General features: G+C 40.2%; 111 protein-coding genes and 11 tRNA genes (1 of these 122 running past the window's edge). 52 read left to right on the top strand and 70 right to left on the bottom strand.

Translation table 11 applies throughout. The features are described from left to right. From AAEZ22_RS06540 to AAEZ22_RS06490, 11 genes are all read right to left on the bottom strand, one after another. On the bottom strand, positions 1-1,333 hold the beginning of the coding sequence (locus AAEZ22_RS06540; RefSeq protein WP_352296637.1) for a chromosome segregation SMC family protein. It extends 2,081 nt beyond the left edge of the window; only the first 1,333 of its 3,414 coding nucleotides appear in the window; its start codon is at positions 1,331-1,333; its stop codon lies beyond the left edge, outside the window. Between the two features lie 53 nt (positions 1,334-1,386). Then, positions 1,387-2,118 carry an RNA methyltransferase gene (locus tag AAEZ22_RS06535; RefSeq protein ID WP_041454384.1) on the bottom strand — a complete coding sequence of 244 codons (732 nt, stop codon included), beginning with the start codon at positions 2,116-2,118 and terminating at the stop codon, positions 1,387-1,389. Between the two features lie 67 nt (positions 2,119-2,185). Next, a complete protein-coding gene (locus AAEZ22_RS06530) occupies positions 2,186-4,237 on the bottom strand; it encodes an FUSC family protein (protein ID WP_341255308.1) in 2,052 nt (683 codons plus the stop codon). Continuing rightward, entirely contained in the window at positions 4,237-5,097 is an 861-nt protein-coding gene (locus tag AAEZ22_RS06525) for an efflux RND transporter periplasmic adaptor subunit (protein ID WP_182683215.1), read from the bottom strand. Before AAEZ22_RS06525 ends, AAEZ22_RS06530 begins: the two co-directional genes overlap by 1 nt. Beyond that, positions 5,097-5,306, bottom strand: coding sequence for a DUF1656 domain-containing protein (locus AAEZ22_RS06520; protein WP_011327763.1), 210 nt, complete (start codon positions 5,304-5,306; stop codon positions 5,097-5,099). Before AAEZ22_RS06520 ends, AAEZ22_RS06525 begins: the two co-directional genes overlap by 1 nt. A gap of 234 nt (positions 5,307-5,540) precedes the next feature. After that, on the bottom strand, positions 5,541-6,464 hold the full coding sequence (speB, locus tag AAEZ22_RS06515; RefSeq protein ID WP_352296633.1) for an agmatinase: 924 nt from the start codon (positions 6,462-6,464) through the stop codon (positions 5,541-5,543). Positions 6,465-6,466: 2 nt separating this feature from the next. Next, positions 6,467-8,380, bottom strand: coding sequence for a biosynthetic arginine decarboxylase (gene speA / locus AAEZ22_RS06510; protein WP_011327761.1), 1,914 nt, complete (start codon positions 8,378-8,380; stop codon positions 6,467-6,469). A 296-nt stretch (positions 8,381-8,676) separates the two neighbouring features. Next, positions 8,677-9,120 (bottom strand): hypothetical protein, encoded by a 444-nt coding sequence (locus AAEZ22_RS06505; RefSeq protein ID WP_011327760.1) that lies wholly within the window; start codon positions 9,118-9,120, stop codon positions 8,677-8,679. Positions 9,121-9,321: 201 nt separating this feature from the next. Continuing rightward, complete coding sequence (locus AAEZ22_RS06500) at positions 9,322-9,492, bottom strand: hypothetical protein (RefSeq protein ID WP_167376930.1); 171 nt, start codon at positions 9,490-9,492, stop codon at positions 9,322-9,324. Between the two features lie 1,354 nt (positions 9,493-10,846). After that, positions 10,847-12,412: a BCCT family transporter gene (locus AAEZ22_RS06495; protein ID WP_182676847.1), complete on the bottom strand. Its 1,566-nt coding sequence runs from the start codon at positions 12,410-12,412 to the stop codon at positions 10,847-10,849. A gap of 569 nt (positions 12,413-12,981) precedes the next feature. Beyond that, positions 12,982-13,335, bottom strand: a complete 354-nt coding sequence (locus AAEZ22_RS06490; RefSeq protein WP_011327756.1) for a YkgJ family cysteine cluster protein — start codon at positions 13,333-13,335, stop codon at positions 12,982-12,984. A gap of 352 nt (positions 13,336-13,687) precedes the next feature. On the opposite strand from AAEZ22_RS06490, the gene cysZ reads away from it, so the two are divergent. Beyond that, the gene (cysZ, locus tag AAEZ22_RS06485) at positions 13,688-14,401 is read left to right on the top strand and encodes a sulfate transporter CysZ (protein WP_182676878.1); all 714 of its coding nucleotides are present in this window, start codon (positions 13,688-13,690) and stop codon (positions 14,399-14,401) included. A 72-nt stretch (positions 14,402-14,473) separates the two neighbouring features. On the opposite strand, the gene rlmM is transcribed toward cysZ, so the two are convergent. From rlmM to hemA, 11 genes are all read right to left on the bottom strand, one after another. Beyond that, the gene (rlmM, locus tag AAEZ22_RS06480) at positions 14,474-15,559 is read right to left on the bottom strand and encodes a 23S rRNA (cytidine(2498)-2'-O)-methyltransferase RlmM (protein WP_352296629.1); all 1,086 of its coding nucleotides are present in this window, start codon (positions 15,557-15,559) and stop codon (positions 14,474-14,476) included. 9 nt (positions 15,560-15,568) lie between these two features. Beyond that, positions 15,569-15,937, bottom strand: a complete 369-nt coding sequence (locus AAEZ22_RS06475; protein ID WP_041454382.1) for a DUF423 domain-containing protein — start codon at positions 15,935-15,937, stop codon at positions 15,569-15,571. Then, positions 15,938-16,573, bottom strand: coding sequence for an alpha/beta family hydrolase (locus tag AAEZ22_RS06470; protein WP_182676845.1), 636 nt, complete (start codon positions 16,571-16,573; stop codon positions 15,938-15,940). A gap of 1 nt (position 16,574) precedes the next feature. Then, on the bottom strand, positions 16,575-17,471 hold the full coding sequence (locus tag AAEZ22_RS06465; protein WP_011327750.1) for a transcriptional regulator GcvA: 897 nt from the start codon (positions 17,469-17,471) through the stop codon (positions 16,575-16,577). A 108-nt stretch (positions 17,472-17,579) separates the two neighbouring features. Next, complete coding sequence (gene kdsA / locus AAEZ22_RS06460) at positions 17,580-18,434, bottom strand: 3-deoxy-8-phosphooctulonate synthase (RefSeq protein WP_011327749.1); 855 nt, start codon at positions 18,432-18,434, stop codon at positions 17,580-17,582. Between the two features lie 9 nt (positions 18,435-18,443). Further along, on the bottom strand, positions 18,444-19,697 hold the full coding sequence (locus AAEZ22_RS06455) for a DUF819 family protein (protein WP_011327748.1): 1,254 nt from the start codon (positions 19,695-19,697) through the stop codon (positions 18,444-18,446). A gap of 14 nt (positions 19,698-19,711) precedes the next feature. Continuing rightward, positions 19,712-20,542 carry a tetratricopeptide repeat protein gene (locus tag AAEZ22_RS06450; protein ID WP_179808146.1) on the bottom strand — a complete coding sequence of 277 codons (831 nt, stop codon included), beginning with the start codon at positions 20,540-20,542 and terminating at the stop codon, positions 19,712-19,714. A gap of 149 nt (positions 20,543-20,691) precedes the next feature. Then, positions 20,692-21,066, bottom strand: coding sequence for a SirB2 family protein (locus AAEZ22_RS06445; RefSeq protein WP_179808147.1), 375 nt, complete (start codon positions 21,064-21,066; stop codon positions 20,692-20,694). An 83-nt stretch (positions 21,067-21,149) separates the two neighbouring features. Further along, complete coding sequence (gene prmC, locus AAEZ22_RS06440) at positions 21,150-21,989, bottom strand: peptide chain release factor N(5)-glutamine methyltransferase (RefSeq protein WP_352296624.1); 840 nt, start codon at positions 21,987-21,989, stop codon at positions 21,150-21,152. Positions 21,990-21,994: 5 nt separating this feature from the next. Next, positions 21,995-23,080 carry a peptide chain release factor 1 gene (prfA, locus tag AAEZ22_RS06435; protein ID WP_011327744.1) on the bottom strand — a complete coding sequence of 362 codons (1,086 nt, stop codon included), beginning with the start codon at positions 23,078-23,080 and terminating at the stop codon, positions 21,995-21,997. Positions 23,081-23,086: 6 nt separating this feature from the next. After that, positions 23,087-24,343, bottom strand: coding sequence for a glutamyl-tRNA reductase (gene hemA, locus AAEZ22_RS06430; protein WP_182676838.1), 1,257 nt, complete (start codon positions 24,341-24,343; stop codon positions 23,087-23,089). A gap of 83 nt (positions 24,344-24,426) precedes the next feature. Here hemA and lolB point away from each other — a divergent pair, with 83 nt between their 5' ends. The 16 genes from lolB (at position 24,427) to AAEZ22_RS06350 (ending at position 31,018) form a co-directional block, all read left to right on the top strand. Further along, complete coding sequence (lolB, locus tag AAEZ22_RS06425; RefSeq protein ID WP_182676836.1) at positions 24,427-25,014, top strand: lipoprotein insertase outer membrane protein LolB; 588 nt, start codon at positions 24,427-24,429, stop codon at positions 25,012-25,014. 2 nt (positions 25,015-25,016) lie between these two features. Then, a complete protein-coding gene (gene ispE / locus AAEZ22_RS06420; RefSeq protein ID WP_011327741.1) occupies positions 25,017-25,871 on the top strand; it encodes a 4-(cytidine 5'-diphospho)-2-C-methyl-D-erythritol kinase in 855 nt (284 codons plus the stop codon). Positions 25,872-25,958: 87 nt separating this feature from the next. Further along, positions 25,959-26,906 carry a ribose-phosphate pyrophosphokinase gene (locus tag AAEZ22_RS06415; RefSeq protein ID WP_011327740.1) on the top strand — a complete coding sequence of 316 codons (948 nt, stop codon included), beginning with the start codon at positions 25,959-25,961 and terminating at the stop codon, positions 26,904-26,906. Positions 26,907-27,076: 170 nt separating this feature from the next. Then, entirely contained in the window at positions 27,077-27,691 is a 615-nt protein-coding gene (locus AAEZ22_RS06410; RefSeq protein ID WP_182676834.1) for a 50S ribosomal protein L25/general stress protein Ctc, read from the top strand. Between the two features lie 18 nt (positions 27,692-27,709). Continuing rightward, the gene (pth, locus tag AAEZ22_RS06405) at positions 27,710-28,294 is read left to right on the top strand and encodes an aminoacyl-tRNA hydrolase (protein ID WP_011327738.1); all 585 of its coding nucleotides are present in this window, start codon (positions 27,710-27,712) and stop codon (positions 28,292-28,294) included. Between the two features lie 52 nt (positions 28,295-28,346). After that, positions 28,347-29,438: a redox-regulated ATPase YchF gene (gene ychF / locus AAEZ22_RS06400; protein WP_011327737.1), complete on the top strand. Its 1,092-nt coding sequence runs from the start codon at positions 28,347-28,349 to the stop codon at positions 29,436-29,438. A gap of 319 nt (positions 29,439-29,757) precedes the next feature. Further along, positions 29,758-29,834, top strand: a tRNA-Met gene (locus tag AAEZ22_RS06395). Positions 29,835-29,899: 65 nt separating this feature from the next. Beyond that, positions 29,900-29,984, top strand: a tRNA-Leu gene (locus AAEZ22_RS06390). 36 nt (positions 29,985-30,020) lie between these two features. Continuing rightward, positions 30,021-30,095, top strand: a tRNA-Gln gene (locus tag AAEZ22_RS06385). Between the two features lie 5 nt (positions 30,096-30,100). After that, positions 30,101-30,177: transfer RNA gene (locus AAEZ22_RS06380), tRNA-Met, on the top strand. Between the two features lie 92 nt (positions 30,178-30,269). After that, positions 30,270-30,354, top strand: a tRNA-Leu gene (locus tag AAEZ22_RS06375). Positions 30,355-30,392: 38 nt separating this feature from the next. Next, positions 30,393-30,467 (top strand) — tRNA-Gln (locus AAEZ22_RS06370). 84 nt (positions 30,468-30,551) lie between these two features. Then, positions 30,552-30,636 (top strand) — tRNA-Leu (locus AAEZ22_RS06365). Positions 30,637-30,674: 38 nt separating this feature from the next. Next, positions 30,675-30,749, top strand: a tRNA-Gln gene (locus AAEZ22_RS06360). Between the two features lie 70 nt (positions 30,750-30,819). Next, positions 30,820-30,904 (top strand) — tRNA-Leu (locus tag AAEZ22_RS06355). A 39-nt stretch (positions 30,905-30,943) separates the two neighbouring features. After that, positions 30,944-31,018, top strand: a tRNA-Gln gene (locus tag AAEZ22_RS06350). 264 nt (positions 31,019-31,282) lie between these two features. On the opposite strand, the gene AAEZ22_RS06345 is transcribed toward AAEZ22_RS06350, so the two are convergent. Beyond that, entirely contained in the window at positions 31,283-32,452 is a 1,170-nt protein-coding gene (locus AAEZ22_RS06345) for an FAD-dependent monooxygenase (RefSeq protein ID WP_208834949.1), read from the bottom strand. A gap of 264 nt (positions 32,453-32,716) precedes the next feature. Here AAEZ22_RS06345 and miaB point away from each other — a divergent pair, with 264 nt between their 5' ends. From miaB to yecR, 6 genes are all read left to right on the top strand, one after another. Next, complete coding sequence (miaB, locus tag AAEZ22_RS06340; RefSeq protein ID WP_086994706.1) at positions 32,717-34,165, top strand: tRNA (N6-isopentenyl adenosine(37)-C2)-methylthiotransferase MiaB; 1,449 nt, start codon at positions 32,717-32,719, stop codon at positions 34,163-34,165. A gap of 50 nt (positions 34,166-34,215) precedes the next feature. After that, positions 34,216-35,274 (top strand): PhoH family protein, encoded by a 1,059-nt coding sequence (locus tag AAEZ22_RS06335; protein ID WP_182676832.1) that lies wholly within the window; start codon positions 34,216-34,218, stop codon positions 35,272-35,274. Between the two features lie 4 nt (positions 35,275-35,278). Next, a complete protein-coding gene (ybeY, locus tag AAEZ22_RS06330) occupies positions 35,279-35,737 on the top strand; it encodes an rRNA maturation RNase YbeY (RefSeq protein WP_011327733.1) in 459 nt (152 codons plus the stop codon). Between the two features lie 22 nt (positions 35,738-35,759). After that, positions 35,760-36,644 (top strand): CNNM family magnesium/cobalt transport protein CorC, encoded by an 885-nt coding sequence (corC, locus tag AAEZ22_RS06325; protein ID WP_011327732.1) that lies wholly within the window; start codon positions 35,760-35,762, stop codon positions 36,642-36,644. Continuing rightward, positions 36,625-38,181 carry an apolipoprotein N-acyltransferase gene (lnt, locus tag AAEZ22_RS06320; RefSeq protein ID WP_352296618.1) on the top strand — a complete coding sequence of 519 codons (1,557 nt, stop codon included), beginning with the start codon at positions 36,625-36,627 and terminating at the stop codon, positions 38,179-38,181. The genes corC and lnt overlap by 20 nt, the downstream gene beginning before the upstream one ends. Positions 38,182-38,440: 259 nt before the next feature. Next, the gene (gene yecR / locus AAEZ22_RS06315; RefSeq protein WP_352296615.1) at positions 38,441-38,740 is read left to right on the top strand and encodes a YecR family lipoprotein; all 300 of its coding nucleotides are present in this window, start codon (positions 38,441-38,443) and stop codon (positions 38,738-38,740) included. Positions 38,741-38,855: 115 nt separating this feature from the next. On the opposite strand, the gene AAEZ22_RS06310 is transcribed toward yecR, so the two are convergent. Together AAEZ22_RS06310 and AAEZ22_RS06305 are read right to left on the bottom strand one after the other, a co-directional pair. Continuing rightward, positions 38,856-39,866 (bottom strand): RDD family protein, encoded by a 1,011-nt coding sequence (locus AAEZ22_RS06310; protein ID WP_352296612.1) that lies wholly within the window; start codon positions 39,864-39,866, stop codon positions 38,856-38,858. A gap of 152 nt (positions 39,867-40,018) precedes the next feature. Further along, positions 40,019-41,104 (bottom strand): alkene reductase, encoded by a 1,086-nt coding sequence (locus AAEZ22_RS06305; protein WP_352296609.1) that lies wholly within the window; start codon positions 41,102-41,104, stop codon positions 40,019-40,021. A 180-nt stretch (positions 41,105-41,284) separates the two neighbouring features. Here AAEZ22_RS06305 and AAEZ22_RS06300 point away from each other — a divergent pair, with 180 nt between their 5' ends. Beyond that, entirely contained in the window at positions 41,285-42,061 is a 777-nt protein-coding gene (locus AAEZ22_RS06300; RefSeq protein ID WP_352296606.1) for a hypothetical protein, read from the top strand. A gap of 67 nt (positions 42,062-42,128) precedes the next feature. Then, a complete protein-coding gene (locus AAEZ22_RS06295; RefSeq protein ID WP_352296603.1) occupies positions 42,129-42,653 on the top strand; it encodes a CIA30 family protein in 525 nt (174 codons plus the stop codon). 21 nt (positions 42,654-42,674) lie between these two features. Here the strand turns inward: AAEZ22_RS06295 and AAEZ22_RS06290 are convergent, their stop codons facing one another. The 4 genes from AAEZ22_RS06290 to AAEZ22_RS06275 form a co-directional block, all read right to left on the bottom strand. Continuing rightward, positions 42,675-43,187 carry a hypothetical protein gene (locus AAEZ22_RS06290; protein WP_352296600.1) on the bottom strand — a complete coding sequence of 171 codons (513 nt, stop codon included), beginning with the start codon at positions 43,185-43,187 and terminating at the stop codon, positions 42,675-42,677. Positions 43,188-43,331: 144 nt separating this feature from the next. Then, a complete protein-coding gene (gene bamJ / locus AAEZ22_RS06285) occupies positions 43,332-43,808 on the bottom strand; it encodes a BamJ family beta-barrel-assembly machinery protein (RefSeq protein WP_011327723.1) in 477 nt (158 codons plus the stop codon). Positions 43,809-43,810: 2 nt separating this feature from the next. Continuing rightward, positions 43,811-46,234 carry a Lon protease family protein gene (locus AAEZ22_RS06280; protein ID WP_352296597.1) on the bottom strand — a complete coding sequence of 808 codons (2,424 nt, stop codon included), beginning with the start codon at positions 46,232-46,234 and terminating at the stop codon, positions 43,811-43,813. 76 nt (positions 46,235-46,310) lie between these two features. Continuing rightward, entirely contained in the window at positions 46,311-46,769 is a 459-nt protein-coding gene (locus AAEZ22_RS06275; RefSeq protein WP_352296594.1) for a zinc ribbon-containing protein, read from the bottom strand. A 232-nt stretch (positions 46,770-47,001) separates the two neighbouring features. Between AAEZ22_RS06275 and leuS the strand changes: the two genes are divergently transcribed. The 13 genes from leuS to lipA all read left to right on the top strand — a co-directional run bounded on the left by leuS (position 47,002) and on the right by lipA (position 59,804). Further along, positions 47,002-49,590, top strand: a complete 2,589-nt coding sequence (gene leuS / locus AAEZ22_RS06270) for a leucine--tRNA ligase (protein ID WP_352296592.1) — start codon at positions 47,002-47,004, stop codon at positions 49,588-49,590. Between the two features lies 1 nt (position 49,591). Beyond that, a complete protein-coding gene (locus AAEZ22_RS06265) occupies positions 49,592-50,083 on the top strand; it encodes an LPS-assembly lipoprotein LptE (protein ID WP_352296589.1) in 492 nt (163 codons plus the stop codon). Next, the gene (holA, locus tag AAEZ22_RS06260) at positions 50,083-51,120 is read left to right on the top strand and encodes a DNA polymerase III subunit delta (protein WP_086998369.1); all 1,038 of its coding nucleotides are present in this window, start codon (positions 50,083-50,085) and stop codon (positions 51,118-51,120) included. The genes AAEZ22_RS06265 and holA overlap by 1 nt, the downstream gene beginning before the upstream one ends. Before the next feature lie 15 nt (positions 51,121-51,135). Then, positions 51,136-51,780, top strand: coding sequence for a nicotinate-nucleotide adenylyltransferase (gene nadD / locus AAEZ22_RS06255; protein ID WP_352296586.1), 645 nt, complete (start codon positions 51,136-51,138; stop codon positions 51,778-51,780). Positions 51,781-51,872: 92 nt separating this feature from the next. Further along, positions 51,873-52,190, top strand: a complete 318-nt coding sequence (gene rsfS / locus AAEZ22_RS06250) for a ribosome silencing factor (RefSeq protein WP_011327716.1) — start codon at positions 51,873-51,875, stop codon at positions 52,188-52,190. 42 nt (positions 52,191-52,232) lie between these two features. Next, positions 52,233-52,703 carry a 23S rRNA (pseudouridine(1915)-N(3))-methyltransferase RlmH gene (gene rlmH / locus AAEZ22_RS06245; protein ID WP_058372938.1) on the top strand — a complete coding sequence of 157 codons (471 nt, stop codon included), beginning with the start codon at positions 52,233-52,235 and terminating at the stop codon, positions 52,701-52,703. Between the two features lie 8 nt (positions 52,704-52,711). Continuing rightward, entirely contained in the window at positions 52,712-54,580 is a 1,869-nt protein-coding gene (gene mrdA / locus AAEZ22_RS06240; protein ID WP_352296583.1) for a penicillin-binding protein 2, read from the top strand. After that, positions 54,577-55,683: a rod shape-determining protein RodA gene (gene rodA / locus AAEZ22_RS06235; RefSeq protein ID WP_058372936.1), complete on the top strand. Its 1,107-nt coding sequence runs from the start codon at positions 54,577-54,579 to the stop codon at positions 55,681-55,683. The genes mrdA and rodA overlap by 4 nt, the downstream gene beginning before the upstream one ends. After that, positions 55,683-56,456: a septal ring lytic transglycosylase RlpA family protein gene (locus AAEZ22_RS06230; RefSeq protein WP_352296580.1), complete on the top strand. Its 774-nt coding sequence runs from the start codon at positions 55,683-55,685 to the stop codon at positions 56,454-56,456. The genes rodA and AAEZ22_RS06230 overlap by 1 nt, the downstream gene beginning before the upstream one ends. Positions 56,457-56,508: 52 nt before the next feature. Beyond that, positions 56,509-57,672 carry a serine hydrolase gene (locus tag AAEZ22_RS06225; RefSeq protein ID WP_352296642.1) on the top strand — a complete coding sequence of 388 codons (1,164 nt, stop codon included), beginning with the start codon at positions 56,509-56,511 and terminating at the stop codon, positions 57,670-57,672. A 218-nt stretch (positions 57,673-57,890) separates the two neighbouring features. Then, on the top strand, positions 57,891-58,169 hold the full coding sequence (ybeD, locus tag AAEZ22_RS06220) for a DUF493 family protein YbeD (protein ID WP_011327710.1): 279 nt from the start codon (positions 57,891-57,893) through the stop codon (positions 58,167-58,169). 19 nt (positions 58,170-58,188) lie between these two features. Beyond that, positions 58,189-58,842 carry a lipoyl(octanoyl) transferase LipB gene (lipB, locus tag AAEZ22_RS06215; RefSeq protein WP_352296577.1) on the top strand — a complete coding sequence of 218 codons (654 nt, stop codon included), beginning with the start codon at positions 58,189-58,191 and terminating at the stop codon, positions 58,840-58,842. Further along, on the top strand, positions 58,839-59,804 hold the full coding sequence (gene lipA, locus AAEZ22_RS06210; protein WP_011327708.1) for a lipoyl synthase: 966 nt from the start codon (positions 58,839-58,841) through the stop codon (positions 59,802-59,804). The genes lipB and lipA overlap by 4 nt, the downstream gene beginning before the upstream one ends. Before the next feature lie 101 nt (positions 59,805-59,905). Here lipA and AAEZ22_RS06205 read toward each other — a convergent pair whose 3' ends face one another. The 3 genes from AAEZ22_RS06205 to AAEZ22_RS06195 form a co-directional block, all read right to left on the bottom strand. Continuing rightward, entirely contained in the window at positions 59,906-60,445 is a 540-nt protein-coding gene (locus AAEZ22_RS06205; protein ID WP_352296574.1) for a hypothetical protein, read from the bottom strand. A 24-nt stretch (positions 60,446-60,469) separates the two neighbouring features. Beyond that, on the bottom strand, positions 60,470-60,625 hold the full coding sequence (locus tag AAEZ22_RS06200; RefSeq protein WP_352296571.1) for a hypothetical protein: 156 nt from the start codon (positions 60,623-60,625) through the stop codon (positions 60,470-60,472). A gap of 134 nt (positions 60,626-60,759) precedes the next feature. After that, positions 60,760-61,071, bottom strand: a complete 312-nt coding sequence (locus AAEZ22_RS06195; RefSeq protein ID WP_157696001.1) for a YdcF family protein — start codon at positions 61,069-61,071, stop codon at positions 60,760-60,762. Between the two features lie 267 nt (positions 61,072-61,338). Here AAEZ22_RS06195 and AAEZ22_RS06190 point away from each other — a divergent pair, with 267 nt between their 5' ends. Together AAEZ22_RS06190 and AAEZ22_RS06185 are read left to right on the top strand one after the other, a co-directional pair. Further along, positions 61,339-61,578, top strand: a complete 240-nt coding sequence (locus tag AAEZ22_RS06190) for an RNA recognition motif domain-containing protein (RefSeq protein ID WP_011327707.1) — start codon at positions 61,339-61,341, stop codon at positions 61,576-61,578. Between the two features lie 304 nt (positions 61,579-61,882). After that, on the top strand, positions 61,883-63,496 hold the full coding sequence (locus AAEZ22_RS06185; protein WP_089367964.1) for a M28 family metallopeptidase: 1,614 nt from the start codon (positions 61,883-61,885) through the stop codon (positions 63,494-63,496). Positions 63,497-63,583: 87 nt separating this feature from the next. On the opposite strand, the gene AAEZ22_RS06180 is transcribed toward AAEZ22_RS06185, so the two are convergent. The 23 genes from AAEZ22_RS06180 to AAEZ22_RS06070 all read right to left on the bottom strand — a co-directional run bounded on the left by AAEZ22_RS06180 (position 63,584) and on the right by AAEZ22_RS06070 (position 86,390). Then, positions 63,584-63,799, bottom strand: coding sequence for an EF-hand domain-containing protein (locus AAEZ22_RS06180; RefSeq protein WP_011327705.1), 216 nt, complete (start codon positions 63,797-63,799; stop codon positions 63,584-63,586). Positions 63,800-63,894: 95 nt separating this feature from the next. Next, positions 63,895-64,107 (bottom strand): EF-hand domain-containing protein, encoded by a 213-nt coding sequence (locus tag AAEZ22_RS06175; RefSeq protein ID WP_011327704.1) that lies wholly within the window; start codon positions 64,105-64,107, stop codon positions 63,895-63,897. Positions 64,108-64,256: 149 nt separating this feature from the next. After that, on the bottom strand, positions 64,257-64,469 hold the full coding sequence (locus tag AAEZ22_RS06170) for an EF-hand domain-containing protein (RefSeq protein WP_011327703.1): 213 nt from the start codon (positions 64,467-64,469) through the stop codon (positions 64,257-64,259). Positions 64,470-65,023: 554 nt separating this feature from the next. Then, positions 65,024-65,239, bottom strand: coding sequence for a TIGR02450 family Trp-rich protein (locus AAEZ22_RS06165; protein ID WP_011327702.1), 216 nt, complete (start codon positions 65,237-65,239; stop codon positions 65,024-65,026). A 72-nt stretch (positions 65,240-65,311) separates the two neighbouring features. Next, a complete protein-coding gene (locus AAEZ22_RS06160) occupies positions 65,312-65,665 on the bottom strand; it encodes a cupredoxin domain-containing protein (RefSeq protein ID WP_011327701.1) in 354 nt (117 codons plus the stop codon). 30 nt (positions 65,666-65,695) lie between these two features. After that, entirely contained in the window at positions 65,696-67,942 is a 2,247-nt protein-coding gene (locus AAEZ22_RS06155) for a heavy metal translocating P-type ATPase (RefSeq protein WP_089367963.1), read from the bottom strand. Then, a complete protein-coding gene (locus tag AAEZ22_RS06150) occupies positions 67,942-68,376 on the bottom strand; it encodes a MerR family transcriptional regulator (RefSeq protein ID WP_011327699.1) in 435 nt (144 codons plus the stop codon). Before AAEZ22_RS06150 ends, AAEZ22_RS06155 begins: the two co-directional genes overlap by 1 nt. A 184-nt stretch (positions 68,377-68,560) precedes the next feature. Beyond that, the gene (locus AAEZ22_RS06145; RefSeq protein WP_011327698.1) at positions 68,561-68,890 is read right to left on the bottom strand and encodes a Na+/H+ antiporter subunit G; all 330 of its coding nucleotides are present in this window, start codon (positions 68,888-68,890) and stop codon (positions 68,561-68,563) included. Positions 68,891-68,899: 9 nt separating this feature from the next. Continuing rightward, the gene (locus tag AAEZ22_RS06140; RefSeq protein ID WP_011327697.1) at positions 68,900-69,169 is read right to left on the bottom strand and encodes a K+/H+ antiporter subunit F; all 270 of its coding nucleotides are present in this window, start codon (positions 69,167-69,169) and stop codon (positions 68,900-68,902) included. Beyond that, complete coding sequence (locus AAEZ22_RS06135; protein WP_011327696.1) at positions 69,163-69,699, bottom strand: Na+/H+ antiporter subunit E; 537 nt, start codon at positions 69,697-69,699, stop codon at positions 69,163-69,165. Before AAEZ22_RS06135 ends, AAEZ22_RS06140 begins: the two co-directional genes overlap by 7 nt. After that, complete coding sequence (locus AAEZ22_RS06130) at positions 69,699-71,216, bottom strand: monovalent cation/H+ antiporter subunit D (protein ID WP_011327695.1); 1,518 nt, start codon at positions 71,214-71,216, stop codon at positions 69,699-69,701. The genes AAEZ22_RS06135 and AAEZ22_RS06130 overlap by 1 nt, the downstream gene beginning before the upstream one ends. Then, on the bottom strand, positions 71,213-71,560 hold the full coding sequence (locus AAEZ22_RS06125) for a Na+/H+ antiporter subunit C (protein ID WP_011327694.1): 348 nt from the start codon (positions 71,558-71,560) through the stop codon (positions 71,213-71,215). Before AAEZ22_RS06125 ends, AAEZ22_RS06130 begins: the two co-directional genes overlap by 4 nt. After that, positions 71,560-74,352 (bottom strand): monovalent cation/H+ antiporter subunit A, encoded by a 2,793-nt coding sequence (locus AAEZ22_RS06120; RefSeq protein ID WP_352296566.1) that lies wholly within the window; start codon positions 74,350-74,352, stop codon positions 71,560-71,562. Before AAEZ22_RS06120 ends, AAEZ22_RS06125 begins: the two co-directional genes overlap by 1 nt. A gap of 256 nt (positions 74,353-74,608) precedes the next feature. Next, positions 74,609-75,784, bottom strand: coding sequence for a hypothetical protein (locus AAEZ22_RS06115; RefSeq protein ID WP_086998332.1), 1,176 nt, complete (start codon positions 75,782-75,784; stop codon positions 74,609-74,611). Beyond that, positions 75,768-76,646, bottom strand: a complete 879-nt coding sequence (gene nlpI / locus AAEZ22_RS06110) for a lipoprotein NlpI (protein ID WP_011327691.1) — start codon at positions 76,644-76,646, stop codon at positions 75,768-75,770. The genes AAEZ22_RS06115 and nlpI overlap by 17 nt, the downstream gene beginning before the upstream one ends. A 254-nt stretch (positions 76,647-76,900) precedes the next feature. Beyond that, the gene (pnp, locus tag AAEZ22_RS06105) at positions 76,901-79,027 is read right to left on the bottom strand and encodes a polyribonucleotide nucleotidyltransferase (RefSeq protein WP_182678866.1); all 2,127 of its coding nucleotides are present in this window, start codon (positions 79,025-79,027) and stop codon (positions 76,901-76,903) included. Positions 79,028-79,377: 350 nt separating this feature from the next. Then, the gene (rpsO, locus tag AAEZ22_RS06100; protein ID WP_011327689.1) at positions 79,378-79,647 is read right to left on the bottom strand and encodes a 30S ribosomal protein S15; all 270 of its coding nucleotides are present in this window, start codon (positions 79,645-79,647) and stop codon (positions 79,378-79,380) included. 154 nt (positions 79,648-79,801) lie between these two features. After that, positions 79,802-80,761: a tRNA pseudouridine(55) synthase TruB gene (truB, locus tag AAEZ22_RS06095; RefSeq protein ID WP_011327688.1), complete on the bottom strand. Its 960-nt coding sequence runs from the start codon at positions 80,759-80,761 to the stop codon at positions 79,802-79,804. Continuing rightward, entirely contained in the window at positions 80,745-81,245 is a 501-nt protein-coding gene (gene rbfA / locus AAEZ22_RS06090; RefSeq protein ID WP_011327687.1) for a 30S ribosome-binding factor RbfA, read from the bottom strand. Before rbfA ends, truB begins: the two co-directional genes overlap by 17 nt. 109 nt (positions 81,246-81,354) lie before the next feature. Beyond that, positions 81,355-84,015: a translation initiation factor IF-2 gene (gene infB, locus AAEZ22_RS06085; RefSeq protein WP_011327686.1), complete on the bottom strand. Its 2,661-nt coding sequence runs from the start codon at positions 84,013-84,015 to the stop codon at positions 81,355-81,357. Between the two features lie 25 nt (positions 84,016-84,040). Next, positions 84,041-85,540, bottom strand: coding sequence for a transcription termination factor NusA (gene nusA / locus AAEZ22_RS06080; protein WP_011327685.1), 1,500 nt, complete (start codon positions 85,538-85,540; stop codon positions 84,041-84,043). A 38-nt stretch (positions 85,541-85,578) separates the two neighbouring features. Then, positions 85,579-86,034 carry a ribosome maturation factor RimP gene (gene rimP, locus AAEZ22_RS06075; RefSeq protein WP_041454374.1) on the bottom strand — a complete coding sequence of 152 codons (456 nt, stop codon included), beginning with the start codon at positions 86,032-86,034 and terminating at the stop codon, positions 85,579-85,581. A gap of 279 nt (positions 86,035-86,313) precedes the next feature. Further along, positions 86,314-86,390: transfer RNA gene (locus AAEZ22_RS06070), tRNA-Met, on the bottom strand. A 290-nt stretch (positions 86,391-86,680) separates the two neighbouring features. Here AAEZ22_RS06070 and AAEZ22_RS06065 point away from each other — a divergent pair. After that, positions 86,681-88,234, top strand: coding sequence for a cryptochrome/photolyase family protein (locus tag AAEZ22_RS06065; RefSeq protein ID WP_182678864.1), 1,554 nt, complete (start codon positions 86,681-86,683; stop codon positions 88,232-88,234). 80 nt (positions 88,235-88,314) lie between these two features. Here AAEZ22_RS06065 and AAEZ22_RS06060 read toward each other — a convergent pair whose 3' ends face one another. The 3 genes from AAEZ22_RS06060 to AAEZ22_RS06050 form a co-directional block, all read right to left on the bottom strand. Beyond that, complete coding sequence (locus AAEZ22_RS06060; protein ID WP_011327682.1) at positions 88,315-88,761, bottom strand: Hsp20 family protein; 447 nt, start codon at positions 88,759-88,761, stop codon at positions 88,315-88,317. A 290-nt stretch (positions 88,762-89,051) separates the two neighbouring features. After that, positions 89,052-89,498: an Hsp20 family protein gene (locus AAEZ22_RS06055; RefSeq protein ID WP_011327681.1), complete on the bottom strand. Its 447-nt coding sequence runs from the start codon at positions 89,496-89,498 to the stop codon at positions 89,052-89,054. 290 nt (positions 89,499-89,788) lie between these two features. After that, complete coding sequence (locus AAEZ22_RS06050) at positions 89,789-90,235, bottom strand: Hsp20 family protein (RefSeq protein WP_011327681.1); 447 nt, start codon at positions 90,233-90,235, stop codon at positions 89,789-89,791. A gap of 349 nt (positions 90,236-90,584) precedes the next feature. On the opposite strand from AAEZ22_RS06050, the gene AAEZ22_RS06045 reads away from it, so the two are divergent. Both AAEZ22_RS06045 and AAEZ22_RS06040 read left to right on the top strand, forming a co-directional pair. Then, the gene (locus tag AAEZ22_RS06045; protein ID WP_011327680.1) at positions 90,585-90,848 is read left to right on the top strand and encodes a GrxA family glutaredoxin; all 264 of its coding nucleotides are present in this window, start codon (positions 90,585-90,587) and stop codon (positions 90,846-90,848) included. 160 nt (positions 90,849-91,008) lie between these two features. Beyond that, positions 91,009-92,859, top strand: coding sequence for a DEAD/DEAH box helicase (locus tag AAEZ22_RS06040; protein WP_011327679.1), 1,851 nt, complete (start codon positions 91,009-91,011; stop codon positions 92,857-92,859). A gap of 471 nt (positions 92,860-93,330) precedes the next feature. Here the strand turns inward: AAEZ22_RS06040 and AAEZ22_RS06035 are convergent, their stop codons facing one another. The 4 genes from AAEZ22_RS06035 to AAEZ22_RS06020 form a co-directional block, all read right to left on the bottom strand. After that, positions 93,331-94,887 (bottom strand): AbgT family transporter, encoded by a 1,557-nt coding sequence (locus tag AAEZ22_RS06035; protein WP_011327678.1) that lies wholly within the window; start codon positions 94,885-94,887, stop codon positions 93,331-93,333. Positions 94,888-95,048: 161 nt separating this feature from the next. Next, complete coding sequence (locus AAEZ22_RS06030) at positions 95,049-95,324, bottom strand: YfcL family protein (protein WP_011327677.1); 276 nt, start codon at positions 95,322-95,324, stop codon at positions 95,049-95,051. A gap of 30 nt (positions 95,325-95,354) precedes the next feature. Further along, positions 95,355-96,470, bottom strand: coding sequence for an ATP-NAD kinase family protein (locus tag AAEZ22_RS06025; protein WP_182679214.1), 1,116 nt, complete (start codon positions 96,468-96,470; stop codon positions 95,355-95,357). Then, a complete protein-coding gene (locus tag AAEZ22_RS06020; RefSeq protein ID WP_089367956.1) occupies positions 96,460-97,014 on the bottom strand; it encodes an elongation factor P hydroxylase in 555 nt (184 codons plus the stop codon). The genes AAEZ22_RS06025 and AAEZ22_RS06020 overlap by 11 nt, the downstream gene beginning before the upstream one ends. A gap of 303 nt (positions 97,015-97,317) precedes the next feature. Here AAEZ22_RS06020 and AAEZ22_RS06015 point away from each other — a divergent pair, with 303 nt between their 5' ends. Continuing rightward, a complete protein-coding gene (locus AAEZ22_RS06015; protein WP_352296561.1) occupies positions 97,318-98,010 on the top strand; it encodes a 2'-5' RNA ligase family protein in 693 nt (230 codons plus the stop codon). 9 nt (positions 98,011-98,019) lie between these two features. Here AAEZ22_RS06015 and AAEZ22_RS06010 read toward each other — a convergent pair whose 3' ends face one another. The 3 genes from AAEZ22_RS06010 to prmB form a co-directional block, all read right to left on the bottom strand. After that, complete coding sequence (locus tag AAEZ22_RS06010) at positions 98,020-98,379, bottom strand: DUF4112 domain-containing protein (protein WP_041454373.1); 360 nt, start codon at positions 98,377-98,379, stop codon at positions 98,020-98,022. Between the two features lie 125 nt (positions 98,380-98,504). Next, positions 98,505-99,602, bottom strand: coding sequence for a chorismate synthase (aroC, locus tag AAEZ22_RS06005; protein WP_179807221.1), 1,098 nt, complete (start codon positions 99,600-99,602; stop codon positions 98,505-98,507). Between the two features lie 105 nt (positions 99,603-99,707). Next, on the bottom strand, positions 99,708-100,643 hold the full coding sequence (prmB, locus tag AAEZ22_RS06000) for a 50S ribosomal protein L3 N(5)-glutamine methyltransferase (RefSeq protein WP_011327671.1): 936 nt from the start codon (positions 100,641-100,643) through the stop codon (positions 99,708-99,710). 123 nt (positions 100,644-100,766) lie between these two features. Between prmB and smrB the strand changes: the two genes are divergently transcribed. Beyond that, complete coding sequence (gene smrB, locus AAEZ22_RS05995) at positions 100,767-101,324, top strand: endonuclease SmrB (RefSeq protein ID WP_041454372.1); 558 nt, start codon at positions 100,767-100,769, stop codon at positions 101,322-101,324. Positions 101,325-101,365: 41 nt separating this feature from the next. After that, positions 101,366-102,289, top strand: a complete 924-nt coding sequence (locus AAEZ22_RS05990; RefSeq protein ID WP_011327669.1) for an AEC family transporter — start codon at positions 101,366-101,368, stop codon at positions 102,287-102,289. Positions 102,290-102,328: 39 nt separating this feature from the next. Here AAEZ22_RS05990 and AAEZ22_RS05985 read toward each other — a convergent pair whose 3' ends face one another. After that, positions 102,329-103,231 carry a LysR family transcriptional regulator gene (locus tag AAEZ22_RS05985; RefSeq protein WP_138561749.1) on the bottom strand — a complete coding sequence of 301 codons (903 nt, stop codon included), beginning with the start codon at positions 103,229-103,231 and terminating at the stop codon, positions 102,329-102,331. A 115-nt stretch (positions 103,232-103,346) separates the two neighbouring features. Here AAEZ22_RS05985 and AAEZ22_RS05980 point away from each other — a divergent pair, with 115 nt between their 5' ends. From AAEZ22_RS05980 to AAEZ22_RS05965, 4 genes are read left to right on the top strand one after another with little or no spacing between them, the layout of a single operon-like run. Further along, positions 103,347-105,044, top strand: coding sequence for an L-lactate permease (locus tag AAEZ22_RS05980; protein WP_352296556.1), 1,698 nt, complete (start codon positions 103,347-103,349; stop codon positions 105,042-105,044). 12 nt (positions 105,045-105,056) lie between these two features. Next, complete coding sequence (locus tag AAEZ22_RS05975) at positions 105,057-105,833, top strand: (Fe-S)-binding protein (protein WP_011327666.1); 777 nt, start codon at positions 105,057-105,059, stop codon at positions 105,831-105,833. Beyond that, a complete protein-coding gene (locus tag AAEZ22_RS05970; RefSeq protein WP_011327665.1) occupies positions 105,830-107,329 on the top strand; it encodes a LutB/LldF family L-lactate oxidation iron-sulfur protein in 1,500 nt (499 codons plus the stop codon). The genes AAEZ22_RS05975 and AAEZ22_RS05970 overlap by 4 nt, the downstream gene beginning before the upstream one ends. Then, positions 107,329-107,976: a LutC/YkgG family protein gene (locus AAEZ22_RS05965; RefSeq protein WP_011327664.1), complete on the top strand. Its 648-nt coding sequence runs from the start codon at positions 107,329-107,331 to the stop codon at positions 107,974-107,976. The genes AAEZ22_RS05970 and AAEZ22_RS05965 overlap by 1 nt, the downstream gene beginning before the upstream one ends. 41 nt (positions 107,977-108,017) lie before the next feature. Here the strand turns inward: AAEZ22_RS05965 and AAEZ22_RS05960 are convergent, their stop codons facing one another. Both AAEZ22_RS05960 and sixA read right to left on the bottom strand, forming a co-directional pair. After that, a complete protein-coding gene (locus tag AAEZ22_RS05960) occupies positions 108,018-108,368 on the bottom strand; it encodes a RidA family protein (protein ID WP_011327663.1) in 351 nt (116 codons plus the stop codon). A gap of 27 nt (positions 108,369-108,395) precedes the next feature. Continuing rightward, on the bottom strand, positions 108,396-108,866 hold the full coding sequence (gene sixA / locus AAEZ22_RS05955) for a phosphohistidine phosphatase SixA (RefSeq protein ID WP_041454371.1): 471 nt from the start codon (positions 108,864-108,866) through the stop codon (positions 108,396-108,398). Positions 108,867-109,058: 192 nt separating this feature from the next. Here sixA and AAEZ22_RS05950 point away from each other — a divergent pair, with 192 nt between their 5' ends. Together AAEZ22_RS05950 and AAEZ22_RS05945 are read left to right on the top strand one after the other, a co-directional pair. After that, complete coding sequence (locus AAEZ22_RS05950) at positions 109,059-111,782, top strand: insulinase family protein (protein ID WP_352296551.1); 2,724 nt, start codon at positions 109,059-109,061, stop codon at positions 111,780-111,782. Between the two features lie 64 nt (positions 111,783-111,846). Beyond that, positions 111,847-114,102, top strand: a complete 2,256-nt coding sequence (locus AAEZ22_RS05945) for a sensor domain-containing protein (protein ID WP_352296548.1) — start codon at positions 111,847-111,849, stop codon at positions 114,100-114,102. A 23-nt stretch (positions 114,103-114,125) separates the two neighbouring features. Here the strand turns inward: AAEZ22_RS05945 and AAEZ22_RS05940 are convergent, their stop codons facing one another. Together AAEZ22_RS05940 and efpL are read right to left on the bottom strand one after the other, a co-directional pair. Beyond that, complete coding sequence (locus AAEZ22_RS05940) at positions 114,126-114,320, bottom strand: hypothetical protein (protein ID WP_182679110.1); 195 nt, start codon at positions 114,318-114,320, stop codon at positions 114,126-114,128. A 139-nt stretch (positions 114,321-114,459) separates the two neighbouring features. After that, complete coding sequence (gene efpL / locus AAEZ22_RS05935) at positions 114,460-115,032, bottom strand: elongation factor P-like protein EfpL (RefSeq protein ID WP_011327658.1); 573 nt, start codon at positions 115,030-115,032, stop codon at positions 114,460-114,462. Between the last annotated feature and the right edge of the window lie 311 nt (positions 115,033-115,343).

Genomic DNA, 115,343 nt, shown 5'->3' with positions numbered 1-115,343 from the left:
TTTGTTGTTTTTGAGAAGCTAACTGCTGTTCAACATCGCTACTTTTTAGGTGTGTAATTTGCTTATTTAACTGCTCACTTTGTTCATTAACGTGTTTGCTTTGCTGCTGAGTTTGCTCAATATTATTTGCTTGCATCTGCAACTTATTATTAAGTTGCTGCAGTTGCTCGCTAAGCGATTGCCAATCCTCAGTGTGTTGCTGCTTTAGCTCTAAAGCACTCTCAAGCTCTTGGCTTAACTCACTTACTTGCTCGTTGCGCATTAAGTTGTTTTCTATTGCCTGCTGCAAAGCGTGTTCTAGTTGTTCGCACACTGTTTGCTGCTGCGTTTTAAGCTCTAAACTATGCGTTTGGCGCTGCTGTAGTTTAATCTGATTTTGTTTAAGCGTTTGAATTTGTTGCTTTATGCTTATTTGTTGTTGCTCAGATCGCGTAAGCTCAGTGTGTATTACATGTTGTTGCTGTTGCGCATCACTTACGCTTTCTTGCGAGGCTTGTACTTGGGTTTCTAAGCTTGCAAGTACGTCGTCGTGACCAGAATGAGCCGTTTTAAAAAACGTAACTTGCTCATTTAATTTATTTATTTGTTGGCTTTTTTCGAGTTGTTGTTGGTGTAGTTTTTGCCATTTTAAAACGGCAATTTGCCCTTTTAACGTTCGCTCTTGCGCTTTTAACTCGCGGTATTTTTTAGCATCAACCGACTGCACCGCTAACTTAGTAAGCTGACTTTGTAACTCTTTGCGTACATCGAGTAAGCGCTCTAAGTTTTCACGGGTGCTTTTTATTCGAGTTTGCGTTTCGCGGCGGCGCTCTTTGTATTTAGATACTCCTGCGGCTTCTTCTAAAAACACCCTAAGTTCTTGCGGTTTGCTCTCTATTAAGCGCGAGATCATGCCTTGCTCAATAATGGCGTAACTACGTGGGCCAAGGCCTGTGCCCAAAAATATATCGGTAATATCGCGTTTGCGGCATTTACTGCCATTTAAAAAATACAACGACTGACCATCGCGAGTAACTAAACGCTTTATAGCAATTTGATTACGATCGGCAAAGGTATTAGGAAAGTCGCCTTTGTCGTTATCAAAAGTAAGCTCTACCGAGGCCTGCGAAATAGCTTTACGATTAGTTGAGCCATTAAAAATAACATCAGCCATGGCGTCGCCACGTAAATTTTTAGCCGAGCTTTCGCCAAGCACCCAGCGCACTGCATCAATAACATTAGACTTGCCGCAGCCATTAGGGCCTACAACACAGGTCATTTGATCAGGAAATGGAATTTTAGTTGGCTCTACAAACGATTTAAAGCCTGCCAATTTTATAGTGCTTAAGCGCATCTTTTTGTTATTACCGAATATTATTGGTTATAAACATTAACCTTGCTTTAGTTTTAAGCTTGGCGTTTAAAATTATCTAAAATAATACCGGTTGCCATAGCCACGTTCAGCGACTCAGCCTGACCAAAAGCCGGTATGGTTATTTTATCAGTTACTAATTTGGCACACGCTTCGCGTATACCGTGCGACTCACTGCCCATTAATAACACGCCTGAACCTGTAAATTGAGTGTTGTGCACATTTTCCCCGTCTAAAAAGGCACCATAAATTGGTAATTTTAATGTGGCTAAATGCGCAGGCAAATCGACTTGGCTTACCGACACTCTTACAAACGAGCCCATAGTGGCACTAATTGTTTTAGGGTTGTATGCATCGGCGCTATCTGTACTGGTTACAATATGTTTAATACCGTACCAATCAGCAACTCTAATAATAGTGCCTAAATTGCCAGGATCAGATACACCATCAAGTGCTAATATTAAGCCACTGGTTTGTAGTTGTGCTGCTTGTGGCATATTTACAATAGCAATGGCGGCATTGTTACTAACCAGCGTACTTGCTTTTGTTAGCAGCTCTTCCTCGGCGCAAATAAAATTAATACCCAGATACTGTGCTTGATAGGTATTTATAAATGCCTCGGTAGCAAATATATCAACCGCCTTTAATGGGCTGTTTAATAACTCAAGTACGTTTTTTTCACCTTGTACAAGGTATTGATTAAATTGCTTGCGGTACTTTTTTTGGCCAAGTTGGCGAATAAGTTTGAGTTGGTTTTTTGAAATCATAACAGCCCCATAAAATGATGCGCACAGTATAGCAGATCTCATACCTACTTCTGAACTCGAAAAATAGCTAAAGTAGTGAGTTTGGGGTCTTAATACTATTGGCGCTGCGCTCAAAGGTTAAGTTAATCCGCATAAACATTCCTTGTATTGCCTCAACCTGCTGCGACTCTCCTAATATACACACTAACTCTTGATATAACGCGTCGCATGCATGTTTAAACCGCTGATCAACTTGACCTTTACTTGCCAGCAAAAATGCATCGGCAAGAGCATGCTGCCACAGTGCAAAATATTTTAGATCTTTACCTGCTACGTTTTCGCACACAGAGCGTAATCGCACTGCTGCGTGGCCTAAATTTAATGCGGTTAATGCCAAGTCAGTAATAGCGCGAGACTGCGAACCTTGGTCGTAATGAGTGAGTCGTAATAATCGGTCGGCCATCCGCTGGTTATACCAAACAATAGGCGCACTGTGTTTATTAATATCGAGCAGGTCTTGATGGGTTGCTTTAAAAATTCTATGCACTAGTAACTGGGCGCTTGGCCCTGTAATTAAATGAAAAACCCAAAATAAAATAGCTACCCCAGTAAAAATAGCCATTGCCGCACTCAGCGTATAATCAATTGAAAATGCTCGGCTCATATCGGTACTTGGGCTCACCAAAATAGAAAACGGTATACAAAAGCCTAATCCGTAAGGCAGGGTTTCTCTATCGGCAAGTAGTAATAAACCAATAAAGTAAGGGCCAGCTAATACCAATATGAGTATTTCTAATTGCCCACCACTGTAGGCTAATAAGTTAAGTGCATAAAAAATACTGACAAAACTAGCAACCACAACTCCAATCATTATCCGCTTTAACACCACACGCAAAACAATGAGTGGAAAACGCGCTAACATAATTGAAAATATCACCGGTAAAATCATAATCATTATTGCTGCCGGCGATCCTGTGCTTACCCAAATACACGCGCCAATAAAAAACACCATAACGGTGCGAAACCCAACAATTATTGCCGCTAACGGATCACGGTAAGTTACTGTGCTAGGTGCATTTAGCAGCCTTGTATCGCGCTCTTCAAGGGCGCGATAAGCACGCAGCAGCACTGTTAACTCTGTGGCTATATCAACACTAACATTGAGCATATGCGATTCAAAGGGCAGCTCACTGCTATTATTCGCACGATATTCGGTTAACTCTCGGCGCAAGTTTTTTACTTGTTCTATGCAATCATCAACACTGTTTGCTTGCGCTATATTTGCTAAAACCTGTTTGAGCTGAGTAAATAATTGAGTCAGTAGCGGGCTCATCAATTTTGTATGGCTACGTTGTAAACGGCCAAATATTTGAATTAACGCCAGTAAAGATAATACTTTTTGCGACAGTTGATTTGCTGCACGAGCGCGCCCAGGACCTTTAGGGCCTTCGTAACGCACCGCGCTAGAATCTTCGTTAACTGCGCCTAAGGTTGCCAAAATACCATCTATTTGCTGGTGTCGTTCTTCGTGCGAGCCTTGTATGTTTAGCTCAGTAACTAGGTAATTAAGGGTTTGGTTTATTAATGACTTTGCCTGAATTTGCAGCCCATTCTTCACTTTTACTGGCCAAAATAAATGGCTCACAATGCCGGCGCAAATTGAGCCAATTATAATTTCGCTCATACGCGATTGGGCAATACTAAATACAGCTTGGCTACTTACGGTGGTAGGGCTTGCTATTACCAGTAACACTATAATTTCGGCGGTAACCGCCGCCATAGCAAACCCATAAATAAAATTTGTTTGCCTAACCAAAGCCGATAACGTTGAGTTAATACCCAGCCACAACCCCAGTATGCCCAGTGCTAAGTAAGGGTAAGATATGAGCTGCGTTAATAGTAATATGCCAAACAAGCCGCCTATAACAGTGCCTACTATTTGGCACAGAGCTTTTTCGGCCACTAAGCCACTCTCTGGGCGTATTTGTAAAAACACCGCTGAAACTAAAGCCCAGTAAGGGCGATCTAAATTAAGAAACAAAGCAACTGTAAGCGCCATTGCCATAGCAATTACGCCTTTTAGTGCAAAAATAACAGCCTGCTTTTTAGGTAAAAACAGGTTACGCAGCACAGCCTCCATTAGCGCTCAACAAGTCGAATAGTTGCGGTCATTCCGGCACTAAGCTGAGTATCTGCAGGAAACGCGTCTAATTTAATATCCACCGGAATGCGCTGCGATAAGCGTACCCAGTTAAAGGTTTGCTGAACTTGTGGTAAACGCTGGCCATTACTTTGCGTATTAGTATTAGCAATTGCTTTACCTATACTCATTACCTGACCAGTTAAAGGTTTACCACCACTTAACAAAGCTACATTTGCGTGTTGCTTTAAATGAATAAGAGGGATTTTGGTTTCTTCAAAGTAGCCTGTTACATAAAAAGAGTCGGCTTGTACAATGGCAAATACCGACACGCCTTGAGCAACATAATTGCCTTGGCGTAAATCTAAGTTAATTATGTAACCCGACACAGGTGCAACAACTTGGGTTCTATCAAGGTTTAACTGCGCTACTGCTTGTTCTGTTTTAGCGAGTTCATAGTTTGCTTTTGCTATTTTTGTATTAATTCGCGTTGCTTCTAAACTTTCTTCACTAATTGCTTGTTGGCTGTTTAATGCTATTCGACGCTCGTATTTATGCTTAGCAAGCTCCCAGGTATATAATGCATTTTCGGTACTGGCTTTACTGCGCTCTAGCGCTGCCTGATAACGCTTAGCATCAACACTAAAAAGCAGATCCCCTTGCTTTACACTTTGCCCGTCAATCATGTTTAAATCAGTTACCCAACCAGACACATCTGGCGCTACCGTAACTATATTGGCTCTAATGCGGCCATCGCGGGTCCATGGTGTATGCATGTAATCATTCCATACCCAACGCCCTGCAAATACGGCCATAAAAATAACCAGTACTGTAACTAAAATACGTAAATATTTGGCCATTAAATTATTCTTCCACTTAATAAATATACGGTTAATGCTAAGTAACATACAAATAAAGACACCTCAAACCAGGCAACCCGCCAAATGCGATCGTGCCAATCTAAACGGTGCAAAATAAAACGACTCAGCGCTGTTAATAAAAATGCTATGGGAAAATAAACAACCAAAGGACTAAATTCTAGCCCTCCTAAAACAACAGCCTGAAGCATAAAAAAGGTATCCTATTTTAGTTTTTATAAGTGGATAATTAAGCTCAGTATAGACTGAGCCTGACGAGCTTATAATAGAATGATATGTAAATAACCTAAATTCAGGTTAAATAACACCAAATTACTGCATAACGGTATTAAATAAACACGACTAAAAAATTATACTACTTTTATGGGGCGCAAAAAAATAGGGCACGCTTTAAGGGTGCCCTATTCATTAGTATTTTCTTTAGTTTAATACTTATTTTTATATGCCCATAAGTGCAAAAGCTCATGCGCAATGGTTGCTGCAGCAATGGCGGTTACTTCACTTTGATCATACGCTGGCGATACTTCTACTACATCCATACCTACCATATTAATGCCTTTTAAAGCACGTAATATTTTAAGTACTTTGTCTGATGTTAAACCACCACACACGGGAGTGCCTGTACCAGGTGCAAACGCAGGATCAAGGCAATCAATATCAAAGGTTAAATAAACCGGTAAATCACCTACTCGCGCAATTATTTGCGCAGCAATATCGTTTGCCGATAAATCGTTGGCTTGCATGGCATCAATCACTGCAAACCCATGCTTGCTTTGATCAAAGTCGGTGCGAATACCAATTTGAATACTGTGCTCTAAATCAATTAACCCTTCCATTGGTGCATGATAAAACATGGTACCGTGGTCGTAGCGTGAGCCATTACTGTAAGTATCTGTGTGGGCATCAAAGTGCACCAAAGCCATTTTGCCATGTTGTTTTTCATGCGCACGTAGCAATGGTAAAGTCACAAAATGATCGCCACCTAGCCCTAACAAGGTTTTACCTTGGCTTAATATTTTACTCGCGGCTTGTTCAAGCTCCGCCGTAAAATACTCAGCGTCGCCTACCGGATAAGTAAAGTCTCCAGCATCGGCCACTTTTAAATGCTCAAATAATGGAAACGTCCATGGATACTTAGTGCCTTCCCACGCTAAATGCACCGATGCACGACGAATCGCGTCTGGGCCTAAACGTGCACCTGGGCGGCCCGAGGTCGCCATATCAAATGGTAAACCAAGCACTACTACATCAGCGTCAATCGCGGTAATATTTTGCACCATAGGACAACGTAAAAAGGTCATCCCATTGGAATACAATGAGTGATCTGGATGATCAAACAAAGTCGACATACTTATAGCTCTTCTAAATAAGTGTAGCCATCAAGGCCATTTTGCAATTCGTCTAAAACGCTTTGCTGTTCGTGTTCTGCAATTTTGCTACTTACCAACTGCTGATACGACTGCTGAAAACTCTCAACGTCTAAATGCACGTAACGCATCATATCGGCTACTGTATCGCCTTGGTTTATTTCGGTAATGCTGGCTACGCCGTGCTCATCCATATTCACCATAGCGCTGTGCGTATCGCCAAATAAATTATGCATATCACCTAATATTTCTTGATAAGCACCCACCAAGAAAAACCCCATTAAATATGGTTTATCTGCACTAAACTCAGGTACTGGTAGTGTACTTTCAATGCCTTGACCATCAACATAATGATTAAGTGCACCGTCAGAATCACAAGTAATATCCAGTAATACTGCACGTTTTTTTGGCGCTTCGGTTAAGCCACTTAATGGCAACACCGGAAACACCTGATCAATTCCCCACGCATCTGGCAGTGATTGAAACAACGAGAAATTTACAAAAAACTTATCGGCTAAACGTGCATTAAGCTCGTCAATTATTGGCCGATGAAAGCGGTTTTTGTTGTCCATGTGCTTATTAAGCTCATAACACACGCGTAAATTTGTTTGCTCAGCCCACGCACGCTGGGTTAAGTTTAGTAACCCCATTGCAAACTGATTATGTGCTTCGGCTAAATCGCCTTGGCTATCGTGATAAATCTCAATTAATGCACGGTCATCAGTTAATACATGCAATTGCTGCCACGACATCCACATATTTTTAAGTAACTGCGGGGCATCATCAGCCGGTGCTTCAATTTCTTCAGGTGTATAACTTTCAGTACCAATCACATTTGAAATAAGCACAGCATGGTGCGCGGTTAATGCCCGCCCCGACTCCGAAATAATAGTTGGAAACGGCTGTTCATACTGCTTACAAATGTCGCCTATGGTGTACACAATATTGTTAGCGTATTCAGCTAAGCTATAGTTCATTGAGTTATGTGACTGGCTACGAGTACCATCGTAGTCAACAGCTAAACCACCGCCCACATCAAGACACTCAATTTTTGCACCTAGTTTACGTAACTCGCAGTAAAAACGTGCTGCTTCGCTTACACCTAAACGTACATCACGAATATTCGCCATTTGCGAACCTAAGTGAAAATGCACCAACTGGACTAAATCAAGTTGATCCGATTCTTTCAAACGATTAACCACATGCAAAACTTGTGATGCCGATAAACCAAATTTCGATTTTTCGCCGCCACTTGCTTGCCATTTACCTTTACCTTGCGATGCCAAGCGCACGCGAATACCAATGCGTGGCTTTACATTTAATTCTTTAGCTTGGCTAAGAACCATGTCGAGTTCAGAGAGCTTTTCAAGCACTATGTACACTTTATGGCCTAGCTTTTCGCCTATTAGCGCTAAGCGTACATATTCTTTGTCTTTGTAACCGTTACATACAATCACCGCACTGGTTTTTTCAGCCAATGCAAGTACGGTTAATAACTCTGGTTTGCTACCTGCTTCTAAACCTAGTTGTTTTTTTTCTAGTTGTGCTTGGCTGGCAACAATTTCTTCAACCACTTCACGCTGTTGGTTTACTTTAATTGGGTAAACTAATAAATAATCTTTAGGGTAACCGTAATCTGCAATCGCGGTATTAAATGCAGCACATAAGCTGTGCACACGATGATGTAATATTTGCGGAAAACGTACTAATGCAGGCAAACTTAAGCCTTTATCTTCTAGTTGCTTAGCAATGTCCGTCAGTGCAATAGTTTGCTCTGGCGCATCGGCTTTAGGGGCAACATATACATCACCTTGTTCATTAATACCAAAAAAACCTTGGCTCCAATGACGAACATTGTAGCTCGTACGAGCTTGTTCTAGTGATGTTGTTTCTTTCATTTATCTTTCTCTTTTATTTAGAAATGCCGAACTGGCTAATTGCGCGCATTAAAAGAAAAATAGCGGTTTAAGTCCAACAAGAATTTTTACTCGTAACGAGTAAATTTTAATGTTAAAAATTAGAAACAAAGTAACGCTAAAGATCATAGCGCCTCAGAGGCAGGTAACATAAAGGAAGAATCTAAATTGCGGCTTGAAAAGCCAATATTAGCGATATTAAAATAAAAACAGGGTACAAGCTAAAGTCGGATAAACGCAGCGCCACCCGACAAATTATAGCTTATTTAATAACTCACCTAGTCCAATACTTTTATCTGATTGAGTGATGTTATATTTATATGCGTTTGAAAATAGTACTTTCCTGTTTTTTTACCCATAGCGTAAAAATCAATTATCATACGTTTAGCCTCGCCCGTAACTTCAACAGTTTTATTAATAAAATATAAATCGGGCGAAGTTCCATACTTTTTTATAAAAGCATTTACTGTTCTAGGGTGAATAGCGACACTCACATTTCTTCTATCTCTATAATCCAATTCTGTATTTAAATAGATACCACTGTTTTGAATGCCCGCCGCCTTTATTGATAACTTAAATACGCCTTTTATTCCTGCAGGAGCGACTTCTTCGGTGAGGGCAATTAAATTCATAGTGCTGGTTATATCCGAGTTAGATATAACTTTAGGTGTTGATGTACACCCACTAAGAATTAAAATAGAAATTAAAACAAAATACTTCATCTATACAACTTCCTTGTTAATCAAATTTGTGAGGCTAGCGTACTTTTACTTAAGCCTAATATTAATAATAAATGAGCTACTATAATACGCTATAAGCAACTTTATTAGTTTAAAAATATATTATGCGCCCTTAAATAAAACGTAGTATTTATTAGTCGCTTTTACCTAAACAAACACATGGCGCAAAAATAATGCCGCTAATTAGTCTTTTTTATCTATCGTTATTTCAAGCGTTTTGCTATTCCCAGCAAACCACTTCTGAACATACAAAGATCCAACAATAGGGGCAACGCCTTCATCTGGGACTTCTTTGTAACGAACACTGTTTTTTGTTTCTTTTTCGTATTCAAAAGTTACTACTTTTTTCGACATAAAATACTCCTTATACTCACATTTATACCTAGGATAATAATTTAATAGTTTTAACAAATAACTTAAAGTATTGCTACGTAATCATTTTTAAATAATCTAAAAATATTTTTCCGCTATAATTACGTATTACATTCAAGGCCGTCATACTCTTTAAAAGTGTTGGTTAATATTCCCGCCCCCTTACAATCCAAACGCGTAGAATATAAACCAATTTAAAACAATACCTTAACTAAATTAATACTTAAATGAGTACTGCTTTCAGTTTAAAAATAATGGTTATTTAACCCATAAATTTAATCTTTAATTAAAGCATCTAAGAGAGCTTGAAGTTATTATTTAAGCTGCTATATTGGAGCTATGAAAACATATATTTTTTTATTTAATTATATTATTTGTTTGGGGAGCTTCGCCCTAAAATTCCCCGCTTAAGCGGACGCTTCTCTGCGTCCATCTGTTTCACAGAATTTACTATTAATTTTTAATTTAACTTTTAATCTAGGCCATTCTCGGCAAGCTTTCTATCGCCTAGATTAAAGTGAGATTTAAATATTACTGTGTTTTTATTATCAATATTATTTATGCGCTATTGTTTAGCGTGTGGCAAATTTGGTTATTAAATACAGTAAAAGCATAAAGTTTCTTCGTTTAGTTTTAAGCAATATAAACGAAGATCAGTAATTATTTAATCTTATTAAAGGAGGTGAATAGCCGATTGATATTGTTTCTTTAATTTTTAGTTTACTAAAAGCAGAAGTAATTAATTTGTTATTTATTAATAGGTGATGATATGTCTAAAAATGATATGAAAAAACCACAGTTATCGTTAAAAGAAAAACGTAAGTTAAAACAAGAATCGAATACAACAGAAGTAGCAAAGCCAAGGAAAAAGAGAAAGGCTTAAGTTACTTTAAGTAACGCTAACTTTTAATGTTATTAGCTATGCCTTTAATTAGGCAAATAAAGTGAGCTGCGGTGGTTATTTACGATGAAGCCGAACGTGGATCAGCCGGCTTATCGGTAGAAGGAAACTAACCCCGCTCCACTTTTAATGCGAATAATTTATAAGTAACTAACGTTTATTTTCGACAAAGTCTGGAGGTAACTTACCTTGATTGTTGTTAGGGTTTTAGTTTGTGAAAAAAGCATTTTAAATTAATCTATTATTTATTGTTTAGGTGGTGAATATGTCTAAAAATGATAAGAAAAAACCCGCTTTATCGTTAAAAGAAAAACGTAAACTGAAAGAATCAAATACTGTTGAAGTTGCAAAACCAAGAAAGAGAAAATCTAAGTAATAACAAAAAAGGGCGCCAATAACATTGGCGCCCTTTTTTATGCTCTAACATAAGCTGTATTATTTATATAAACCTTGCTCAGTAGCCATTTTTTTCGCAATTTGTGGAGCCGTCCAAAGTGATGGTAACAACACAAAAGATACTGGTACGGCGGTTACTACAATAAACGACTGCAATGCAGAAATACCACCTGAACCTATCGAAATTAATATTGCTGCCATAACTCCCATCATAATGCCCCAAAACACTCTAATGGGTGTTTGCGGATGATCGTTACCTGTCATTACCATAGATACCGAGTAGGTCATAGAGTCACCCGTGGTTGCTACAAATATTGTGGTTAAAATTAAAAACAACACCGATATAACAAAGCCTATAGGCAGCTGCTCAGTAATGGCCAACAGCGCAGCGGGTAAATTTAAGCCCGCAAAGGGTTCTGAAATAACACCCGGGTTTGCTAACTCAAAAAATATTCCTGAACCACCCACTATCGTAAACCAAAAACAAGTAATAACAGGAGCAATTATTGAGATAAGCGTGATCATTTCACGAATAGTACGGCCGCGCGAAATTCGTGCAACAAACATAGCCATTAAAGGTCCGTAACCTAAAAACCAGCCCCAAAAGAATACTGTCCACCAATCTAACCAAGCGGAATCGGCACGAAAGGTGGCCATAGGAATAAAGTTATTAATATAAAGCCCAAACGAATGAATATAGCTATCAAAAATAAAGGCAGTAGGCCCCATCAGCAAAATAAACAGCATTAACGCCACGGCTAAAATTACATTAAAGCGACTGAGTAATTGAATTCCTTTAGTAACACCACTTACGGCAGATAGAGTATAAATTGCAATTAAACTAAATAAAATGGCCACTTGAGTGGTGTAAGTATCTGGAATACCAAATAGTTTTTCTAAACCAAAACTTACTTGCAAGCCTAAAAAGCCAATAGGGCCTACCGTGCCTGCCACTACAGCTATAACACAACACGAATCGACAATAGCACCAAATGCGCCTTTCATTACGCGATCGCCAAATACCGGATACAACAAAGTACGCGGCTTAAGCGGTAAACCTTTTTCGTAATGTAAATGCATATACACTATGCCAGTCAGGCTGCCTAAAATAGCCCAGGCTAAAAAACCCCAATGCATAAAGCTTTGCGCTAAAGCATTAAATGCAGCCTCTTTAGTGCCTGATTCACCACCAAAAATTGGCGGCGGCGAAATAAAATGTGCCATTGGCTCAGCAGCAGCCCAAAACACCCCGCCACCAGCAAGGAGTGTACACATAATAATGCTGATCCACTTAAAGGTAGTAATTTCTGGCTTTTTTAAGCCACCTAATACCACTTTCCCGGTACGTCCAAAGGCTAAAAACAACCCAATTATAAAGGTCGAAAGCAATAATATTTGCCAAAAGGCACCAAACGTTTTAGTAGAAAAAGCAAAGGCGGTATTGATCCAACCCGACATCAAATCAATATCATAAAGTGCTAGCACAGCAAATAGCACAAGAATGCCACCACTGATTAAAAATACCGGTATATCAACCCCTGCCAAATACTTTATTGTAGATGAATGCTCATCCTCATGTTGTTTTGTTACTCCAGTGGTACTCATTTATCGTCTCCTGATGGATTTTTAGTTACCGACATAGCGACATACCACAACACCCACCCTAAATACGAAATTACACAATGAAGCGACGCTAATCAAAAGGTTAAATTACCTATTGATCTTGCTTTATTTCGAGTTTAGAAAATGCCATAACAAATATCTTAACTGCCAATTTGTGAATATTTTACCCTTTTCAGCAACCTAATCCAACGGTACTCTAATTATTAATAGTGAATTTACACAATAGCAAAGCCTTGCTTACAGCTATTTTTAATAATAAACAAATATAAAACAACAATTTTGAAGGAACTGGGCAAACAGAAATGGCAATATAAATAAAGAGATGCAAAAGTGTAGCTGTAAAACAAGCTGCATAAGGCTAAGTATATTAATAGTCAAATGCATAATTAATCTCGTAATAAATTTAATATGTATTGATAGTATTTTTGTAAAATAACTAAGAGAGTGTTTTGAATAAACTTATTGATGGTTTTTAAATTATTAGCAACGCGTATAACATACATAAAAAAAGCGCTTAATAAGCGCTCTATTACTTTAATAAATACCGATACTTACACTAATACTTGACGCGTGTTTGCTATAAAGTGATGTACTTCACGCTCAATTTTAGGGTCAACAGGCTCATCTGGTCGACGATCATTCGGGCAAGGCATTCTTGGCGTAGTACCAAATAAGCGACAAATTAATGGACGCTCGTCATATACAGTGCAGCCATTGGGACCAAGATGTACACAATTGAACTCGTTTAACGCCGCTTCATGCTCGGCATCTGTTTTTACCGGTAAGCGCGACATTTCCTCTGAAGACGTTGTTACTGGCCCGCAACAGTCGTGGCATCCTTTTACGCATTCAAACGCTGGAATATTAGCGCGTAATCGTAAAATTACTTCCTGATTTTTGTACATCACTATTTATACCCTTTATTTTTGCAACGCACTGACGCGGCAACTTTACTAATTTCTCCACAACGCATCAAAGCGATGCCTAAGCCTAGAGTGGCTAGATCAGCTATAGTACGCTTTGCACTGCCCAAAAATCAAGCTAAGTTAGCATTTAGTTACGCCATAGCGCTAATATACACAGCTTATAAACTAAATATTATTTATTAAGCCGGATGAATAAAGTAGTAAGCTGGCTGTTGTTATTATTTTACTTAAACACTTTGTTACCTAAAAATACTGTTTAAAATTACTCAGCTATTTATACTAGTGTAAATGAAAAATATTTTTTGAGGTAGTTGTGCAGATCATACAAGGTATGGAGTATTTTTTTTCGGGTTTTAAATTAATTACTCAAAAGGGATTAAAGCGTTTTGTGTTTATTCCGTTGTTAATTAATATTTTACTTTTTGGTAGCTCGTTGTTTTTTTTATTTGGCTGGTTAAGCGACAGTTTTAGCTACATAAATAATATGCTACCCGAGTGGTTAAGCTGGCTTGAGTGGTTAATGTGGCCCATTGCCCTGTTAATAGTGCTGTTTAGCTACAGTATGTTATTTACTGTAATCACAAACTTTATTGCCGCACCTTTTAATGGTTTACTCAGTGAAAAAGTTGAGTTGCACTTAACAGGTCAAAAAATTAATGATGATGGCTTGGCTGAATTATTAAAAGATGTGCCACGCATGCTTGGCCGAGAGTGGACAAAACTTTGCTATTACCTTCCCCGCGCCATTGGCTTTTTTATATTGTTATGGGTGTTGCCGGTTATAGGGCAAATACTGTGGGTGCTTTTTTCGTGTTGGATGTTTGCCGTGCAATACCAAGATTACGCGTTCGATAATCATAAAATCAGCTTTAAGCAAATGAAAACCGATTTACAAAGCAAGCAAGGTTTATCGTACGGGTTTGGTTTTGCAGTAATGTTGCTAACAGCCATTCCGTTGGTAAATTTAATTGTAATGCCTGTTGCTGTTTGTGGTGGCACCAAGTTATGGGTTGATAACTTTCGCAGCCAATACCGAACTCAATAATATGAAATAAAAAATGGGTCACTTGACCCATTTTTTATTTAACCTTAACTCTGGTTATTTACTAATTCATCATTAGCTATACAAGCTTTGTGGCACTTTGGTCACATTTAAATGCACGGTCACTTCCTCGCGATCATGATATAAATGCTTAGCTTGTAACTCATAGCTTATACCGTATTTTTCTAGTTCAGCTCTGATCATGCTTAAACACTCGTAAACACTATCAAAGCGTTTTTTCATTGGCAGCTTTAAGTTAAAAATAAGCTCTTTAGCATATGCATTTACTGCCCAGTCAATCATTAGGCTGGTTACTTTAGTTGGCTTTTCTACCATGTCGCATACTAACCAAGTAATGTTGCGTTTTTCTGGGCGATATTTAAAACCATCGGCTCTAAAATGTTTTACCTGCCCTGTTTGCATTAAATCGTCGTTCATTGGGCCATTATCTATCGCGCTTACAAACATACCACGGCGTACTAACTGATAAGTCCAGCCACCTGGGCACGCCCCTAAGTCAACACTGCGCATGCCGGCTGCAACGCGCGACTCACGTTGTTGTTCTGGAATAAACACATTAAATGCTTCATCTAATTTTAAAGTAGAGCGGCTTGGTGCATCGCTTGGCATACGTAAACGCAAAATACCCATAAAAAATGGCGAGTTATTAAAGCTATACGAGTAACCCACATAAGCGGTGTTGTTAGTTAAAAACAGTACATGCATTACTGGGCGGTTTGCTTTTGGCTCGCGCAGTACAATATTACGTTTTTCGAGGGCTTTTTTAAGGGGTGTTGATATTTTTTTACAAAAGGTTAAAAGCTCTTTGCCCTCATTGGTATCGGGGGTTTCTACACGAAGCTCAGAGCACAAGGTAAAATCTTTAGCAGCCTCTACAACGGCCCCTACACGATCTTCTACTGGCATGTTTTCGATCAGCGTACCGACAAACCATTGACGAGCAAACACCATGTTTTTAAAATCGACTTTTTTAATTATTTCGTCGCCATGCTGCGCGTCAAAACACTCATAAATAACATAACCGGTATTTGGCTTTGCTTTAACATAACCGGCAAAACCTTGCTCGGCAGCGTGGAACGTTATTTCAGCAGCGGCATCGTTTTCAAACCCACTACGACAGTAAATCACAACACTAGACATATTAACCCTTTAAAACTTAAATCGTGCAACTTGCACTAAAATAACAATCCAACCAATAATAAAGCATAAACCACCCAATGGGGTTATTGGGCCTAGCCACTTCATGCCTGTTATGGCAAGTAAGTATAAACTGCCACTAAAAAGCAGTGTGCCCGCAATAAAAAAACCGCCAGCCCAATTGAGGTTTATACCCCACTTAATTAACACCGCCACAGCTATTAGCGCCAATCCATGCACCATTTGGTACTCGGCCGCGGTTTTAAACACACCTAATGAGTACTCCGACAGTCGGCTTTTTAAACCGTGGGCGGCAAATGCCCCTAACATTACCGACAGCATACAAAAAAAGCTCCCGGTCATTAAAAATAATTTAATCATTTATTGCTCTCTCGAATACTTATTTATAAAGCGCACAGCACTTTGCACTGCAGTTGCTCGATTTTGCGCCTCACTAACGCCACTTTTTTTACGCGGTTTTAGTGAGTGGTCGCCATCGGGTAGCCAGCAATATTCTGGTTGCTTGGGCATTAACATAGTAGCTAGCTCCTCACGAGTACCAAACGTATCGCGCTCACCTTGTAATACTAAAAATGGGCAGCCTATATCAGCAAAGTGATCGGTGCGTAGTTTTTCTGGCTTACCTGGCGGATGAAACGGATAACCAAACGCTAATACACCTAAAATAGCATGCTCGCTAGTACAGGCAAGCATTGACGCCATTCGCCCCCCCATAGATTTACCACCAATAAATAACGGCAACCCTGGCTGTGCATGGCTAAGTATTTGCTCATAGTAGCTAAGCAATTTAGGTGCGCGATCGGGTGGGCGGCGTTTATTGGTTTGTTTCGCTATTTGCATATATTCAAAATCAAATAAGCCAACATCAATCCCTTGCTCACTAATGAGTTGTGCTATATTTTGCATAAACTCATGGTCGCTACCTGCTCCTGCACCATGGGCAAAAATAAACTGTGCTATAGCTGGCTGCTGCGTACTTTTAAACCATTTAATCATATTAATACTCTTGTTCTTGCTCTACTAAGCTCAGCATCCATTCTTTAAATGACACTATTTTACCCATTTCTGTTTGCGACTCGCGCAGCACTAAATAATAAGCGTTTTTACTCTCTAAACTATGATTAAACGGGATCACTAATCGTCCGGCGTCAATATCGGGCTTAGCGAGTACACTATTGCCTATAGCCACACCTTGGCCATGCACTGCGGCTTGTAACACCATAGATGAGTGACTAAAAATAGGCCCTTGGTTAACTTGCACATTACGCACACCGGCGGTTTTCATCCATGTTTTCCAATTTTTACGTGTGGTGTCGTGCAATAAGGTATGGTGCGCTAAATCACTGGGTTGATTAAGTGGCTTAATGCCATTTAATAATAGCGGGCTACATAGCGGCACTAAATACTCGGTATGTAACTTAAAAGTTTGCACCCCACTCCAATGCCCACGGCCATAATAAATAGCAACGTCGACATCGTCGGTTAAAGAGTTTTCGTCTAGATCTTGCGCTTTTATTCGCACGTCTATTTCTGGGTGTAACTCATTAAATAAACTTAATCTGGGTACTAACCACTGAATCGCAAAGCTTGGCGTTAAGCTTACCGTTAAAGAGCCTTTTGCACCCCGTGCTAGTAATTTTTCAGTGGCGTCTATTAGTTGGGTAAATATTTCTTTTATATCGAGAAAGTAACCCTGCCCTTCTTCGGTTAATAATAACGAGCGGTTTCTGCGTATAAATAGCTTTAAGCCTAAATGTTCTTCTAATGTTTTTATTTGATGACTTACAGCGGCTTGCGTTACATATAGCTCTTCTGCAGCTTTGGTAAAACTTAAATGACGTGCTGCTGCTTCAAAGGCTTTAAGCGCGTTTAATGGAGGGACCCGTCTTGACATGATAACCACGCTTTGAATTAGTTTTTCTTATGCATGGAATTATATATTTAAGGTGTAAAAAAAGCGACCTTAGTCGCTTTTTAAATATTACCTAATATAGGTTATAAATTATAAATCGCTGGCACTGGTATCAAGCGGTGCGAAGCTTTTAATTAAATCATCTACAGCTTTCATTTGCGTTAAGTAGCCTTCTAATTTACTCAATGCTAGTGCACATGGGCCATCGCATTTTGCTTCATTTGGATTTGGGTGTGCTTCTATAAATAAGCCCGCAATACCAAGTGCCATACCACTGCGGGCAAGCTCTGCTGCTTGAGCGCGACGACCATCAGCCGAATCTGCACGGCCACCTGGGCGTTGTAGTGCATGGGTAGCATCAAAAATAACAGGTGCCATAACTTTCATGTCGTCCATGCCTAGCATATCAACCACTAAGTTATTATATCCAAAGCTTGAACCACGCTCACACAGTGCCACGTTGTTATTACCTGCTTCGTTAAATTTAGTAATAATATGGCGCATTTCGTGTGGGGCTAAAAACTGCGGTTTTTTTACATTTATAATTGCGCCGGTTTTTGCCATAGCAACAACCAAATCTGTTTGGCGTGCTAAAAATGCCGGTAACTGAATAACATCAACTACTTCAGCAACAGGTGCTGCTTGATGTGGTTCGTGTACGTCGGTAATTAATGGAATATTAAATGTTTTTTTAATTTCTTCAAATATTTTTAAACCCTCGTCTAAACCAGGGCCGCGGTAAGAGTTGATTGATGAGCGATTAGCTTTATCAAACGACGCTTTAAATACATAAGGGATATTTAATTTAGTGGTTACTTCTACGTAATGCTCTGCAACACGCATGGCTAAATCACGAGACTCTAATACATTAATACCGCCAAACAATACAAACGGTTTGTTGTTTGCAAGTTCTATGTCATTAATTTTAATAATTTGATTGTTCATTTTTATTCCTTATGGTGCAACTGCTTGCATCATTAATCCACAAATATAAGCCATATAAGTACCTACGCCATAGCCAAGTACCGCTAATAATACACCTACAGGAGCAAGCGACGGGTGAAACGCAGCAGCAACAACGGGTGCAGATGCCGCGCCGCCTACGTTGGCTTGTGAGCCTACCGCCATATAAAATAACGGTGCTTTAATTAGTTTAGCTACAATTAACATTAAGCTTGCATGGGTAAGCATCCATATAATGCCAATTACAAAATACATTGGTGTTTCAAAAATCGCCGTTATATTCATGTGTAAGCCGATTGATGCAACCAAAATATACAAAAATGTAGAAGCAACTTTCGACGCGCCAAACGATTCTATATGGCGTACTTTAGTAAACGATAAACTAATACCAATAGTGGTTGAGATCACGATTAACCAAAAAAACTTACTGTTTAAGCTGTACTCTTGTGCCCATGGGAAATTAGCACCAAAGTAAGGGCCTAAAAAGTCAGCACAAAAATGTGCCAAGCCGGTAATACCAAAGGCAATGGCAATAATCATCATATAATCGTTAAGCGTTGGCATGCGCGCATGCTCAGCATGATATTTTTCAACCCGGTTTTTAAGATCTTCAATGGCGCTGGTATCAGCACCTGTTCTTGCATCAATGGCTTTATGATTCGCTGCCATTAATAATAAAACGGCCATCCATAAGTTAGCAACAATGACATCTACCGTCACCATGGCCGAAAATATATCGCCGCCAACTTCAAACATTTCTTTCATTGATGCTTGGTTAGCACCGCCACCAATCCAGCTACCCGCTACCGTGGTCATACCGCGCCATACGGCATCGGGGCCATGTCCGCCAATTGCTTCTGGGTACACTGCGCTCATAATTAAAATAGCTAAAGGGCCACCAATAACAATACCTGTAGTACCGGTTAAAAACATAATAAGTGCTTTGGGGCCTAAGTTTATAATGGCTTTTAAATCAATACTTATAGTCAGCAGTATTAAACACGCTGGTAGTAAATAGCGTGACGCTACGTAATATACGTTTGATTTATTGCCATCAACAATACCAAAGGTATTAAGTAATGAGGGCAAAAAGTAACATAACAGTAAAGCGGGTACATATTTATAAAATGCTTTAAAACCTGGGTGCTGGCTGTTAGAGGTTTTAAACACAAACCCTAAAATAATAGCCAGTAAACCAAGTACCACAGCATCGTTAGTAATTAATGCAGTTTGGGCTTCAACCATAGTTATTCCTATTTTTAATGGTGAGTTTTATTATTATTGTCTTCTAGTTCTTCTATTTGGTGTTGAATAATCTCTATTGCAGGATCGTCTGGACATTCATCTACAAAAAACTGTAAATCGTCACGTGCCATTTTAGGGCAACCTAACTGATTGAGTAAATACCCTCTGTCGCGTCGCTCATAAGGGTCATCACCAATTATATCCATCAGCATTTCGACACAGTTTAACGCATGACCAAATTTATTTTCGCTAATAAACGACCACTTTTGCTGGGCTAAAAATAATTTATATACTTCGTCGTCAAAAATAAGCTCAAGTGGCTCTTGCTCTTGGGCGTTATCTTCGTCAACGTTTTCAGGAATGATATACCAACTTTGTTGGCCACTGCTTGGCTCAATGGTATAGCCTTCTTCATCACTCATAGCTACATGTATACCAATTTCACCTTGGGTAATACTTACGCAAGCGTCTAGTTTAGCATGTTGTAAAAAATGGCTGAGTAAAATAGCAAGTGTTGTTGGTGAACCACTGCGCATAGTTAATGTATAGCTTATGCAATTTAACTTGTACTCTGGCACTTTTAAGCTAGAAGCACTAAATAGCCATTCACTATAAAAACGATCTAGTAGCTTATCTAAACGCACATGTTCGTCAGATGTTTGCAGGCACAAAGCATCTATTTCCTGTTCAAAGGAAGTTAAAATTTCATAGCTAGGCGTTAAGTCAATCTGAGGGTCCCATTTAGATTCAGCTTGAATACAACGATAAATCGCCGGTGGCAAAAAATCATCATAAGCTTCATCAAAATAAGAGTCATCGTGTTCATCAAACCCGAGGGTGGTCATTCATACTACAACATTTTAGAAAACGAAGGCGTAGTTTACCTACTTTTTAAGCTAGATACCAATGTAGAGGGGCTTGAATGTGAACTTATGTTTAGAAATAGTTGAGCTTTGTACACAATTATACAAAGCTCAATTGGACTCTTTATTACTTATAAAAGCAGTGCCGATTTAGCGGTTGCTAAATAACCGATAGCTAAAATAACCAAAGTGTTAAAAATGGTATAAGCTACTTTGGGTGCTGTTTTTGTTTGTTTTGAGCTAACAATACCAACGGCAATATAAATAATCACTAGCACTATTTTTTCTAGTAACCAATATTGCTCAAACGGATTAATTTTAGCGATCCCCATTAGCATTAATGCTGACACAAGTAACAAAGTGTCTATGCCGTGGCTGCCAATAAACACCAGTTTATTTTTTGCCAACTTACCACTACCCATACGTGAAAATGAGCGTACATAAAATAAAATTACACTCAACATCGCAATCGCCATGTGTGAATGTTTAACTGCTAAATAATCCATAGTTTTAATACTTCTGTTTAGTTAAATGTTTTTATTTTTAAAAACGAATAAGCAGCGCAAATATTACACTGCTGTAATTTAGTTTAAGAGCACTGTGCAAGTGTAACGCGATCGTTATTGCCTAAGTCTTTCACTGTTTTAATATTTATAAATCCCATTTGTGCAAAAAACTGGCTAACCGCACCACTTTGCTCAAAACCATGTTCGATCAAAAGATAACCTTTAGCGTGAAGATAGTCACGTGATTGGGTAATTATTTGTTTTATATCAGCCAGTCCATCATCATCGGCAACAAGTGCTGAGAGCGGTTCAAAGCGCACATCACCTTGCTTAAGATGTATATCGGTTGTTTCTATATACGGCGGGTTAGATACAATTAAATCAAACTTTTCACCATCAAGCGCGCTAAACCAATTACTTTGCTTTACTTGCACATTATTAATGGCTAATCGCTGCTGGTTACGTGTAGCAAGTGCAACAGCATCGCTTACTCTATCTACTGCGGTAATTTGCCAAGTGGGCATTTCGCTACCCAGTGCTAACGCGATTGCGCCAGTGCCTGTGCCTAAATCGAGTACCTTTGCATTACTTGGCACCGCCATTTCAAGCGCTTGCTCTACTAAGGTTTCGGTATCTGGACGCGGTATTAAAGTGGTGGCATTAACCTCTAGCGATAAACTCCAAAACTCACGTTGCCCTGTAATATGTGCAACTGGCTCGCCATTTAAACGCCTTTGGCAAAATGTATCAAATTGCAGCTGTTGCTCTGTACTAAGCGTGTTTTCTGGCCAAGTAAAAAGGTAACTGTGAGGTTTTTGCAGTATATGCAGTAGTAAAACTTGCGCGTCTAATTTAGCGCTTTCGCTGCTAGGTGCTAATAAATTAGCGCCTGCAGCAATTGCTTGTTCGAGGGTTTGGGTCACTATTATTACTCGTCGCCCATGGCCGCTAGTAAGTCTGCCTGATGCTCTTGCATTAATGGCTCTACAATACAGCTTAAATCACCGGCTACCACTTCGTTTAAGCGATATAGGGTTAAGTTAATACGGTGATCGGTAATACGACCTTGCGGATAGTTATAAGTACGAATACGCTCAGAGCGATCGCCACTGCCGACTAAGTTACGACGCTCAGAGGCTTCTGCTGCATCACGCTTTTCGTCTTCAGCTTGTTGCAAACGCGCTGCAAGTACCGACATAGCTTTAGCACGGTTTTTATGTTGCGAGCGCTGATCCTGACACTCTACAACCACACCGGTAGGTATATGAGTAATACGAATAGCAGAATCGGTTTTATTTACGTGCTGACCACCCGCGCCTGATGCACGAAACGTATCAACTTTAAGATCGGCCGAATTAATTTCAATTGCTTCAGCTTCTGGTACTTCAGCCATTACCGCAACCGTACACGCCGAGGTATGAACTCGACCTTGCGATTCGGTTTCTGGTACACGTTGTACACGATGCACGCCAGATTCAAATTTCAGCTGACCAAAAACGCCTTCACCACTAATATTAGCAATTATTTCTTTATAGCCGCCGTGCTCACCTTCGTTGGTGGTCACCACATCTACTTTCCATTTTTTAGTTTCGGCATAACGGCTGTACATTCTAAATAAGTCGCCGGCAAATATAGCCGCTTCGTCGCCACCAGTGCCCGCTCGCACTTCTAAATACACGTTATTATTGTCTTTAGGATCTTTTGGCAGCATTAATACTTGAATTTCATCTTCTATGGTCAGTATTTGTGCTTTAGCTTCTTTGTATTCTTCTTGCGCCATTTCACGTATATCTGGGTCTGAATCTTTCAGCATTTCTTCTGCGCTTATTACATCTTGTTGCGCTTGTTGGTAGCTTAAAAACGTTTTTACTACCTCTTCTAAATCTGAGTATTCTTTTGAAAGTGCACGAAAGCGGTTTTGATCACGAATGACCGATGGGTCGCTTAGTAGCGCTTGTACTTCTTCATAACGCTCAACTAAGATTTCTAACTTATGATAAACGGATTCTTTCATTAACTGCTATTCCTGATCAATACCTAACATTTTTTTCAATTGGTTTAACTGAGCCACTTCACCTTTTTTCGCTGCATCTTGAATAGCACGGGTAGGCGCGTGCATTAAGCGATTGGTTAACTTATTGGCCAGCTCTAAAATAACTTTTTCGGCATCTTTACCTGTATTGAGCTGACTCACTGCTCGCTCTACAAGTTCGGACTTTATTGTTTGTACATCGTTTCGATAGTGGCGAATTAAATCCACCGAATCGAGTGAGCGTATCCACATTAAAAACTCTTTAGTGCACTCGGTAATAATAACTTCAGCCTGCTCAGCGGCTTCTTCTCGGGCACTCATATTCTCGCTAACAATGGTTTGTAAGTCATCAACAGAATATAAATAAGCATCGTCAAGTTCACCCACTTGGCTTTCAATATCGCGAGGAACCGCAATATCAATAAACAACATAGGCTTATAACGACGCTGTTTAAGTGCTTGCTCCACCACACCCTTACCAATAATAGGCAGTGTGCTGGCGGTAGAACTAATAACAATATCGGCTTTATGTAAACGCTCAGGTAGCTGAGCAAGTGCAATTACATCACCCGATACTTGATCCGCTAAACTACGTGCACGCTCAAGGGTTCTGTTCGCAACCGTAATGTTTTGCGGCTCATTTTGGTACAAATGTTTGGCTACTAGCTCAATTGTTTCACCGGCACCAATGAGAAGTACATTGGTTTTATCGAGCTTGCCATAAATATGTTTAGCTAAATTAACCGCCGCATAAGCAACCGACACTGCACTGGCACCAATGTTGGTTTCAGTACGTACTTGCTTAGCAACTGAAAACGTTTTTTGAAATAATCTATCAAACGTCACGCCCACAGCATTATGAGTTTTAGCACTGTTATACGCTTGCTTTATTTGCCCCAAAATTTGCGGCTCGCCCAGTACGAGTGAATCTAGGCCACAGGCTACGCGCATTAAGTGATTTATAGCATCACTACCTTCATGGCAGTAAATGTTTTTACTCAGTTCATGTTCATCCAAACCATGGAAACTAGATAACCACTGCAACAGTGTTTGGGAATTTTGCTGTGCAAGGCTACAATACACTTCAGTTCGATTACAGGTGGAAACAATCACTGCCTCATTAAAATGGGCGTGGCCACTTAATTGCTGTAGCGCCTCTGAAATTTGCTCAGGGGAAAAAGCCACTTTTTCACGTAATTCTACGGGAGCGGTTTTGTGATTAATACCAAGTGCGATTATGGTCATATTTGCCAAATATTGATGAGCCCTACTTTAAAGGCCGCAATTTTATCAAAAATCTCAGGAATATGGAAAGTAAGGAGCAACATTTGATTCGACAATATTTTATTTTAGCTATGTTTTTCTTGTTTTTAGCCGGCTGCGCTCATAAAAGAAATTTAGAAACAACCACTTACGAAAACTGGAAAACACATCTTGCCGAGCAAAGTATTTGGCAAGTAGAAGGTAAACTTGCTTTTATTAGCCCCGATGAGCGCCAATCTGCAAACTTAAACTGGCAACAGAGCCAAAATAACAATAATTTAGTGCTCACCACTTTTATTGGTACACGTATATTGTCACTCAAACAAACTGCAAATACGGCAGAACTAAACTATGATGGCGAGCAGTATTTTGACACCAATGCAACGGCATTACTAAAACGTTTAACCGGTTTTGCTTTACCGGTAAATAACGCCGACAGTTGGTTAAAAGGCACCATTGATGACCAAACTTTAAAGGTTGATCAATTAGGCCGCGCTAAAAGCGTATTATGGTTTGATAGTACAGGTAAAAAATGGCAAATTGAGTACGCTAGCTTTGTGCAAAAAAGCGGCTACTGGCTTCCCAGCAGACTAACCTTAACCCATCAAAAAATTAAAATTAAAATTCAACTCTACGATTGGCAGTTTAATTAACCATGAATAATATCACTTCATTTTCACTTATTGCGCCGGCAAAGCTCAATCTTTTTTTACATATTAATGGCCGCCGAGATGACGGTTACCATGAACTAGAAACCCTGTTTACGTTTTTAAACTATGGCGACGAACTTAGTTTTGAGTTAAGCGATTTACCTGCAATTATTGTTACCGGCGACACAAATGGCATAGCCACAACCGACAACCTTATCTATAAAGCGGCTTTATTATTGCAAACACAGTGCAAAATAAAGCAAGGCGTGAAAATAAATTTAATTAAACGTTTGCCAATGGGCGGCGGTGTTGGCGGTGGATCATCAGACGCTGCCAGCACATTATTAGCCTTAAATAAGTTGTGGAAAACAGCCCTCAGTTTAGATGAATTAGCTCATTTAGGCTTACAACTAGGTGCCGATGTACCCGTATTCATACATGGTAAAAGCGCCATAGCGCATGGGATTGGTGAGCAATTAGAACAAGTAATGCTTGAGCAAAAGTGGTATTGTGTGGTCTTCCCTAATCAACATGTAAGTACTGCTAAAATATTTACTCATCCTGAACTAAAACGCGACACGCCAAAAATTTCAGGAGACTGGCAACAGCATATTTTAACTAACGATTGCGAATCTTTAGTGAAAAAGCTGTGTCCCGAGGTTGAAAAAACCCTGCAGTGGTTGCTAAAATACGCTCCATCAAAGATGACCGGAACAGGTTCATGTTGTTTTGTAGAATTTGCTACGCAAGTTCAAGCACAAGATGTACTTGCTAATCTCCCCCATACTTGGCAGGGGTTTATCGCATCAAGCGTTAATACTTCTCCCGCTCATACGGAGTTAGCCGCCATATTTGATTGAAGTAACGTACAAGTAGTCATAAGTTAACACGCAGTGGTTTAATTATTGCCTGTTAGTCCAAAAATTCAGTGCCTGAGGAACCCTACCGTGCCTGACATGAAGCTCTTCGCTGGTAACGCAACACCTGAGTTAGCTCAAAAAGTTGCAAAACGTTTATATATTGAATTAGGCGATGCTGTTGTTGGCCGTTTTAGCGACGGTGAGATCAGTGTTCAAATTAATGAGAATGTTCGTGGATCGGATGTTTTCATCTTACAATCAACCTGTGCCCCTACAAACGATAACCTTATGGAACTTATCGTTATGGTTGATGCTCTACGTCGTGCATCTGCCGGTCGTATTACTGCCGTTATTCCTTATTTTGGTTATGCTCGTCAAGATCGTCGTGTACGTTCTGCCCGTGTACCCATTACCGCTAAAGTCGTTGCCGATTTCTTATCTAGTGTAGGTGTTGACCGCGTTCTTACGGTTGATTTACACGCTGAGCAAATCCAAGGCTTCTTTGATGTACCTGTAGATAACGTATTTGGTAGCCCTGTTTTACTTGAAGATATGAAAGCACGTCATTTTGACGACGTTGTTGTTGTATCTCCAGATATTGGTGGCGTTGTACGTGCGCGTGCTATTGCAAAACTACTAAACGATACCGATTTAGCTATTATTGATAAACGTCGCCCACAGGCAAACGTTTCTCAAGTGATGCATATTATTGGTGATGTTGAAGGTCGTGATTGTATTATCGTTGATGATATGATTGATACCGGCGGTACATTATGTAAAGCAGCTGAAGCACTTAAAGAACACGGTGCTAAGCGCGTATTTGCATATGCTACTCACCCTATTCTTTCGGGAAAAGCGGCTGAAAACTTGCGCAATTCAGTGATTGACGAAGTTATTGTAACTGACTCTATTCCACTGTCTGCAGAGCTTAAAGCACTTAATATTGTTAAAGTACTTACACTTGCCGACATGCTTGCAGAAACTATTCGTCGTATTAGTAACGAAGAGTCTATCTCAGCAATGTTTGAGCATTAATTAAAGATCTACTTTAGCGAAGCTAAGTAACTTTAATTTTAAAAAGCGCCTTTTGGCGCTTTTTTCGTAACTGTTATATATTTTGCTGGGGGGCGATGTTATGATAGCGCGCCTTTTGGCTAGGGACCTTGGTCGCAAAGGCCCTATACTTTTAATTATTGGAAACTATTATGTCAAACAAAACTTATGTATATAACGCAGAACTTCGCGAGCAAACTGGTACTGGTGCGAGCCGCCGCCTACGTCGCGAAGACAAAGTGCCTGCTATCGTTTACGGCGCAAACAAAGAAGCTACTTCAATCACTTTAGAACATAAAGATGTGATTAAAGCTCAAGAAAGCGAAGGTTTTTACACGCAAATTCTTACACTTAACATTGGCGGCGAGTCTGTTGAAACTATCCTAAAAGATATTCAACGTCACCCTTTCAAGCCTAAAGTTACACACCTTGATTTCCAACGTATCGATGCAAACCAAAAGCTACATACTATTGTTCCAATCCACTTTGTTGGTGAAGACGTTGTAGAAAAACTTGGTACAACTGTTGTTCGTCAGTTAACTGAAATCGAAATTTCTTGTTTCCCTAAAGCAATCCCTGATTTCGTAACAGTAGATGTTTCAAAATTAGTTGCAGGCGATTCTCTACATATTTCTGATGTTGCATTACCAGCTGGCGTTTCATCAATAGATTTAGCAAAAGGTCCTGGTCACGATCAGTCTATCCTAATTGTTAAAGCTAACAAATCAGCTCCAACTGAAGATGAAGCTGAAGACGCTGCAGAATAATATTTAAGGCTTAACACCTTGAATTCTATTCAAATGCTTGTGGGCCTGGCTAATCCAGGCCCCGAATACGCAAACACACGCCACAATGCAGGTGCTTGGTTCATTGAGCAACTCGCTGCACGCTATAACTGCACTCTAAAACACGATCCTAAATATCACGGCCTTACAGGTAAAGTGATTATTCAAGATCAAGAATTCAAATTATTGATCCCCACTACTTATATGAACTTAAGTGGTAAAGCGGTCGGTAGTTTAGCTAATTTTTTCAAAATTCCTGTGGAAAGCATTTTAGTTGCCCACGATGAATTAGACTTAGAACCTGGCGTTGCCAAATTAAAGAAAGGCGGCGGACACGGCGGTCATAATGGCTTAAAAGACATTATTGCAAAAATGGCAAATCAAAAAGACTTTATGCGCTTGCGCATTGGTGTAGGTCATCCGGGGCATCGTGAAATGGTAACTGGTTGGGTGCTAGGAAAAGCGGCCAAAGCAGACCAAGAAAAAATGGATGCTGCCATTGATGAAGCGGTACGCTGCATGGAAATACTTGCAAAAGATGGTGTGTTAAAAGCACAAAACAGACTACATTCGTTTAAACCCTAGTAACTTGGGTACAAGTTCGCCGTTTAAACGAATCTAAACAAGGTATCTTACTATGGGTTTTAAATGTGGCATTGTTGGCTTGCCTAATGTGGGTAAATCGACACTTTTTAATGCATTAACAAAAGCGGGTATTGAAGCCGCTAACTTTCCTTTTTGTACCATTGAGCCTAATACAGGTGTGGTACCAGTGCCTGATCCTCGCCTAGACGCACTTGCTAAAATTGTAAACCCACAGCGCATTCTTACAACAAGTATGGAGTTTGTAGATATTGCCGGTTTAGTAAAAGGCGCATCTAAAGGTGAAGGTCTTGGTAACCAGTTTTTAGCTAATATTCGTGAAACTGACGCCATTGGCCACGTAGTTCGCTGTTTTAATGATGATAATATTATTCACGTAGCTGGCACTATTGACCCTGCTGATGATATTGACGTTATAAACACTGAATTAGTGCTTGCCGATATGGACAGCGCTGAAAAAGCATCGTTCCGTAATGCTAAAAAAGCTAAAGGTGGCGATAAAGACGCAAAAGAGCAAAATGCAGTACTTGAAAAAGTAAAAGTACACCTTGATGAAGGCTTAACATTACGTTCTTTAGAGTTAACTAAAGAAGAAAAAGCAGCTATCAGCTCTATTAACTTTTTAACTATCAAACCAACAATGTATATTGCTAACGTTGCTGAAGATGGTTTTGAAAACAACCCATACCTTGATGTTGTACGCGCTATTGCCGCAGCAGAAGATGCGATTGTTGTTCCTGTATGTGCTGCTATTGAATCTGAGCTTTCTGAGCTAGATGAAGAAGACAAGCTTGAGTTTATGGCTGATCTTGGTTTAGAAGAGCCAGGCCTTAACCTTGTTATTCGTGGTGGCTATGAATTACTGCAATTACAAACCTACTTTACAGCAGGCGTAAAAGAAGTACGCGCATGGACTATTCCTGTAGGTGCAACTGCGCCACAAGCAGCAGGTAAAATTCATACCGACTTTGAGCGTGGCTTTATTCGCGCACAAACGATTGCTTTTGACGACTTTATTGCCTTTAAGGGTGAGAGCGGCGCAAAAGAAGCAGGTAAAATGCGCCAAGAAGGTAAAGAGTACATTGTAAAAGACGGCGATGTAATGAACTTCTTGTTCAACGTATAAATATACATTACCCAAATTTAGTGTGGTGATGATTTTAAAGGCTCGTTTTTACGAGCCTTTTTTATTTCTTTAATACCTGCTGCGGTTTTTTAACGTCTGTATTTGTTTAGCAAAATTGAAGAACTGCGAATAAGTTTAAGTTTATTGTTTTTAATGCAGCTAAAAAAACAGCATTTATGCTAAATTTTAGCCGCTTAGCTTACTTTTCCTGCAAACAAACCAAGTTAAGTGTTTTTTTGCAAAAAAGGTGTTGACGAATTTGGGCCATATCAGCATAATACGCCCCGCACTCAGCGATGAAGTGCTAACGAAAAAATATGGCTAAGTAGCTCAGCTGGTTAGAGCACATCACTCATAATGATGGGGTCACAGGTTCAAATCCCGTCTTAGCCACCATTATTTTTTTGTTACTCAATGAAGAGTTTAAAATAACTACCTAGTGTTTAATTACACAAAGTAATGCGGGAGTGGCGGAATTGGTAGACGCGCTGGATTTAGGTTCCAGTATCTTAGGATGTGAGAGTTCAAGTCTCTCCTTCCGCACCATTCTTGATAAGAATTAAAACTATCAATTGTTTTTGTTGGGATATCGCCAAGCGGTAAGGCACCAGGTTTTGATCCTGGCATTCCCAGGTTCAAATCCTGGTATCCCAGCCAACAATGGCTAAGTAGCTCAGCTGGTTAGAGCACATCACTCATAATGATGGGGTCACAGGTTCAAATCCCGTCTTAGCCACCATTTCTTCTTTTAGAAATGGCTCTGCAAGAGTTAAATTGCAGCTCAATGAAGAGTTTAAAATAACTACCTAGTGTTTTATTACACAAAGTAATGCGGGAGTGGCGGAATTGGTAGACGCGCTGGATTTAGGTTCCAGTAACTTCGGTTGTGAGAGTTCAAGTCTCTCTTTCCGCACCATTTCTTGATAAGAAATAAAACTATCAATTATTCTTTGTTGGGATATCGCCAAGCGGTAAGGCACCAGGTTTTGATCCTGGCATTCCCAGGTTCAAATCCTGGTATCCCAGCCAACTTCTTCTACCAAGGAAAGTTGTTTAAAGAATAGCTCAGCTAAGAGCTTAAAATTGCAAACTGTGTTTTATTACACAAACGATGCGGGAGTGGCGGAATTGGTAGACGCGCTGGATTTAGGTTCCAGTAACTTCGGTTGTGAGAGTTCAAGTCTCTCTTTCCGCACCATTTCTTGATAAGAAATAAAATTATCAATTATTCTTTGTTGGGATATCGCCAAGCGGTAAGGCACCAGGTTTTGATCCTGGCATTCCCAGGTTCAAATCCTGGTATCCCAGCCAACTTCTTCTACCAAGGAAAGTTGTTTAAAGAATAGCTCTAGCTTAGAGTTTAAATTAGCAAATTAGTGATGCGGGAGTGGCGGAATTGGTAGACGCGCTGGATTTAGGTTCCAGTATCTTAGGATGTGAGAGTTCAAGTCTCTCCTTCCGCACCATGTTCTTAACTAGAACGAAAACTTGTACAAATTTATAGTTGGGATATCGCCAAGCGGTAAGGCACCAGGTTTTGATCCTGGCATTCCCAGGTTCAAATCCTGGTATCCCAGCCAATTTGTTTATACTTCCTACTTAAATTACTTTTCCTTTTGTATTACTCATAACTACTCATTTTAAATCTATTTATTTTAAACTTCTATATTTTTAATCTATCTATAAAATCTTATTTTAATAACTGTATTTAAACAGCCGTATTTTAGTGGCTATATTTTATTAGCAGCCCCTCTGCTACCGCACTTTTAATCAATAAATAAGCATAAAAAAAAGACCCATAAATGAGCCTTTTCAATAGTTCGCAAATGTTATAGCAATTAGTCTTAATTTAACTCGCCGCTAATAGCGTATTTTAAAACCCAGTTTTTTACCGGTCCGGTATTGTTAGCTATTTTTAAAAATTGGCTACGCGCCCATTTTAATGGCGCAATTTGATTAGAAAACCCAAAGTAGCAGGCATCCATCATACTCATCATTAATAAGTTTGCTTTGCGGCGCGATTTTTCATACTCATTTAATTTTAATGGGCAACCTATGTCATCAGCACTTAATAGCACCTGTGCAAGCGCTACAACGTCTTGAAAGCCTAAATTTACGCCCTGCCCGGCTAATGGGTTAATAGTATGTGCAGCGTCACCTACAAGCACTAGTCGCCCTTGCGAATATTTGTTTGCGTGCTGGCGAGCCAGTGGAAACACCGCGTGCTTTAACACGGTAAAATCACCGACAAGCTCAGGAAACTTTTTAACAATATGTGTTTTAAGTTGCAGCGGGTTTAAACCTTTAAAGCTTTGCAGTGTATTGGCATCGTCATACCAAATTAAATTAGCGTAAGGAGCCTGCATAGGTAAAAAGGCCAAAGGGCCGGTGGGAGTAAATTGCTGCCACGTTTTTACTTGTTGCGGCGCATCAAGTTTTATAAGTACGCCCATGCAGTGCTGCTGATACTGCCAACCGGTTATACCTATGTTGGCTTTAGCGCGTAATTGCGATTGCCCGCCGTCGGCTGCAATAACTAAATCAGCGGTATACGTTTGCTCACCATACACTAGCGTAATTGCATCTGAGGTTTGCTCAATACTCGTAATAGGCGCTGCTTGCTCAATAACTTCAATGTTGTATTGCTCAAATTGCTGCCATAAACTGGCTTGAATTAGGTTATTTTCAATTAAGTGGCCTAAATGCGTGGTGTTTATATCGGCGCAATCAAATAATAAATTATCGCCACCGCGCTCAAATGCTTCTAATTGTTGATACGGTGCTAACCTGCTTTGTTTTAAAAGTGGCATTGCGCCCAATTCGTCTAGCAGCTTTTCTGAAAAACGATTTATTGCCGATACGCGAATATCAACCTGATCACTGCTTAAAACTTGCTGTGGATTTATTAGTTTTTTTTCTATTATGCGCACTGCTTTACCTTGCTGAGCAAGTTTAATTGCCATAGCAGCACCCACCATGCCAGCACCCACAACAATTACTTTATTTTTTGTCATGTTCTCATCTTTTTAATTTCTTAAAACTATTTTAATTGTATCGTAATTAGCTTGTTATGTGCCAAAGGATACGCTCAACTGTGGATAAAACTAAAGCTGCATTGATTTGAAATCACAAACATGAAAACTATACTTGGATTTACGTGTGTATCCAGCTAAAATACGCGTCCTTTAAGTGGGTATAGCGCAGTAATGCATTTCACTTAATCCTGTTTCTAGCACATTTTTGTGCCACTATCGAATTGAACACGAGGCAATATTTCAATGAGCAAAAAGCTGCATATTAAAACCTGGGGTTGTCAGATGAACGAATACGACTCTCAGAAAATGGCTGAACTTTTAGATGCCACCAATGGCTACCAGCTAACTGATGATGCAACAGATGCCGACGTAATTTTACTTAACACCTGTTCAATTCGTGAAAAAGCACAAGAAAAAGTGTTCCACCAGTTAGGTCGTTGGAAGTTGTTAAAAGACGACAAGCCAGACTTAATTATTGGCGTAGGTGGTTGTGTTGCCTCACAAGAAGGTGACTCTATTCGCCAGCGTGCGCCATTTGTAGACGTTATTTTTGGCCCGCAAACGCTGCACCGTTTACCAGAAATGATTAAACAAGTGCAAGGCGATAAAGGCTCATCGGTTGTTGATATTTCATTCCCAGAGATTGAAAAATTTGACCGTTTACCAGAGCCAAAAGCCGATGGCCCATCTGCGTTTGTATCTATTATGGAAGGCTGCTCTAAGTACTGTACTTTTTGTGTTGTACCTTACACTCGCGGCGAAGAAGTTAGCCGCCCAGTAGATGACGTACTATTAGAAATTGCCCAGCTTGCTGAGCAAAACGTACGTGAAGTAAACCTACTTGGCCAAAACGTAAACGCGTACCGCGGCGACACACACGATGGCGAAATTTGTTATTTTTCGGATTTAATTCGTCTTATTGCCGCCATTGATGGTATTGACCGTATTCGTTACACCACATCGCACCCAGTAGAGTTTACCCAAGATATAGTTGACGTATACGCCGATGTACCAGAGCTTGTAGATCATTTACATCTACCAGTACAAAGTGGTTCAGACCGTATTTTAAACCTAATGAAACGCGGCCATACAGCAATTGAATATAAGTCGACAATTCGTAAGTTACGCAAAATTCGTCCTAACTTAAGCATGTCGTCAGATTTTATTATTGGTTTTCCTGGTGAAACCCAAGATGACTTTGAAGCAACCATGAAGCTAATTAGCGACGTTGGTTTTGATATGAGTTTTAGCTTTATTTACAGTGCTCGCCCAGGTACACCAGCGGCCGACTTGCCAGATGATGTAACTGAGCAAGAGAAAAAAGAGCGTTTATACTTACTGCAAAATCGTATTACACAAATGGCGCAACAAATTAGCCGTCAAATGTTCGATACAGAGCAGCGTATACTCGTTGAAGGTCCTTCTAAAAAGAACCCAATGGAATTACGTGGCCGTACCGAAAACAACCGTGTAGTTAACTTTGTTGGCCCACACACAGTGATCGGTCAGTTTGTTGACGTACGTATTACCGAAGCACTACCTAATTCTTTACGTGGTGACTTAATTCGTACAGAATCAGAAATGAACTTACGCCGTGAAATCGCTCCTTCAGCTATTTTAACCAAAGCTGCAAGCCTTGAGCCTAAACCTGACACTATAAACGAAATTGGCGTTGCTACTTTCGTCCCTTAGTGGAAATTTTAGCGCCAGTTAACACTGGCGCCATGCTATAGGAAGTAATTTTGAGTAATCAGTTAAAAACATTAGAGATTTATTTAGAACCTGCCGATAACAAACGCCTTTCTTCTTTATGTGGCCCGTTTGACGAAAACATCAAACAAATTGAACGCCGACTCGGTGTTGAAATTATCCACCGCGATAACTTTTTTAAAGTCACAGGCAAAACTTACAGTAGCGCCAGCGCTGTAGAAATTTTAAAAAACCTTTATATTGATACTCAACCTGTGCGCGGCGAAATTGGCGAAATAGAACCCGACAACGTGCACTTAGCCATTACCGAATCAAACGCCCTTGAACAAGACACCACAACCAGCACTTACACCAAAGAAATGGTGATTAAAACGCGCCGTGGTGTTATAAAGCCGCGTAACGAAAACCAAGGTATATACGTTTCTAATATTTTGCATCACGATATTACCTTTGGCATTGGCCCTGCTGGTACAGGCAAAACGTACTTAGCAGTGGCAACTGCAGTTGATGCCCTAGAGCGCCAAGAAATTCGCCGTATATTGCTTACCCGCCCAGCGGTAGAAGCCGGTGAAAAGCTCGGTTTTTTACCTGGCGATTTAAGCCAAAAGGTCGACCCATACTTGCGCCCGCTTTACGATGCGCTATTTGAAATGCTTGGCTTTGAAAAAGTAGAAAAACTAATCGAAAAAAACGTTATTGAAATTGCCCCACTTGCTTATATGCGTGGGCGTACGCTTAATGATGCCTTTATTATTTTAGATGAAAGCCAAAATACCACCGCAGAGCAAATGAAAATGTTTTTAACCCGTATTGGGTTTAACTCAAAAGCGGTTATTACTGGCGACATAACACAAGTAGATTTACCACGTGGTGTGCGCTCAGGCTTACGCCATGCAATGGAAGTACTCGATGGCGTAGACGAAATAAGCTTTAACCACTTTAAAGCCCAAGACATAGTTCGCCACCCAGTGGTTGCGCGTATTGTTGAAGCCTACGAGCGCAACGATGAAAGCGAGCGACTTATGCGCCTAGAAAAGCAAAAAGCCCGAGAGCAACTTGCCGCTCAACAACCGCCTGCTACTAAAGAGTAATACCGTGAACACTGAACTTGATTTACAAATAGCCTGTGAGTTTGACAACTTACCAAGCGAGGCACAATTTGCGCTTTGGGCCGACAAAGCCCTTAGCCAATACCGCGACGAATCTGAACTCACTATTGTAATTAGTGACGAAGCGCAGTCGCAACAACTTAACAACGACTACCGTGGTAAAAACAAGCCTACCAATGTACTGTCGTTTGAGTTTGAAGCACCACCGGGAATAGATATTCCTTTAGTAGGTGATTTAGTTATTTGCCCAGCAATTGTATTGGCTGAAGCAATTGAGCAAGAAAAGTCATTTCATGACCACTTTGCTCATATGGTTATTCATGGATGCTTGCATTTGCTTGGATTTGACCATATAAAGAGTGAAGATGCTTTTGAGATGGAAAGTATAGAAAAGCAATTACTTGCTGAGCTAAACATAGCAGACCCATATCGGGACGAAATTTAAATAAACGGAGTAATTAGATATAATGAGCGACGGTAACTCGCATTCTAGCCAGGGTTCTTCTGGAAAAAGCTGGCTGGGCCGAATAGCCCAAAAGTTTCAAGGGGAACCCCAGAACAGAGAAGAGCTGGTTGAAGTAATTGCCGATGCGCAAGAGCGGGATGTAATCGATCCAGAAACCAAAGAGATGATTGAAGGTGTGCTTGGCGTGTCTAAGCTTAAAGTGCGAGACATTATGGTGCCGCGCTCACAAATGATCACCCTTGAGATCGACAGCCCGCTTGAAGAGCTCATACCTATGATGGTTCACTCTACGCACTCACGCTTTCCGGTGGTGTGTGAAGATAAAGACCATGTAGAAGGGATTTTACTCGCTAAAGATTTATTACCCCTAATCTTAAACAAGGACGACTTACTGCCCTCACTGCGCGATTATTTACGCCCAGCAATGGTAGTACCCGAAAGTAAACGTGTCGATACCCTGCTTAACGAATTTCGTCAGCAACGCTACCATATGGCTATTGTTATTGATGAATACGGCGGTGTGTCGGGCTTAGTCACTATTGAAGATATTCTTGAAATAATCGTGGGCGAAATAGAAGACGAACACGACGAAGAAGAAGAGCAACAAGATATACGCCAACTTGCTAAGCATGTTTACGTAGTACAAGCGCTAACCCCTGTTGATGACTTTAACGAGCATTTTAAAACAGGTTACAGCACAGATGACGCCGATACTATTGGTGGCACTGTATTACATGCCTTTGGCCACATGCCAAGCCGTGGCGAAACCATTGATATAGAAGGTTACCAATTTAAAGTAACCAACTCTGACAATCGTCGCATCTTGCAACTGCAAGTCACCGTTCCTAAGGTTGATGATAACTACAGTGAAGATTCTGCTAACTAAGTTCACCTTATTAGCAAAAGATAAAAAAGCATGGCTCGCATTAATTGCGGGCCTTGTTTTAACTTTTGCCTATGCCCCCTTTGAAATTTGGCCCATTGCGTTTTTTAGCCTTGCTGCCATCATTTTTTGTATTAATCCAAAAAACACCGGTAAAAAACACGCAAAAACAGCCGCTAAATATGGCTTTATATTTGGTTTAGGTTGGTTTGGTGCTGGTATTAGCTGGGTACATGTATCTATAGCCACTTTTGGCGGCATGCCATTAATCGCTTCTTTAGCGCTTATGGCCTTATTGTGTTCATACTTAGCGTTATTTCCTGCACTTGCCTTTTGGGCAACAACTCGCTTTGCCAGCGGCCCTAAAAGTTATGGCGCATTATTAATTGTCAGTTTTGCCATAAGCGAATACTTACGCGCACACTTACTAACAGGCTTTCCGTGGTTAAGTTTTGGTTATACGCAAACCGACAGCCCACTTAGACTGCTTGCCCCTTATATTGGCGAATTTGGTTTAACCTTAGTATGTATTGCCATTGGTTTTGCATTATATCGCCTAAGCCAAAAAGATTTTAAAACATTGGCCATAACCAGCAGTGCTTTAGCACTACTTTTTGCCGGTGCATACACCACAGGCACAGCACAGTACTCAGGCAAAAGCATGTCGACATTACTTGTACAAGGTAATATAAAACAAAGTCTGCGCTTTGATCCCAGCCAGTTCTGGACCACCATGAGTAAATACCAAGACCTAACCCGCACGCATTGGGACGCCGACTTAATAGTATGGCCCGAAGCCGCAGTACCCGAAATAGAAGCGCTTGCTGACTCATATCTAGCAGGCTTAGACAGTGCCGCTTCATTTAATAAAACCGCGCTAATTACCGGTGTTGTTGACTACCAACTCGATACTAAAACTATTTTTAATACCCTCATAGTAGTAGGTAATAAAAATAAAGAAGATGAACACGGCCACTACCGCTACCTAGATAAAAACCGCTATCAAAAACACCAATTACTCCCTATTGGCGAATTTGTACCATTTGAAGATTTACTGCGCCCTATCGCACCGTTATTTGATTTACCTATGTCGTCGTTCACTCGTGGCGACAAAGTACAAAATAACCTACGTGCTAACGGCTTTAATATACTGCCCGCGATATGCTACGAAATAGTATTTGCCGACCTAGTGCGTGGTAATTATCAGCACAGCTCAGATTTACTCTTTACCGTAAGTAACGATGCCTGGTTTGGCGACTCAATTGGCCCTCACCAGCATATGCAAATAGCCCGCATGCGCGCTCTAGAGCTACAGCGGCCACTAATACGTGTTACTAACAACGGCGTAAGCGGCGTATACGACCCAATAAGCCACACGCAACAAAGCATGCCACAGTTTGAAGCCACCACCATGAAAGCCGACGTTAAGTTAACACAAGGCGACAGCGTGTACAGCCAATACGGCAATATGTTTGTATGGGGGTTTGTGTTGTTGATGGGAGTTGTTGGGTTTGGGGTTAGGTTTCATAAAAATAAATAGTCAGTTTAAGCAAGAGGCTAAACGCCTCTGCATACTAGCCTTCTATTATCTCTGATAGTATTTAATTTTTGCGCATAAAATAGAGTTTATTATAAATAACTAGCTTCCCCCCCTACAAACCGGCTTCAGCATAAACCTTTACAAGAGCTGAATGAGGCATAAATTTCTTTTTTTTAGAAATGCTATATGTTACTTTCACACCAATGTCGTCAATTTTGAAGGCATTGGTGTGAATATCATGGAATAAAGGAAGATAGATATGAATAAATTATTACTATTATCGCTTGCTATAGCTTTATCTGGCTGTGCTGCACAGAAGAATTGGGGAGCAGCTGGAGGAAGTAAAGCGGATGGTACGGTTAAACTTGCGTATACATATGGTATGTTTGAACGTCCAGAAGTAGATAGCGCACAAGCACTTCAAATAGCAACAAAGCGTTGTCAATCTTGGGGATATACTGCGGCTATACCATTTGAATTTATTAATACAAGTTGTCAACAAATGACATCATCTGGGTGTTCAGTAAATATGGTTCAACAAGAATACCAGTGTGAGTAGATACTAATTATTTAATGGGGTGTATTAATTACTCCCCATTCTTGTCTATAGCCCTCAAGTCAACATTGAATTTAAAGCTTAACTTTCTTCGCTCTAATCTGATTTTTTATATAAATTAATCTTTCACTGCATCTACAACGGTTTCAACGTTCACAGGTTGATTCAAGTTACCTTTAATAACCACCGTCGCTGATATTTTATCTTGAATTGCTTGTCTGTTTGGATCCCAATATATCTGCAAAAACCCTAACAGCCCGGTGGCAAACCCTGCACCGTAGCCGCCGTAGCGACCAAAGCAATCTAATAAACCTAATGGCTCACCACTTAGGGCAACTACGCGGATATTACAAACCTTTTTACCCGGTGTTTGGCCGCGCCAAAGTAGCGAGAACAACGTAAAGTAAACTGCAGCCCAGCCAAAACCTAAGCCTAAGTCTTGAATAATGCCTTTGCTCCACTGCAAAATACTATTTGTGGTTGTTTGTGCAGGTTTTTCTTCTATTAACTGCGCAGGCTTTATTTCGTTATTTTCACTGAGTACTAATAGTTGTAAAAGTACGGTAGCAAGTTGTGGGTTTTGTAGGTCATCCATTTCTGCTAATTTGGGAACTTGCCCTATTAAATTATCAAGCGCGTTTTGTTGGCAAGGTTGCTCACAGCTGTCATCGGGTGTTTGCGCTAAATAAGTATTTACGTGTTGTTTTTCTGTGGCGGTAAGCTGAATTTCATCTTGTATTTTTACGCCCTGAACAGCTAAAGCTTGATCAGCGTTATCGTCTTCTAGGTAATCTATGCCAATTGAAAGCACAGTAAGTGCGCTTACAAATAAAATACTTGCTGCCGTTATTTTTAAGATTCTTCGCCACACATTCGACATTTTTGGAAGGTATTGCTGTGCCGTACCTTTATAAAAAGCCATTGCAGCAACAAATGCTATTAAAGCCGCGCTGAGTTTGGCTGCTAAAAATATCAGTGCAACATCAATAATAATCGCTAGTGCACGCCGAATTGGCGTAGCTAAAGGCAAGCCCAGTAAAGCACTGTCAATTTTAAAGGCGTAGGGGGTAACAACTTCTCGGGTTTCAGAGTTTGATAATTCTAATTGTTCTATCTCTTTGGCTTTCATTTATTTTCTTGTTATTAAAATAGGTAACCCGGTTAACTTACGCGTTTTTTATTTTTTGCTCAAGATAAAGCTAATAGAATCAGTGCACAAAAAAGGGCTGCATAAAATGCAGCCCTTCATGTTTTTACTCAATGTTTATTACTTACTAGCAATTATACCGTTGGATAATCGGTATAGCCTTGCTCTGCACCACCAAACAAAGTGTCGGGGTTGTGGCTGTTAAGAGGCTTGCCTTGCTTTAAGCGTGCTGGTAAGTCTGGGTTTGATACAAACGGGCGACCAAAGCCAATCATGTCGGCCCAGCCTTGGCTAAGTGCTTTGTCTGCACGTTCTTTGGTGTACTTGCCTGCGTAAATTAATACACCGTTGTAGGCTTTACGAATGGCGTGTTTAAACCCAACACTCATTAAAGGTGCATCATCCCAATCTGCTTCAGCTATATGCATGTAACCTACGCTGGCTTTATTTAATGCCTCAGAAACCGCTAAATAAGTTTCCTCAGGATTTTCGTCTACTGTGCCATTAAGGGTTGTTAACGGGGCTAGTCTTACGCCTACCTTGCTGCTACCAATTTCGTCGCTAACAGCATTTACGACTTCAATTAAAAAGCGTATACGGTTTTGCACGCTGCCACCATATTCATCGGTGCGAGCATTTGATTCCGAGTCTAAAAATTGGTTAATAAGGTAACCATTAGCAGCATGAAGCTCTATGCCATCAAATCCTGCATTAACTGCATTTTTAGCAGCTTGGCGAAATTCGCCTATGACATGCGTAATATCTTGTTTGCTCATTTCGCGTGGGAGTTGGGTGTCTACAAACCCCGGTGCGCCGTTTGTATCTACAAATACTTTTACGTCTTTTGCAGCAATGGCCGAGGCTGAAATAGGCTGCACGCCACCGGTGTTGTCACTATGAGTTACACGGCCAACATGCCAAAGCTGAGCAAACATCACGCCACCAGCGCTATGTACTGCGTTGGTTACTTTACTCCAACCTACAATTTGCTCATTTGAATAAATACCCGGAGTCCAAGCGTAACCTTTACCAAGTTCACTAATTTGTGTGCCTTCGCTTACAATTAGCCCAGCACTTGCGCGCTGTGCGTAATATGTTGCCATTAAGTCGTTAGCTATATCGCCAGGCTGTGTTGAACGCGAGCGAGTCATTGGGGGCATAACAATACGGTTTTTTAATGTTTTACCTGCAAGTTCTATTGGTTCAAAAAGTAATGTCATAATGCCTCCTAAGTTTGATTGCGCTCATAATAACGTAACCAAGCACATGCAAAAACAACAAAAACTGCAAAATAGTTTTGTTGTATCTGCAATAAAGCTACAAAGTAAAACACATTAACTTTAGGTGAACTAAATGTATTTTATTGACTCTTAACAGCACTATTAAGTTGAGGGTTTGATGTGAATAAAGGGAATGCATGGCCGTGGGTTATCTCGTTTTGTATACACGCTATTGTGTTGTACTTTTTGTTTTCGCAATCTATTAAAGTTGCGCCGCCAAAGGAAAAGGAACGCGCAATAATACAGGCCTATGTTACGGTTAATTTAGCTAGCCTACCTAGGCCAAGCTCAGTTGTTACAACAACCAATGCGCCCGATATAAAACCTGTAAATACTAAAACTGATGCACCAAATACAGCGACCTCTAACACTACACCTATAAAAAAAGATTCTACAAAAGCCAAAGTAAAAGAGACTAAAAAAATAAAAGCCAAAACCACCACGTTACAAAAGGCACAAACTGAGCTTAAAAAAGACCCTGTAAAACCTCTTGAACCCCAGTCAGCTGCGCCTTCAGAGCCTCCAAAAAGAGCTTCTCAAACATTTAAAAAGCTAAATCCATATGCGCCGCTATTTGGCTCACCTGTAAATAATATGACTCATAAAAAAATGGTCTCCTTTGGTGAAGACAATGGCTCTGCAAGTGATGAGATAAACAATAAGCCGACTATTAAAACGCCAGTAAAATCTGACAACTCAGAAGTTATTAGCCAAAATACAACAGGCACACGACGATTAGAAAAATTTAACGGTAAATGCTATTTAATTGATACTTCAACCGTATTTGGTAGTAATGGCATGCCTCAAGGTAGCGGTAAACCCTGCCCTGAGGATAAAACTGATAAAGAAATTATGTTTGAAAAAATCATGAAAAAATGGAGCAGTAAAAATAATTAGCTTTAAATAAGTGAACAAATAATATGTTTATCCGTATAGATAAGCTTAAAGTATTTAGGAGTAAGCCATGATCACCAAACAGCTATCATCACTTTTTGTATTTAATTTATTAGTTGTAAGTGCACAAGTGAATGCAAACCAGCGCTGGTACGTTGTTAACGACTCAGTAATGGGTGGGGTATCAAATAGCCAAGTAAACCAAACTGCTAAAAGTTTAATATTTGAAGGGAAGATATCGCTTGAAAACAACGGTGGTTTTGCATCAATACGTACAGAGCTAAATACACAAAGCCAAAATACTAAAGCTATAGCGCTGCGTGTTAAAGGCGATGGACAAACCTATCAGCTTAGGCTCAGAACTACCAATTACCTTGATGGCGCAGCGTACACCCACTCATTTAAAACAGTAAAAAATGAATGGGTAGATATAAACTTTGCTCCGAGTGATTTTACTTTAACGTATCGCGGTCGCGTGCTTGAGCAACAGGTCATTATTGATCTTGACGATATAAAACAGCTAGGCTTTATGATTGCAGGCAAACAAAAAGGTAAGTTTAAACTTGAAGTGGGTAAAATTGAGTTTAAAAGCTAGCCCACCAGCATGTTGGTGGCGCTAAATAGTATAGTCGTCGCCTCGTCTTTTCATTTCGCTTATAACCAGCTCAATCATTTGTTGTTTTATTGCTGCTTGCTCTGATTTTAACTCCCCTAATTGCAGCTCTAGTATATCTATTTGCTCTTGTTGTTGTGAGCTTTTATATTTTTTAGACCCTAAATGCTCAACATCAATGGCTAAACTAGCATCACTTATATTTGGCTCATTTGCGGTGCTATTTATGGTTAAGCTGCGTTGCATTGGACTTTGTTTGAGTTTGTTAATTTGCTCTTGCAATGCAATAACCCGTCCTGAAAAGTGTTTATACACTTTTTCTAGATTTTTATATTGATTACTAAACGTTGCGTCATCTTCACTGTACTTTTGTGCTTTAGTGTCTAAGAACTTTGATAAAACATATTTTGGCTCTTCTTCTTTCTCGCCTTCAGCAAGTTGCTTACCTGGCTGTGTTAAAGGCTGAGTATTAAGGCTGTATGTATGGTGTACAGTGGAAGCTGGTGAAATCTTCATTATTTTACCCCTAAAATAGCTTTGTCACTATTATAGGTATCGACCTAAGATTAAACATCTTGAGTAACCTTTAACGACTGGCTAAAAGCAAAAAGCCCCACTTTATAAAAGTAGGGCTTAAGTACTTTATTATTTTAAATAAAGTTACGACTCAATAGCCAATAACTCAACTTCAAATATAAGCAGTGATGCCGGTGGAATGCTACCCACCCGCTTTTCACCGTAGGCCAATTGATGCGGTACATAAAGTAGGTACTTATCGCCGGGGCTCATAAGTTGCAGACCTTCGGTCCACCCTTTAATAACTTGATGTAAACCAAAGCTAATAGGGGCTTTACGCTCTACTGAGCTGTCAAATACTGTGCCGTCTATTAACGTACCGTGGTAGTGCACATTAACCATGCTTTTGGGGTTAGGCTTGTCATCGCTTTGCCCTTGGTGCAATACTTTGTACTGCAAGCCTGAAGCGGTCTCTTGTACGCCATCTACTTTTGCATTAGCCGCCAAAAAATCAGCTTCTATTTGCGCGTTAATACCCACTTGTTGTTTGGCTTTTTTACTGTTTTTAAATATTAAAAAGCAAAATATGGCGATAATTACCGCTAATATTATATTAAGCATAGTTAATTTTTTTCCTCTTCTGGTTCTGCGTCTTTTTCATCTTCGCTATCGCCGTTTACAATGTCTGCAATATCTTTAAGTCGTGCTAAGGCTAGGCCGTTTACTGAGTTTTCTGGGTAGTGCCCGTCGACTAAGTCGCCAGCTTCTAAATCCATCAGTAAGTTAAGTGCCTGATCTACCGTCTCTACTGCGTAAATATTAAATTTACCAAGTTCAACTGCATTAAGTATTTCCTCATCTAACACTAAGTTAACTTGGTTAGATTTAGGAATGATCACGCCCTCTTCGCCAGTTAAACCCCGCATTTTACACAGTTTAAAAAAGCCCTCTATTTTTTCGTTTACGCCACCAATAGCTTGTACATCGCCATGTTGGTTAATTGAGCCAGTAAGCGCAATTGATTGACTCAGTGGTAAACTAGTAATAGCCGAAATTAATGCACATAACTCGGCAAGTGACGCGCTATCGCCGTCTATGTAGCCATAACTTTGTTCAATTGCAATATTTGCACTGAGCGTTAAGCTAAAGTGCTGCGCGTATTTATTGCCTAAATAACCGGTAAGTAGCATTACCCCTTTAGAGTGAATTGCTTTACCTAGCTCGGCTTCGCGCTCTACATCTAAAACGCCATCGGCACCGGCATAAACTGTTGCCGTAATACGCGCAGGTGTACCAAATGAGGTATCGCCAATATGCAGTACTGTTAAACCATTTACCTTGCCTATGGCTTGGCCTTGCGTGGCAATAAGGGTGTGCCCTTCTTTAATATCGCTGAGCATGTTTTCGCTAATTTGCCCAGTACGATACTGTTTACCTTCAATGGCTTCGTCAATATGATGAGCGTCTATAACCGTTAGTTTGTCTTGCTTGGCATAATAGCTTGCTTCGGCTACTAGCTCTAACACATCGGCAAAACGGGCAGAGAGTTTATTATGATGCTCTGCTTGGCGGTAACTAAATTTGAGCAAGCGCACCATTGCGGCTTCTGTAGTGGTGCATTTTAAAACTTGCTCGCAATAATCAGTTACTTTGGTAATAAATTGGTACTGTAGTTTATCGCTACTTGGTAAGTAGTAGTCAAAGTCGGCTAGTATTCTAAACAACTCAGCAAATTCTTCGTCGTACTCACCTATGGTGTAGTACAGCTCGCGCGAGCCTAATAATATTATTTTTACATCTAGCGGAATTAACTGCGGGCGCAAGGTAAAACTGCTGCCTACTACGCTATCTTGATACGGTAAGTCATTTTTAATTTGATGGGTTTTAAGCGACAGTTTTAAACCATCCCACACTTGTGGGTTAGCCATTACTTTTTCGGCGTCCATCATTAAATATCCACCGTTAGCGCGATGCAATGCGCCGGCCTGAATTGAGCGATAGCTAGTTATAAGCGAGCCTTGTGAGGTCGCGTACTCAACCTTGCCAAATATGTTGCCAAACGTTGGGTTAGGTTCGTAAACCACAGGAGCGGCGTCGCCTTCTTTAAACTCAACTAAAATATTGGGCGCAAAAAAGTCAGTAAGCATGCCTTTGCGATCAAAGTCTTCTTTGTTTTCTTCGCTTTCGCCTTCATCGTCTAACCACTCAAGCACAGCGTCAATAATTTCTACGCGAATGTCTTTTAAATAACGCAGCACACCAATATGGCTGGCATATTTATGCTCTAAGTCTTTTAATAAGGGCTTAGTTGCTTGCTCGGCAGTCGACTTTTTAAGGTTACGTAGCTTTTCGGTAGATTCACGTTTCCAGCGCGGCAGCTCAATAAGTGCTTCTATTAATGTGTCTTCGAGTTTTTCAATTCTTTCAAAAAAGGTTTCACGTAGCTCATCTTCAAGGTGCGAAAATTCATTATCGCTTAGCTGCTTGCCACCTATTAATGGAGCAAAACCTACTACGCCTTTTTCTTCAATAAGCGCCACACTTTGTTCAAGCGCCGCAATTTCTACCGCGGTAATAGCACCGTCATAGGCGTCGTTAAATTCACGGTCTATGGATTTCTTTTTGCGCTGGTACGCAGGGTTGTCAAATGCGGCAGGAAAGGTGTCGAGCACTTCGTCAATAAAAGCATCAATGTCATCGGCAAGCTTTTTACTTTGCCCAGCTTGCATAAACAGCGCGATAGGCTCGCGGTGGTCGTCGTAATTATTTACATACAACCACTCATTAGGCGTTACCCTGCCTTTGGCATGCTCTTTTAGTTTGTCTTTTACTAGGGTAAAACGCCCATGTGCAGCTTCGCCCATTACGTATACGTTATAGCCAGGTAAATCCATACCGAGTGAAAAGTCTAATGCACTTTGCGCCCGTTGTTGGCCTATAAAAGTAAAATGCTCTGGGTATGGGTTGCTCATGCAAGTATGCACGTGGCTAGTAGAAATGCTCGGCGCAAGCTTTGATACAGGTAGTGGCAGTAATTTTTTCGTCATTCTAACTTCTTTGTTTACCAGCGTATTCACTGGCTTTTGGCGTATTAAGTGGCCTGCAGCCACTTAATACTTACATTTAGGGTTGCAAAGCCTTACGGCTAAAATAGATTCCATCACACTCTAAACAAGGTGTTATTTGCGTAGCATGATAAACATCGTAACTATGGTTACAATTCTTACATACTAATGTGCCCATGGCTATCCATTCGCCTACGTGATATATACCATTGTGCTTAAAATCTTGGCTAAGTGAGTGCCACTCTAGCTGTGTTTTGTCTTCTATGTGTGAAAGCTCATACCATAATGATTCTTTAAGCTCTTGCCATGCAAGCGAATTATAGTGAGTTTCGTGCTCTTGCAAGTGTTCTAAATCGCGCATTAGGTAGTTACGATAAAGTTGATACTTTTCTTCTCCTAAATTTTTAAGTGCCTGCTCAGATTCAACAAATCGTTTTACCGCCTCTTTTAATTCATGATCTTTTACATCTTTTAACCAAAGCGTTAAATCGTTTAGCCATGTTTTGTAGTCAGTCATTTTCTTACTCCTGCAAATTTAGGGCATATTTAGATTTGTAGGTTGAACCTATTAGGGCTGTTAAATCAACCTTTAACCTATGCTTTTCAGTAACTAGCTTATAAAAGTATAGGTTAACCTGCACTGAAAGTTATAATTTAATAAAAGCGTGTTTATGGCGCTATAAATAGCGGTTTATTTGGGTTATCCTAGAGCTAATTTTTTATTAGTCGTAAGAAGTCTGGAACCGTAGATGCAAGAGCAATATAACCCTCAAAAAATAGAGTCAAAAATCCAACGTTACTGGGAAGAAAACAAAGTATTTAAAGTTACGGAAGATGAGAGCAAAGAAAAGTATTACTGCCTTTCTATGTTCCCCTACCCAAGTGGTCGACTCCATATGGGTCACGTGCGTAACTACACTATTGGTGACGTTGTATCTCGCTTTCAGCGCTTAAAAGGCAAAAACGTAATGCAACCTATGGGTTGGGATGCGTTTGGTTTACCTGCAGAAAACGCGGCTATTAAAAACAAAACAGCCCCTGCAAAATGGACCTACGAAAATATTGACTACATGCGTACCCAACTTAAGCAATTAGGTTTTGGTTATGACTGGGATCGCGAAATTGCCACCTGTCATCCAGAATACTATAAATGGGAACAATGGTTTTTCACTAAGTTGTACGAAAAAGGCTTAGTGTACAAAAAAATGTCGACGGTTAACTGGGATCCGGTAGATCAAACTGTATTAGCTAACGAGCAAGTTATTGACGGTCGTGGTTGGCGTTCGGGCGCTGTGGTTGAGCAAAAAGAAATTCCACAGTGGTTTATTAAAATTACCGACTACGCACAAGAACTACTTGACGATTTAGACAAGTTAGAAGATTGGCCTGAGCAAGTTAAAACCATGCAGCGCAACTGGATTGGTCGCTCTGAAGGCTGTGATATTGAATTTAAACGCACTGATAACAACGGAACATTTAGCGTTTATACCACGCGTCCAGATACCTTTATGGGTGTGACTTATGTAGCGGTTGCTGCAGGCCACCCAATTGCTAAAGAAGCGGCTAAAAACAGCGATTCTGTGGCACTGTTTGTTGAAGAATGTAAAAACAACAAAGTAAGTGAAGCCGACATGGCAACCATGGAGAAAAAAGGCATAGCAACGGGCTTTTTTGCTACTCACCCACTTACTGGTGAGCAAGTACCAATTTGGATAGCTAACTTTGTATTAATGCATTACGGCTCAGGCGCGGTAATGGCAGTGCCTGCACACGACCAACGTGACTTTGAATTTGCAACAGCCTACGGCCTTGGTATTAAACAAGTGATTGCGCCAGTTACGGGCTCGGACCTTGAAGTAAACCTAAACAAAGAAGCCTTTACCGATAAAGGTGTATTGGTTAATTCGGGTGAGTTTGACGGCCTTGATTTTGACGCGGCATTTAATGCCATTGCCGATAAGTTAGAAGCCTTAGGTGTGGGCGAGCGCAAAGTAAACTTCCGCCTGCGTGATTGGGGTGTAAGCCGCCAACGCTATTGGGGTTCACCAATTCCAATGCTGAGCGACGAAGACGGTAACGAACTTGCAGCAACCGACGACATGCTACCAGTACGCTTACCAGAGGACGTAGTTATGAATGGCGTTACATCGCCAATCAAAGCTGATCCTAACTGGGCTAAAACCACTATGAATGGCGCTCCAGCGTTTCATGAAACCGATACCTTTGACACCTTTATGGAATCGTCTTGGTATTACGCTCGTTACTGTAGCCCACGTCATGACGAAGGCATGCTAGACCCAGCTGCTGCTAACTATTGGTTACCAGTAAACCAATACATAGGTGGTATTGAACACGCTATTTTACATTTATTGTACTCGCGTTTTTTCCATAAATTATTACGCGACTTTGGTTTAGTTGATTCAGACGAGCCGTTTGACCGCTTACTTTGTCAAGGTATGGTATTAGCCGAAACGTTTTATCGTAAAGATGAAAAAGGGGCTGATATTTGGATTTCGCCAAGCGACGTAAATACCGAAACAGACGATAAAGGGCGCGTAACCAAAGCATGGCATAAAGTTGATGGTAACCCGGTGTTTTCATCTGGCATGAGCAAAATGTCAAAGTCGAAAAATAACGGTATTGACCCACAGCATGTTATTGCACAATACGGCGCCGACACTGTACGTTTATTTATGATGTTTACTGCACCACCAGAGCAAACGCTAGAATGGTCTGACGCGGGTGTTGAAGGTGCACATCGTTTCTTAAAACGTGTATGGAAATACGCGGTTGATGTTAAAACAGTTGGTTTTCAACCACTCAATAAAACAGCATTAAATAACGAGCAAAAAGTACTGCGTCGCGATTTACACAAAGCAATTGCTAAAGTGAGTGATGATGTTGAACGTCGTCAAACCTTTAACACTGCTATTGCGGCAATTATGGAGCTATCTAATAAATTATTAAAAGCACCGTTAAATAGTAAGCAAGATGTAGCGATAGCTAACGAAGCGCTTGAAGCAATGCTTATTATGCTTGCGCCCATTACACCGCATTTGTCGCACCAGTTATGGCAAGAGCTAGGTAAAGAAGGCGATATAGTTAACGCTTCATGGCCAGAGGTTGATCAGTCGGCTTTGGTTGAAGATGAAAAGTTAATTATTATTCAAGTTAACGGAAAACTACGCGCTAAACTAACCGTTGCAGCCGATGCCACAAAAGAGCAAGTAGAAGCACTTGCTTTTGAACAGGCAAGCGTAACTAAATACACTGACGGTGTTACCGTTCGTAAAGTTATTTACGTACCGGGTAAACTGCTTAATGTGGTAGCTAATTAATATGGCCGCTTTTAACGCCATTAAAAACGGACTAGCCTTAGTGCTAGTCTGTTTTTTATTAACTAGCTGCGGCTTTCATTTAAAAAAAGCCTCTAGCTTGCCAGACGATCTAAAACAAATAACCCTCATTGGCGACGATGAAAAGTCAGCGTTATTTAGCGCCTTAAAAAGTGAGCTTATTGCCAGTGACGTTAAACTAGTTGCGGCTAGTAAAAAGTCGGCACAGCTTTATTTATTTAAAGATCAGCTTGAGCGTCAAACCTTGTCGTTGTTTCAAAATGGCCAAGTAGCAGAATACGAACTTACTTACAGTGTTGCGTTTGTGATAAATCGTCCTAATGCTGAGCCTATAGAAAAGCGCTTTGAGTTGTATCGTAATTATCAAGACGATCCTGACAATGCATTAGCCAAAGCAAAAGAGCTTGCACTAATAATTAGCGAAATACGCCAACAAGCTAGTCGTCGTATTCTTAGAGAGTTGTCGCAACTATAATGCGCTGTTACGCTAATCAATTACCGAGTGAACTAAAAAAAGGCTTAAAACCCTTTTACTTAGTGTTTGGTGAAGAGCCTTTTCAAGAAGCGCAATGTGTACAACAAATTCGCGCAATTGCTAAAGAGCAAGGCTTTGATGAAGTAATTAAGTTTACTTTAATGCAAGGTTTTGATTGGCAAGAAATTATAGCTCAATATCAAAGTATGTCGCTGTTTAGCGCCCGCACTATTATTGAGCTTGATTTAAACCAGCAAAAGCCAGGACTTATTGGTAGCAATACATTTAAAAAAATTATTGAGCTAATAAACCCCGATACCATTTTAATTATTAAAGGCGCTAAAGCCAGCCAAGACGTACAACGCAGTGCTTGGTTTAAAGCGCTTGATAAACACGGTTTATTTGTACCTTGCTACCCGCTTACCGGTACGCATGTAAAGCGCTGGTTAGATGAGCAATGCCAGCGTTTATCACTTAATATGCAAAATGAGGCAAAGCTGAGTTTAATTAGCGCCACTGAAGGTAATTTACTAGCGTGCTTTCAAGAGCTTGAAAAACTCTCATTACTACACGCCAATACGCTCATTACACAACAATTAGTAATGCAAGGGCTGTTAAATCAAGCCAAGTTTGATATTTTTGATTTAAGCGACGCACTGTTAAACGGCCAAGCTAAACAAGCAATAAAAGTGCTGAATAAACTGGCCAGCGATAACACCGAAGTGGTGAGTATTTTATGGGCTATAACCAAAGAGCTTAACACCTTAATTGATGTGCAAATTGGTTTACTTAATGGCGAGCCTATTGCTAATTTATTTAAGCAAAAAGCAATATGGAAAAACCAGCAAGCGCCAGTACAAAGCGCTATAAACAGGTTAAATATTCACACCCTTGAGCAAATTAGCTCTGAGCTTGCAATATTCGACGCCAGCTACAAACAAGGTAACTTAATTGCGCCCTATCAAGCACTCGCGCATATTTGTATTAAGTTTTGCCAACCGCTGAATATTTCGCTGCCATGTCATCCTGTTAATTAAAATGCAGAGTTTAACATGATCGCAATTTTTGGTGGCACTTTCGACCCCGTTCATTTGGGGCACATTAATATGGCAAAGCAATGCGTAAATACTCTTAACTTAAGTACGTTGTATTTTATGCCTTGCGCACTGCCAGCTCATAAAATGGCTCCTGGCATTAGCACCCAGCACCGAGTAGCTATGCTCAATGCTGCAATTGCGCCTTACCCTTTTTTTCAACTCGATTTAAGAGAGTTGCACCGCACTGGGCCCTCTTATTCTTTATTGAGTTTACAAGAATTAAGAGCACAGCATCCAAACACACCAATTGTGTTTTTAATTGGCATGGACTCGTTTAACAACCTCGACAAATGGTATCAGTGGCAAGCAATCACGCAGCTTTGTCATATTGTGGTGTATCAACGCCCAGGGCAGCAATGTGCTGTTAGTGGCGAGCTACAGCATTATATGCAACAAGCGCAGGTTAATAATGCAAAAACCCTTTCACATACGGTTGCCGGTAAACTTTATTTTTTACCCGGTGAAATGCTCGATGCAGCATCAAGTAATATTCGCCAACAACTTAAAAATACTAATAAAAAGAATGAACTATTACCCGATGCGGTGAGTCTGTATATAGAGCGCCATGCGCTTTACCAAAATGATGATAATACTAATTAACCTTGACAAGTGAATACTCTGCAAGAGTCATTGGTATAAAACCCCTAGCATGTTAAAATGCACGCTATTAAATTTAAAATTGAGACAAAACCTTGGATTCGAAACAACTACTCGCTTTTGCAATAGATAAAATTGAAGATATGAAAGCACGCGATGTGATTCATATTGACGTAACAGCAACATCAGACATTACAGACTATATGGTTGTATGCTCTGGCACATCTAAACGTCATGTTCTGTCAATTGCTGATAATTTAGCAAAAGAGGCTCGCCACGCAGGTGAAGAACCTTTAGGTTATGAAGGCCAAAGCGACGGTGAATGGGCATTGGTTGATTTAGGTGATGTGGTTGTACACGTGATGCAAAACGAAGCACGTAGCTATTACGATCTAGAAAAACTGTGGGGCTAGTAATAAACACCCACTTATTTTAGACAGGCTTGGAAGTAACACGTGAAAATACAAATGATTGCCGTTGGTACAAAAATGCCAGCTTGGGTAGAAACCGGATTTACAGAGTATCAACGTCGTTTTGCTAAAGATATGGCGCTTGAACTGATTGAAATTCCAGCCGGAAAACGTGGTAAAAATGCAGATATAAAACGCATTTTACATATTGAAGGTGAAAAAACCTTAGCAGCTATTCCTAAAGGCAACCGTATTGTTACTCTAGAAGTAACAGGTAAACCACTTGATACACACGAACTTGCTAAAAACATGGAAAAATGGCAACTCGATGGCCGCGATGTAAGTTTACTTATTGGCGGTCCTGAAGGACTTGCACCAGAGTGTATTGCTGCCTCTGAGCAAAAATGGTCGTTATCTAACTTAACTTTACCGCATCCTTTGGTGCGTATTATTGTTGCAGAAAGCCTATACAGAGGCTGGAGCTTAAATAACAACCATCCTTATCATCGCGAGTAATCCTTGCCATGTTAAAACAAAGACCCACTATTCGCGACCATTCAGCAGAGGCAAACTTATTTGCACGGCGTGCGTTTGTGGGTTTTATTTTTATATTAGCTCTAATTGCTATTTTACTCTCTAATTTATATAAAATTCAGGTAGATGACCATCAAAACTACCAAACTCGCTCCAACGATAACCGTATTAAAGTTATTCCTATTGCGCCTAACCGAGGTTTAATTTACGACCGCAATGGCGTACTACTCGCCGAAAACAAACCCGTTTATAATCTTGAGGTTATTCCTGAAGATGTTGCAGACCTCCCGCTATCGCTTGAACAAGTAAGTAAAATAATAACCATAAGCGAGCAAGAAAAAACCGACTTTTTAGACGATATAAAGCATACGCGGCGTTTTAAAAGCCAAGTACTAAAAGCACGTTTAGATGAAACAGAAGTTGCTAAATTTTCAGTAAATCAGCATAAATTTCCGGGCTTTAGCATTGAAGCTCGCCTTGCTCGTTATTATCCGTTTGGCGATACCCTTACCCATGCACTGGGCTATGTGGCTAAATTAAATAGAAAAGAGTTAAATAAATTAACCCAAGAAGATCAAGCTACTAATTATCGCGCCACTCACGACATTGGCAAACTCGGCATCGAAAAATATTACGAAGAACTCTTGCATGGCCAAGTAGGCTCGCAGCATGTTGAAGTTAATAATCGCGGTAGAGTAATTCGTACGTTAAGCATGCTCCCTCCACAACCGGGGAGTGATTTAGTACTCACTCTCGATATTGGTTTACAGCAAATTGCCCAACATGCGCTTAAAGATATGCGTGGTGCTATTGTCGTTATGGATGCTAAAGATGGCGGTGTACTTGCGCTTTATTCTAACCCTAGTTACGACCCTAATTTATTTGTGCACGGCATAAGCAGCAAAAACTATAAAGCCTTATTAAACCCAGATCGCCCGTTAATTAATCGTGCAACTCAAGGTCGTTATGCACCTGCCTCTACTGTAAAACCACACATGGCTATTTTAGCCTTAGAAGAGAATATAGTCAGCGAAAGTACTTCTATGTGGGATCCTGGCTTTTTTCAAATTCCAAATGTAGAGCATAAATGGCGCGACTGGAAACGTTGGGGTCATGGTCATGTTGATGTATACAAAGCAATTGAAGAGTCGTGCGATACCTACTTTTACGATGCAGCTTATCGCTTAGGTATTACTAAAATAAGTAACTTTATGTCGCGTTTTGGCTTTGGTGAACTCTCGGGTATTGATATTCATGAAGAAACCACGGCAATACTGCCCTCTAAAGAGTGGAAAGAAAATCGCTTTAAAGAGTCCTGGTGGCGTGGTGATACTATTTCTGTAGGCATTGGGCAAGGTTATTGGACCGCCACTCCGATTCAGATTGCAAATGCGACAAACATTTTAGTAAACCGTGGCATTAACCATCCGCCGCATTTAGTACAAGTGGTTAAAAAAGATAACGACATTATACAAATCAATAATGAAGAAAAGCCCCCTGTAATATTAAAAAACCCTCACCATTGGCAAATTGCTTTAGATGCAATGCACAACACAGTAAAAAAAGTATCGGGTACTGCACATAAAGCATTTAAAGGGACTAATTATGACTCTGCTGGTAAAACCGGCACAGCACAAATAGTAAGTATTGCTCAAGGCGAACGCTACAATGCCGATGCGTTAAAAGAGCGACAACGCGATAACACTATTTATATTGGTTTTGCACCGTATAGCGATCCAAAAATTGTAGTGTCTGTAATATTAGAAAATAACCATGGTGGCGTGCAAATTGCTCGGCAACTTATGGATTACTACTTTGCAGCCAACCCCGTTAATCTTGCAAGGAATAACACCCCATGACCGCTTTGCACGATAAACGCTCAATTTGGATGCGCCTACATATAGACTTACCCTTATTTATTGCGCTGCTAATAATGATGGTCGGTAGTATCACTATTGTGTATAGCGCCAGTGGCCAAGATAACGCCATGATGATCCGCCATATTACGCGTATGGGCGGTGCAATTGTAGCTATGTTCGTATTAGCGCAGCTATCTCCTGCTACTTTAAAGCGATTAGTTATACCGCTTTATTGCTTAGGGTTACTAATGCTAGTTGGAGTGTTATTATTTGGGGTAAGCTCCAAAGGCGCTCAGCGCTGGCTAGATTTAGGTATTACTCGCTTTCAGCCATCTGAATTAATGAAACTCGCAGTTCCTATGATGGTTGCTTGGTATATAGGACGTAATCACTTACCCCCTCGCCCACTGCATTTAATTATTGGTTTTGTAATTATGATGCTACCTACGCTACTAATTAAAGAGCAGCCCGACCTAGGCACTTCTATATTAATTGCCAGCTCAGGTGTTTTTGTATTGTTTTTATCGGGTTTAAGCTGGCGTTTAATTGGCTTTTTAAGCTCTATAGTCGCACTCGCTGCGTGGCCTTTTTGGCACTATGGTATGCACGATTATCAAAAGCAACGAGTACTTACTTTTTTAGATCCAGAAAGTGACCCGCTTGGCTCAGGCTATCATATTATTCAATCTAAAATTGCGATTGGCTCTGGTGGCATTGAAGGTAAAGGTTGGTTACAGGGCACGCAGTCGCAACTTGAATTTTTACCAGAGCGCCATACTGACTTTATATTTTCGGTATTAAGTGAAGAGTTTGGCTTATTTGGAATAAGTGTTTTACTCAGCCTCTATTTATTTATAATTGGCCGCGGTTTATTTATTGCTGTTAATGCACAAGATGCTTTTGGCAAATTATTAGCCGGTTCACTTACACTGACATTTTTTGTTTATGTGTTTGTAAATATAGGTATGGTATCGGGTTTATTACCCGTTGTAGGTGTACCGCTTCCGCTAATAAGTTATGGTGGTACGTCTATGGTGACGCTGATGGCCAGTTTTGGCATTATTATGTCTATTGCAACTGATAAAAGGATGCTTTTAAAATAATGCAATTTTATACTCGATTTTTTACTATCAGCTTTATCCTAATACTTTTAAGTGCTTGTAGTAGTTCAAATAACACCCCAAGCAGCCGCTACAGCATGCGCCATGATGCTGCACCATTACGTGCGCCTACCACATTAGAAATGCAAGACGCCGTAGTAGTTAAAGTTACTAAAAGTGCCAGTGCAAGCCGCCCTTATACCGTATTAGGTAAAAGTTATACGCCTATGCTTGATGAAACAGGTTATGCTGAGGAAGGCATTGCATCGTGGTACGGCCGTAAATTTCATGGTTATCACACTTCAAATGGCGAAATATACGATATGTTTTCCATGACCGCTGCTCACAAAACTCTGCCCTTGCCTAGCTTTGTAAAAGTAACAAATACCAGTAATAATAAATCTGTCATTGTGCGCGTAAATGACCGAGGCCCATTTCATGAAGATAGAGTGATTGATTTATCCTACGCAGCTGCTTACAAACTAGGTTATTACACTCATGGTACAGCCAAGGTTAAGCTTGAAGCAGTTACGATTGACAATTCGACTGCGCATTTAACCTATATTCAGGTAGCAGCAGGTAGTACACTAGCAAATATTGAAGCACTGGCTAGTCGTTTACGCCTCGATTATAAATTACCCACTAATATCGTGCAAAAAGACGATATTTTCAGGTTGCATTTAGGGCCAATTAAAGACGCCCAGCATGCACAGCAAGTATTAACACAATTAAAACAAAACCAATTTAAAAACGCGTTCTTGCTTTACACTCAGTAAGACCTTTAGAGTGGGTAACGCAAATCTTTAACTTTAACCATTAATGAGTATGATGAAATCTATTAAACATAAAATTCTCAACGGGGTATGCGGCCTAGTTTGTTCTGCCGCCGTATTTTCAGCCACCGCACAAATTATTCCAGCACCTCCTCAAGTTAATGCTAAAGGTTATTTTTTAGTAGACTTTACAACTGGCAAAGTTATTGCCCAAGGTGAAGCAGATACAAGATTAGCACCTGCTAGTTTAACTAAGATGATGACCAGTTATGTTATAGGCACAGAGGTTAAAGCCGGTAATATTGCACCTACCGACATGGTTACGGTTAGCGAAAAAGCGTGGGCTAAAAACTTTCCAGAATCATCTAAAATGTTTATTGAAGTAGGTAAACAAATTAGCGTTGATGATCTAAACCACGGAATAATTATTCAATCTGGTAACGATGCCTGCGTTGCTATGGCAGAGCACATTGCCGGTAGCGAAAGCGCTTTTGCTGATTTAATGAACGCCCATGCTGCAAAATTAGGCATGAGCAACACTCACTTTATTAATAGCCACGGCCTTGATACCGACGCGCATTATACAACACCGCGTGATATGGCAACACTTGGCGGCGCACTTATTCGCGATGTACCCGATGAGTACGCACTTTATAAAAAAAAGTCATTTACTTATAACGGCATTAAACAATATAACCGCAACTCATTATTATGGGATGAAAGCCTAGACGTAGACGGTATTAAAACCGGCCATACATCAGATGCAGGCTACAGCTTAGTAACCTCTGCAACTAAAAACGATATGCGTTTAATTGCTGTTGTTATGGGTACTTCAAGCGAGCGCGCACGTAAAGAAGAAAGCAAAAAGTTACTTAACTATGGCTTTCGCTTTTATGAAACAATTACACCGTACAAAGCAGGCGATAGCTTTGCAGAGCAACGTATTTGGATGGGTAATAAAGAAAATGTTTCTTTAGGTATTTTAGAAGATACCCCTATCACTATTCCACGTGGTCAGCATAAAAATTTAAAAGCGAACTTTAAATTAGATAACACGCTTGAAGCGCCATTAGCTAAAGGCACTAAAGTAGGTACTTTATTTTTACAACTAGAAGGCGAAGATATTGCACAATATCCGCTAGTTACACTTGAAGAAGTGGAAGAAGGTAGCTTCTTTAGTAAAATTTATGACTACTTACGTTTACAGATTATGCAATAGCCGCATAAAACAATATTAACGCCTCTGCTATGAGGCGTTTTTTTTTGCTTGAAAAATGCTAGAATGCGCCCCATATAAGTCAATTATGTTGAGTTGTAACTTTTTTGGCACAGCCAAACAAGCTTAACTCAGATTGCCATTAGCCCAATAGTATTAAGCTTAGGGTTTGCCACTTAGCAAAATTAAGCCAACACTTTTTTGTATGAGGAGTCACTGTCGTGGTTCAACCAGTTAAAGATACTAAATTTGATGAGTATTTAGAGTTCCCTTGCCCGTTTACATTTAAAATAATGGGTTTAGCCAATGTAAACTTAACGGATCAAATTTTAGCTAAGTTACAAGTTATTGCACCTGGCGACTATGCCCCAAAAGTAAAACCAAGTAGCAAAGGTAATTACGAATCAGTTTCGCTTGTTGCAACCGTTACTAGTGGCGCTCATATTGAAGAAATTTATAACGTGATCAGTAATCTAGATGACGTACGCCACATGCTTTAAGCCATAATTGAGATTTGTTGTGAAAGAAAACACCTTAATCGTGCGCCAACTTGGCCGCCAGCGTTACTTGCCAATTTGGCAGAAAATGCAAGACTTCACCGATACCCGCGACGACAATAGCGCGGATGAAATTTGGTTAGTAGAGCACGAAAGTGTATTTACTCAAGGCCAAGCAGGTAAAGACGAGCACTTACTCGCACCCGGCGATATAGAAGTGATTAAAGTTGATCGCGGTGGGCAAGTAACCTACCACGGCCCCGGCCAGCAAATGATGTATGTACTATTTAACTTACGTCGTTTAAAAATTGGTGTACGCGAGTTAGTTACTTGGCTAGAGGAGTGTATTATTGAATCCCTCGCCGAGTACGACATTCAAGCATTCGCCAAAGCCGATGCGCCCGGTGTTTACGTTAACGACAGTAAAATAGCCTCTTTGGGTTTACGCGTTCGTCGTGGTTGCTCGTTTCATGGCTTAGCATTAAATGTTAACATGGACCTAAGTCCATTTTTACGCATTAACCCATGTGGTTATGCAGGCATGAATATGGTGCAAACTAAAGAATTAAAGGGTCCTCAAAACCTAGAAACAGCAGGTGCAGGACTGGTAAAACACATGATTAAAAAGCTTAATGCAACACAGGTTAAGCATACTGAAGGGTTTGAAAACGAATGAATAAACCAGTCAAGATGGAACCAGGTGTAAAACTACGCGACGCAGCAAAAATGGCGTTGATCCCCGTAAAAGTTTTACCAACAGAAAAAAACGAAATGTTACGCAAGCCAGAGTGGCTAAAAATTCGCTTACCTAAATCAACTGAGCGTATTGAGGGCATTAAACAAGCAATGCGTAAGCATGGACTGCACTCGGTATGCGAAGAGGCTTCATGCCCTAACCTATCTGAATGTTTTAACCACGGTACAGCTACCTTTATGATTTTAGGTGCAATTTGTACTCGTCGTTGCCCATTTTGTGATGTTGCCCATGGTCGTCCATTAACACCTGATGCAACTGAGCCTGAAAAACTAGCGCTTACAATTAAAGACATGAAGCTAAGCTATGTGGTTATTACCTCGGTAGATCGTGATGATTTACGTGATGGCGGCGCGCAGCATTTTGCCGATTGTATTCGCGAAATTCGCAAGCACAGCCCAAATATTACTATTGAGATTTTAGTACCCGATTTTCGTGGCCGTATGGACCGCGCACTCGAAATACTAATCGAAACCCCACCAGATGTGTTTAACCATAACCTAGAAACTGCGCCGCGTTTATATAAGCTTGCGCGTCCAGGGGCTGATTACAAATGGTCACTTGAGCTACTGCGTCGCTTTAAAGAAGCGCACCCAGAGATTAAAACTAAGTCTGGTTTAATGGTTGGTTTAGGTGAAGAAATTAGCGAAATAGAAGAAGTACTTCGCGACTTACGTGCCCATAACGTTGATATGCTTACAGTAGGCCAATACTTACAGCCTTCTAAGCACCACTTACCAGTAAAACGTTACGTGCCACCTGCTGAGTTTGATGCACTAAAAGCCTACGCTGATGAAATTGGCTTTACTCATGCAGCCTCTGGCCCATTTGTGCGCTCTAGCTACCATGCTGACCAACAAGCGGCAGGTAAAGAAGTAAAATAAGTCGTTTTTATAAATTAAGCAAGCCGTTAGTGATCAATAGTCATTAACGGCTTTTTTGTTGCAGTTTATTACCCATAAGTAATAAGGATAATTGAATTATTTTAATTTTTAATTGCTTTTCTTCTAAGCTGAAATGAAATATTATCGTTTAACTCGAGCCAACTAAAGTCCTTATTCCAAGCCTGCTTAAAGCTTTCTCCGCCTTGCGAATTATCCAGGATTTCTTTTAAGTCAAATATTTTGGAGAAATTATCTTCGTTTACGTCGTAACTTGACCACCCCCTAACTCCCAAGTCAATATGCCCTAGAAAGCTCGATTTAAACTCGTTAGCTGAGGCCACAAAATCCCCGTTGCCATTTAATTTTTCAGATATAAGACTTTTCTCTTTATCACTAATTGAACCTGTAACTTCTAGCTCACCTAATTGACTGATTGATATACCCCAATCTTTATTCGCTAATGATGGTTGTCCAGCCGCTATTTCAGTCATAATATTGTCATACTGAGTAAACATTTTTTCAACCGAGTTAGAAACTTCACCACCCGGCATATAAAGATTAACAGTAGCTATTCGAATATTATTTAACGCTTTTTCTTCTGCTTCCCTTGTTGATACAACATTATTTGTTATTATTTTCATTGACTTATTATAAGTCGGCTCTGGCTATTTAGGCTGATCTTTATGATATATATCCTTAGCTAGTCGCTCCATTTCACTATTTAATTGCTCTTTACCATTTGCAGGTTTATTAACTTTTACTTCTGAACCGTTCGATATAAACTGCGATGCTAAATTAGTATCATTTGAATTAACTTTCATATCATTTTCCTTGTTCGTTATTACTAGCTATCGGCAGGTTACTATCTTACTTTAGTTGCTTGTATGGCCAGTGTTGGTAACTTAGGTAAAATAAACTGCCGAATATTTTCCTCCTCTCTAATCATTACTACATATTAATGGCCATACAACTGCGATAATTTAATACCTGGTAATGGTGCCTTAGTACTGACTAAAGTTAGATTTAATGTTGGTAGAACATGGTTAAATATATAATGCGCACGCTGCATATGAAACTCCGAGCTGAACAAAATTGCATGGCTGATATTAGCACTCGCTAAAATAGGTTTAGCCAGTAGAGCATTCTCAAAGGTAAAGCGGCTTAATGGAATATCTAAAAATACAACTGTAGGTATTCCAAGCTCAATAAAATAATTATTTAGTGTATCGTTCATGCGCGCAATCAGTGGTATTAAAATGCACGCCAAAACCTCCTGTGCATAATATTTTAGCCTTGGGATTATGCAAATATGCTTGATATGACTGAGCGCATCGGATTTTCGCTATTACTGATAAACGGCTGTCACTACTGTTGGGCGCACCTAAAACTATAATTACCGCATTCATTTAGTCGTCCTTCACCACAAAACGAAGCTATTAAGTTTAAACTATTTTTACTGATCGCAATTTATCGTTAGGTCAATCGGCTTTTACTTGAGACAATCGCGGTAGTTATTTTTAAAACATGGTTCATTATGAAACTATTAGTTCGCAACTTATCTCGTGCTACTTCTGAGCACGACCTTCGTACTTTATTTGCAGAGCACGGTAAAGTGACTACCTGTAACTTAGTACTTGATAAAGAAACTGGCCAATCTAAAGGTTTTGCCTTTGTTGAAATGCCAAACGACATAGAAGTTAAAGGTGCAATTAAAGCCCTTAACCAAGCAACTGTTGATAAAAGCAAAATCCGCGTTAAATTGGCAGATGCTTAATTAGTTAGCCGCGGCTATTATTGCCCTTAATATTATAAACACAGATGTGTTTTATTATTAGGGCAGTATTAATTTAGCCTACATTTATAACACTGCCACAACTAATTTTGCTCCTTGCTCCCCCTCCTAAGTTCTAAGTTCTAAGTTCTAAGTTCTAAGTTCTAAGTTCTAAGTTCTAAGTTCTAAGTTCTAAGTTCAATATTGTGCAACAGCTAAAACTTAAGTCTATAAAATTATATCCTGTATAGACACTTTAAAGTTCGCTGTATATAGTCGAGCTATGTATTACCTACCCTCAGTTATTATGACAATTATAAAAACAACCAGCCTTTTTTTATTTCTAACGCTCATAGGTTGCTCAGAGCAAGCTGCAGACACAACTAAACTTGAGAATTCCCAAGCACTTAGTATTAATAATATTAAGCAGCACATTAAAACACTCGCCTCAGACGAATTTGAAGGTCGTGGCCCCCTTACAGCCGGTGAAGTAAAAACGATTGGTTATTTAACTAAGCAATACCAAGCGTTTGGTTTAAGCGGTGCTTATAACGATAAGTACTTACAACCGGTGAAAATGGCAAAAGTAACTGCTGATCAAAATATGCAATTAACTATTGGTGAGCTCACTTTTAGTGCAGGTAAAGACTTTACTGCCCGTACCGAGCAGCTACAAAGCGTTATTGATGTGCGTAATTCTGACGTGGTATATGTAGGCTATGGTATTAATGCACCAGAATATAACTGGAACGATTATAAAAATCTTGATGTAACAGGCAAAACCGTGGTGGTGTTAGTTAACGATCCTGGCTTTGCAACTCAAGACGACAGCCTGTTTACCGGTAATGCTATGACCTACTACGGTCGTTGGACTTACAAGTATGAAGAAGCGGCTCGTCAAGGTGCTGCTGCCGTTCTTATAGTGCACGAAACTGCACCAGCAGCTTACCCGTGGAGCGTGGTAGAGAGCTCAAATACGGGTACTAAATATACGCTAATTGATGACACCAACAACACCTCAAAACTTCCCGTTATGGGATGGTTACACCTTGAGGCTACCGAGCGCTTATTTAATGCTGCAAACCTTAACTATCAGCAATTAAAACAACAGGCTTTAAATGCTGACTTTAAAGCGCTGCCGCTTAATGTAAAAGCCAACCTGGCTTTTAAAAATGAAGTATCGCATGCAAAATCGCATAACGTAGTAGCACAACTTACCGGTAGCGAGCTGCCAGACGAATACGTTGTAATTAGTGCGCATTGGGATCACTTTGGCACTAAACAAACAGATAGCGGGCCTAAAATTTATAATGGTGCGGTAGATAACGCATCAGGTACAGCCGCCACGCTCGAAATTGCCAGAGTAATGAGTAAAATACATCAACAAACGCCATTTAAACGCTCGATCATTTTTGCCAATTTTACCGCAGAAGAAACTGGCCTAATTGGCTCAGAAGAATTTGCATCTGGTGCGGTGATCCCAACTAAACAAATGGTTGGCTTATTAAATATTGATGGCATGAACGTACTTGACGCTACTGACTATGTTTTACAGTATGGTAAAGGGCTTTCTGAAATGGAAGATTACTTAGCTAAGGCCGCTAAGGCACAAGGTCGAACGGTAAAAATGGATCCTCGCCCGCAAAATGGTTTATTTTTTCGCTCTGATCACTTTTCGCTTTCTAAGCAAGGTGTGCCCAGTTTATTATTTATGAGCCTTGGTGATACCGACCCTGATTACATTACTCATAAGTACCACAAAGAAGCCGATGATTACTCTACCGACTGGTCGCTTGGTGGTGTAGAGCAAGATAGCCAACTGATCATTAATATAGCCACACAGCTGGCTAACAGCAACGATTGGCCAAAGTGGAAAGCAGAGTCTGACTTTAAAACAAAACGTGAGCAAGATAAGCGCTAGCAATTGCGTTTTAAACACACATAAAAAAGCAGCCAATTGGCTGCTTTTTAGTACGTATTATCATTATTTAGTTAGAAATGGGTAGCATTATTGAACTGCTGCAAACTCTTCTTTAGAAAGTTCACCATTACCATCTGCATCTAATTCATCAAATATTTGTGCAAGCTGCGGGTTTGCCTGCGCTTCTGTTTGGCTAATAACGCCGTCGCCATCTGTATCAAATGAGTCGAAGTCTACTGCTGCAAATGCCGCTGAAGATGATGCTAGTGCGATTAGTGCTAATGTCTTATGTAATGTTTTCATTGTGTTATCCTTAAGCTTAAAGCCTGTTTAATAAAAAATAATAAAGTGAAAATCCTTTTCAAAAATCCATATTCTGTAAATTAATGTGCTGAAAATTAATACTCAGCAAATTCTTCTTTAGAAAGCTCACCGTTGCCATCAACGTCAAGCTCTGCAAATTGCTCCATTAACTCAGCGGCAACCGACGCTTCGGCTTGGCTAATTGTGCCACTGCTATCTACATCAAGTGTTTCAAAGTCGGTGCCTGCAAATACTGCAGATGAAGACGCTAATGCCATTAAAACCAGTGTTGATTGTAACTTTTTCATAATTTAATCCTTCAAGTCTATGTAATATAAATGTATTAACTTTCCCATGAACACTTGAATTTCCTTATTATTCTTTATCAAAGGCTCCCTTGCCTATTTAGGTTGTCTTTGGCAACTCAGAATATTAATTGTGTTGTAGGGCTTGAGGCTTATGCCTTAGAAAATTCTTCTTTAGATAACTCACCATTTTGGTCAGTATCAAGCTCAGTAAATTTACTCATAAGCTCTGCATCTACCGACGCTTCTGCTTGGCTAATTGCACCATTACCATCTACATCGAGTGTGTCAAAATCTGTTGCTGCAAAAGCCGCTGATGAAGAAGCTAAAGCCATTAGTACCAGTGTTGATTTAAATGTTTTCATAATGTAATTCCTTCATTGGGTTATGATTTAAGCTGTTTAACTTTAATCTTGTTTTGCTCAATACAGCTTAGGTATTACAACTTCGGTGCCATGTTTTTAAATCACAATAAAAACAGTTACTTATACTTATTTAAGCCGTTTAAGGGTGTTTTATAATGATTTTTTGTTGCTTTTTAGCAACAGTTGTTTGATGTTAAATAATTAAAGCTTAAAAATCATAAGGTTAACTTTAATAAAAAAGACACAACACAGCGCAAATAAGCCACTACTGGCTGCTTTAAGTTGATTTTGTAATAAACCCACCATGAACAATTTACTTTTTATAAATTATTAAATAAAAAACAAACAATAAGGCATTGAAATTTAATAGCTTTTTATAATTAATTTTATTAATTCAGCATTTATGAAGTGTTTTAAAGTAAATGATACTTTTTGTCGCCATTTGGCGAATGCAGTGCACATTAGGATGTGATTAACAGTGAATTGAAACAAAAAACCGCTACATAATCTTAATGCAGCGGCTTTATTATTTTTACGAGAAGTGGAATTAGTTGTTATTTCCAGCCTTGTAACCAATTTTGTGCGTTTTTTAAATCTCGCCAACTAATTGGGTATTGGCTTTTTGAAATTATTGCCTCAGTAACGCACGCAATCACGTTGCTATCCTCATCGTACTCAACCTCTATAATAATAAAGTGTTTTTCTTTATTGATTGCAGGTACTGCAGTCCACTTACTATTAAGTAGCTTTTTAGGGTTTAGTTTATTCATAAAATTGCAAAGTCCAACCAAGCTGTAAATATGATAAGCCAATACGCGCTAACAATACGTTTAGCTCAACTATTACTGCACTATTAGCTTACCTTTATACATTTGCATTTGGCAGTGAAAGTCGTACTCACCTACTTTAAGCTCGGGTATTTTTAAGGTATTAGCATCGCCCATTACGAGGGTTTTACTTATATCAAGCTGTGGAAATATGACTGTTTCGCTACATGGTGCACTATCTTGGCGATCGAAGTTAAGTGTTAACTCTTTACCTGCAACAACTTTAATTTGCGCCGGCTGGTATATACCGTTATCAACCACTATAACTACCTTATTGTCGTTACTTTGCACTTGCTTTGGCTTAAAAAGCCAAAACCAGTACACAATCGCAATTATGAGTAATGCGCCTAATATATTAATCATCAACATAATTATTACTCCTAAATTAAAGGCTTTGGCTTATGATTTTGCTGGTTTAAAAAAGCGTAATCTATTGGCGTTACTAACAACCGTTAGCGATGATAGTGCCATAGCAGCCCCTGCTACTACTGGGTTAAGCAATAATCCAAAAAATGGATATAACAACCCAGCAGCAATTGGAATACCCGCCACATTATAAATAAAGGCACCAAATAGATTTTGCTTAATATTTAAAATGGTCGCGCTACTTACTGCAATTGCATCTGCAAGGCCGTGTAACGATCCGCGCATTAGGGTTATGTCGCCACTTTCTATGGCTATATCAGTGCCTGTGCCAATCGCAAAGCCAACATCGGCTTGTGCTAGTGCCGGTGCATCGTTAATGCCATCGCCCGTCATACCCACTATTTCGCCCTTTGCTTGGCGTTTTATAACTTCATTTACTTTGTCGTCAGGGAGTACTTCTGCAATAAAGTCCTTTATTCCTACTTTTTTAGCAACTGCTTGCGCTGTTGCTTGGTTATCACCTGTGAGCATGACTAAGTGAATGCCTTTATTTTGCAACCGCTTAATTGCTGCAGCTGAGTCTGCTTTAATAGGATCTGCTACAGCAATAATAGCCTGTAGCTGTTGATTAACTGCAAAATACATTGGGGTTTTTGCTTCACTTGCCAATGTTTGTGCCTGCTCGTACGCATCGTCAATTGCAACATGGTATTTATCCATTAAGGCCTTATTACCAAACAACAGCGTTTGTCCATCAAGTGTCCCTATTACTCCTTTACCGGTAAGTGCATCAAAGTCAGTTACTTTACTCAGCGTTAAGTTTAGCGCTTTAGCATAACTTATTATGGCCTCGGCTAATGGATGCTCTGAACTACTCTCTAGGCTAGCAACGTGCTGCATTACTGTGTTTTCATCGCTGTTATTAAAGGTAATAACATCGGTTACCGTTGGCGATCCTTGGGTAATGGTGCCAGTTTTATCTAAAATCATGGTGGTAATTTTAGAAGTTACTTGTAGTGCCTCACCGTTGCGGATCAGTATTCCCGACTCAGCAGCTTTACCTATGCCCACCATTACCGACATTGGCGTTGCTAAACCAAGCGCACACGGACAAGCAATAATAAGCACTGTAGTGACAGCAACTACCGCATAAGCAATTGCTGGCTCAGGGCCAAAGTTTAACCAGGCAAGCCCAGCAAGTATTGCTATTATCATTACCGTGGGAACAAAAATACCCGAAATAACATCTGCTAAACGACCAATTGACGGCTTTGAGTTTTGTGCCCGCTTTACCATATTAATAATATTGGCGAGTGTTGTTTCGCTGCCTATATGGGTCGCTTTGAATAATAATGTTCCGGTTTTATTAATACTACCAGCGACTACCGTATCGCCTATTTGTTTAGTAACCGGCATAGGTTCACCCGTTAGCATTGATTCGTCAACACTACTACTGCCTTCAAGCACTTCGCCATCTACTGATATTTTTTCGCCTGGGCGCACTCGTACCTGATCATTTTTTACTACGTCGCTAATATCAATATCGCGCTCTTGCCCGTCGCGAATAACACGTGCTGTTTTTGGTTGCAGCCCTATTAAACGCTTTATAGCCTCAGAGGTGCGCCCGCGTGCTTTTACTTCTAATGCTAGGCCTAAGCTTATTAAACCAATGATCATTGCTGAGGCTTCAAAGTACACATGCCTTGCCACCTCTGGTAGTAGGTTAGGGGTAATAACGACTACCATAGAATATAACCAAGCAGTACCGGTTCCCAGCGCTATAAGCGTATCCATATTGGCGGCATGGTTTTTAAATGCTTGCCATGCGCCATTGTAAAATTGCTTACCGGCTACGGCCATCACTGCCAACGTGGCTAAACCCACAATAAACCAAGCTATACGTTGAGTCGTGGTTATTACGTTCATATCGAAAATAAGCCCATAAAGCATTAATGGTGCACCTACGCCTAACGCTAATATCATATTGCGCATTAATTTTTTATAATGCGCGTCATCGGCTTTGGCTTTTTCATCGAGCGCATCTTGCTCTGAGTCATTACTCATGGGCTTTGCTTTATAGCCAATGTTTTCTACCGCTGCAATAAGCGCCGCTTCATCCGCTTGCCCTTCCACTTGTACGGTGCGTTGTGCAAAGTTCATTTCTACTCGCTGTGCACCCGATACTGTTTTTAGCGCTTTTTCTATTTTTGCTACGCAGCTGCCACAATTAGCCCCTTCAATAATAAAGTTTTGTGAGCTGCTGTTAATATTATTACTCATTACGCCTCCGGGTTATTTTTTTCAGTGCTAATGGGGTCAACAAATGACTCTATTAAACTACATATATCAGCGCTAGTTGCGCCATCGGGAGAACTTTGCCACTGCTTAACTGCCGCTTGCATTCGTGTGCGCAGCTTAAGTGTTTCTTGAAAAAGAGCTTCGGTTTCGGCTAAGCGTTTAACTATTAGTTTTCGTGTTAATGGGCATGGGCAGTTTCCTTGCTCCGACTCAGTAATAATGTGCTGAATATCTTTAACAGAAAAGCCCAACTGACGAGCATTGATTATAAACTTTAAACGCTGTTGATCAGTTTTTGTATATTCTTGATAACCGTTACTTACACTACGGACTGGTTTGAGCAACTGCATTCGCGTGTAATGGCGAATAGTGTCGGGTGTAACGCTCATTTTATTGGCAAGTTGTTTAACGTACATAGCTCCTCCGTGATAATTCATAGTTTAAAGCTAAATTCATACCTGTAGTGTAAACCTATGTGTCACACATAGGTCAACTTAAATACTTTAAAAACAACAAAGCCGAATAAATTAACTTTATCCGGCTTTATTGTAGTTAAATATATCTAGGGTAGTTACACGCTAAATGCATTTATAAATAATATTAATCTTCAATATTATCAAGCCCTTTGGTGCCATCTTTTGGTTTGAGCTTATGATGAATGGCTGCTTTAATTAACATATACCCACTAATCGGTGCGGTAATTAATAAAAATATAGTAATAAGTACTTCTTTAACACTCACGCCATGTTCGGTATTTGCAAAGTACACCATAGCGGCAGTTAAAATGTTCGCCATACCTAGGGTAGTTGCTTTAGTTGGGCCATGTAAGCGCATAAAAAAATCAGGCAGTTTAACTAAGCCTATTGAGCCAATTAAAATAAACACGCCACCTAGTAATAATAATATTGATACTATCCATTCACTGATCATTGCTATACCTTATTCGATTATATCGCCGCGAAGTAAATACTTACATAATGCTACTGTGCTTATAAAGCCAAGCATTGCAATTAATAAAGCCGCTTCAAAGTACAACCCCGTGCTCATACTTATACTGTATAAAATAATCAGCGCAATCACGTTTATATACATAGTATCGAGCGCTAAAATACGATCGGGAACCGATGGACCAATTACCAAACGCCATAAATTTAATAGTAGCGCTAATCCAATCATGCTAAATACAATTAATAATACGGTTTCTAACATTGAAATATCTCCTTTAAGGGAGCCTCATAACGCTCTTTTATTTGTTTAATAAGTGCTTGCTCGTCTTTAAGATCAAGTACATGAATAAGCAAATAACGCTGTTTTGGTTGCTCACCTTTATTAAGTGATTCTAAAATAGGATATACCTCAGCGCTCACAGTGCCAGGTGTGAGTGACACGCAGCTTGCCAAAATAGTAATCGGCATTTCATGGGTTAAATCTACGGGTACTTTAACAAATGCTGGGCGCATGTTTTTACTTGGCCCAAGTATTAATACAGCCACTTGTAAGTTGGCCACTATTATATCGTACAGTACAATAAAAACTTGTTTAAAGGCTAATCCGGGCCTTAAAATTAATGGCTGAGGATCGCGAAACGATATAGTAAATAACGGAATAACAATCGCAAATATAGCCGCTAATACCAAGTGCCCTGCAGACACACTATTATTTAATAACAGCCATACTATAAATAAAAATACACTACGAAATGGCGTAGGTAACAATCTAAAACGTGCTTTTAGTCGCATTAAACACCTCCTTTAAGCACGGCATTAATACCACCACTTATGTCGTGTAATTGGGTTGCGGCCTTTATGGTGTACTCACTAATAGCACCACCAAAAACAACTAGCATTACTGAGCAAATAAGTAACCCCACAATAGCAATTACTTGCAATGGATGCGCGTTTGGTGCGTCATTTGGCTCACTACCTGTGTACTTACCTTCCCAAAACAAACTAGTTCCGGCGCGTGCTAGTGCAATAATTAACACTAAACTGGTAATTAAGTAAGCAGGCCAAAATACAAGTGCATTTTCACTATTGAGTGTTGTTTTTAAAATCCAAATTTTGCCTACAAAGCCTGAAAATGGCGGCATGCCTATTACAGTTAATGCTGCAATAATAAATAACGTACCTAATAAAAACGGCTGTTTTACCACTCTACCTGCTACCAATCTGTCGCCAACTTTACCGCGTTGAATAGAAATTATATCGGCGAGTAAAAATAAAGCAGCACATACCAAAGTTGAGTGTACTAAATAATATAGCAAGGCCGCCGTAGCGTTTATGTTTTGTAACGACACTAAAGCCACCAAAGTACCCACCGACACCAGTACTAAATTGGCAGTGATCTTACGTAAATCCTGAGCGGCTAATACCCCTATGGCCCCTACAACTATCGTTGCAATTGCTAAGCCCCATAACCAAGTTTGCGCCATGTGTTCAAGTTCGCCAGCTTGCTCACCAAACATAACGGTATAAACGCGTAGCATGGCGTACACACCAACTTTGGTCATAATTGCAAATAGCGCAGCAACAACTGGGGCGGCACTTGAATAGGTATTTGGTAACCATAAATGTAGTGGCAACAACGCACTTTTTAAAGCAAATACTACTAATAACAATAGTCCACCGGCTTTAGCTAAATAAACATCGTCGCCAGTAAGTAAAGATATTTTTTGCGCCATATCGGCAATATTTAGCGTGCCTAGTACACCGTATAAAATACCTAAACCAATTAAAAACGCACTCGAACCTACTAAGTTTAAAATAACATAGTGCAATGCAGCTTTAGTTTTTTGCTTGCCACCACCGTGCATAAGCAAGGCATAAGAGGCAATAAGCAGCACTTCAAAAAATACAAATACGTTAAATAAATCGCCAGTTAAAAATGCACCATTTACACCTAAAATTAAAAAGTGAATTAGTGGATGAAAAAAACTGCCGTGTTCATCATCGCCTGCACATCCGTACAGCACAACCATTACGCCTAAAAATGAAGTAAGTGTTACCAACAAGCTAGAGAGCATATCTGCAACAAGTACAATACCAAATGGTGCTGACCAGTTACCTATTGCGTATACGTTAATACCTTCGTTGTGTACGGTTATCAGTAATAAAACACTCACTACAAATGTAATAATGGCCATTACGCCTGAAGCCAAACGACGGGCAAATAAGTTTTTACCACACGGTGGTAATAGTAAAATAATAGCTGCTAGCATAGGCAGCAATACAGGAAGCGATGTTAAATGCTGAATCATTTTTTCACCTTGTACTTACTTTTAACAAGGTGACCATCAACATGGTCATTACCTAAATCTGCACGGCCACGTATTGCTAATATAACCACAAAGGCGGTCATTGCAAAACCAATTACAATGGCTGTTAACACTAAAGCTTGCGGCAGTGGATCGGCGTAATCTGCACCTGTACCTAATACAACAGCTTTATTTGTGGTTAGTCGACCCGATGAAAATAAAAACAAGTTAACTGCGTAAGAAATCATAGTTAGACCAAGCACAACCGGAAAAGTACGTGCTCTTAGCAGTAAAAACACACCGCAACTAATTAATACACCCACGCACGACGCGTATAATAACTCCATTAAACATCACCTTCTTTTTGCTCTGCACTTGTGGTCATATCACCTAAGCTTGCTAATATCATCAATGTGGCACCCACTACGGTTAAGTACACACCAAGGTCAAATACAATGGCACTTGCTAACTCTGTTTTACCAATAAATGGAATGTCAAAATAGTCAAACCACGTGGTTAAAAATGGCTTATCAAAAAACCAGCTACCCACACCCGTGAACATAGCAATAGCGATACCCGAGGCAATAATTTTTCGGTAATTAACATCAAAGCGCTCACTGATCCAAGTAGAGCCATGTGCCATATACTGCAAAATAAAGGCAATAGAAGTAACAAGCCCGGCAATGAAGCCGCCGCCAGGTAAATTATGACCACGTAAGAAAATATACGCCGACACTAACAGTGCAAGCGGGAGTAAGCTTTGCGAAATACTGGCTAATAAAATAGGGTGGCGCTCGCGTGCCCATGAACGGCCATCACTGTCGGTTGCAGGCATAAACAATGGAATTCGCGATAAAAGCTTAAAAATCCCTAGTGCTGCAATACCTAATACAGTAATTTCGCCAAGCGTATCAAAGCCCCTAAAATCAACTAAAATAACGTTAACTACATTGGTACCGCCACCACCGGTTTTGGCATTGGCAATAAAAAAGTCAGAAATAGAATCAAGCGGACGAGTAAGCAAAGCGTAACAAATACTGGCTATAACCACGCCCACTGTCGAGGCAATACTTAAATCACGTAATATACGCAATGAGCTTGATTCTCTTGGGGTGCTTTGCGGTAAGAAAAACAATGCCAACATAAGTAGTATTATTGTTGCCACTTCTACCGTTAATTGCGTTAAGGCTAAGTCTGGTGCCGAAAAGCGGGTAAACACCACAGCTACCATTAATCCCACAATAGATACCATTAACAAAGCGACCATACGCGATCTATGGCTTATCACTGTGGCAATGGCACCTACAATTAACAAGCTAGCACCTATGCCGTTGTGTAAATCAACCGGTGTATTTGGCACACTTCCCGCTAATTTTTGCATTTCGAATAACGGCCAACCAGCAGCTAATAAAATAACGCCCAGCATAATAAATACATAGCGTTGCAGTGAGCCATTTTCTGTTTTGTTTATTTTATCTTGGCTCCAATCAATAACGCATTGTACTAAATGATCAAACATTTTTTTAGCGTTTAGCGGCGGTAACGACGCTTGAAATTGAAACAGGTGTTTACGGTTAACATAAATAAATAAGCCGCCAGCAACTGCCATGGCACTCATTAATAACGGTAAATTAAAGCCATGCCAAATGCTCAGCTGATACTCTGGCATTGCTTTGCCCAGTACTGCTAATGAGGCTGCCGATAAAATACCATCAACTACAAAGTGCGGAAACATGCCAACAAGTAAACACAACACCACTAATATTTCGATGGGTACGCGCATATAACGAGGCGGCTCGTGTGGCGTACGCGGTAAATCTATTGGGTCGCCATTAAAAAATACATCGTGGATAAAGCGCGCCGAATAAGCCACGGCAAATGCCCCCGCAATGGTTGCTAAAACCGGGATTAACCACGACATAGAGCCAAGTACTTGCTGATGCAGTGTTTCGGCAAAAAACATTTCTTTTGAAATAAAGCCATTAAGCAAAGGGACACCCGCCATTGCTGCAGCGGCAACCATAGCAAGCGTTGCTGTGTAGGGCATAAAGCGCCACATACCATTGAGTTTACGCATATCGCGCGTACCTGTTTCATGGTCAATAATACCAGTGGCCATAAACAGTGACGCTTTAAAGGTGGCGTGATTAATAATATGAAAAATAGCGGCAACAGTAGCAAGTTCGGTATCTAGGCCAAGCAATAGCGTAATTAAACCTAAATGACTTATAGTTGAATACGCTAATAAACCTTTTAAATCATGCTTAAATAAAGCCACGTATGCGCCAAATAACAAAGTAATTAAACCTGTTAAGGCAACTAATATAAACCACATTTCGGTGCCCGCTAAGGCCGGATAAAAACGCGCTAACAAAAAGATACCCGCTTTAACCATGGTCGCCGAATGTAAATAGGCGCTCACAGGTGTTGGCGCTGCCATGGCATGAGGTAGCCAAAAATGAAACGGAAATTGGGCCGATTTAGTAAATGCACCTAATAACACTAAAACCAGTGCAAGCTCATATAGATCGTGCGATTGAATAATTGCTCTGCTGGCTAAAATTATGTCTAGGTTATAACTGCCAACAATGTCGCCAATTATCAGTAACCCACCAAGCAGCACTAAACCACCGGCTCCGGTAACTGTAAGCGCCATACGTGCGCCCTTGCGCGCCTCTGACTTATGCCACCAATAACTAATTAATAAAAACGAACTTATACTGGTTAATTCCCAAAACACCCATAGCTGAATAACATTATTAGACATAACAATGCCAAGCATTGCTGTCATAAATAACATTAAGTAGCTATATAGCTTTGCCATTGAGTCGTTATTACTTAAATAATAACGAGAATATAAAATAACCAATAAGCCTATGCCCAAAATCATAAATATAAACAGTAAACTTAGACCGTCTAAGCGCAGGGAGAAATCGAGCCCTAAACTTGGGATCCAAGCAGCACTAAAGCGAATAGTTTCACCGGCAAGTACCGCAGGCGCATGATATAGAGTTATGCAAAGTGCGATTAATGGTGCAAGCATAGTTAAGCTTGTCGCTTGGTTTCGCGTTAGTTTGCCTGTAAATGCAGAAATAACACTGCCAATTAAGGATAGCAGGGGTATCCAGAGCAAAGTCATAGTAAAGGACCTTTTAAAATCATAAATTTATCAATACGCTATTCGTTATAGTTAATTACCAAAGTGACTTGGGCATTAGCTTTTGTGGTCTGCTTTTTTAACAGCATTAATACGTATAGTTATACTGATAAACGCCGTTTTTGTCTATAGAAAGCGCCTCTAGCTGCATAATTATCAAGCAAATTTATATATAAATTAATGCAACAATATCAACTATGTTCGCTTTTCATACGCCTTAGAGCAAAGACTTTAAAATTTAGCGTGGCGTTATTGAGCGTTCCATGAAGGAGTTAAAACGAGGAAACACTGTAAAATGGGTATTTATGTGTGCTTGCCACAACGCTCTGTATTGCGCTGAGAGAGCTAACTGCTGATATTGCATAATAGACCAAGCTTCACTGGGCTTATAAGCCACGGCCCCTTGCTGGCAGCTCTGGCTTTTATACCAACCTACTGGTGGGGTAGCTTCGCTATTTGCTAAAAACAAATTAGGTGCCACAAAACCACTTTGTGCACACAGCCAAGCTTGCTTCGTTTTTGGTAGCGCGTATTCATCCTCAAAACCATTAAAGTGCATTAACTCATGTAAAAACACTTGGTAACCTGCTTTTGAATTTAATTGCATAATGCCACTGCGCACATTTGCACTTCCCTGCTTGGGCATCATTACTATAAAGTCAAAATCAGTAGGAAGCTGTTTTTTTAGCCTAGCGGTTTGCCAATCGCACTGCGCCATTTTATTTGCTGCACTACTACAATTAATAGCACCGCCAACATAAATCGGTTGCGATAAACAAAAAACCCCAGCACTGGGCTCAGGGCGCTTATTGTATTGCTTTATAAGTTTAGCGAGCTTATATAACCCGCTACGGTGATCGCTCATCATTAACACGTTAAACAAACATTGTTCATCCGCTTTAACCTCTGAACTCAATGATAAAAAACCAAGGCGCTGCATAAACGCTGTGGGCAGGCTGCTATAAGGCTGAGTTGTTTGCAGTTTAAGATGATTTAATGCATCTCCCTCAGGCAATAACCCCTGCTTTGCCAATAATTTAAGATCGCCCCATTGAGATTGAGCTAATAACTCCATCGCTAATGCTTGGCGTTTTGACTCACTCATAGTATGGGTGTTTTTTTGCCAAAATAACTTTGCAGTATCGGTATGGTTATTTTTTAATAATTTAAGTGAATATCTATATTGCGCGGCAGGTATTTTATTTCGCGCTAATGAAGCGAGCGCAATATCAGGGAGTTGCTGTAAATGCAGAGAAAAATAATCAGGAAATAGCCAATAACTTTGTATTATATTGGCCTTGGCATTTAAAACTTGCCAAAAGCCAATACTGTTAGCATGATTACTCGAGCCACTAATTAATAGGCTACATAGTAATACTACCGCTAGTTTATAACGCTTAGCTTTCGTCAACACCTGTCATCAGCTCAAGTTCTAATCGCGCATATTTATATTCAATAAACTCATGCACGTTGGTAGCCAGTGCCAGCTTAAAATAATCAGCGGCTAAATTAATATTACCTGCTGCTTGATGCGATTTTGCCAAATAAAAGTAAGCCTCGCATAATCGCTGTGCGTATTCTTGCTCTGATTTAACCCCATCACTAATAACAGATAAAAAATCATGTTCGCTAATATCGCCCAGGTAAAGCGCAATTAACTGATACGCCCATTGCGATTCATCAAGTGCTTTAGCATTGGTTTTAAGCACACTAAGTGCTTTAACTTTATCATCCTGTGCTTGCGCTAAAAAAAGCCATAACACACGGTAAGGATCGTTTGGAGAGCGCGCTAAAAACTCATTAAAATCGTTTTGTGCAAGCTCTGCTCTGTCGCCATAGTACAGTGCAATACCACGATTTAAATACGCATATTCATGTTCTTCGTTAAGCTCAAGGGCTGAATCAAAAAGTTCATAGGCTTTTTCATACTGCTGCATTAAGGTATGTTGAATACCTAAAAAATTATACACCTCGGCTAAATCTGGTTTTAATTTAACAGCACGATTAAAGTCAATTCGCGACAACGTGGTCATGCCTAAACTGTCAAATAATACACCCCGATCATAATAAAGTTTTGCTTGTTGCTCAGGGCTTAGATCTACTCTATTTAGTAGCTCTGAATAACGTGCAATTGCAATTTCACTTCTAAAATCAGAGGCGAGAGGCGCAGTAAAAGGCACATTAACAATCGGCATTGACTCAGCTTTTGAAGTGCTTTGGCACGCGCTTAAAGACAAAATAGTAAAAGATGCCAAGGCTAAATGTTTGAGTGTCATTAAAATCCTTAATACCAAGGTAAGTAGCAAATAAATAAGACATGCGATGTCTAGTAAGGTTCATATTAACTGCGTTTAGCTAATAAATTATTTAACGCTTTAAAATAATGATATCCGTTCAACTTAAGCGCTTAAAATAATTAACTTTAAATTCAATTGCTATAAGCAGTTAGTTTCATTAAAGCATAAAAAAAGGGGCTAAACAGCCCCTTTTTATGTTATCCAGTAAATATAACCGGATTAAGTATTAGCAATTATGCGTCAGTTGGCGCATCAGCTGCAGGTGCTGCAGATTCCATTGCTTCTTTAATACTTAGACGTACACGGCCTTGGCGGTCTACTTCTAGTACTTTAACTTTAACTTCTTGACCTTCAGAAAGGTGATCAGTCACGTTATTAACACGCTCAGTACTAATTTGCGAAATATGTACTAGACCATCTTTACCAGGAAGAATATTTACAAACGCACCAAAATCAACAATACGTACAACTTTACCTTCGTAAATAGTACCTACTTCAAGCTCAGCAGTTAATTGCTCAATGCGGCTAATTGCATTTGCTGCGCTTTCGCCGTCAGTTGCTGCAATTTTGATTGTGCCATCATCACCGATTTCAATCGTTGTGCCAGTTTCTTCAGTAAGTTGACGAATTGTTGCGCCACCTTTACCAATAACTTCAGCGATTTTCTTCTGTGGGATCTTCATAGTATAAATACGTGGAGCAAACTGAGAAAGCTCTTCAGACGGTGCAGAAATTGCTTTGTCCATCACTTCTAAGATATGTAAACGTGCAGCTTTTGCTTGTTTAAGCGCAATTTGCATGATTTCTTGAGTGATACCTTCAATCTTAATGTCCATTTGTAGTGCTGTAATACCGCCAGCAGTACCCGCAACTTTAAAGTCCATGTCGCCTAAGTGATCTTCATCACCTAAGATGTCAGAAAGTACAACAAACTTATCGTCTTCTTTAACTAGACCCATTGCGATACCCGCAACAGACGCTTTAATTGGTACACCAGCATTCATAAGTGCAAGTGAAGTACCACACACAGAAGCCATTGAAGATGAACCGTTTGATTCAGTGATTTCAGATACTACACGGATTGAATATGGGAATTCAGTCAATGTTGGCATTACTGCTGCAATACCACGCTTAGCAAGGTTACCATGGCCGATTTCACGACGCTTAGGAGAACCAACAAAACCAGTTTCGCCTACACAAAATGGAGGGAAGTTGTAGTTAAGCATAAAGTGGTTTTTGTGCGTGCCAGTTAAATCGTCGATTAACTGTGAATCACGCTCTGTACCAAGTGTAGCTGTTACAAGTGCTTGAGTTTCGCCACGAGTAAAGATAGCAGAACCGTGAGTACGCGGTAATACGCCAGTCATTACGTCAAGTGCACGAATCATATCTGGTTCACGACCATCGATACGCTTTTCGCCAGCAGCGATACGGCCACGAACGATTTTCTTCTCAAGTGAACCGAAGATTTTACCAATTTCTTGCTTATCTAAAGACTCGCCTTCAGCAAGTTCGCTTGTTAATACAGCAACAACTTCATCTTTAGCTACGCCAAGTGCTTCTTTACGCGCTACTTTATCTGTAATGCGGTAAGCTTCGCCCACTTTATCAGCAGCAATAGACGCTACTTTCTCTTCAAGTGATACGTTTTTAGCTGGTGCAGTCCAATCCCAAGTAGGCTTGCCTGCTTCTGCTTTAAATTCTTTAATTGCTGTAATGATCGCTTGAGCTTGCTCATGGCCATAAACAACCGCACCTAGCATAATGTCTTCTGCAAGTACGTCTGCTTCTGACTCAACCATTAATACTGCGTTATCAGTACCAGCAACAACTAAGTCTAGCTTGCTTTCTTCTAGCTCTTTTAGTGTTGGGTTAAGTACGTATTCGCCCTCGATGTAACCAACGCGAGTAGCACCAATTGGACCACTGAACGGAATACCAGAGATAGCAAGTGCAGCTGAAGTACCAATTAACGCAACCATATCAGGTTGAATTTCAGGGTTAACAGAAACAACAGTAGCAATAACTTGTACTTCGTTTACAAAACCACTTGGGAAAAGTGGACGAATTGGACGGTCAATAAGACGTGCAATAAGTGTTTCGCCATCGTTAGGACGACCTTCGCGCTTTAAGAAACCACCAGGGATACGACCAGCAGCGTACATACGCTCTTGGTAGTTAACTGTTAGTGGGAAAAAGTCTTGGCCAGGTTGCGCTTCACGTTTACCAACAACAGTAACAAGTACTGAAGTGTCGCCAATGCTTGCAAGTACAGCGCCGTCTGCTTGACGAGCGATTGCACCAGTTTCTAGTGTCACTGTGTGTTGACCTAGTTGAAATTCTTTAATAATTGCTTGCACTTAAAATATTCCTTAAATGTTTTAAAATGTTTTTAAGTTGTCATCTAAGTACCAATTACAGTACATAATTGTATTTATTTTAAAATCAATTAAGTACTACAATTGGCGATGACGTAAATAAACGTAACTAAACCTTTTTAGCTACGCGCATAGTATATACCAAAGCGCCGTTAGAATGCGAGTCTAGCTATTAGATAAAAGCTAAGCCTTATGAAGGCTAAAAATGACGACCTTTGCTTACCTATTAAATAGAGGTTTTATTTTATAATTTAAGGTGTTTATAAAACGTCGTGCTGAATTTTAGGCACAAAAAAAGGAGCTAAAAAGCTCCTTTTTTGATAATCAAGTGCTTAGCGACGTAGGCCAAGTTCTTTGATTAACGCAGTATAACGCGTGATGTCTTTACCTTTAAGGTAATCAAGCAATTTACGACGTTGGCTAACTTTGCGAAGCAGACCACGACGTGAATGGAAGTCATGCTTGTGATCAGCAAAGTGACCTTGAAGCTTGTTGATATCAAAAGTAAGTAATGCTACTTGTACTTCAGGTGAACCAGTGTCGCCTTCAGCACGTGCGAATTTAGCAATGATATCGATTTTTTCTTGATTGCTTAGTGACATAATAACTCCAAAAATTAAATTTAAAAGGTGCTTTAGCCGATCACTAATTCAGCCAAAACGATTAAGCGGGCGTATTCTACCAATTGTACAAATAACTACAAGTTAATTATCCCATCAATATAAATAAGCTGCTGAAAATATTTAAAGCAACTATTTATTCGGGTTTTACATAATCATCTTGTTGGCTGGCCAAGCCACGTTTAACTTTTAAATGGCCGCTGGCATTACGCTCGCCTGTACCAATAAAAATACCGTCAGCTACAACCTTAATTGCGCCTTCAGGCAAATCTATATCAAGGTCTATTGCTTGGCCGTGACTAAAAATACTGCCCTGCTCTTTACTTATCTCAACAACCGGTAAATCAACTAAAGCTGTATCGAGTGGCAATAACAACGCGTCTAAATAAGTAGAAGGTGCAACTTCTTCGTCTTTAGCTTTTGCTAATAACGCTTCAATTTCATCTAGCGACACCATTTTTTCTGCAGGATATTGACCAACCGCAGTGCGGTGCAGCATAACAACGTGTGCGCCACAACCTAGCTTTTCACCTAAGTCGTCAACAATAGTACGAATGTAGGTGCCTTTAGATACATGCGCCGTCATTTGTATTACGTTATTCACTTCATCAAATTCGTCAAACGTTAAGCTAAACACGTTTATTTTTCTGCATTTACGTGGTACTTCAATACCCTCGCGTGCATACTTATATAAAGGCCTACCTTGATACTTAAGCGCCGAGTACATTGACGGGTACTGATCTGACTCACCAACAAAAGCGGCAATTTCTTTAATCAGTTGTTCACGCGTTACATTTACATCTTTAGTGCTAACAATTTCACCATCAGAATCTGATGTCGTTGTTCTCTCGCCTAATTTAGCGCGTACCACATAGGTTTTGTCTGTATCGAGTAAAAACTGTGTAAACTTGGTTGCCTCACCAAAGCAAATAGGCAGCATACCGGTTGCCAATGGATCTAGCGCACCTGTGTGCCCCGCCTTTTGTGCAAAGTACACACCTTTTGTTTGCTGTAGTGCTTTATTTGATGAAATGCCAATTGGTTTGTTTAACAACAAAATACCGTCAACTGGACGGCCTTTACTGCGCTTTGCCATCTGTATTAGTGCCTTCTTCGCTATCTGTATCAATATCTACGTGCTTAGTCTCATCTTCGCTGTTAGTTACGTCATCTTCATGATCAGTGCTGTCTTCAACATCTGTTTCATCTGCAACATGTTTAGCGTTGTCTTCGCGAATAATGGAATCAACTAAGTTAGATATACGCATACCTTCCATTAGTGAGTTATCAACTAAAAACTTTAACTCAGGCATAATACGTGCACGAATACGCTTACCTAGTAACGAGCGGATATAACCGGTCGCTTCGTTAAGTACGTTTGCACTTTGCTTCGCTGCATTATCATCTTGCGTATTAAATACCGTAATGAATATTTTCGCATAAGATAAATCGCGCGATACTTCTACCGCTGACACTGTCACCATACCTAAGCGTGGATCTTTTATTTCGCGTTGTAAAATTACCGCAATTTCTTTTTGAATTTGCTGAGCAACACGATCTGTACGAGAAAATTCTCTCATTGCATTTGTCCTAAAATCATAACCTATTGGAATATAATAATAAGTTAATTAAATAATGGATACACAAATGGGGGCTAAGCCCCCATTTATTAGTCTAGCTAGCTAACAATTAAAGAGTACGTTGTATTTCAACTGTTTCAAATACTTCAATTTGGTCGCCAACACGAACGTCATTGTAGTTCTTAACGCCGATACCACATTCCATGCCGTTACGAACATCAGCAACATCGTCTTTAAAGCGACGAAGTGACTCAAGTTCACCTTCGTAGATAACCACGTTATCACGAAGTACACGAATTGGAGCGCTACGTTTAATAACACCTTCAGTAACCATACAACCAGCAATTGCGCCAATTTTTGGAGACTTAAACACGTCACGAACCTGAGCAAGACCAATAATCTCTTGCTTAAATTCTGGTGCCAACATACCCGACATTGCTTGTTTAACTTCGTCAATCAAGCTGTAGATTACGCTGTAGTAACGCAAGTCTAAGTTTTCAGACTCAATTACTTTACGAGCAGAAGCATCAGCACGAACGTTAAAGCCAACCACAATTGCGTTAGACGCTGCAGCAAGTGTTGCATCAGTTTCGGTAATACCACCAACACCTGAACCTACTATCTTCACTTTCACTTCATCAGTAGAGAGTTTAGTTAGTGAATCAGAAATTGCTTCGATTGAACCTTGAACGTCAGCTTTAAGTACCACGTTAACTTCAGACACATCGCCCTCAGTCATATGACTAAACATGTTTTCAAGCTTAGCTTTTTGTTGACGCGCTAGTTTAACATCACGGAATTTACCTTGACGATATAAAGCAACTTCACGCGCTTTACGCTCATCTTTAACTACAGTTGCTTCGTCGCCTGCAGCCGGAATACCAGAAAGACCTAAAATTTCTACAGGAATAGAAGGACCCGCAGACTTAATGTCTTTACCGTTTTCATCGCGCATTGCACGAATACGACCATACTCAAGACCACATAATACAATGTCACCTTGGTTAAGCGTACCCGATTGAACAAGTATCGATGCAACTGGACCACGGCCTTTATCTAAGCGTGATTCAATAACAACACCTGCAGCCATACCAACAGTTGGAGCCGTAAGTTCTAGTAGTTCAGATTGGTTTAATACCGCTTCTAAAAGCTCATCAATACCTAAACCTGTTTTTGCAGAGATATGAACGTACTGCGTATCGCCGCCCCATTCTTCAGGAATAACGTCAAGCTGAGCTAGCTCGTTCTTAACGCGATCTGGGTCTACGCCTTCTTTATCCATTTTGTTTACAGCAATGATTAAAGGAACGCCAGCAGCACGTGCATGCTGTACCGCTTCTTTAGTTTGTGGCATAACACCATCATCAGCTGCAACCACTAAGATTACGATATCAGTCGCTTGAGCACCACGAGCACGCATTGAAGTAAATGCGGCGTGACCCGGAGTATCTAAGAAAGTGATCATGTTGCCATTAACATCAACATGGTATGCACCAATGTGCTGTGTAATACCACCGGCTTCGCCTGAGGCTACTTTAGCTGAACGAATGTAATCAAGTGTAGATGTTTTACCATGGTCAACGTGACCCATAACAGTTACAACTGGTGCACGTGGCTCAGACTTACCATCTTCATGGCGATCGTTTAGTACTTTTTGCTCTAATTCGTTTTCTTTAACAATGATAACTTTGTGGCCCATTTCTTCTGCAACAAGTTGTGCAGCTTCTTGGTCAATCACTTGGTTAATAGTAACCATGTCGCCCATTTTCATCATTGTTTTTACAACTTCAGCGCCTTTAACAGCCATGCGTGACGCAAGCTCTGCAACTGTAATTGTTTCGCTAATACGCACTTCATTTTTAACATCAGCAGTTGGTTTTGTAAAACCATGCTGTAGCGATGTAGGTGCTTTTAACTTGCCTTTATTACGGCCTTTAGACGCTGCAAATTTATCTTTTGCTGGCGCTTTTTTCTTTTTCTTCGCACGGCGTGTGCCTTGCTCATCACGAGCATCAGCAACATCTTCTGCTTCACGTGCGTAAGTAGAAGTTGTAAGGTGGTGATCAGATGTTTCTTCACGCTTCTTACGCTCTTCTTCTTCTTTCTTCCAGCGTGCTGAGTTCTCTTCAGCTAGCTTTCTTGCTTCTTCTGCTTGACGTTTCGCTTCTTCTTCAGCTTTCTTCAATGCGGCCTCTTCTGCTTCTTTTTGCAGACGCTCAGCTTCGATGCGATCTTTCTCAGACTTAGCACTTTGCTCTGGGGTCATCTGCTTTTGTTTCGCTTTACGCTCTGCATCAGCTTTGCGTTTAGCTTCTTCTTTAGCTTTACGATCAGCGTCTTCTTTCGCTTTACGTTCTGCCTCTTGTTTCGCTTTCAATTCTGCGGCTTCTTGTGCAGCTTTTTGCTGCTCTTCAAGGCGCAGTTTTTCTTCAGCGGCTAGGCGTAGCTCTTCTTGCTCTTGCTCCATTGCGCTTTTCTTCACGTAGGTACGTGTTTTGCGAACTTCAACTTGAACAGACTTTGCTTTGCCCGTTGAGCCAGTCACACTTAATGTGCTTTTGCTCTTACGTTGCAATGTCATACGCGCTGGGCCATCTGAACCTGTGCCGCCATGCTGCTTGCTTAAGTGATCAAGTAACGTCGCTTTTTCAGCTTCGGTTACGCTTTCGCCTGCTTGCTTGGTAATACCGGCTTGTGAAAACTGCTGTAGCAATTTATCAACAGTTGTACCTATATCACCGGCTAGTTTTTCAACATTTACTTCTGCCATAGTCTCTAATACCTCCGTTAATAAATTACTCGTCTGCAAACCAACAAATGTTACGTGCAGCCATAATCAGTTCACCTGCTTTTTCAGGTGATAGTTCTGTAATATCCACTAATTCATCAATACCTTGCTCAGCTAAGTCTTCAAGTGTAATTACACCCTTGCTTGCCATAACAAATGCTAAATGACGTTCTAAGCCTTCAAGCGCAAGTAAGTCTTCAGCTGGCTCTGCGCCATCTAAGCTTTCTTCCGTTTTAAGTGCTTTAGTGGTTAATGCGTCTTTTGCACGTGAGCGCAATAGATCAACCGTTTCTTCATCTAAGCCATCAATTTCTAAAAATTCAGATGCCGGTACATACGCAACTTCTTCAAGTGACGAGAAACCTTCGTTAATTAATAATGAAGCAAATTCATCATCAATTTCTAAATTTTCAGTAAATAAGTTAAGTAACTTATCTGACTCAGCTTCGTTTTTGCTACGCATGTCTTCAACAGTCATTACGTTTAGTTCCCAGCCAGTTAATTGGCTAGCTAAACGAACGTTTTGACCATTACGACCAATAGCTTGTGCTAGGTTATCAGCTTCTACAGCGATATCCATTGAGTGCGTATCTTCATCCATTACGATTGAAGCTACTTCTGCAGGTGCCATTGCGTTAATAACAAATTGTGCTGGGTTATCATCGTAAAGTACGATATCAACACGCTCACCGCCAAGTTCTGACGATACAGCTTGAACACGTGCGCCACGCATACCTACACAAGCACCAATTGGGTCAATACGTTTGTCGTTAGACTTAACCGCAATTTTAGCGCGCGAACCTGGATCACGTGCAGCGGCACGTAATTCAATCATTTCTTCGCCGATTTCTGGCACCTCAATGCGGAACAATTCCATTAGCATTTCAGGCTTAGAACGCGTTACAAATAATTGTGCGCCACGTGCTTCTGGCTTAACTTCGTATAGAAGACCGCGAATACGATCGCCTGGGCGGAAGTTTTCACGCGGTAGCATGTCGTCACGGTAAATTACCGCTTCAGCATTATTACCTAAATCAAGAACGATCGCGTCACGAGTGGCTTTTTTAACCACACCCGTTACTAACTCACCTTCTTTACTTTTGTATTCTTCTACAACTAAAGCACGCTCAGCTTCACGTACTTTTTGTACGATAACTTGCTTAGCCATTTGGGTTGTAATACGGTCAAATTTAATTGAGTCAATTTGCTCTTCAACGAAGTCACCCATTTGCAAGTCAGGTTCTTCAACTTGCGCTGCTTCTAGGGTAATTTCGCTGTATGGGTTCTCTAAAGACCCATCTTCTAATACTGCAGCAATCTGCCAGCGACGGTAAGTATCGTAGTCACCTGTTTTACGGTCAATTGCTACACGTACGTCGATGTCACCACCGTGCTTTTTCTTTGTTGCTGTTGCTAGAGCGAACTCTAAAGCTTCAAAAATCTTTTCTTTTGGAACCGCTTTCTCATTGGAGACGGCTTCAGCAACCAATAATATCTCTTTTGCCATGGGTTATGCCTCGCTTGCCCTATTCCTTTGCGCTCGAATTAAAACTTTGCAATTATGTTCGCACGCTCAATGTTGCTAAGCATAATTAAATGCTCTGTACCATCACTAGATAGTGTAATCATATCGCTAGTAACTGCTATTAAATCGCCTTTAAAATTACGACGACCGTCTTGTGGAAGTTTAGTACGTAATTGTACTTCCTCTCCTTGCGCCTGCTCGTAGTGATCTTGTTTGAATAATAGACGATCAACACCAGGAGACGATACTTCCAAATCATATTCATTTGTAATTGGGTCTTCGACATCTAAAATCGCACTTATTTGGCGACTCGCATCTGCACAATTATCAACTGAGATCCCAGCCTCATGAGTAATATAAACTCTTAAGGTAGAATGGCGACCCGCTTGTACAAACTCAAGACCATGTAATTCAAAACCTAACATTTCTACCGCTGGCGTTAACATAGCTACTAAATCTTGTTCAAGTTTTGTCACGAAAATCCTCCATACAAACAAAAAAAGGGCTTATAGCCCTAAAATATTGAGTTTAAATTTTGATTTGATCACCATGTCACAAATCAAACAGTGCAGATACAACAACGCCCCGAACCAAGCGGGGCGTCACACCAAAAAGCACAAAACTGTGTGGCCTAGGGCCAAGCTTGGTTGCGAGTCAAAAATCTGACTAAATTAAACTACAGTAGCTTAAACGCAAAACGCGCATTACTTAGAATGCGCGATATAAATTAGTAAGATTAAACCCACTATTATGATTGGTTGCGGGAGCCGGATTTGAACCGACGACCTTCGGGTTATGAGCCCGACGAGCTACCAGACTGCTCCATCCCGCGCCAATAGATACTAAACTTAATAATTTAATATCGCTGTTAGTAATATCTTTCAACATACTAAACAATGGCGGGTATTATAAGTATGTACGCCGTAATTAGCAACCATAATAAGTAATAAGTTTATAAAAAAAGTGACACCAAATAGCGTGTTTATAATTTAACGCGTAATTATTTAATTTTGTCAATTTTTGCACTTATTATCCAAATTTAGGAATTTTTAAATCTATGTTTTTATAAAGTAAGCGATCTTGATGTAATAATTTTGCGTATTAAATTTATTTGGCTTAGGCATGACACACTTTAATACTCTTAGACTCATTTTGGGCGATCAGCTCAACCCTGCTCACTCATGGTATAAAGATAAAAAAACCAATACCTTGTATGTTATTGCAGAGCTAAAACAAGAAACCAGCTATGTTAAGCACCATATTCAAAAAATCTGTGCATTTTTTTGCGCTATGGAAAACTTTGCAACAGCATTAAACCAAGCCGGATTTAATGTACTGCATTTAACATTAAACGAAACCTGTAATGATGAAGATTTACCCGCATTGCTTACCCGTATAGCAGCGCAACATCAATGCAATACTATTGAGTACCAATACCCAGACGAATATAGATTAAAAACCCAGTTAGCCCACTTTGCAAACACCAGCCCATTAACGGTTAGCGGTGTTGACAGCGAGCATTTTTTACTACCCTTTGAGGAAATAAAACACCGCTTTATAAAAGATAAACACATAACAATGGAGCATTTTTATCGCGCAATGCGCAAACAATTTAATATATTAATGGATAGCAACAAACCACACGGTGGAAAGTGGAACTTTGATAGTAATAACAGAAATAAATTTTCAACCGCCGACTTAGCGCAAATCCCGCCACCTAAATTATTTAATAACGATGTAAGCGCTATAATTGCGCGTTTAAATAAACATAATGTTAGCTACTTTGGTAAAGCCGCAGAACAACTCCCTTGGCCCACAACCCGAAAACAAGCCATTAGCTGCTTAGATTATTTTTGTTGGTATTTACTGCCTCATTTTGGCCAGTTTCAAGATGCAATGACAGAGCAAGGTAAACATAACAATAGCCTGTACCATAGCCGCTTATCGTTTGCTTTGAATGCAAAGTTAATACACCCACTGTATGTAATAAAGCGTGTAATAGCCCAATACGAACAACGCCCTAATGATATTTCTATTGCACAAGTAGAGGGGTTTGTTAGGCAAATACTGGGCTGGAGAGAGTACGTACGCGCAATTTACTGGATTAACATGCCAGATTACGCAACTAAAAATCAGCTTAAAGCCAAAAATACATTACCGCCGTATTTTTGGCATGCTAAAACTAAAATGAACTGCATGCACCATGCGCTCTGTGAAAGCTTAACGACTGCATACGCCCATCATATTCAGCGTCTTATGGTTATTGGTAATTTTTGTTTATTAACGGCTATAAACCCAGATGAGGTTGATGCTTGGTATTTGGGTGTTTATATAGATGCTATTGAATGGGTAGAAATGCCCAATACTCGGGGTATGAGCCAATTTGCCGATGACGGAATTATTGCAACCAAACCTTATGCGGCAAGCGGTAACTATATTAATAAAATGAGCGACTACTGCAAAAACTGCCACTATAAAGTAAAACAAAAAGTGGGTGATGACGCCTGCCCGTTTAATAGCCTTTACTGGCATTTTATGCACACGCACAGAGCAAAGTTAGAAAAAAACCCACGCATTGGCATGGTGTATAAAAACTGGGATAAACAAGAGAATACGTTACAGCAAAGTACATTACAGCAAGCAACTTACTATTTGAACAATCTGGAAAGCCTGTAACTTTTAACTTTTTATCAGAACAGCAAAAAGCCGCTAAAAAGCGGCTTTACGGGGATAATCAAAAACTAAGCTTATTTAAATTACTTGCCTTCTATAAGGCTACCACTGCCTATTTCAATTTTGCGTGGCTTAAGTGCTTCTGGTATTTCGCGTTCAAGGTTAATGCTCAATAAGCCATTTGCTAAATCGGCACCAAGTACTTTTACGTGATCCCCCAGCTGAAATTTACGCTCAAAGTTGCGCTCTGCAATACCTTGATGAATAAATTTACGCTCACTCGCTTGCTCTTTACCCGTTTTAATACCTGCAACAACTAGTGTGTTGTTTTCTGATTCTATGCTCAGCTCGCTTTCGCTAAAACCAGCAACCGCCATAGTGATTCTATATTTGTCTTTATCGAGCGCTTCGATATTGTAAGGAGGAAAGCTTGGCTGCTTATCTGAACTTGCTGCCGCATCCATTAAAGACGCTAAATGATCGAAACCGATGAATGAACGATAAAGGGGTGATAAATCTACTGTACGCATAATAATATCCTCATATTTAAGCGATATTTCAGTTGTGCTTTTCTAATGAACAAACACAAATGAAGTTTAATTAATAATATAAATTTCAATTACTTCTGTTTAACAAGGACCCATCAGGCGTCCTCTACTTATCTATATATGGACGTTAAAATTGTTTTCAAGCAAATAACAAATAATTTTTTAAATTCGCTCTTTTAAAATACACAACAAGGTCGTTAAACATAAATTACAATGGTAAAAATACCGCCTCAAGCGAGGCGGCTAAAACAGTGGAAAATATTTAAAGTGAATTACTTATCTTCGAGCAAATCATTGCCACCTATTGCTATTTTGCGCGGTTTTAACGCTTCAGGTATTTCACGTTGTAAATCTATGCTGAGTAAACCATGGGCTAAGTCAGCAGCGATAACTCTTACATGATCTCCTAACTGAAACTTACGCTCAAAATTGCGATCTGCAATGCCTTGGTGAATAAATTTACGCTCTTTACTATCGTCTTTACTTTGTTTAACCCCGCTAACTTTTAGGGTGTTATTTTCTGACTCGATTGTCAGTTCGCTATTGCTAAAACCAGCAACTGCCATAGTAATTCGGTATTTGTCTTTATCGAGCGCTTCGATATTGTAAGGAGGAAAGCTTGGCTGCTTATCTGAACTTGCTGCCGCATCCATTAAAGACGCTAAATGATCGAAACCGATGAATGAACGATAAAGGGGTGATAAATCTACTGTACGCATAATAATATCCTCATATTTAAGCGATATTTCAGTTGTGCTTTTCTAATGAACAAACACAAATGAAGTTTAATTAATAATATAAATTTCAATTACTTCTGTTTAACAAGGACCCATCAGGCGTCCTCTACTTATCTATATATGGACGTTAAAATTGTTTTCAAGCAAATAACAAATAATTTTTTAAATTTACTCTTTTAAAATACACAACAAGGTCGTTAAACATAAATTACAATGGTAAAAATACCGCCTCAAGCGAGGCGGCTAAAACAGTGGAAAATATTTAAAGTGAATTACTTATCTTCGAGCAAATCATTGCCACCGATTGCTATTTTGCGCGGTTTTAACGCTTCAGGTATTTCACGTTGTAAATCTATGCTGAGTAAACCATGGGCTAAATCAGCAGCGATAACTCTGACGTGATCTCCTAACTGAAACTTACGCTCAAAATTGCGATCTGCAATGCCTTGGTGAATAAATTTACGCTCTTTACTATCGTCTTTACTTTGTTTAACCCCGCTAACTTTTAGGGTGTTATTTTCTGACTCGATTGTCAGTTCGCTATTGCTAAAACCAGCAACCGCCATAGTGATTCTATATTTGTCTTTATCGAGCGCTTCGATATTGTAAGGAGGAAAGCTTGGCTGCTTATCTGAACTCGCTGCCGCATCCATTAAAGACGCTAAATGATCGAAACCGATGAATGAACGATAAAGGGGTGATAAATCTACTGTACGCATAATAATATCCTCATATTTAAGCGATATTTCAGTTGTGCTTTTCTAGTGAACAAACACAAATGAAGTTTAATTAATAATATAAATTTCAATTACTTCTGTTTAACAAGGACCCATCAGGCGTCCTCTACTTATCTATATATGGACTGCAAAAGTGTTTTCAAGATGATTTTTCAAAAAATTATTTATTTTACTTTTAACACCACATTAAGCGCCCAATAACAGTAGCGATTATTTAAAAACGCTGATCCCTAAGGCATATCAATAAAAGCGAACAGCTTAATCGCTTGTTTGCTCTTTAATATTTAACTCAATTGGTTACACTAGTAGCAATTTAATTGAGGAGTTCACTATGTTAACTGTAATTTTTGGTCGTGAAGGCTGCCCATTTTGTGTTCGTGCTAAAGACGTAGCAGAACAACTATCAAATGAACGTGATGATTTTAAATTTCGCTATATCGACATTATTAAAGAAGGCATAAGTAAAGAAGATCTTGAAAAGTCTGCCGGCAAACCTTGCCCAACAGTGCCGCAAATCTTTGTAGACCAAAAACACATTGGTGGTTTTACAGAGTTTGAGGCCTACGCCAAAGAGAATCTTGGACTTTATCAATAAGTTCTGTATCAAATATGTTAACCAGTTAAGTAATCTAGTTACTTAGCTGGTTAAATTTCGACCAACATCAATCACCTATAAATTAGTTGTAATTTCTACAAGCATTTACCGCATTTATCCTTTATAATGCGCGCCTCTTTAAATTCGTTGAGGCGTATTAATGTCAGAACCAGTCACGTTTGAATCTCTAAATCTTTCTCCTGCAATTTTGAAGGCAGTTGAAGAGTTGGGTTACAAGACACCATCTGAAATCCAAGCTCAATGTATACCGTTATTGCTAGAAAGAAAGGACGTACTGGGACTAGCTCAAACGGGTACAGGTAAAACCGCAGCATTTGCACTACCACTATTAAATAATATTGACCCGTCTGTGAAACAGCCACAGATCCTTGTACTCACACCAACCCGTGAGCTTGCGATCCAAGTTGCTGAGGCATTTGAACAATATGCTAAACATGTTCGTGGTATTGAAGTATTGGCACTTTATGGTGGCCAAAGCTACAGTATCCAACTAAGTGCACTTCGTCGTGGCGCGCAAGTTATCGTAGCTACTCCAGGTCGCTTAATCGATCATATTAACCGTGGCACTATCAAGTTTGATGCTCTACAAGCACTTGTACTTGATGAAGCCGATGAAATGTTACGCATGGGCTTTATCGATGATGTAGAAAGCATCATGGAAAAAACACCGCGCGAAAAGCAAACATGTCTTTTCTCTGCGACCATGCCTAAGCAAATTCAAAACATCAGCAGCAAGTATATGAACAATCCTGAACAGGTTCATATCTCTGCGCGTAACTCAACTGTATCATCAGTAGAGCAAGTGTTTTGGAATGCAAGCATTCATAAAAATAAAGCCATTGTTCGCTTTTTAGAAGCTGAGCAATATGAAGGCGCTATTGTTTTCGTACGTACGCGTAACGATACAGTACAACTTGCTGAATTATTAGAGCGTGAAGGTTTCTCTGCCGCTCCACTTAACGGTGACATGAACCAGCAAGCACGTGAACGCACAGTAGAGCGCTTAAAAAGCGGCATGCTAAATGTTGTTATTGCAACAGACGTAGCGGCACGTGGTCTAGATGTTGACCGTTTAAGTTTAGTTATCAACTACGATATTCCACAAGATTCTGAAGCCTACGTTCACCGTATCGGCCGTACAGGTCGTGCTGGTCGTACTGGTAAAGCAATCTTATTCGTAAAACATAACGAACGTTATTTACTTAAAAATATCATTCGTCATACGAATTCAGATATTGCACAAGTTGAATTACCAACAGCTAAAATTGTTGAAGAAAAACGTATCGAAGCGTTACAAGCCAAGTTAACACTTGCTCTTGAAAACAAAGATATTACTTTCTTTAATGAAGTAGCAGCAAACATGGCTCAAAAGCTTGAACTTTCTGCTGAAGACCTTGCTGGTGCGTTACTGTGTTTAGCACAGCAACAATCACCAATTAAGGTTGAAGAAGTTAAGATTCAACCTCGCGAACGTAACGAGCGCAATGATCGTAACCCACGTAGCAATGACCGTGGTGATCGTGGTCGTCGTAACGAACGTGGCGGTGAACGTGGTGGCGAGCGCGCTGAACGTAAACCTCGTGAGCGTAACAGCCGTGATGCAGGTCCTATGGATACATACCGTATCGAAGTAGGTCGTGAACATGGTGTTCAGGTTAAGAACATTGTTGGCGCTATTGCTAACGAAGCTGACATTTCAAGCAAGTTTATTGGTGATATTCGTCTACACGATAATCACAGCACGGTTCAATTACCGAAAAACATGCCTAAAGATGTACTTGATCATTTCCAAAAAGTGTTTATTTGTAAACGTCCTATGGGCTTAACAATCACTGCTGATCAAGGTCCTGCTGAGCCACGTGGCGAACGCTCTGAGCGTCCAGCTGGCGGCGAAAAACGCAGCTTTAATAAAGATGACAGCGCACGCGGTGATAAGCGCAGCGGTCCTCGTAAAGAACGTCGCCCAGTAAGCTTTACAACGCCGAAATAAGCAACGACTCTTTAATAAAAACCTTGCCACGTAAGTGAGCAAGGTTTTTTTGTGTCTAAAATAAAGCTCTAGGCTCTAGGCTCTAGGCTCTAGGCTCTAGGCTCTAGGCTCTAGGCTCTAGGCAAAAAATAATATTCCCCTGAGAAAATAAACCCGATATTTTATTTCTACCTCACAGCTAAATTCTCGCCTGCACACCCCTTTCTTATCTGCACTGCTCTATTACTTCTCTAAAGCGCAGTGTCTCCTATCCTCTTGGTGAATAACTCACTTAAAAGCATTTAAACAAAGAGCAGACAATCAGCAGTAAATGAGGAAGGCAATGCCATAGTAACTTTTAGCATTACTTTTATTAAGGTTACTTTATTCGGGGTACAGTGTTTGCCCTACGGTTAAATCTGATCTCTTAACACAAAAAAGCCCCACCAATTTCATGATGAGGCTTTTACTATATTACCTATTTGTTTTACGTTAAGGCGCTAGCGCTGGGTAAACGTAGCTGGCATCAAGCCCTAGCGGGATACCAAGTGCCCAGTAACCTAATAAAAAGATACTCCAGCCAATCATAAAGGCGATTGAGTACGGTAGCATAATAGCAATTAAAGTGCCTATGCCGGTGCCTTTCACATACTTTTGACAGTACACCACCACTAATGGGAAATAGGGCATTAACGGTGTAATAATATTAGAGCTTGAGTCACCAACACGATAAGCCGCTTGAGTTAAGTCTGGCGAAATACCAAGTTGCATTAGCATAGGTACAAATATGGGGCCAAGTAATGCCCATTTTGCTGAACTTGAACCTACAAATAAGTTAACAAAGCCGGTTAAAAAGATAATTCCCACAACCGTTACTGCACTTGGCAACTGCATTGCTTTTAATAACTGCGCGCCTTCGATTGCTAGCAATGCACCTAAGTTTGATTTACTAAATGCGGCAATAAATAACGAACAGAAAAATGCCATTACAATATAATATGCCATGCCGCTCATCGCTTTACTCATGGCATCTATCATGTCTTTAGAGGTTTTAAAGGTGCCTACGGTAAAGCCGTAAACCGCGCCGGGTATCCAAAATAATAAAAAGATTAACGGTACGATAGATTGCATTAATGGCGAGCTAAAATTAGTTAACGAGCCATCGCTGCTGCGCATTGCCGAGTTACTATCTGCCGATACATAAGCAAGTAACGCAAGGCCTGCAACCATAACTGAACTGGCAATTATAAATGCACGTTTTTCATCACTGCGGGCATCTTCAAATACGGGTAAATCTTCTTTAGCGCCATCTACCGCGGTTTTTTGTAAACGTGGTTCTATAATTTTATCGGTAATATACCAGCCTAATGCCACTATAAATAAGCTAGATGCTGAAGCAAATGCCCAGTTATTTAACGGGTTAATTGTCATTGCAGGATTAATTATTTGCGCCGCACTTTGGGTAAAACTTTGTAGCAATGGGTCGATACCCGATGGAATAAAGTTAGCCCCAAAACCACCACTCACACCAGCAAATGCAGCAGCAATACCCGCAAGCGGATGGCGCCCTGCAGCATAAAATATAACCCCAGCTAGTGGAATAACTAATACATAACCTGCATCAGTTGCGGTATGGCTTACAATGGCCACTAAAATAATTGAAGGCGTTAATAACTTTTTAGGCGTCACTTTAAGCATTAACTTAAGGCCGGTATTAATAAAGCCCGAATGCTCTGCAACCCCCACACCTAACATAGCCACTAACACTACGCCTAAGGGTGCAAAGCCGGTAAAGGTTTTTACCATAGAGGATAAAAAGGTGGCGAGCGAATCACTTGCTAGCATATTATTGATAATAATGGCTTCGCCGGTACGTGGATCTATTGCATCAAAGCTTACGCCTGAAAACCACCACGACAAAAACCAAATTAGTAACATGGCAAACAAAAATATAATGGCCGGATCAGGAAGCTTATTACCTACCCGTTCAACAAAATTTAAAAATCGTGCAATTAAACCAGTTGGCACTGCACTTTGGTTATTATTCATTCTTTAAAGCTCTCTAAATCATATTTTCAATAACCATATCCTATCTTTACACAACAGTAAATTAACCTGAGGCTAACTCCCTCATATCAATACTTTTAAACAAAAAAAACGCGATAAGCCAGTAGCGTATCGCGTTTAAATTAGTTTTAGCCTAGGTTTACTCAGGCCAATGCTTTTACTTCTTCCCACAAACGAGCAACAAGGGTTTTGTCATCTTCATTAAGTTCACCATTATGATAAGCCTTCACTAAGCTTTGCTCTACGGTTTCGTTAAGTTCATCTGTGCTAATAGTTAGCTTTTCTACTTGCGCATACCCTACTGCTAAGTCAAAGTGACCTCGCAAATAGCCTCCTGCAAATAATTCATCATCGGTGGCTTTAATCACTAAATCATCAAAATAGTGTTGGGCTGCATCAATATAGTTTACTAAACTCATTTATTCTGTCTCCTGGTTTTGCAATGGGTATTAATACCCTACTGCATACATAATGTGGTCGTTAAATCCGCATGTAACTTTAATATAACCGGTTAGTTCATCATCTAAACTGCTATCGCCGGTGTCACAAATAAGTGGGCGGCCATTTAAAGCCTGCAATTTTGTTTTTGTAGCTACTACTATAATGTTATTGGTGCCAATAGTGCGAATAAGCGCGGGGCTAAGCTGTTGATTACCACGACCAAAAATATGTCCTTGGCCGCCAATTAAGGTGATCACTAATTTAGTTTTTTGACCTTGCGTATGCTCAAGTAATTGCGCTGCGGTTAGGTCTTGCGCTATAAGGGTTTGATCTTTAACTAAATCGACACCTAAGAGTGTATTTTCTAACCCCATTTCTTCCATTACTGCAGCAACGGTTGAGCCACTGCCCATAATGTAAAAAGTGTCCTCATCCATTTCACTCACCACATAGGCGGCAATATCTACAAGCACTAACTCGTCGGTTTCTTTACCGCCATTTTTAACCGCTTGCATGTAACGCACTTCGCTTGGTACTTGCATTTCGCCATAACGTTTAGCTTTAACTGTGCCTTGTCTAAATGCCTCTTCGTCAATATCCATTACATCGGCGTCACCTAAGGTAACTAAATCGCCTTTTACCAGCATTTCGACTACACGCCCTGCTGCTTTTGGCGTGATTGCATATACCCCTGAGTGTATTTTGCAGCCAGCAGGAATACCCAGTACGGGTATTGTGTCCTCAACAGCATGGCAAATATTACGCGCTGTGCCGTCGCCTCCAGCAAATAAAACTAAATCTACACCTAGCTCTTTAAGTGCTTTTACAGCGTGCTCTGTGTCGTTGGCTGTGGTTATAGCATTGCTGTTATATATTACTTGCACCTTAAAGCCGAGTGCTTTAGCACAGTGCTCGCCCATATCGCCATTTACTGTATAAATAGTTAATTGGTTTTTATAAGGCAGTAATACTTCAAGTGCGGCTTTTGTACGGCTATTAGCTTTAGGCTGAGCGCCAAGTGCTAGCGCTTTTGCTGCAGTTGCTGCGCCATCGCTACCTTTTAACGCTACAGTGCCGCCTAAACCCGCTAGCGGGTTTATAATTAAACCTAACTTAAACTGCATCCTTGAGCTCCTTGGGATGTTGCCAATTAAATTGCTGTGCACTCATTGGCCATGGCGTATTATAAAAATGGCTTAGTGCTTTTAGCAATGCCTCGGTACGGGAGTTAAAACCGTTATTAATAAGTGTTAAAACTTGTTGGTGTACTCGCTGCTGAAAATCAAAACGACACGTTTGCTCGCCATTTAAATTATCTACCGACACATTAAATTCAAAACCTGCGGCGGTACTCAATAGCCACTCAATGGCTTGCGGTTTTATTTCTACATTTTCAAATTCGGCTTGTTTTTGCTTATCGCGGCCGTCGGGGCAATACCAATAGCCGTAATCTTCAAGTAAACGGCGCTTATCTCCCGCCACCAGCCAATGTGCAATTTCGTGCAGGGCACTGGCGTAAAAACCATGAGCAAACACAATTTGGTGATACGGCGTTTTATCACAGCTAGGAATATAAATAGGTTCGTGCTCGCCTTTAACCAGCCGCGTATTATAGCTTTGGTCAAAAGTGGCTGCAAAAATAGAAATTAAATCAGCAATTTTATGCATAAAAGTTTAATTACTTACTCTGAATATAGGGCTTACTGCTCATTATATTAAAAATGTGCGCGCTAAAAACGAGGTGAATTGTACGGGCTTTCGCAGCGAATGTAAAAAATTGGATAGCGGGTTAACACTTCCATGTAACGGCGTTTTATAAAGCCCATGGGGCTTGCTAATAATAGCTATACAAGGTGCTGCCAAATAGCTGGTATTTATACTGTTTGGCGTATTTACTGCTTGAGCAATAACCCTTACCATCACTATAACGACAGAGCTGCTTACTGAAATACTAAAATTATGTTTAAACTAATGAGTATAAAAAAGGTTAAATTTTTATTTATTGCCCTGCTTGGGCTTATGGGTACATCACTGCCTGCTGTTGCAAAAAACATCAGTATTAATGTGTTTGCTATTCCTTCGCAACCAATCATTACTTTAATGGCGCAAACCAGTGATGCATTAAAACAAGCGGGTATGGTTAGCTTTTACGATAAAGGCATGCCGGTACACGCTACTTTATATTTAACTGACTTTGCACCCGGTACAGAGGAGGCAATTAAACTTGCGGTAAAAAACATCGTAGCGCAACAACAGCCTTTTCCCATAACCGCTGAAGGCTTTAGCGTAACGCAAAGTAATTGGGCCTTTATTAATTTACAGCCGTCGCGCCAATTACAAAGACTATCTGACGAGGTAACACTTGCCATTGAACCGCTGCGCGAGCGAAATGTTACTGTGCCTACTTGGGTTAAAAACTACCCCAACAAGTTAACTGCATTTAAGCGCTACGGCAGCCCTAATGTTTTTCAAAACTTTCAGCCACATTTAACATTATTAGCTAACGAGAAAAGCCCTCAACTGGCTGTTATAAATAAACAAATACAGGCTAACCCACCTAAAGCACAGGGGCAAATAATAGGTGTAGGTATAGGGATTTCAGATCAGTTTGGTCAACAAAAGCAGGTTATTGCAGAATACTTTTTTAACAAGGGTAAAAGCTAAATTGCTTTATTACTTTTGCTGCGCTAAGTATTTTTTTAGCAGCTGGGTGTTTCGGGTGTTTGCTTTAAAGTAAGCATCAAAAATATCGCCTACTATGGGTAGTAAACCGCCCACAAAGTCGATAAGCATATTAACTAATATACGTAGTTTTATAGTCCAGCTAACACCTAAGCGCTGCGCTTCAATTAATACATAAGCAGATAAAATAAAACCGGCCATATCACCGGCAACGGGCAATAAACCAATAATCGCATCGGCACCAACTTTAAAGTTAGTAAAAGGAATTTTTAAACTGCTGTCGGTAATGAAGCTAAAACGCTCCAGCCTTTTCAATGCAGCTTGTTGCTGAGCCTTTACGTTATTTGTCATTGTCACATTTAGCACCCTCAAACCTGTTTAATTGACTTTAGTAAAAAAGTTGAACTTGCACTGATAAACAAATACAAAAAACGCGGATCACCCGCGTTTTTATTATCTACTTAATGTAACTCTAATTATACCGAACCGGGTATCGGCCCATGCTCGTGGTGTACATGTGGGTTTTGTCCACGTTGACGTAGCAAATGATCCATTAAAGTAATGGCCATCATCGCCTCAGCAATTGGCACAGCACGAATACCTACACACGGATCGTGACGACCTTTGGTGATCATCTCAACTGCTTCGTTTTCGGTATTGATACTGTTACCTGGTATAGTAATGCTTGAGGTAGGTTTTAGCGCAATAGAAGCAATAATATCTTGCCCCGTAGAAATACCGGCTAATACGCCGCCCGCATGGTTAGAGGTAAACCCTTGTGGTGTTAGTTCATCGCGGTGCTCTGAGCCTTTTTGCTCAATTACATCAAAGCCGTCGCCAATTTCAACACCTTTAACCGCGTTAATGCTCATTAACGAATGCGCAAGTTCGGCGTCAAGGCGGTCAAATACTGGCTCACCTAACCCTACAGGTACATTACTTGCCACTACTTTTACTTTTGCGCCTACTGAGTCACCTTGCTTTTTAAGGCCGCGCATATATTCATCAAGCGCTTCTAACTTGCTCACATCAGGAAAAAAGAATAAGTTGTTTTCAACTTCGTTCCAATCAAAAATGTCTGCTTTAATTGGCCCTAACTGACTTAAGCAGGCTTTTATTTCGATACCATGAAATTGTTTTAAATATTTTTTAGCAATAGAGCCCGCAGCAACACGAATTGCCGTTTCGCGCGCTGATGAGCGACCACCACCGCGATAATCGCGCAGGCCGTATTTATGCCAATAGGTGTAATCGCCATGACCTGGGCGAAACACATCTTTAATTTTGCCGTAATCTTTTGAGCGTTGATCGGTGTTTTCAATAAGTAAACCTATGCTAGTACCTGTGGTTTTACCTTCAAATACGCCTGAAAGAATTTTTATCTGATCGTCTTCACGGCGCTGCGTGGTATAACGACTTTGCCCCGGTTTACGACGGTCTAAATCTATTTGTAGGTCGGCCTCGGTGATTTCAAGACCTGCTGGTGTACCATCAACAACGCCGCCTAATGCAACGCCGTGGCTCTCACCAAAAGTAGACACTTTAAATAACTGTCCAATGCTATTACCTGCCATTACTTTTCCTCATTCCTAATGACTACCAATAGCCGAGCTTTACACTCGGCTATTTACTTATATCAATTTATATTCAAATACATATTCTATAAATGATATTGATTTTTATTGTGCAAAATACTCATCAAGTTGCTGTTTGCTAATAACAAACACACCTAAACCACCTTGTTCAAACTCAACCCATTCAAATGGCGCACCCGGATACAATGCATCCATATGTACCATAGAGTTACCTACCTCTACAAACAATAAGCCGTTTGCAGTAAGGTGCTTACTTGCTTCGCTTAATATAGTGCGGGTTACGTCTAGGCCGTCGTGGCCTGAAGCCAAACCAAGTTCTGGTTCATGATGAAACTCACGCGGTAAGTCGGCCATGTCCTCAGCATCAACGTACGGCGGGTTAGCTATGATCAGGTCGTATGTTTGCCCTGGTACACCACTAAACACATCTGACTGAATTGGCAGTACTCGTTCACTTAACTGGTAGTCTGTAATATTTATGTCGGCTACTTCTAGAGCTTCATAAGAAATATCAACCGCATCTACCTGCGCATTTTCAAACGCTTGTGCAAGTGCAATCGCGATACAACCAGAACCCGTACATAAATCTAAAATACGCTTAACCGACTCAGGCTCTTCAAGCCAAGGGGTAAAGCGGTTATTAATTAACTCTGCAAATGGCGAACGTGGAATAAGCACGCGCTCGTCTACATAAAATGGCATATTCGCAAACCAAGCAATGTTGGTTAAATACGGCACTGGGGTAAAATCGTTAATACGCTCAGCAATTAAGCCCGCTAAGCTGTTTTTTTCTGTACTCGTTAAACGCGCATGCATTAATTCTTTCGGCGCATCTATTGGTAAGCTTAATGCGGGTAATAATAAATTTACCGCTTCGTCCCACGCATTATCAGTACCGTGACCAAAAAAAATACCACTGCTGGCAAATTGGCTTGTAGTCCAACGTAACCAGTCGTGTAAGGTTGAAAGTTCTGCTACAGCTTCTTCTAGCGTTGCTTCTTCTATTTGTAATTCACTCATGTGTATTGCCTGCCTGCTACTTTCAAAATTATTAATTCAATCGAGGCCACAATCGCCTCCCGATTGCCCTATTGTAACGCCTTTTATCTCGATTTTTACCCTTTTTTTGTTTAGACTGCCGCTATGAAAAAAGATCCTTATTCAAACAGCCCAATTAGCAATGATGACATTGACATGTTTCGTCAAAGTATCACTGGTGCGCGCGTTTTTAAACAAGACACTCACCGCTTTACTAATAAGCCTAAAGTGTCACAAGCAAAGCAGTTTGCCCAGCAAAAAAAGCAACAACAGTCAGAATTCTTCTTTTCGGATGAATATATACCTGATATTGATACCAATGGTACGGTTAATTATGTACAAGATGGCCAAGACCGCTTTTTAGCTAAGCAACTACGCCGTGGTGACTTTGTTCCTGATTTAACCCTAGATTTGCATGGCTTAAATAAAGAGTCTGCAAAAGATGAGCTAGCTGGTTTGATCCACGAATGCAAAAAGAAACATTACTATTGTGCATGCATAATTCATGGCATTGGTGGGCATATACTCAGGCACAAAGTACCGCAGTATTTAGTACAACACCCAGACGTAATTGCAATGCACCAAGCACCGCTTGAATATGGTGGTAAAGGCGCTGTACTTATTTTAATTAATTTACCGCAAAGTGATGAATTTAGGCGTTAAATAACCACAGCTCTGGTTAAATACTATTTAAGGCGACATTAGTGTCTATTTTTTCAATTATATTTCCGCTGGTATTTATTGTTACTGCTGGTTTTATTAGCACTAAGTCACAATTTTTAGAACAACAACATATAACTGGTATTAGTAAATTTACCTTTTATATTAGTATTCCCGCTTTTTTATTTTTAAATATGGCGCAAGCTAACTTACACAATAGTGTGAGCTTAAATGGCTTTTTAAGTTTTTATATTGCGGTTGTGGGTGTTTTTATAATTGGCGCTTTAATAGACCGATTTTTAATTACTAAGCACAGTGATTATCAACGCCATAGCGTATTTGCTCTTGGCAGTAGCTATTCAAATACCGTACTGGTTGGCTTACCAATAATTATTGCAGCAATTGGCCGTGAAATGATTGGTATAGTATTTATGATTATCACTTTTCATAGTGCATTGTTATTTACTCTCACCTTTTTAGTGAGTGCAAAAAGCGAAAAAAGTGCGTTTTCGTGGCAACAATTTGCCAAAAACATGCTGTTAAACCCTGTGGTACTTAGCATTAGCCTAGGGTTATTGGCTAATGTTTTAGGCCTTACATTGCCACTGGATATTATTAATGGCTTAGATTTACTCTCACAACCCGCTATTGGCTGCGCACTATTTGTGTTGGGAGCTAATTTAGCATTTTATAAAATAAGCCAAAACTGGCAACCCGCGCTAATCGCCACATTATTAAAGCTAGTATTGCTACCCTGCTTAGTATTATTGTTAGGCCGATTTGTGTTTATGCTAGAGGCGCAACTACTCAACGTACTTATATTATTAAGCGCATCGCCTTTAGGTGTTAATGCCTACCTTATTGCTAATCAAATAAAACAGCACCAAGCAACGCTTGCCAGCACTGTGGTTATGTCGACCGTTTTAAGTGGTATAAGCTTTAGCATTTGGTTGTGTCTTTTATTGTAGTTCCTCAACATACTCTGCTGCCCATCAAACAAAACAAGCTTAAAAGTAATCGCTAAGTTCACTGTAGGCATTAGTAATATACTCGATCAGCAGTTTAATTTTTTCTGGCTGATGGCGCGTATACGGATACACAGCATATACCCCTAGTTCACGAGGTTGATACTCAGATAAAATAGCCACCAGTTCGCCAGTTAGCAAATGCTCATACACACAACAACGTGGTACATAGACAATGCCATAACCCGATAGCGCATTTTGCCTAAGTGCTTGTGCGGTATTAGCCGAAAAGTTTCCTTTAATGGCAATACTAACCTCCTCACCTTGGTGAGTAAAACGCCATTCGCGAGCACCTTTATTTTGATAGGTATAGGCTAAACAGTTATGTCGACTTAGATCGTCTAAGTTGCTTGGTTCGCCAAATTTTTCGATATAATTAGGCGCACAACACACCACCCAACGCGATTTGATAATAGGCTTTGCAATTAAACTTGAATCTGCTAATACGCCGGTTCTAATCGCTAAATCAATGCGTTTATCAACCAAGTCAATAAAGTCATTCTCTAGCCGCATATCAACATTCACATTTGGGTACTTTTCACAAAATTGGCCCACTACTTGCGCTAGCAGTAGCTCCCCTGAAATGGTCGGTACGGTCATTTTAATCGAACCACTAATTGCTCCACGGTAGGCACTAACACTATTTAATGCGTCACTTAATTGTAATTCTATTGACTTTGCATGTTGATACAGCGAGCTGCCCGCTTCGGTTAAGCTTAGTTTGCGGGTAGTTCGATATAATAGCTGCACACCTAAATCCTTTTCTAGCCTACTGATTTTTTTAGAAAGAGCCGGGGTCGATATTCCCGCAACCTCTGCTGCTTTATTAAATGATTGTGCGTCAACTACTAATGAAAATAACGTCAGTTCATGGGCATTAGCCATTCATTACACCTTTTTTGGAAACAATTCATTAATTTACAGACTATATATAAACAATAAATTAACTACTAGAGTAACAGCATAAAAATTACTATAAAAAATTAAGCGTGGTTACTCTATGTCGATATACCTGCAAGCTCTGCTTGCTTTTACTCCTATCTTACTTGCCGCTTTATTGCTGATCCCGTTGCAATGGCCAGCAAAGCGTGCCATGCCCGTGGTGTTAATCGTTACTATGGCTATTGCTTATTTTGCCTGGGAAATGTCATTTAACCGTATTTTAGCAAGCAGCCTTCAAGGTATGCTGGTGACCATCTCTGTATTATGGATTATTTTTGGCGCCATTATGTTGCTCAACACATTGCAACACTCTGGTGCGATCAGCACGATTCGCAGTGGTTTTGCCGATATCAGTCCCGATAGGCGGATTCAGGTTATTATTATTGCTTGGTTATTTGGCTCATTTATTGAAGGCGCAACCGGTTTTGGTACACCCGCTGCGATTGCAGCTCCCCTCTTGGTAGCGATGGGCTTTCCTGCTATGGCAGCGATTATGATTGGCATGATGATCCAATCGACACCGGTATCGTTTGGTGCGGTGGGTACGCCGATTATTATTGGTGTTAGTAATGGCTTAGATAAAGCGTTACTCAGTGAACAATTACTGACAAATAACAGTAGCTGGGAGCAATTTTTAGTATTAATAACCTCTGAAGTTGCCATTGGCCATGCCATTACTGGCACTTTAATGCCGTTATTAATGATCTGTATGATGACGCGCTTTTTTGGCAAAAATAACAGCTGGCGCGAGGGCTTTCAAGTGGCTCCTTTTGCTCTATTTGCTGGACTTGCGTTTACCATCCCGTATGCGTTAACCGGTGTTTTTATCGGCCCTGAATTTCCTTCAATAATTGGTGCCTTGGTTGGGCTAGCGATAGTCGTACCGTGCGCGAAAGCTAAGTTTTTAATACCCACTCAGTCATGGGACTTTGCCCCGCGCGAAAAATGGCCAACAACTTGGCTGGGGAATATTTCTTTTAGCGCCCCCACTAAAATCAAAGCCCCTATGTCGTTATTTAGAGCGTGGCTGCCGTATTTGCTAGTGGCGTTATTATTAGTGGCGAGTCGTTTGTCAACAGATTTAAAAGCACTGCTTAATCAATTCTCATTACAATTTAACCTAATTTTAGACGAGCCGGATATTAGCGGCAGTATTGCGCCATTGTATTTACCTGGTGGTATTTTGTTGTTTGTATCATTGCTGACGCTGTTTATTCATAAAATGAAAGTATCTGAAATTACTGATGCCGCTAAAGATGCCTCAAAAGTACTATTCAGTGCAGGCTTTGTGTTAATTTTTACCATTCCTATGGTACGTATTTTAATTAATTCTGGCGTGAACGACGCCGGCTTAGACGCCATGCCTGTTGCTATGGCTAATTTAATTGCGTTGACTTTTGGTGATATCTACCCACTTTTTGCTCCTATGGTAGGCGCCCTAGGCGCGTTTATTGCCGGCTCAAATACCGTGAGTAATATGATGCTTAGCCAGTTTCAATTTGAAGTGGCCAATGCGTTGTCTATTTCCGGCGCGTTATTGGTTGCGTTGCAAGCCATCGGCGCTGCCGCTGGGAATATGATTGCAATTCATAATGTCGTTGCCGCCTCTGCAACGGTGGGTTTACTCAATCAAGAAGGGGCAACCATAAAGCGTACTATCATACCCACATTCTACTACGTACTCACTGCTGGATTACTCGGTTTGATCGCCAGTTACGTCTTTAATATTACCGACCCACTTAACCATTTAGGATAACAAGGATTAGCAATGAGCCAGTTAAATACAATACACCTAAGACACTACCCGACAAACCCAACCCAGGTTTACTTATTCGGCACCTGCCTCAACGATACGCTGTTTCCTGACTCAGGTATTGACGCAATTGAGTTTTTAGAGCGCCAAGGCATTGAGGTTATTTTTCCGCAGGGGCAAAGCTGCTGTGGCCAACCCGCTTATAACTCTGGCTATACCGAGCAAGCCAAAGCGGTGGCGCGTGAGCAAGTGAAGCATTTTGCATTAGATATTCCAATTGTGGTTATTTCTGGTTCTTGTGGCGGTATGATGCGCCATCACTACCAAGAACTACTTAAAGATGAGCCTAACATAAATGCGTTTTGTGACCGTATTTTTGAGTTCACTGAGTTTTTAGTGCATGCATTAAAAATAAAACTAACCGATAGCGGCCCTTATGAACGGGTTGCAATGCATACTTCCTGCGCTGCACGCAGAGAAATGGGCGTGCATATCACCAGCAAAAAATTATTATCCCAGCTCAGCCAAGTCGAGTTAATAACCCATGACTATGAAAGTGAATGCTGCGGCTTTGGTGGCACTTTTGCAGTAAAGCATGGTGATATCTCTAATGCAATGGTGGCCGATAAAAGCGCCAACTTACTAGCCGCCGACGTAGTACGTTATGTCAGTGCTGACTGGGGATGTATGATGAACATTAATGGCGCACTGAGGCATCAAAAAGCGCCATTACAAGGGGAGCATATCGCCAGCTACCTATTAAGTCGCACCACCGCAGGAGGTGAGATATGAGTGAAAAACATATCGATCCACGTCAAGCGACACAAGACGAAAGTAAATATGCCGCTTCAGCGCGTTCTTTCAAAGAAAATGTTAAACGCGACCTAGCTAACGATGAACTGCGCAGTAATTTTCGCGGCGCCATGGATTATCTGGTCGAGAAACGCAAAAATGCTTTTAGCGACCTTGATGAGCTAGAAACACTTAGAGAGCAATGTAAACTAATAAAACAACGTAGTTTAGTAAAGTTACCGATTTTGTTAGAGCTGTTAGAGCAACAACTGACACAAAACGGTATTAAGGTTCATTGGGCCGAAACCTGCTCGCAAGCCAACGAAATTATTAGCGCAATTATTGCTGATAAAGATGGCAAAACGGTGGTTAAAGGCAAGTCGATGGTGTCTGAAGAAACCGCGCTTAACGATCATCTCGAAGCTAATAATATTGAGTGCTTAGAATCTGATATGGGTGAGTACATAGTACAACTCGCTAAACAGCACCCGTCACATATTATTATGCCGGCGATTCACCAAAATAAGCAGCAAGTCGCCGATTTATTTACAAAAAACATCGCCGGTTTTGAGCACACCACCGACGTAGATGCACTCATTCAGCAAGGGAGAAAAGTACTTCGCGATAAATTTTGCCATGCCGATGTGGGTATCACTGGGGTTAATTTTGCCGTTGCCGAGACGGGCACATTATGTTTAGTAGAGAACGAAGGCAATGGCCGTATGTGTACCACAGTGCCCAAGTTACATATTGCCATCACCGGCATAGAAAAAGTGGTTGAAAAGCTTGTTGATATTCCCCCGCTTCTGAGTTTATTAACACGCAGTGCAACCGGCCAAGCGATCTCAACCTATTTTAATATGATTAGTCACCCACGCCAGCTCGGTGAAAAAGATGGCCCAGAAGAGGTACATTTGGTGTTACTCGATAATGGCCGTAGTCAAATGTATAGCGATGAAGAGCTACGTCAAACATTACAGTGTATTCGCTGTGGTGCCTGTATGAACCACTGCCCAGTGTATACTCGTATTGGTGGTCATGCTTATGGCACAGTATACCCTGGGCCTATCGGGAAAATTGTCTCGCCCCACATGCTTGGGCTAGAAGCAACTACTCATCACCCCAACGCCTCGTCGTTATGTGGCGCATGCGGTGATGTATGCCCGGTTAAAATTCCGATCCCTAAATTACTGTTACGACTACGCCAAGAAAGCGTCAAACCAGCATCGCAGCAACCACATATAATGAAAGGCCAAGGCAGTGGTCGTAAAAATAAAGAAGTGTTGATATGGAGTATCTGGTCCATCATTCATCGCTCTCCTTGGCTGTATCAATCGAGCATGTGGCTAGTAACACGGCTACGGTTTTTATTACCCGCGAAACTTGGTCCTTGGACCGAAGCTAGAACAGCGCCAAAACTAGCGTCAAAAACATTGCACCAACGGGTGAAAGAACGTGAAAAAGCAAAGCAGCTAAAGCAACGCAAGGAATCATAATGAGTAATGCACGCAGAAGTATTTTAAACAAGCTGAAACAGCAGATACAAGAAGTAGATTATGACAAACTTCCTCAAGAATACGCTGTTAACTATGCTAAGTTAACCCCGCAGCAATACCTTGAGCAGTTTACTACACAATTAAAAAGTAACCATGCGCAAGTGATAAGCATAGCTCGCAGCGAATTAGCGACACATATTTATATTGAATTGAAAAAACGTAATATTAATCACTTACTATACGGCGAGCAGTGCCAATATACTAACGAGATTGAACAGCTAAACAGCGCGATCACTCTCGAAAAGTATAACTTTGACTTTAGTGAACATAAAGAGCGGTTGTTTGATCAGGTAGCGGCTGGTATTACAGGCTCACGCTGCGCAATTGCGCAAACGGGCACGATTGTGTTGTGGCCTACAGTTGCTGAGCCGCGCACTTTATCGTTAGTGCCCCCTGTACACTTTGTTATTGTGGATAGCCAAACACTCTACCCCACTTTTAGTGAGTTACTTGAAAAGGAGCAGTGGCATAATAAGCTGCCTACTAATGTGGTGTTTATTTCGGGTCCATCAAAAACTGCTGATATTCAACAGACGCTTGCCTATGGCGCACATGGACCCAAAGAGTTAATTGTATTAATCATCTAAGCATTTTAAATTCAAAAGATTAGCAGCTTAATAGCTGCTAATTACTTAACTGCAGCAACAACCGAAATTTCAACAAGCAAGCCATCTCGAGCCATTTTAGCTTCAACACAGGCGCGTGCAGGGGCATAGCCTTCAGGTACCCAGGCATCCCACACCTCGTTCATCTCAGCAAAATACTCCATGCTTTTTACATATATAGTCGCGCTTAGCATATTCTCTTTCGAGCTGCCGGCTTCATCTAGTAAAGTAGCTACTTTATCGAGCATAGTTTGAGTTTGCTCTTTAATATTTTTTTCAGCGTCTGCACAAACTTGTCCACACAGATAAATAATACCGTTATGCTTTACTATGCGGCTCATACGCGCATTAGTTTGAAGGCGTTCAATTGTCATAATTTATATTTTCCAAATTGTTTGGCATTAAACAGTGTCAGGCGCATTTATGTTTTTATATTCGCTGCGCTGGGTTTGCTCATTATAATTAATTACGGCAACTGCACCGGTATTAAAAATAGGCATATGGCCCACACATAACTGATCAACCAAATAACTTACTATGGGCATGTGCGCCACTACTAGCCAAGTATTGCACGCAGGGTGCGCCGCTATTAACGTCTCGATGTAATCGGCTGCAATTTGCGGTTTACCTTCAGGTATAATGTCTTTGCAGGTTTCGCTAAATTTAAACGTGTTATTTTTAGCAACCCCTTTTGCTGTTTGTTGAGCTCTAATGTAAGGACTAACTAACAGCGCATCGGGTGCATAGTTTTTTGCCAGCCACAGCCCCATTTTTTCAGCTTCAATATGACCCTTTTGGGTTAACTGTCTCGCTGCATCATCGGCCTGCATTGGCGTTGCTTCGCCGTGGCGCATTATTAAGATTGTTTTCATAATAAATCAACCAATTAAAGAATATAAAACAGTAGCCAATTTGCCCGTTCTTCCGCTATATTAACAAGGTAACACTATTTATTTCTTAAATAGTTCTGTCATGATATTCAGGTAAATCTTATCGCTGTATTTCTCTGTCCTGAAGTTATCATCTGTTGTTAACAAGTAAACATTTAGTTTCAGGAGCATCATTTGAATATCAGTCGCAATGATAACAGAGCCTACCGCGCTCTAACACTGGACAATGGTCTAAAAGTACTCTTAGTGCAAGATAAAGATGCAACAAAAGCCGCTGCGTCTATGGCTGTTAATGCTGGACATTTTGACGACCCTGTTGATAGGCAAGGCTTAGCACACTTTTTGGAGCACATGCTATTTTTAGGCACAGATCAATTTCCTGACTCAGGTAGCTTTAATAATTTTGTATCACAAGCGGGCGGCAATACCAATGCCTGGACCGGAACTGAGCACACTTGCTACTTTTTTGACATTAATAATCAAGAATTTGAACATGCGCTAAAGCAATTTAGCCGGTTTTTTATTGCGCCATTATTAAATGCTGCAGAAACAGAAAAAGAACGTAACGCGATAGAAGCAGAATTTAAATTAAAAATTAAAGACGACGGCCGTCGTATATACCAAGTACATAAAGAAACGGTTAATCCGGCTCACCCTTTTGCTAAATTTTCGGTGGGTAATTTACAAACATTAGCTGACAGAGAGCGCTGCATTAGCGACGAGCTAAGAGACTTTTTTAAGCAGTTTTACCAAGCTCAATACATGACTTTGGTCATATGCGCTAATGAGGAGCTCGACACTCTCCAAGCATGGACAAAACAATACTTTACTGCGGTTTGTGGTAACGCCAAGCAACCAAAACCCGCAATTAGTGCGCCGCTATACCGAGCGCAAGACCTAGGAAAACTGCTGCACATTGAGCCTCATAAGCATATGCAAAAGCTTATAGTGAGCTTTGCAATGCCTAATATTGATGACTTTTATCGTCACAAAACAGTGAGCTTTATTGCACACTTACTCGGTTATGAAGGTGCGGGCTCGTTATACTCTATTTTAAAACAGCAAGGCTGGATAAATGCACTTTCTGCCGGGGGTGGCATTAATGGCAGTAATTTTAAAGACTTTAATATTAGTATGGCACTAACGGATGAAGGTATTGAATACTTTGAAGATATTATTGAAATGATCTTTGAGTATATTTGCCTCATTAATAACAATATTGAACAGCTACCGCGCTTATACCAAGATAAAAAGAAGCTATTGCAAATTGCCTTCGATAACCAAGAACAATCGCGCTTAATAGACTGGGTAAGTAACTTAAGCATTAATATGCAACATTACGATCAGCCTAACTACTTACAAGGCGACTATTTAATGGAAGGCTTTAAACACGCCACCCATGAAATGGCCATGCAATGGTTAAAGCCACACAATATGCGCTTGGTACTTATTCACCCCGGGGTTGAGCCTCAACATAAAGCAGCTTGGTATAATACACCTTACAAGGTTGAAAAAATTTCGACTAGTTGGCTCGATGCACTAAGTAACATTAATAAACCACTCAATGAAATGCGCTTACCTGTTGTTAATCCTTATTTAACCAAAGACGTTGAGCTGTTTGATATAATTGAGCCACAAACAAAACCTGAGCTAATAGTCACAGAGCCTGGTTTTGATTTTTGGTTTAAACAAGACAACACCTTTCGCGTTGCCAAAGGTCATTTTTACTTGGCAATGGACTCAGACTTTGCAATAAAAGATGTAAAGCACATGGCACTCACCCGCCTCTTTTCTGATTTATTTATGGATAGCGTTAGCGAGCAATTTTACCCTGCCGAACTTGCAGGACTTAGTTATCACTTAACGTCTCATCAAGGTGGGTTAACACTACATACAGCGGGGCTCTCATCAAGCCAGTTAGAGCTGGTTGATGAACTCATTGATGCTTTATTTAACGTAGAAATTTGCTCTAAGCGTTTTGCCGAGTATAAAAAGCAATTAGTAAGGCATTGGCGTAACAGTAATCAAAATAAGCCCGTAGGTGAGCTGTTTAGTATGTTAGGCGCAAAAATAATGCCGTGGAATCCACAGCCAGACGAATTGGCTGACGCATTAAAAAACACGTGTTTTCAGCAATTTAATGAATTTAGACAAGACTTTTTTAAAGCCCTGCATGTAGAGTCATTTTTACATGGTAACTGGCAACAAGCTGATGCAATTAGTTTTCAGAAAAAAGTAGCCGCGCACTTAAAAAGCGCCGCTGTAATAGCCGATTTAACACGGCCATTATTTGAAATTAACAAAGTAACACGCTTTGAGTTAACGCTTCCTTGTAATGATCACGCTATGCTTATTTACTATCAAGCACAAACCGACTGTGTAAGTGAAAAAGTAAAAATGATGGCGCTAAATCATCTAATCAATCAAGATTACTTTAACGAACTACGCACCACGCAACAATTAGGCTATTTAGTTGGTGCAGGTTACGCGCCTTTTAACACCCGCGCGGGCATTGTTTTTTATGTGCAATCACCCAAGTTTGAAGCCAAAACAATACTGCAGCGCCATAATAACTTTATTCATAACTATTTAACCAATATCGATAATTTAACCCCACAAGATTGGTTACAACAAAAGCACGGCCTAACCACACATATAGCCGAAGCAGATAAAAACCTGCGACTGCGCTCGCAACGATTATGGTTAGCTATTGGTAATCGCGATCAGGAGTTTCATATGCAACAACGCTTGCTTGATGCATTAAATGCATTAACCCTTGCAGATATAAAAGCATACGCGCTAAGCCTTTTTAATGAAAATAGACCTAGATATGAGTTTTTAAACTCTGCAAAGCCCAATAAAGCGCATAATCAGGCCCTTTGCTCGCATTCTCTTTGACAGTGAGTAACGCTTGATTTAGATTGTCGTTTGAAAATTAAATGTTATAAAAACAATAAAAATAATGATCACAATAATAATAAAAATAAGCTTACTATTAGCCCTATTAGTTGCCTCGCATAGCCTATATGCCTTAGAGGCAACTTTTAACTTAAATTTAAATACCGTTGCAGTTACGGCAAGCGCAATAATTGTGCTTGTTTTATGCTACATGCTAACGGTTATATATAAACTTAAGCGCTCGCGCTATCAACTTATGCTTTCTGAACAACGCTTAAAAAGCACTGTAGAAGGCAGTGGCGATACCCTTTGGGATTGGAATATAAAAACCGGTAAAGTACTTCGTATTAACGATAAGTACTTAATGGATTCAATATTATCAACAGAGTTTCCACCTAATAAAAGCCTTATTCACCCAAGCGACATTACCCAAGTAGAATATTTACTTAAAAAACACTTTGCTCAGCAAACTCCTTTTTTTGAAGCGACTTATCGGATTAAAGATCATTTTGGCGGCTGGCTCTGGGTACTCGATCGCGGCAAAATAATAGAAAAAGACACCAACCTTAGTCCCTTACGCATGACAGGCACAGTGCGCGACATTTCACAATTAAAGCTAACCGAAGAGCGCTTAAACCTTTTTGCAAAATGCGTTGAATCGCTAACCGATGCCCTGGCTATTTACGATAAAAACTTTAAGTTAGTGGATATTAACCCCAGCTTTTTAACCTTATTTGGTGGCGTGCGCGAGCAGTACCTTAAAAAAGATTTTAATTTGCCCGGCTACGATAAAAGTTACATTAACACCATTAAAAAAACCGTATACCAGCGAGATAGCCTGCAACAAGAAGTTAAATTACGCAATAGTGCACATGTTTTATTGCCCATAGAAATTTCGATTGATGAAATTAGAAATGATCAAAACCAAATAACTAACTATGTCGTTGTATACTCTGATTTAACCGAGCGTAAAAAAGCCGAATCGCAACTGCATAACCTCTCCAATAGAGACCGCACCACCAACCTGCCTAACCGTAATTTGTTTTTTACCGACTTACAAAAATTAGGGCAACTAAACTCGCACCATGCTTTGTTAGTTTTCGACTTAGATAACTTTAAAAAAATAAATGACTCTTTAGGACACCAACTAGGTGACAGCTTATTAGCTAAACTCGCTATACGGCTAAATAAGCTCACTCGCGAAAATGACGTGTTTTATCGTTTAGGCGGCGATGAGTTTGCACTGGTAATGTCTGATACTAACGACATATATACGATTACCCGCACCGCTAAACAGTTTTTAGCGGCTATTGCTACGCCTTTTAAAATGGCCGGACATGAGCTTGCCATTACCTCAAGCGTTGGCATTGTGTTGTTCCCTGAAGATGGCAATACCCCAGAACTACTATTAAAAAATGCCGACACAGCTATGTACCACGCTAAAAAGAAAGGTAATAGTTATTTGTTTTTTAATGACACCATGAACCGTGAAGCCGTAAAGCGCCTGCAAATAGAAAACCTAATGCGCTTTGGTTTAAAAGAAAATCATTTTGCCGTGTATTACCAACCAAAAATGAATATTCATACCGGTAAACTTGTGGGAATGGAGGCATTAGTACGCTTTATCACGCCTAAAAAAGGCATTATTAGCCCGGGTGTTTTTATCCCAATAGCAGAAGAAACAGGGCAAATAATAGAAATTGGTGAAGTGGTTTTAAATAAAGCCTGTCGCGATGTAAAAGAGTGGCTTGATGCGGGCTTATTTAATGGCAGAGTTGCTGTGAATTTATCGGCAAAGCAATTTAGTTTACCCGACCTAACAACACGTATTGATGTGATTTTACAAAAAAATGCATTGCCCTCTTACTTTTTAGAGCTAGAAATTACCGAAGGCACGGTAATGGACGACCCTAAAGATGCTATCGCAATAATGTGCTCACTCAGCGCCCGAGGTATTCATTTAGCAATGGACGACTTTGGTACCGGCTACTCTTCGCTGGCCTATTTAAAGCAGTTTCCGCTTAATACGCTTAAAGTTGATAAAGCCTTTATCGATGACATGAAAAACGAGCGCGGCCGCAATATGGTCGACTCAATTGTTACTATTGCCCATAACCTTGACCTACATGTGGTTGCAGAGGGCGTAGAGCAAGCGTCGCAAATAGAAATACTCAAACAATTAAACTGTGAAACAGTACAAGGCTACTATTACTCTAAGCCGCTATCAAAAGATGAGTTTACCGAATTTTTAAAACTCCAGCACAACAAGTCTGTACCTAGTTTAATTAGTCCGATTAAAAAAGTGGCTGTCACTAATTAAAATTAAAAAACAGAAATAAAAAATTAAGGATGCCATATGCAAGGGTTAATACCTACACTTCGCAGTAACGCACGGCGGTAATGTAAATTAAACAAACACCATGCAACCGGCCCAAGTAAACCCGCTAACAACAGCCAACGCTTAACCGGCATACCCTTTTTAATCGCCTCTAAATACATAATCGCTATAAACACTGCGCTTAATAAAACAAAAATCAAAGCAATACCTAAACCTGTAAAAACAAGCCGCGTATTTTAACCAGAAAATGACTATTTTTAAAGCTATGCACTTACTATTTGAATCTAAGCAATAAAAAAAGCCGAACAAGTCGGCTTTTTAATATAAATAATTAGGCGCTTACTTTTCAGCACGGCCCATAAATTTATGCTCTGCAGTATTGATACGAATACGATCGCCTGTAGAAATATGCTCAGGAACTGAAATATTTAACCCTGTAGACATACGCGCCGGCTTTGAGCGTGCACTCGCCGAAGCACCCTTAATAGATGGGTCGGTTTCTTCCACAACCAGTTCAACACTTGATGGCAAATCTAGGCCAACCGGTGCGCCATCTATTACAATAACGTGCACGCCTTGAGTTTCTTCATTTACGAACAAAATCTCTTCGCTAATCGCATCTTTACTTAGATTATATGGCGTGTAATCTTCGTTATCCATAAACACATACTCGTCACCATCAATGTACGAAAGCATAGCTTCACGACGAGTTAAATCAGCAAGTGTTAACATATCACTGTCTTTAAATGTTTCATCCACTTTGCTGCCCGTTACTACGTCGTATAAACGCATACGGTACAAACTACCACCAGCACGACCTTGTGGAACTGAGCGTACTATATCTTTTACAACTAAAACGCGACCATTAAAATCAATGGCTGTCCCTTTTTTAACTTCACTCGCCTTTGGCATGAATATATTCCTATTATTTTTGACTCTGAGAAACATACCACGAACTAGATTTTGTTCAACTAAAACTGCTTCAAAACCCCGCTATACCTTGGATTAACTCATAAAATTATGATTTTTACAAAAATACATATAATCAAACATTAAAAAAACTGTTATGGTAGTTTCATCGAGTATGACTTCAAGGAATGGATCATGGACCAACAAACTGTACATGAGTATTTAGTTAACAAACCACTAGGGCGTGTTGATCTTTGTGGTATGAAAAACAAACAGCATGAAGATAAGGTATAATTGAATTCGCCAGAAAACTT

It is taken from the genome of Pseudoalteromonas sp. 20-MNA-CIBAN-0454 (assembly GCF_040308685.1).
Classification (GTDB): domain Bacteria; phylum Pseudomonadota; class Gammaproteobacteria; order Enterobacterales; family Alteromonadaceae; genus Pseudoalteromonas; species Pseudoalteromonas nigrifaciens.
The sequence above is the reverse complement of the archived record's forward strand: the minus strand, read 5'-3'. Positions and strand labels throughout refer to the sequence as shown.

What these genes read in the sequence shown, in the direction of transcription:
- leuS (WP_352296592.1), top strand. Translation starts at nt 47,002, where the DNA reads ATGCAAGAGCAATATAACCCTCAAAAAATAGAGTCAAAAATCCAACGT.
- AAEZ22_RS06290 (WP_352296600.1), bottom strand. Translation starts at nt 43,187, where the DNA reads ATGAAGATTTCACCAGCTTCCACTGTACACCATACATACAGCCTTAAT.
- AAEZ22_RS06535 (WP_041454384.1), bottom strand. Translation starts at nt 2,118, where the DNA reads ATGATTTCAAAAAACCAACTCAAACTTATTCGCCAACTTGGCCAAAAA.
- AAEZ22_RS06030 (WP_011327677.1), bottom strand. Translation starts at nt 95,324, where the DNA reads ATGAGTTTAGTAAACTATATTGATGCAGCCCAACACTATTTTGATGAT.
- nusA (WP_011327685.1), bottom strand. Translation starts at nt 85,540, where the DNA reads ATGGCAAAAGAGATATTATTGGTTGCTGAAGCCGTCTCCAATGAGAAA.
- corC (WP_011327732.1), top strand. Translation starts at nt 35,760, where the DNA reads ATGAGCGACGGTAACTCGCATTCTAGCCAGGGTTCTTCTGGAAAAAGC.
- AAEZ22_RS06015 (WP_352296561.1), top strand. Translation starts at nt 97,318, where the DNA reads ATGAGTATAAAAAAGGTTAAATTTTTATTTATTGCCCTGCTTGGGCTT.
- AAEZ22_RS06065 (WP_182678864.1), top strand. Translation starts at nt 86,681, where the DNA reads ATGACACACTTTAATACTCTTAGACTCATTTTGGGCGATCAGCTCAAC.
- bamJ (WP_011327723.1), bottom strand. Translation starts at nt 43,808, where the DNA reads ATGCTTAATATAATATTAGCGGTAATTATCGCCATATTTTGCTTTTTA.
- AAEZ22_RS06530 (WP_341255308.1), bottom strand. Translation starts at nt 4,237, where the DNA reads ATGGAGGCTGTGCTGCGTAACCTGTTTTTACCTAAAAAGCAGGCTGTT.
- AAEZ22_RS06275 (WP_352296594.1), bottom strand. Translation starts at nt 46,769, where the DNA reads ATGACTGACTACAAAACATGGCTAAACGATTTAACGCTTTGGTTAAAA.
- efpL (WP_011327658.1), bottom strand. Translation starts at nt 115,032, where the DNA reads ATGCCAAAGGCGAGTGAAGTTAAAAAAGGGACAGCCATTGATTTTAAT.
- AAEZ22_RS05960 (WP_011327663.1), bottom strand. Translation starts at nt 108,368, where the DNA reads ATGACAATTGAACGCCTTCAAACTAATGCGCGTATGAGCCGCATAGTA.
- AAEZ22_RS05980 (WP_352296556.1), top strand. Translation starts at nt 103,347, where the DNA reads ATGTCGATATACCTGCAAGCTCTGCTTGCTTTTACTCCTATCTTACTT.
- sixA (WP_041454371.1), bottom strand. Translation starts at nt 108,866, where the DNA reads ATGAAAACAATCTTAATAATGCGCCACGGCGAAGCAACGCCAATGCAG.
- AAEZ22_RS06345 (WP_208834949.1), bottom strand. Translation starts at nt 32,452, where the DNA reads ATGACAAAAAATAAAGTAATTGTTGTGGGTGCTGGCATGGTGGGTGCT.
- AAEZ22_RS06130 (WP_011327695.1), bottom strand. Translation starts at nt 71,216, where the DNA reads ATGATTCAGCATTTAACATCGCTTCCTGTATTGCTGCCTATGCTAGCA.
- infB (WP_011327686.1), bottom strand. Translation starts at nt 84,015, where the DNA reads ATGGCAGAAGTAAATGTTGAAAAACTAGCCGGTGATATAGGTACAACT.
- AAEZ22_RS06520 (WP_011327763.1), bottom strand. Translation starts at nt 5,306, where the DNA reads ATGCTTCAGGCTGTTGTTTTAGGAGGGCTAGAATTTAGTCCTTTGGTT.
- AAEZ22_RS06200 (WP_352296571.1), bottom strand. Translation starts at nt 60,625, where the DNA reads ATGAAAGTTAATTCAAATGATACTAATTTAGCATCGCAGTTTATATCG.
- AAEZ22_RS06140 (WP_011327697.1), bottom strand. Translation starts at nt 69,169, where the DNA reads ATGTTAGAAACCGTATTATTAATTGTATTTAGCATGATTGGATTAGCG.
- nadD (WP_352296586.1), top strand. Translation starts at nt 51,136, where the DNA reads ATGATCGCAATTTTTGGTGGCACTTTCGACCCCGTTCATTTGGGGCAC.
- speB (WP_352296633.1), bottom strand. Translation starts at nt 6,464, where the DNA reads ATGTCGACTTTGTTTGATCATCCAGATCACTCATTGTATTCCAATGGG.
- prmB (WP_011327671.1), bottom strand. Translation starts at nt 100,643, where the DNA reads ATGAGTGAATTACAAATAGAAGAAGCAACGCTAGAAGAAGCTGTAGCA.
- AAEZ22_RS05970 (WP_011327665.1), top strand. Translation starts at nt 105,830, where the DNA reads ATGAGTGAAAAACATATCGATCCACGTCAAGCGACACAAGACGAAAGT.
- lipA (WP_011327708.1), top strand. Translation starts at nt 58,839, where the DNA reads ATGAATAAACCAGTCAAGATGGAACCAGGTGTAAAACTACGCGACGCA.
- rlmM (WP_352296629.1), bottom strand. Translation starts at nt 15,559, where the DNA reads ATGTCTAGTGTTGTGATTTACTGTCGTAGTGGGTTTGAAAACGATGCC.
- AAEZ22_RS06020 (WP_089367956.1), bottom strand. Translation starts at nt 97,014, where the DNA reads ATGCATAAAATTGCTGATTTAATTTCTATTTTTGCAGCCACTTTTGAC.
- AAEZ22_RS06225 (WP_352296642.1), top strand. Translation starts at nt 56,509, where the DNA reads ATGAAATCTATTAAACATAAAATTCTCAACGGGGTATGCGGCCTAGTT.
- kdsA (WP_011327749.1), bottom strand. Translation starts at nt 18,434, where the DNA reads ATGAACAATCAAATTATTAAAATTAATGACATAGAACTTGCAAACAAC.
- rpsO (WP_011327689.1), bottom strand. Translation starts at nt 79,647, where the DNA reads ATGTCACTAAGCAATCAAGAAAAAATCGATATCATTGCTAAATTCGCA.
- AAEZ22_RS06470 (WP_182676845.1), bottom strand. Translation starts at nt 16,573, where the DNA reads ATGATTAAATGGTTTAAAAGTACGCAGCAGCCAGCTATAGCACAGTTT.
- AAEZ22_RS06465 (WP_011327750.1), bottom strand. Translation starts at nt 17,471, where the DNA reads ATGTCAAGACGGGTCCCTCCATTAAACGCGCTTAAAGCCTTTGAAGCA.
- AAEZ22_RS06495 (WP_182676847.1), bottom strand. Translation starts at nt 12,412, where the DNA reads ATGAGTACCACTGGAGTAACAAAACAACATGAGGATGAGCATTCATCT.
- holA (WP_086998369.1), top strand. Translation starts at nt 50,083, where the DNA reads ATGCGCTGTTACGCTAATCAATTACCGAGTGAACTAAAAAAAGGCTTA.
- truB (WP_011327688.1), bottom strand. Translation starts at nt 80,761, where the DNA reads ATGGCAAAGCGCAGTAAAGGCCGTCCAGTTGACGGTATTTTGTTGTTA.
- AAEZ22_RS06025 (WP_182679214.1), bottom strand. Translation starts at nt 96,470, where the DNA reads ATGCAGTTTAAGTTAGGTTTAATTATAAACCCGCTAGCGGGTTTAGGC.
- AAEZ22_RS05945 (WP_352296548.1), top strand. Translation starts at nt 111,847, where the DNA reads ATGATCACAATAATAATAAAAATAAGCTTACTATTAGCCCTATTAGTT.
- speA (WP_011327761.1), bottom strand. Translation starts at nt 8,380, where the DNA reads ATGAAAGAAACAACATCACTAGAACAAGCTCGTACGAGCTACAATGTT.
- AAEZ22_RS06475 (WP_041454382.1), bottom strand. Translation starts at nt 15,937, where the DNA reads ATGATTAAATTATTTTTAATGACCGGGAGCTTTTTTTGTATGCTGTCG.
- AAEZ22_RS06500 (WP_167376930.1), bottom strand. Translation starts at nt 9,492, where the DNA reads ATGTCGAAAAAAGTAGTAACTTTTGAATACGAAAAAGAAACAAAAAAC.
- AAEZ22_RS06450 (WP_179808146.1), bottom strand. Translation starts at nt 20,542, where the DNA reads ATGACCACCCTCGGGTTTGATGAACACGATGACTCTTATTTTGATGAA.
- AAEZ22_RS06120 (WP_352296566.1), bottom strand. Translation starts at nt 74,352, where the DNA reads ATGACTTTGCTCTGGATACCCCTGCTATCCTTAATTGGCAGTGTTATT.
- AAEZ22_RS06305 (WP_352296609.1), bottom strand. Translation starts at nt 41,104, where the DNA reads ATGACATTACTTTTTGAACCAATAGAACTTGCAGGTAAAACATTAAAA.
- AAEZ22_RS06045 (WP_011327680.1), top strand. Translation starts at nt 90,585, where the DNA reads ATGTTAACTGTAATTTTTGGTCGTGAAGGCTGCCCATTTTGTGTTCGT.
- AAEZ22_RS06525 (WP_182683215.1), bottom strand. Translation starts at nt 5,097, where the DNA reads ATGGCCAAATATTTACGTATTTTAGTTACAGTACTGGTTATTTTTATG.
- AAEZ22_RS06135 (WP_011327696.1), bottom strand. Translation starts at nt 69,699, where the DNA reads ATGCGACTAAAAGCACGTTTTAGATTGTTACCTACGCCATTTCGTAGT.
- AAEZ22_RS06265 (WP_352296589.1), top strand. Translation starts at nt 49,592, where the DNA reads ATGGCCGCTTTTAACGCCATTAAAAACGGACTAGCCTTAGTGCTAGTC.
- AAEZ22_RS06035 (WP_011327678.1), bottom strand. Translation starts at nt 94,887, where the DNA reads ATGAATAATAACCAAAGTGCAGTGCCAACTGGTTTAATTGCACGATTT.
- AAEZ22_RS06490 (WP_011327756.1), bottom strand. Translation starts at nt 13,335, where the DNA reads ATGTACAAAAATCAGGAAGTAATTTTACGATTACGCGCTAATATTCCA.
- AAEZ22_RS05975 (WP_011327666.1), top strand. Translation starts at nt 105,057, where the DNA reads ATGAGCCAGTTAAATACAATACACCTAAGACACTACCCGACAAACCCA.
- AAEZ22_RS06155 (WP_089367963.1), bottom strand. Translation starts at nt 67,942, where the DNA reads ATGAGTAATAATATTAACAGCAGCTCACAAAACTTTATTATTGAAGGG.
- AAEZ22_RS06160 (WP_011327701.1), bottom strand. Translation starts at nt 65,665, where the DNA reads ATGTTGATGATTAATATATTAGGCGCATTACTCATAATTGCGATTGTG.
- ispE (WP_011327741.1), top strand. Translation starts at nt 25,017, where the DNA reads ATGAATAATATCACTTCATTTTCACTTATTGCGCCGGCAAAGCTCAAT.
- miaB (WP_086994706.1), top strand. Translation starts at nt 32,717, where the DNA reads ATGAGCAAAAAGCTGCATATTAAAACCTGGGGTTGTCAGATGAACGAA.
- AAEZ22_RS06280 (WP_352296597.1), bottom strand. Translation starts at nt 46,234, where the DNA reads ATGACGAAAAAATTACTGCCACTACCTGTATCAAAGCTTGCGCCGAGC.
- AAEZ22_RS06185 (WP_089367964.1), top strand. Translation starts at nt 61,883, where the DNA reads ATGACAATTATAAAAACAACCAGCCTTTTTTTATTTCTAACGCTCATA.
- AAEZ22_RS06055 (WP_011327681.1), bottom strand. Translation starts at nt 89,498, where the DNA reads ATGCGTACAGTAGATTTATCACCCCTTTATCGTTCATTCATCGGTTTC.
- nlpI (WP_011327691.1), bottom strand. Translation starts at nt 76,646, where the DNA reads ATGACACTCAAACATTTAGCCTTGGCATCTTTTACTATTTTGTCTTTA.
- AAEZ22_RS06145 (WP_011327698.1), bottom strand. Translation starts at nt 68,890, where the DNA reads ATGATCAGTGAATGGATAGTATCAATATTATTATTACTAGGTGGCGTG.
- smrB (WP_041454372.1), top strand. Translation starts at nt 100,767, where the DNA reads ATGAAAAAAGATCCTTATTCAAACAGCCCAATTAGCAATGATGACATT.
- AAEZ22_RS06310 (WP_352296612.1), bottom strand. Translation starts at nt 39,866, where the DNA reads ATGAAAGCCAAAGAGATAGAACAATTAGAATTATCAAACTCTGAAACC.
- rbfA (WP_011327687.1), bottom strand. Translation starts at nt 81,245, where the DNA reads ATGAGAGAATTTTCTCGTACAGATCGTGTTGCTCAGCAAATTCAAAAA.
- AAEZ22_RS06505 (WP_011327760.1), bottom strand. Translation starts at nt 9,120, where the DNA reads ATGAAGTATTTTGTTTTAATTTCTATTTTAATTCTTAGTGGGTGTACA.
- AAEZ22_RS06165 (WP_011327702.1), bottom strand. Translation starts at nt 65,239, where the DNA reads ATGAATAAACTAAACCCTAAAAAGCTACTTAATAGTAAGTGGACTGCA.
- AAEZ22_RS06445 (WP_179808147.1), bottom strand. Translation starts at nt 21,066, where the DNA reads ATGGATTATTTAGCAGTTAAACATTCACACATGGCGATTGCGATGTTG.
- AAEZ22_RS06125 (WP_011327694.1), bottom strand. Translation starts at nt 71,560, where the DNA reads ATGGAGTTATTATACGCGTCGTGCGTGGGTGTATTAATTAGTTGCGGT.
- rodA (WP_058372936.1), top strand. Translation starts at nt 54,577, where the DNA reads ATGACCGCTTTGCACGATAAACGCTCAATTTGGATGCGCCTACATATA.
- AAEZ22_RS06205 (WP_352296574.1), bottom strand. Translation starts at nt 60,445, where the DNA reads ATGAAAATAATAACAAATAATGTTGTATCAACAAGGGAAGCAGAAGAA.
- AAEZ22_RS06060 (WP_011327682.1), bottom strand. Translation starts at nt 88,761, where the DNA reads ATGCGTACAGTAGATTTATCACCCCTTTATCGTTCATTCATCGGTTTC.
- AAEZ22_RS06190 (WP_011327707.1), top strand. Translation starts at nt 61,339, where the DNA reads ATGAAACTATTAGTTCGCAACTTATCTCGTGCTACTTCTGAGCACGAC.
- AAEZ22_RS06050 (WP_011327681.1), bottom strand. Translation starts at nt 90,235, where the DNA reads ATGCGTACAGTAGATTTATCACCCCTTTATCGTTCATTCATCGGTTTC.
- cysZ (WP_182676878.1), top strand. Translation starts at nt 13,688, where the DNA reads ATGGAGTATTTTTTTTCGGGTTTTAAATTAATTACTCAAAAGGGATTA.
- AAEZ22_RS06170 (WP_011327703.1), bottom strand. Translation starts at nt 64,469, where the DNA reads ATGAAAACATTTAAATCAACACTGGTACTAATGGCTTTAGCTTCTTCA.
- AAEZ22_RS06040 (WP_011327679.1), top strand. Translation starts at nt 91,009, where the DNA reads ATGTCAGAACCAGTCACGTTTGAATCTCTAAATCTTTCTCCTGCAATT.
- AAEZ22_RS06180 (WP_011327705.1), bottom strand. Translation starts at nt 63,799, where the DNA reads ATGAAAACATTACATAAGACATTAGCACTAATCGCACTAGCATCATCT.
- prfA (WP_011327744.1), bottom strand. Translation starts at nt 23,080, where the DNA reads ATGAAAGAATCCGTTTATCATAAGTTAGAAATCTTAGTTGAGCGTTAT.
- AAEZ22_RS06410 (WP_182676834.1), top strand. Translation starts at nt 27,077, where the DNA reads ATGTCAAACAAAACTTATGTATATAACGCAGAACTTCGCGAGCAAACT.
- AAEZ22_RS05985 (WP_138561749.1), bottom strand. Translation starts at nt 103,231, where the DNA reads ATGGCTAATGCCCATGAACTGACGTTATTTTCATTAGTAGTTGACGCA.
- hemA (WP_182676838.1), bottom strand. Translation starts at nt 24,343, where the DNA reads ATGACCATAATCGCACTTGGTATTAATCACAAAACCGCTCCCGTAGAA.
- AAEZ22_RS06455 (WP_011327748.1), bottom strand. Translation starts at nt 19,697, where the DNA reads ATGGTTGAAGCCCAAACTGCATTAATTACTAACGATGCTGTGGTACTT.
- AAEZ22_RS06230 (WP_352296580.1), top strand. Translation starts at nt 55,683, where the DNA reads ATGCAATTTTATACTCGATTTTTTACTATCAGCTTTATCCTAATACTT.
- aroC (WP_179807221.1), bottom strand. Translation starts at nt 99,602, where the DNA reads ATGGCAGGTAATAGCATTGGACAGTTATTTAAAGTGTCTACTTTTGGT.
- AAEZ22_RS06150 (WP_011327699.1), bottom strand. Translation starts at nt 68,376, where the DNA reads ATGTACGTTAAACAACTTGCCAATAAAATGAGCGTTACACCCGACACT.
- AAEZ22_RS06175 (WP_011327704.1), bottom strand. Translation starts at nt 64,107, where the DNA reads ATGAAAAAGTTACAATCAACACTGGTTTTAATGGCATTAGCGTCTTCA.
- yecR (WP_352296615.1), top strand. Translation starts at nt 38,441, where the DNA reads ATGAATAAATTATTACTATTATCGCTTGCTATAGCTTTATCTGGCTGT.
- AAEZ22_RS06295 (WP_352296603.1), top strand. Translation starts at nt 42,129, where the DNA reads ATGATCACCAAACAGCTATCATCACTTTTTGTATTTAATTTATTAGTT.
- AAEZ22_RS06010 (WP_041454373.1), bottom strand. Translation starts at nt 98,379, where the DNA reads ATGACAAATAACGTAAAGGCTCAGCAACAAGCTGCATTGAAAAGGCTG.
- ychF (WP_011327737.1), top strand. Translation starts at nt 28,347, where the DNA reads ATGGGTTTTAAATGTGGCATTGTTGGCTTGCCTAATGTGGGTAAATCG.
- AAEZ22_RS05965 (WP_011327664.1), top strand. Translation starts at nt 107,329, where the DNA reads ATGAGTAATGCACGCAGAAGTATTTTAAACAAGCTGAAACAGCAGATA.
- mrdA (WP_352296583.1), top strand. Translation starts at nt 52,712, where the DNA reads ATGTTAAAACAAAGACCCACTATTCGCGACCATTCAGCAGAGGCAAAC.